Source organism: Prevotella sp. oral taxon 306 str. F0472 (assembly GCF_000257925.1).
In the GTDB taxonomy this organism is placed as follows: Bacteria; Bacteroidota; Bacteroidia; order Bacteroidales; family Bacteroidaceae; genus Prevotella; species Prevotella vespertina.
This window is the reverse complement of the sequence record NZ_AJIN01000070.1, coordinates 1-90089: the sequence shown is the minus strand read 5'-3', so window position 1 is coordinate 90089 and position 90089 is coordinate 1. Positions and strand designations below refer to the sequence as shown.

At 39.0% G+C, this 90089-nt stretch carries 72 protein-coding genes, 2 tRNA genes and 1 pseudogene; 28 read left to right on the top strand and 47 right to left on the bottom strand.

Going from position 1 to position 90089, the window contains the following annotated elements:
• The 4 genes and pseudogenes from HMPREF9969_RS11885 to HMPREF9969_RS11870 all read left to right on the top strand — a co-directional run.
• Positions 1 to 195, top strand: a pseudogene (locus tag HMPREF9969_RS11885) (NCS2 family permease); the annotation flags it as partial.
• A 223-nt stretch (positions 196 to 418) separates the two neighbouring features.
• A tRNA-Val gene (locus HMPREF9969_RS11880) sits at positions 419 to 493 on the top strand.
• A gap of 8 nt (positions 494 to 501) precedes the next feature.
• Positions 502 to 583: transfer RNA gene (locus HMPREF9969_RS11875), tRNA-Tyr, on the top strand.
• Positions 584 to 779: 196 nt separating this feature from the next.
• On the top strand, positions 780 to 1976 hold the full coding sequence (locus HMPREF9969_RS11870; RefSeq protein ID WP_009436034.1) for a CobW family GTP-binding protein: 1197 nt from the start codon (positions 780 to 782) through the stop codon (positions 1974 to 1976).
• Between the two features lie 569 nt (positions 1977 to 2545).
• Here HMPREF9969_RS11870 and HMPREF9969_RS11865 read toward each other — a convergent pair.
• Positions 2546 to 3499, bottom strand: coding sequence for a glucosaminidase domain-containing protein (locus HMPREF9969_RS11865; protein ID WP_009436075.1), 954 nt, complete (start codon positions 3497 to 3499; stop codon positions 2546 to 2548).
• Between the two features lie 114 nt (positions 3500 to 3613).
• Here HMPREF9969_RS11865 and HMPREF9969_RS11860 point away from each other — a divergent pair, with 114 nt between their 5' ends.
• Together HMPREF9969_RS11860 and HMPREF9969_RS11855 are read left to right on the top strand one after the other, a co-directional pair.
• Entirely contained in the window at positions 3614 to 3940 is a 327-nt protein-coding gene (locus HMPREF9969_RS11860) for a 2-amino-4-hydroxy-6-hydroxymethyldihydropteridine diphosphokinase (RefSeq protein ID WP_009436039.1), read from the top strand.
• Positions 3931 to 4563 (top strand): tetratricopeptide repeat protein, encoded by a 633-nt coding sequence (locus tag HMPREF9969_RS11855; protein WP_009436043.1) that lies wholly within the window; start codon positions 3931 to 3933, stop codon positions 4561 to 4563. Before HMPREF9969_RS11860 ends, HMPREF9969_RS11855 begins: the two co-directional genes overlap by 10 nt.
• A gap of 452 nt (positions 4564 to 5015) precedes the next feature.
• Here the strand turns inward: HMPREF9969_RS11855 and HMPREF9969_RS11850 are convergent, their stop codons facing one another.
• The 26 genes from HMPREF9969_RS11850 to HMPREF9969_RS11720 form a co-directional block, all read right to left on the bottom strand.
• Positions 5016 to 6377: an aminotransferase class I/II-fold pyridoxal phosphate-dependent enzyme gene (locus HMPREF9969_RS11850; RefSeq protein WP_009436035.1), complete on the bottom strand. Its 1362-nt coding sequence runs from the start codon at positions 6375 to 6377 to the stop codon at positions 5016 to 5018.
• 8 nt (positions 6378 to 6385) lie between these two features.
• Entirely contained in the window at positions 6386 to 7021 is a 636-nt protein-coding gene (locus HMPREF9969_RS11845) for a sugar transferase (protein ID WP_009436025.1), read from the bottom strand.
• Between the two features lie 187 nt (positions 7022 to 7208).
• Positions 7209 to 7589 carry a GxxExxY protein gene (locus HMPREF9969_RS11840; RefSeq protein ID WP_009436062.1) on the bottom strand — a complete coding sequence of 127 codons (381 nt, stop codon included), beginning with the start codon at positions 7587 to 7589 and terminating at the stop codon, positions 7209 to 7211.
• Between the two features lie 124 nt (positions 7590 to 7713).
• Positions 7714 to 8349: a hypothetical protein gene (locus tag HMPREF9969_RS11835; RefSeq protein ID WP_009436012.1), complete on the bottom strand. Its 636-nt coding sequence runs from the start codon at positions 8347 to 8349 to the stop codon at positions 7714 to 7716.
• Complete coding sequence (locus HMPREF9969_RS11830) at positions 8339 to 9451, bottom strand: glycosyltransferase family 4 protein (RefSeq protein WP_009436031.1); 1113 nt, start codon at positions 9449 to 9451, stop codon at positions 8339 to 8341. The genes HMPREF9969_RS11835 and HMPREF9969_RS11830 overlap by 11 nt, the downstream gene beginning before the upstream one ends.
• A 3-nt stretch (positions 9452 to 9454) precedes the next feature.
• Positions 9455 to 10369 carry a hypothetical protein gene (locus HMPREF9969_RS11825; protein WP_009436038.1) on the bottom strand — a complete coding sequence of 305 codons (915 nt, stop codon included), beginning with the start codon at positions 10367 to 10369 and terminating at the stop codon, positions 9455 to 9457.
• Positions 10370 to 10571: 202 nt separating this feature from the next.
• Positions 10572 to 11543, bottom strand: coding sequence for an acyltransferase family protein (locus HMPREF9969_RS11820; protein WP_009436068.1), 972 nt, complete (start codon positions 11541 to 11543; stop codon positions 10572 to 10574).
• The gene (locus HMPREF9969_RS11815) at positions 11536 to 12645 is read right to left on the bottom strand and encodes a glycosyltransferase family 4 protein (protein ID WP_009436010.1); all 1110 of its coding nucleotides are present in this window, start codon (positions 12643 to 12645) and stop codon (positions 11536 to 11538) included. The genes HMPREF9969_RS11820 and HMPREF9969_RS11815 overlap by 8 nt, the downstream gene beginning before the upstream one ends.
• A 317-nt stretch (positions 12646 to 12962) precedes the next feature.
• Positions 12963 to 13850 (bottom strand): glycosyltransferase family 2 protein, encoded by an 888-nt coding sequence (locus tag HMPREF9969_RS11810; RefSeq protein ID WP_009436051.1) that lies wholly within the window; start codon positions 13848 to 13850, stop codon positions 12963 to 12965.
• A 27-nt stretch (positions 13851 to 13877) separates the two neighbouring features.
• Complete coding sequence (locus HMPREF9969_RS11805) at positions 13878 to 15128, bottom strand: glycosyl transferase group 1 (RefSeq protein ID WP_009436078.1); 1251 nt, start codon at positions 15126 to 15128, stop codon at positions 13878 to 13880.
• Between the two features lie 38 nt (positions 15129 to 15166).
• Positions 15167 to 16342 (bottom strand): EpsG family protein, encoded by a 1176-nt coding sequence (locus tag HMPREF9969_RS11800; protein ID WP_009436017.1) that lies wholly within the window; start codon positions 16340 to 16342, stop codon positions 15167 to 15169.
• A gap of 8 nt (positions 16343 to 16350) precedes the next feature.
• The gene (locus HMPREF9969_RS11795) at positions 16351 to 17370 is read right to left on the bottom strand and encodes an acyltransferase family protein (RefSeq protein ID WP_009436072.1); all 1020 of its coding nucleotides are present in this window, start codon (positions 17368 to 17370) and stop codon (positions 16351 to 16353) included.
• A 58-nt stretch (positions 17371 to 17428) separates the two neighbouring features.
• Complete coding sequence (locus HMPREF9969_RS11790) at positions 17429 to 18418, bottom strand: glycosyltransferase (RefSeq protein ID WP_036895755.1); 990 nt, start codon at positions 18416 to 18418, stop codon at positions 17429 to 17431.
• The gene (locus HMPREF9969_RS11785) at positions 18405 to 19679 is read right to left on the bottom strand and encodes a nucleotide sugar dehydrogenase (RefSeq protein ID WP_009436044.1); all 1275 of its coding nucleotides are present in this window, start codon (positions 19677 to 19679) and stop codon (positions 18405 to 18407) included. Before HMPREF9969_RS11785 ends, HMPREF9969_RS11790 begins: the two co-directional genes overlap by 14 nt.
• Positions 19666 to 20589 carry a hypothetical protein gene (locus tag HMPREF9969_RS11780; protein WP_036895753.1) on the bottom strand — a complete coding sequence of 308 codons (924 nt, stop codon included), beginning with the start codon at positions 20587 to 20589 and terminating at the stop codon, positions 19666 to 19668. The genes HMPREF9969_RS11785 and HMPREF9969_RS11780 overlap by 14 nt, the downstream gene beginning before the upstream one ends.
• Before the next feature lie 50 nt (positions 20590 to 20639).
• On the bottom strand, positions 20640 to 21512 hold the full coding sequence (locus tag HMPREF9969_RS11775; protein ID WP_009436059.1) for a GT-D fold domain-containing glycosyltransferase: 873 nt from the start codon (positions 21510 to 21512) through the stop codon (positions 20640 to 20642).
• On the bottom strand, positions 21509 to 22453 hold the full coding sequence (locus HMPREF9969_RS12310) for a glycosyltransferase family 2 protein (RefSeq protein ID WP_009436058.1): 945 nt from the start codon (positions 22451 to 22453) through the stop codon (positions 21509 to 21511). The genes HMPREF9969_RS11775 and HMPREF9969_RS12310 overlap by 4 nt, the downstream gene beginning before the upstream one ends.
• Before the next feature lies 1 nt (position 22454).
• Positions 22455 to 23891, bottom strand: coding sequence for a lipopolysaccharide biosynthesis protein (locus HMPREF9969_RS11765; RefSeq protein ID WP_009436016.1), 1437 nt, complete (start codon positions 23889 to 23891; stop codon positions 22455 to 22457).
• A gap of 198 nt (positions 23892 to 24089) precedes the next feature.
• Positions 24090 to 25373: an ATP-grasp domain-containing protein gene (locus tag HMPREF9969_RS11760; protein ID WP_009436080.1), complete on the bottom strand. Its 1284-nt coding sequence runs from the start codon at positions 25371 to 25373 to the stop codon at positions 24090 to 24092.
• A gap of 2 nt (positions 25374 to 25375) precedes the next feature.
• Positions 25376 to 26335 (bottom strand): hypothetical protein, encoded by a 960-nt coding sequence (locus HMPREF9969_RS11755; protein WP_009436015.1) that lies wholly within the window; start codon positions 26333 to 26335, stop codon positions 25376 to 25378.
• The gene (locus tag HMPREF9969_RS11750) at positions 26332 to 27543 is read right to left on the bottom strand and encodes an acetyl-CoA carboxylase biotin carboxylase subunit family protein (RefSeq protein ID WP_009436055.1); all 1212 of its coding nucleotides are present in this window, start codon (positions 27541 to 27543) and stop codon (positions 26332 to 26334) included. Before HMPREF9969_RS11750 ends, HMPREF9969_RS11755 begins: the two co-directional genes overlap by 4 nt.
• Positions 27544 to 27750: 207 nt before the next feature.
• Entirely contained in the window at positions 27751 to 28224 is a 474-nt protein-coding gene (locus tag HMPREF9969_RS11740; RefSeq protein ID WP_009436007.1) for a DUF3990 domain-containing protein, read from the bottom strand.
• Positions 28221 to 28502: a hypothetical protein gene (locus HMPREF9969_RS11735; RefSeq protein ID WP_036895749.1), complete on the bottom strand. Its 282-nt coding sequence runs from the start codon at positions 28500 to 28502 to the stop codon at positions 28221 to 28223. The genes HMPREF9969_RS11740 and HMPREF9969_RS11735 overlap by 4 nt, the downstream gene beginning before the upstream one ends.
• Before the next feature lie 3 nt (positions 28503 to 28505).
• Positions 28506 to 29618: a DegT/DnrJ/EryC1/StrS family aminotransferase gene (locus tag HMPREF9969_RS11730; RefSeq protein ID WP_009436049.1), complete on the bottom strand. Its 1113-nt coding sequence runs from the start codon at positions 29616 to 29618 to the stop codon at positions 28506 to 28508.
• Positions 29611 to 30720 (bottom strand): acyltransferase family protein, encoded by a 1110-nt coding sequence (locus HMPREF9969_RS11725; RefSeq protein ID WP_009436014.1) that lies wholly within the window; start codon positions 30718 to 30720, stop codon positions 29611 to 29613. Before HMPREF9969_RS11725 ends, HMPREF9969_RS11730 begins: the two co-directional genes overlap by 8 nt.
• 213 nt (positions 30721 to 30933) lie before the next feature.
• Positions 30934 to 31395 carry a DUF6078 family protein gene (locus HMPREF9969_RS11720; protein ID WP_009436077.1) on the bottom strand — a complete coding sequence of 154 codons (462 nt, stop codon included), beginning with the start codon at positions 31393 to 31395 and terminating at the stop codon, positions 30934 to 30936.
• Positions 31396 to 31941: 546 nt separating this feature from the next.
• On the opposite strand from HMPREF9969_RS11720, the gene HMPREF9969_RS11715 reads away from it, so the two are divergent.
• Both HMPREF9969_RS11715 and HMPREF9969_RS11710 read left to right on the top strand, forming a co-directional pair.
• Positions 31942 to 32691, top strand: coding sequence for an outer membrane beta-barrel protein (locus HMPREF9969_RS11715; RefSeq protein WP_036895747.1), 750 nt, complete (start codon positions 31942 to 31944; stop codon positions 32689 to 32691).
• Positions 32692 to 32700: 9 nt separating this feature from the next.
• Entirely contained in the window at positions 32701 to 33945 is a 1245-nt protein-coding gene (locus HMPREF9969_RS11710; RefSeq protein WP_009436021.1) for an acyloxyacyl hydrolase, read from the top strand.
• Positions 33946 to 34309: 364 nt separating this feature from the next.
• Here HMPREF9969_RS11710 and HMPREF9969_RS11705 read toward each other — a convergent pair whose 3' ends face one another.
• The 8 genes from HMPREF9969_RS11705 to HMPREF9969_RS11670 form a co-directional block, all read right to left on the bottom strand.
• Positions 34310 to 36805, bottom strand: a complete 2496-nt coding sequence (locus tag HMPREF9969_RS11705; protein ID WP_009436036.1) for a TonB-dependent receptor — start codon at positions 36803 to 36805, stop codon at positions 34310 to 34312.
• Between the two features lie 92 nt (positions 36806 to 36897).
• Positions 36898 to 37986, bottom strand: coding sequence for a zinc ribbon domain-containing protein (locus tag HMPREF9969_RS11700; protein ID WP_036895745.1), 1089 nt, complete (start codon positions 37984 to 37986; stop codon positions 36898 to 36900).
• Between the two features lie 41 nt (positions 37987 to 38027).
• The gene (locus HMPREF9969_RS11695) at positions 38028 to 40004 is read right to left on the bottom strand and encodes a peptidase U32 family protein (protein WP_009436069.1); all 1977 of its coding nucleotides are present in this window, start codon (positions 40002 to 40004) and stop codon (positions 38028 to 38030) included.
• Positions 40005 to 40063: 59 nt separating this feature from the next.
• Positions 40064 to 40957: a homoserine O-succinyltransferase gene (gene metA / locus HMPREF9969_RS11690; RefSeq protein ID WP_009436048.1), complete on the bottom strand. Its 894-nt coding sequence runs from the start codon at positions 40955 to 40957 to the stop codon at positions 40064 to 40066.
• Between the two features lie 299 nt (positions 40958 to 41256).
• Positions 41257 to 43290, bottom strand: coding sequence for a M13 family metallopeptidase (locus HMPREF9969_RS11685; RefSeq protein ID WP_009436060.1), 2034 nt, complete (start codon positions 43288 to 43290; stop codon positions 41257 to 41259).
• 22 nt (positions 43291 to 43312) lie between these two features.
• Positions 43313 to 45352 (bottom strand): ABC-F family ATP-binding cassette domain-containing protein, encoded by a 2040-nt coding sequence (locus HMPREF9969_RS11680; RefSeq protein ID WP_009436053.1) that lies wholly within the window; start codon positions 45350 to 45352, stop codon positions 43313 to 43315.
• Positions 45353 to 45653: 301 nt separating this feature from the next.
• Entirely contained in the window at positions 45654 to 51257 is a 5604-nt protein-coding gene (locus HMPREF9969_RS12305; RefSeq protein WP_232212678.1) for an alpha-2-macroglobulin family protein, read from the bottom strand.
• 333 nt (positions 51258 to 51590) lie between these two features.
• Positions 51591 to 51977 (bottom strand): YARHG domain-containing protein, encoded by a 387-nt coding sequence (locus HMPREF9969_RS11670; RefSeq protein ID WP_232212677.1) that lies wholly within the window; start codon positions 51975 to 51977, stop codon positions 51591 to 51593.
• A gap of 173 nt (positions 51978 to 52150) precedes the next feature.
• Here HMPREF9969_RS11670 and HMPREF9969_RS11665 point away from each other — a divergent pair, with 173 nt between their 5' ends.
• The 4 genes from HMPREF9969_RS11665 to HMPREF9969_RS11650 all read left to right on the top strand — a co-directional run bounded on the left by HMPREF9969_RS11665 (position 52151) and on the right by HMPREF9969_RS11650 (position 56153).
• Complete coding sequence (locus HMPREF9969_RS11665) at positions 52151 to 54349, top strand: M3 family metallopeptidase (protein WP_009436054.1); 2199 nt, start codon at positions 52151 to 52153, stop codon at positions 54347 to 54349.
• A 101-nt stretch (positions 54350 to 54450) separates the two neighbouring features.
• Positions 54451 to 54948: an STM3941 family protein gene (locus HMPREF9969_RS11660; RefSeq protein WP_009436013.1), complete on the top strand. Its 498-nt coding sequence runs from the start codon at positions 54451 to 54453 to the stop codon at positions 54946 to 54948.
• A gap of 283 nt (positions 54949 to 55231) precedes the next feature.
• Positions 55232 to 55729 (top strand): hypothetical protein, encoded by a 498-nt coding sequence (locus HMPREF9969_RS11655; RefSeq protein ID WP_232212676.1) that lies wholly within the window; start codon positions 55232 to 55234, stop codon positions 55727 to 55729.
• A 160-nt stretch (positions 55730 to 55889) separates the two neighbouring features.
• The gene (locus HMPREF9969_RS11650; RefSeq protein ID WP_009436045.1) at positions 55890 to 56153 is read left to right on the top strand and encodes a hypothetical protein; all 264 of its coding nucleotides are present in this window, start codon (positions 55890 to 55892) and stop codon (positions 56151 to 56153) included.
• A gap of 23 nt (positions 56154 to 56176) precedes the next feature.
• Here HMPREF9969_RS11650 and HMPREF9969_RS11645 read toward each other — a convergent pair whose 3' ends face one another.
• The 7 genes from HMPREF9969_RS11645 to HMPREF9969_RS11620 all read right to left on the bottom strand — a co-directional run bounded on the left by HMPREF9969_RS11645 (position 56177) and on the right by HMPREF9969_RS11620 (position 59320).
• Complete coding sequence (locus tag HMPREF9969_RS11645; protein ID WP_009436030.1) at positions 56177 to 56452, bottom strand: type II toxin-antitoxin system YafQ family toxin; 276 nt, start codon at positions 56450 to 56452, stop codon at positions 56177 to 56179.
• Between the two features lie 8 nt (positions 56453 to 56460).
• On the bottom strand, positions 56461 to 56673 hold the full coding sequence (locus HMPREF9969_RS11640; RefSeq protein ID WP_155716389.1) for a hypothetical protein: 213 nt from the start codon (positions 56671 to 56673) through the stop codon (positions 56461 to 56463).
• Positions 56674 to 56957: 284 nt separating this feature from the next.
• A complete protein-coding gene (gene rplT, locus HMPREF9969_RS11635) occupies positions 56958 to 57302 on the bottom strand; it encodes a 50S ribosomal protein L20 (RefSeq protein ID WP_004383393.1) in 345 nt (114 codons plus the stop codon).
• A 36-nt stretch (positions 57303 to 57338) separates the two neighbouring features.
• The gene (gene rpmI, locus HMPREF9969_RS11630) at positions 57339 to 57536 is read right to left on the bottom strand and encodes a 50S ribosomal protein L35 (protein ID WP_009436018.1); all 198 of its coding nucleotides are present in this window, start codon (positions 57534 to 57536) and stop codon (positions 57339 to 57341) included.
• A gap of 113 nt (positions 57537 to 57649) precedes the next feature.
• Positions 57650 to 58330 carry a translation initiation factor IF-3 gene (gene infC / locus HMPREF9969_RS11625; protein WP_009436028.1) on the bottom strand — a complete coding sequence of 227 codons (681 nt, stop codon included), beginning with the start codon at positions 58328 to 58330 and terminating at the stop codon, positions 57650 to 57652.
• A gap of 269 nt (positions 58331 to 58599) precedes the next feature.
• Positions 58600 to 58692: a smalltalk protein gene (locus HMPREF9969_RS12935; RefSeq protein WP_156787987.1), complete on the bottom strand. Its 93-nt coding sequence runs from the start codon at positions 58690 to 58692 to the stop codon at positions 58600 to 58602.
• A gap of 133 nt (positions 58693 to 58825) precedes the next feature.
• Positions 58826 to 59320 (bottom strand): DNA-binding protein, encoded by a 495-nt coding sequence (locus tag HMPREF9969_RS11620; RefSeq protein WP_009436009.1) that lies wholly within the window; start codon positions 59318 to 59320, stop codon positions 58826 to 58828.
• Positions 59321 to 60351: 1031 nt separating this feature from the next.
• Between HMPREF9969_RS11620 and HMPREF9969_RS11615 the strand changes: the two genes are divergently transcribed.
• The 10 genes from HMPREF9969_RS11615 to clpB all read left to right on the top strand — a co-directional run bounded on the left by HMPREF9969_RS11615 (position 60352) and on the right by clpB (position 72415).
• Entirely contained in the window at positions 60352 to 61296 is a 945-nt protein-coding gene (locus HMPREF9969_RS11615) for a hypothetical protein (RefSeq protein WP_009436042.1), read from the top strand.
• Positions 61274 to 62212 (top strand): hypothetical protein, encoded by a 939-nt coding sequence (locus HMPREF9969_RS11610; protein WP_009436052.1) that lies wholly within the window; start codon positions 61274 to 61276, stop codon positions 62210 to 62212. The genes HMPREF9969_RS11615 and HMPREF9969_RS11610 overlap by 23 nt, the downstream gene beginning before the upstream one ends.
• Before the next feature lie 665 nt (positions 62213 to 62877).
• Positions 62878 to 64173: an ATP-binding protein gene (locus HMPREF9969_RS11605; protein WP_009436067.1), complete on the top strand. Its 1296-nt coding sequence runs from the start codon at positions 62878 to 62880 to the stop codon at positions 64171 to 64173.
• On the top strand, positions 64166 to 64768 hold the full coding sequence (locus HMPREF9969_RS11600; protein ID WP_009436022.1) for a hypothetical protein: 603 nt from the start codon (positions 64166 to 64168) through the stop codon (positions 64766 to 64768). The genes HMPREF9969_RS11605 and HMPREF9969_RS11600 overlap by 8 nt, the downstream gene beginning before the upstream one ends.
• A 634-nt stretch (positions 64769 to 65402) precedes the next feature.
• A complete protein-coding gene (locus HMPREF9969_RS11595) occupies positions 65403 to 65807 on the top strand; it encodes a hypothetical protein (RefSeq protein WP_009436037.1) in 405 nt (134 codons plus the stop codon).
• A 122-nt stretch (positions 65808 to 65929) separates the two neighbouring features.
• Positions 65930 to 66208, top strand: coding sequence for a hypothetical protein (locus HMPREF9969_RS11590; RefSeq protein ID WP_156787986.1), 279 nt, complete (start codon positions 65930 to 65932; stop codon positions 66206 to 66208).
• Positions 66209 to 66212: 4 nt separating this feature from the next.
• Positions 66213 to 66524, top strand: coding sequence for a hypothetical protein (locus tag HMPREF9969_RS11585; protein WP_156787985.1), 312 nt, complete (start codon positions 66213 to 66215; stop codon positions 66522 to 66524).
• 78 nt (positions 66525 to 66602) lie between these two features.
• Complete coding sequence (locus HMPREF9969_RS11580) at positions 66603 to 68951, top strand: BT4734/BF3469 family protein (RefSeq protein WP_009436029.1); 2349 nt, start codon at positions 66603 to 66605, stop codon at positions 68949 to 68951.
• Between the two features lie 163 nt (positions 68952 to 69114).
• Positions 69115 to 69546 carry a DUF5675 family protein gene (locus HMPREF9969_RS11575; RefSeq protein ID WP_009436041.1) on the top strand — a complete coding sequence of 144 codons (432 nt, stop codon included), beginning with the start codon at positions 69115 to 69117 and terminating at the stop codon, positions 69544 to 69546.
• A gap of 280 nt (positions 69547 to 69826) precedes the next feature.
• Entirely contained in the window at positions 69827 to 72415 is a 2589-nt protein-coding gene (gene clpB, locus HMPREF9969_RS11570; protein ID WP_009436071.1) for an ATP-dependent chaperone ClpB, read from the top strand.
• A gap of 75 nt (positions 72416 to 72490) precedes the next feature.
• On the opposite strand, the gene rlmD is transcribed toward clpB, so the two are convergent.
• Entirely contained in the window at positions 72491 to 73915 is a 1425-nt protein-coding gene (rlmD, locus tag HMPREF9969_RS11565; RefSeq protein ID WP_009436050.1) for a 23S rRNA (uracil(1939)-C(5))-methyltransferase RlmD, read from the bottom strand.
• Positions 73916 to 74121: 206 nt separating this feature from the next.
• Between rlmD and ppdK the strand changes: the two genes are divergently transcribed.
• From ppdK to HMPREF9969_RS12930, 3 genes are all read left to right on the top strand, one after another.
• Positions 74122 to 76848: a pyruvate, phosphate dikinase gene (ppdK, locus tag HMPREF9969_RS11560; RefSeq protein ID WP_009436064.1), complete on the top strand. Its 2727-nt coding sequence runs from the start codon at positions 74122 to 74124 to the stop codon at positions 76846 to 76848.
• 832 nt (positions 76849 to 77680) lie between these two features.
• A complete protein-coding gene (locus tag HMPREF9969_RS11555) occupies positions 77681 to 78817 on the top strand; it encodes a porin (RefSeq protein WP_009436063.1) in 1137 nt (378 codons plus the stop codon).
• Between the two features lie 119 nt (positions 78818 to 78936).
• On the top strand, positions 78937 to 79122 hold the full coding sequence (locus HMPREF9969_RS12930) for a hypothetical protein (RefSeq protein ID WP_155716402.1): 186 nt from the start codon (positions 78937 to 78939) through the stop codon (positions 79120 to 79122).
• Between the two features lie 32 nt (positions 79123 to 79154).
• Here HMPREF9969_RS12930 and HMPREF9969_RS11550 read toward each other — a convergent pair whose 3' ends face one another.
• Positions 79155 to 80231, bottom strand: a complete 1077-nt coding sequence (locus HMPREF9969_RS11550; protein WP_009436020.1) for a hypothetical protein — start codon at positions 80229 to 80231, stop codon at positions 79155 to 79157.
• 156 nt (positions 80232 to 80387) lie between these two features.
• Here HMPREF9969_RS11550 and HMPREF9969_RS11545 point away from each other — a divergent pair, with 156 nt between their 5' ends.
• Both HMPREF9969_RS11545 and nifJ read left to right on the top strand, forming a co-directional pair.
• Positions 80388 to 81572 carry an ATP-binding protein gene (locus tag HMPREF9969_RS11545; RefSeq protein ID WP_009436023.1) on the top strand — a complete coding sequence of 395 codons (1185 nt, stop codon included), beginning with the start codon at positions 80388 to 80390 and terminating at the stop codon, positions 81570 to 81572.
• A 49-nt stretch (positions 81573 to 81621) separates the two neighbouring features.
• Positions 81622 to 85197 (top strand): pyruvate:ferredoxin (flavodoxin) oxidoreductase, encoded by a 3576-nt coding sequence (nifJ, locus tag HMPREF9969_RS11540; protein ID WP_009436008.1) that lies wholly within the window; start codon positions 81622 to 81624, stop codon positions 85195 to 85197.
• 509 nt (positions 85198 to 85706) lie between these two features.
• Here the strand turns inward: nifJ and HMPREF9969_RS11535 are convergent.
• From HMPREF9969_RS11535 to HMPREF9969_RS11525, 3 genes are read right to left on the bottom strand one after another with little or no spacing between them, the layout of a single operon-like run.
• Entirely contained in the window at positions 85707 to 86159 is a 453-nt protein-coding gene (locus HMPREF9969_RS11535; protein WP_009436011.1) for a DUF4293 domain-containing protein, read from the bottom strand.
• Positions 86160 to 86161: 2 nt separating this feature from the next.
• A complete protein-coding gene (locus HMPREF9969_RS11530; RefSeq protein WP_004383432.1) occupies positions 86162 to 86503 on the bottom strand; it encodes a DNA-directed RNA polymerase subunit omega in 342 nt (113 codons plus the stop codon).
• Positions 86504 to 86534: 31 nt separating this feature from the next.
• Positions 86535 to 87359: an outer membrane protein assembly factor BamD gene (locus tag HMPREF9969_RS11525; RefSeq protein WP_009436027.1), complete on the bottom strand. Its 825-nt coding sequence runs from the start codon at positions 87357 to 87359 to the stop codon at positions 86535 to 86537.
• A gap of 150 nt (positions 87360 to 87509) precedes the next feature.
• On the opposite strand from HMPREF9969_RS11525, the gene uvrB reads away from it, so the two are divergent.
• Positions 87510 to 89552 (top strand): excinuclease ABC subunit UvrB, encoded by a 2043-nt coding sequence (uvrB, locus tag HMPREF9969_RS11520; RefSeq protein ID WP_009436070.1) that lies wholly within the window; start codon positions 87510 to 87512, stop codon positions 89550 to 89552.
• The last annotated feature ends 537 nt before the right edge of the window (positions 89553 to 90089 follow it).

The following is a 90089-nucleotide window of genomic DNA, read 5'->3' as shown; positions in this document are numbered from 1 at the left end:
AATGATATTACAGAGTCATTCCCAGCCTTCATCACAATGATAACCATGGTGCTCTGCTACTCTATCGCTGATGGTATCTGTCTAGGTATTTTGTCATTTGTGTTTATGAAAGTATGTACAGCGAAATGGAAAGATCTTAACTTGACCCTCTGTATATTGGCTGTTCTCTTTGTCTTGAACTTTATCATCAGTTAAAGATATTCATAACATTGCTTCGCCCTGTAAGTATCGGTTTCTACGGTCTACTTACAGGGCGAACTTTATACAAACAATTAGCCTTGAATCATCCTCACACTAGATTTATGCCCAACACAACAACTATAATCCCGTTTTTCAGAACTAATTAGTAAAAAAGGATGAAGAAAGTTTGCAGAGTTCAAATTAAATCATTACTTTTGCAACCGCTTACAATAAGTAAGGGCGTTTAGCTCAGTTGGTTTAGAGCATCTGCCTTACAAGCAGAGGGTCGGCGGTTCGAATCCGTCAACGCCCACTACCAAAGGGTAGTTTCCAGAGTGGCCAAATGGGGCAGACTGTAAATCTGCTGCTTCTAGCTTCGGTGGTTCGAATCCATCACTACCCACAAAAGACTTGCAGTCCAATCGATTGCAAGTCTTTTGTTTTATATACCATGTAATGTATAACTAACGTTCATCCTAGTTATCATTTAACGTATAACTAACTTTCATTATCCTAATTAAAAGAATCCTTCTTCTTCGTTATGAATATTTTTTGTAACTTTGTAAGTACAGAACATCATAAAACATATACTTTATAATATGAAGATAAAAGAAACACCAGTTCTATTGCTTACCGGTTACCTAGGAAGTGGTAAAACGACATTGGTAAACAGAATCCTTACCAATGAGAAGGGTATTAAATTTGCAGTTATTGTTAATGATATAGGTGAGGTGAATATCGATGCGAACCTTATCGAAGCTGGCGGCGTAGTAGATCAAAACGATGATTCTCTCGTAGCTCTTCAGAATGGTTGTATCTGCTGTACACTGAAAATGGATCTGGTAAAGCAGTTAAACGATATTGTATCACAAAATAAATTTGATTACATTGTCATTGAAGCTAGCGGTATTTGTGAACCAGCTCCTATCGCGCAAACCATTTGTGCATATCCACAAATGTATCCCGACTTAGCAAAGAACGGAAAGGCTGTACTCGATTCTATCGTTACCGTAGTTGATGCGCGCCGTATGTGTGATGAGTTTTCAGCAGGTAATGACTTGTTAAAAAAAGACCTCAAAGAAGATGACATTGAAAACCTACTGATTCAACAAATTGAATTCTGTAGCATTATCTTACTTAATAAGGTGGATGATGTTAATGCAGAAGAGTTAGGATTGGTAAAAAGCATTATTCGTTCGCTCCAACCCAAGGCAGAGATTATTGAATGTAACTATGGAGATGTCGATCTTAATAAGATTATTAATACAAAAGCATTCAACTTTGATGAAGTAGCAACATCAGCCGCTTGGATTGCTGAGATTGAGGGACATCATGACGAGCATGAGGAAGAAGAAGAGCATCATGGGCATCACCATCATCACCACCATCATGGACTAGAAAACGAAGAGAGTGGTGAGGCATTAGAATATAACATTCAGACTTTCGTGTACTATGCGCGTAAACCATTTGATATTAACTTCTTCGATGATTTCGTAGCACGTAAGTGGCCAGCACAAATCATCCGTTGTAAAGGACTATGCTATTTCAAGAATGAAAAAGATATATGTTACGTATTCGAACAGGCAGGAAAACAGGTTAGCTTACGTAATGCTGGACAATGGTATGCTACAATGCCCGCATTTGAATTAAGGAGTTTCCTTGAAAAGAACCCTAAAATAAACAAAGACTGGGAAGAGCCTTACGGAGATCGTATGCAGAAACTTGTATTTATTGGTCAGGATTTAGACAAAGACGCAATTACAAAAGCACTTGATCAATGCCTAACTGATTTCTAAAACAAGCATACAAATACTTAAAACAAGAGGATATGTCAATCGAAGCATATCCTCTTTTTGTATGCTTTCTCATATCGTAATTATTAGATAATCCTTTACAACATTAAATTTAATTCTAGCGTTAGCAATGGAAAGAAATTACGAAAAATAAGAAGTAAAAGGTGGTTTTGAATAAAACGATAGTGCGTTTTGAGAGAAACGATAGTACTTTTATGCTAAAACGATAGTACTTTTAAATGAAAAGATAGTAGGTTTTTATCCAAAAGATGGTGATTTCTGGAGAAAAAGATAGGTTTTAATCGACCATCTGCTATTATGTTTTTAGGAATTTACTGATTATCAAAGTATTACAATAAGTATGAGAACTATCCTATAACTTGCGTATTTGGACAAGAACCTAAGCTAGGATGAAAATAACGCAAATACAAGTATCAAAATTAGCAATATTCTATTACAAAAGTGAGATGATAATTCTGATGATTCGATAGATAAAAACAAATACCCTCGCCTATCCGTTAGATAATTTCTTAAGGACGGGCGAGGGTATTTTGCGCTAGGAAATTTATGTATTAGTATAACTGAACTTCATCTCCGATACAGAGTCCACGCTCAGCAATCGCTTTGTTTTTCTTAACAAGACTCTTCAAACGTATACCATACTTCTGTGCAATATCATACATGCTCTCAGACTTTCGCACATAATAAGGGCGATTCTTAAAATTCTTTGGTGCCTTTTTACGCTTCTTCTTTAACCAAATATACTCACCAGGAATGAGTTTATCCTTCTTATTACGCTCATTATATCTAGCTAGCTTATGCGCGCTGATGTCTAACTCCTTACTTAACGACTTAAAGGTATCTCCCTGTCTTACAATGATATAGTAGTTTTCATTATATTTATGTATCGGGTGTGATCCCGCTATAGGAGTGTAAGCAGGAAGTCCATTATCGGGAGTAAGAATTGGTGGTTCTTCTCCGCTGTGCTTCACCATGAATCGATCGTAATGCTTTGCCTTATCGAACTCATATAGCTTATAAAGTTCAATAATGTTAATGAGCATTTGCGCATAAGAAGGGTTCGTCGCATAGCCGGCACGCTTCAATCCGTATGCCCAACCACGATAATCTGTACGATCTAAATCGAACAAACTACGATAACGAGGGCGCTCGCGAAGGAATTTGCAATGGTCTTCATAACTATCCAAAGCACTGGGATATGCTCGGAAACATTCCCCTTTTAAGTCATCGTCATGATAAACTGTTCGCCCCGTCCAACCGTGACACTTAATTCCAAAGTGGTTATTGCCTTGAATGACAAGATCGCTACGCCCAGCACTGCTCTCTAATAGCCCTTGCGCAAGGGTGATACTTGCAGGTACGCCATATTTCAACATCCCCTCAATCGCTACATCTTTGTATTGATTAATATAAGTTTGATAGGCTTGATTCCACTTAATCGGAGCACCTATCATCGTGGATAAAGAGCAGAATAGGGTGATTAAAAGAAAGCTATATCGTTTCATAAAAAGTTCTTTTGGATTATTTGTGTGCAAAAATACACGATTTTTAATACATTCCAAAACGAATTCTCTTAAATTCTCTCAAACATTACAAAACTAATCAGTAACTTTGCTCTCATGAAGGTAATTATTACATTAGGTTCTAATTATAATCAGGAAGAGAATATTCGTAAAGCGAAAGAACGATTAAAGGAATTGTTCCCCAATATATGCTTTTCTGAACAGAAATGGACGGAGCCTATCGGTATTGTTTCTGATAGGTTCTTAAATTGTATTGCTACTTTTGAGACATCCTATCCGCAAGCTATCATAGAACGATATTTCAAACAAATTGAAACGGAACTCGGGGATTCGCATGAGAATCATAAGAATGGACTTGTGCGCATTGATATTGATCTCATTAAATATGGCAATAAAACAATAAGGGATATAATATGGTTATGAATTTCTTGAACAAGATGATAATAACCTTCGCTATGCTTTGTTTGTCGTTCCAACCTTTATTGGCGCAAAAAAGTAAGGATTCTGAAGATTTAGGTAAGGCTTTAGATTATTTCACTTCACAAAAATATCATGAAGCATTGCTCATTTTTCAGAGATTAGATAAGGCATATCAACTTAATCCTAGGTTTAAAGCTTATATTGGATTATGCTATTATAATGAATGGGATTATGAAATGGCTGCTAAATACCTAGATAATGCTATTCCACAACTAGATGCTTTTGCTCCGCATGAGCGTTCGGTGTATTACTATACGGCAGGTGAAAGCCATTTTAATATGAAACAATACGAAAAGGCTATTCCCTATTATGAGAAAGCCGCTACACTTTGTTACAAAAGGGAGAAGCCTGACGCTTATTATCGTATAGCAATGTGTCACATGTTTCTGGAACAATGGAAGCAAGCCTATGATAATTATATGAAAGCCGAAATAGATTATAACCCTTATAAAGCGGAAGAAATCGTCAAAACGAGATTAGAACAAACGAAAAGAATGGCAAAAGCTTGTTGGAAGAATTATATACAAAACTTGCCTAAGGACTCTGTGATTAGTAAAAACGACTAATCAAAATCCCATCATTTTATCTACATTTACCACAAACATACCGATGATAATGAAAAACATGATACTTGTTAAGAATCAAGTACTTACAAAGTAAAAGTAAACCATACATCCTACAAAGTAACATCGAATAAAAAACACAAAAAGAGCTACTAGTTTTTTTGTGATTTCTTCTTCTATTAATTTTTTTTTCGTACTTTTGCTGCATACAAGATTTAAACGTATCAGTAAAGAGAAAGTACGCTATTCTAGGTAACCTACAAACTAACTTGCAAATTAAAAGGATTCTCAAAGATTACAAACTCTATTAATCCACAGGTTATTAAAGGATAAAACTTAGATAGGCGAATTAGATATCACCATAATCTAATATATGGAAAAACACAACAAGGGCTGGCACCGAAGACATTAGGATCTACGACGTCAGCCCTTAATATGGGTTATAAAAGAAGCTGTTATTCCATTGCCTCTTTTATCTTTTCCACAATATATTTCACATCATCATCTGTTACTAATGGTCCACTTGGTAAACACATACCTACTTTAAAAAGACTTTCGCTCACACCATTTACGTATGCTGGACAATCCTTATAACATGGCTGCTTGTGCATTGGCTTCCAAAGAGGACGGCTCTCAATATTGGCTTTATCAAGGAAGACACGCATAGCCTCAACATTAGCATTTGGTTCACAATCAGTATGTGCATTATCTACTGAATGAATAACACCAGCTGCACCACCAACTGCTCCCTGTACTGTTGTCTTATATGCATTCTCCTGACCTTTCACCTTAACAGAAGGGTCAAGAACCATTGTGTTCAGCCAGAAGTTAGAATCGAACTCCGATGAAGGGTTTGCATGGAAGGTAATACCATCTATCTTACTGAAAGCCTCTTCATACAAATGAGCAATATGACGGTGATGAGCAATATGCTCATCCAAGACTGTCATCTGACCACGACCGATACCAGCACAAACATTACTCATACGATAGTTGAAACCTATCTTCTCATGCTGATAGTATGGATAACCCTCACGAGCCTGTGTTGCATAGAACATTACATTATTACGAGCCTCTTCATTAGGACAAACAAGTGCACCACCACCTGATGTAGTAATCATCTTGTTTCCATTAAATGAGAGAACACCATACTCGCCAAAGGTACCACATACCTGTCCTTCGTATCTTGAACCTAAACCCTCTGCAGCATCCTCTACAACAGGGATATCATATTTATCTGCTACTGCAAGAATTTCTTTTATCTTTGCAGGCATACCATAAAGATAAACAACGATGATTGCTTTTGGTTTCTTACAGGTCTTAGCAATTCTATCCTTAATAGCTTCCTCCAAAAGTGTAGGGTCAAGATTCCATGTTTCCTTCTCTGAGTCAACAAACACAGGAGTTGCACCAAGGTAAGTTACTGGATGTGAACTAGCACAGAAGGTAAAACTCTGACAGATGACCTCATCGCCTGCCTTAACTCCCAATGCAACTAAAGCGAGGTGTACAGCAGAGGTACCAGAACAGAGTGCTACAATACGCTTATCCTCCAATCCTGGTAAAGACTCCTTCCAAAGATTATCAGGATTATCCTCATGCGCCATAATAGTCTGTGGATAGTCCTCTTTTTCAAGGAAGTTTCTTCTTTCACCTGAAGGACTTACAGAAACTGAGAAACGTCTCAAGTCATCTTCAAAACCATTGACATTTGGTCCCAATGGCACCACCCAATTGGTGTCAAACGCCTCTTGGATGTATCTCATCTCGTTACCACTCATGTGAGCGAGACAAAGTAAAACACGATTTCTTTCCATTTTACTAATTATATTTTTTCACCTGCATAGTCCATCTTTTTACCGAGAACTGTACAGACAATCATTTGAATATCTTTTATAAAGGAATAGTTCTTTAAATAATAGAGGTTTAACTTAACTTTATCAGGGAAAATAACCTCATCATTATATTGAGCAGGATTCTCAACAGAAGCTAAGAGTTCTTCCTCATTTCTATATTTCAAGCTGGCTGGACCTGTTATTCCAGGCTTTAACTTCAAAATATCTCTTTCTTCTCCTTGCAACTGATCTGCATAACCAGGAACGTCTGGACGTGGACCGACAAAACTCATATCACCTTTGAGAACATTCCAGAGTTCTGGTAGCTCATCTAACTTATAACGTCTAAGTTTCTCGCCAAGTGGTGTGATGCGGCACTGTTCAGTTGAAGCAATAGAAGTTGCTTCTGAATCCCTACTTGCTACAGAAGCCTCTGCCTTGACTGTCATCGATCTGAACTTATATACAGTAAACAGTTTGCCATACTGCCCCACTCGCTTCTGACAAAACAAAATAGGACCAGGCATCTTCACCTTGATTAGAATTGCTACTACCAATAATACTGGACTAAGGAATAGCAAACCAAACAAAGATGCAAGTTTATCAAATAACCATTTTAAAAACATAACTTATAAATGAGTTAAAAACTACGAATAAAGCTAATGACACGAATTTCAGAATATGAAAACAGATTCATTAAAAACTACGAATGACGCTAATGACACGAATGATATAAATAGAAGACACTCTAATAGCAAAAATGAAACCAATAATATATACTACGAATAATACGGATAGAACTAATCTTTTGTATCATATATAACGTTCGTACATTAAAGAACTCTCTCCAAAATTAATAAGTATACCCAATGGGCATTTTGTTATCTTCAAATAGTTAATAATCTGTGAGCGATCAATATCTGTAAGTCCCTTCTCAGCTTTAATTTCTACTATTATATTCTTGAAGCAAATAAAGTCACATTTGAACTTATGCTGTAACTCTACTCCCTTATAAAAGATAGTGAATGTCTGCTCCCGTTGAAAAGGAATTCCTCGTAATTTAAGTTCTATCTCAAGAGCATCACCATAAACTATCTCACGCATTCCACTACCCAACTCATTATGAACAGCCATTGCAGCTCCAATTATTTGGTACGCCTCATTTTTACACACCAATTCCTTCTCAACATTCATAATATGAAAAAGCTTAGCTATATTCGTGAAATTAAAGAGCTCCGTTATCCTAAATGCACATTCGGGGAATTAGAGAAATTAGCAGTCCATAAAGAACATTCGAAAAATTAGAGAAATTAGCAGTTTATTTTGTCTTTGGTTTATACTCTACATAGTAATCTCCATTAGGTAATGTCTCAACAATATGAATATCATTAGCAGTCTGAGCAGATTTCATAGAAGCAATATTATCCGGTGCAATTGTACCAAACACCCGTAGACCTAACAATGAAGATATCTCTGTCGCACATAGATTCATCATTTTATTGATTCCACGACGTTGCCAACGATAATCAGTCATATACCCACGAAAGGATTTCCCCCAAAAGAAACTACGCTGGAAAAAATATCCAACACATACTTTTTGTTGAGCATTTCCTTCTGCAACAACAATATAAGCAAGAAAACTTTTATCCTTTGCTAACTTGTTTAATGACAGTTCATCGAAACCATGAGGCTTAAAGAAATCAAAAGCTGACGCAGGCTGTTCTGCAAACATTTTTGCCAACAAAGAAAGATTATCCTTACAAAGAACCTCTATCTTATAGAAAAGCGCATAACCATCCTCTTCTGTTGTCTTCGTGAAATGAGTAAGAATATTCTGAACTTGCCCCATTTTACCATCATACCTTAATCCAAAAAGGAAAGAATTTATGATGCCGATGACATCCCAAATCCAAGGTAATTTGTCACGTAAGATATGTGCTATTTTATAAAGCATCGTAAAACTCTTTTAAAGCCTTCCAAATATCCTTCTGTTCATACCTTTCACGTATCATTGGACGAGCATTATGTCCCATACGTTTAGCCTCTTCAGGATGCTCAATAAACCATTTCATAGTATTAAACAAAGCCTGCTGCATAACCTCAGACCCTTCTTTAAGAGGAGCTGCAATAATTTTACCATTCAGTCCATCTTTAATGATTTCATTGCAACCATTGATATTCGTTACAATACAAGGCAACCCCATAGCACCAGCTTGCATTGGCACATTAGGAAATCCTTCACGATAACTTGGGAAAACAAGTGCATCAGCTTGAGCTAAGAAAGGACGAACATCACTTTGCCAGCCAACAAACTTAACCTTCTCAGAAGTTGTCAAGAACTCTTTATCAGAAGCAGAAACGGCATCCTCCTCCTCAAATGTTCCAACCAATATTAACCGACAATTCAGTTGTCGCATACACTCCGTAAGTTCGTGCATTCCCTTATCTTTAACCATTCTTCCAATAAAGACAAAGGTAAATGTATCTGATTTATCATTGGTATTATCAACAGGGGTAAAGAACTCGGTATCAATACCGTTAATATTTCCATTCCAAATCACACGCAACGGCTTCTTAGTAATGCAATCCTCTTGCAAAGCATGTAATACCCCTTGTCCTTCTGGAATAACATTTGTAGCAAAAAGACATGACAAGCGCTCCATAGTCTTAAGAATCTTCCTTAAAACTCCATGAGCACCCTGATAACGCAAACCTGTGACGGTATAAACTCTATGCGGGACGCATGCAAACCATGCTGCTATCATTGCCAAAAGACTTCCCTTTGGAGTATTAGCATGCACACACCACGGCTTCTCCTTACGGAACAGACGATACAAGAACCATAAACCCTTGATATCTTTCACTAAACTTATAGGACGTTCTAAGGGAGCATCTACCACACGAATTCCCTCTCGTTCACTAACTTCCTTAAGAACACCTGTATCTTTTGCAACGCCAATAACTTCAAAGTATTGGTTCAAAAACTTCAGCTGCCCTTTTAGCAAACTATTTAAAGATATGTCCGCAGTTGTAACGCGAATTAATTTCTTCTTCATAATTTAGAACTCAACACGTTCAAAACTCACATTTCCAATTCTTGCAGCATACTCAGGGAAAGCACTCTTCCACATTCCTTCATGCCATAAGCTATAAACTTTTTGTGCACCACTGATTAAGTAATAGTCTGTAAACATCTTTATATTCTCAGAATCATATGTTTCACCAGCAGTATCAATGTGCTTTACAGTTCCAGGCACAATATACACATCAAGCTTTGCTTTTTTTATCTCCTCAATGAAAACCATCGAATCAGAAGCAATAAGAATCCTTGTGTTAGGGTGCTGTTCAGATATCTTCTTTACTGAATTGATAGCAGCCTCAACCAATGCACTCTTTTGATTTTCAGAACCTAACTCAGGATTGATATCAGTTTCCGTCTTGTCACCCAAGAGGTTCATAAAACGTGTATGAATTGCTATATAGTTCGATCCTATCTCTGACTGATATTGGTCCAAATAACGTTGGAGATAATTTGTTGGGCGAAAAAGTTCTCTATACAACTCACCCCACTGGTAACTCGTTCCAAAATGAGCATTCACCTTATCTAAGGAGTTATAGCCATAATAGAAATGTGTTTCAGACGAACGCTTCTTATATAAACGAGAAGGATCTACTATCTCGCCATAGGCTATAACGTTATTATATGAAAGAAGGCCAAAATTCATTTGGCTCTCATCAATTAACCAATTATACTCATTTGGTTCAAGATACTTACTTAATACAAACGGATAGGTCCAGTTCAATTTAAATGGCTTTCCCAAAGCTTTAGATATGGCATAAATAGTAATCAGACCTTTTAGTCTATCAAACATTCCACCATGAGGAATTCTACCATCAACCATAAATACAAACGGATAACTATTGCCCGTTGTATACAAAGAGAATCCTTTCTCCTTCATTATCCTAAACTTCATCAGAGGTTCACGATAACAGTAATCTATAAGCTTAGCTAAATTATTCCTTCCTATCATAAATTAATATTCATCACATTACACGTATAATAACTATAGTAAATTCAGGAAACCAAGAACATATTCAAACAACTACTCTATAAATCAATAATTTTCTCATCCAGTTTTGTAAGATTTAGCCTCAATAGATAAGAACTTATACATTCTATTTCTGTCCTCCATAAAAAAGAATATTTATTATTTTAATTGGTTGTGTTAAACGAACAACATAATAGCAAACAAGACATAAGGCACTACCAATCAATGGAATAAAAATAAAATCTGTAAAATCTGGAGAAATAACTACCTCATTTAACTTTATATATATAGTTATTAACCGCTCTATTATAAAAGTTTGTACAACATATATTCCCAAGGTATATCTACCAATTGTACTAAAATATGATAGAACTTTCCCTACTCTCTGCCACTTTCCAAATAACTTATATATTAATTCACAAATACCTATTACAATTATAGAGCCAGAAAGTCCAACAAAAACTTGTACCACAAATTTGAAAGGACTATACATAAGTAAATTTATATCAACTTTTTCAGGAGGATTTGTCCAATTCAGACAAAGAGCAACAATAAAAAAGGCAAGTGAAATACTGAATAAAGGGACTTTATAAGTTTGAAGATTATAAAGATGTTTATGGATTAAATAGCCAACACAAAAATAAAAATAGAGAAAATTAATCATCAAAGTTCCACCATAAGGAATAATTAAAAGTATTACCCATGAAAGCGGAAGCGTTATCTCTACAGGCATTTTAACGTATTTGACAAATCTTGCTATAAGATAGCATATAAACAGATTCTTAAGAAACCAAACACATCCAATAATTTCTATACGAATACCCCCCCCGAATAGACAAACAGTCATAATAGTACACGATATAACAGGAAGTAACAATTGCCTACTCTTCTTTTCAAAAAGGGATTTAACTGGTATTTCTAAGCTACGAGTGGAAAAATAACCACACACCAACATAAACAAAGGCATGTGAAAAGAATAGATGATTGGTCGAACTATGCTATCTAAGTTTGGTGTCATTACATAACAATGCCCCACACATACAAGAAGTATTGCTACGAACTTTACAAAATCTAAATATGCTATTCTATCTTTACCCATTAGAAATTACATCATTATAAACATTATTATACCCATTTACCGTTTTTGAAATATCGAACTCTAAGGCTCTATTGTAACAGCATTCAGCTATTTCATTATAATAAGCTTCGTCACTTGCTAAACGATTAATTTCTTCAGCCAATGCCTTTGCATCCTCATGGGGGAAAAGTAAACCATATCCTTTAGTAACCTCTTTCAACCCATTAACATCAGAGGCTATAAATGGCTTATATGCACTCATTCCCTCTACATTACTAAGACTCAATCCTTCCCAATGAGAAGACATCACGATAACATCTGCTGCTCTCAGAACATTTGGAATATCAGTACGTAAGCCTAAAAATCTAACTCGATCACTAACATCTAAAGACAAAGCTAATTGTTTTACTTCTTCCATCCGTTCACCTATACCAGCAAACCAAACTTCATATTTTTCTTTATCTAATAAGGTTAAAGCCCTAATAATAGTATCTTGGTTCTTTTGTTTACGAAATCCAGCCACCATCAAGATAGACTTACGACTTTCTTTTAAATCTAATAACTCTTTACATGGTTCAGCTTCTGATATTGTATTGACATCAATACCATTATTTATTGTGGTAATAGACTTATACTTATTTGATGATTTGACAAGCCAATCCCCTCCCATATATTCTCTTAGTTTTTCTTCTGCAATCTTACTAATACATATTACATGGTCATACCTACCATACATCCAACTTTCTATCGGGCGGTACCACATCCAATTTCGCTTCCGATTAGAAGTATTATGTTCTGTAGAAACAAGATTCGTGTGACTAAACAAACTGGCAATTGCAACAAATAGCTGTGGTGATGAATTATGCGTATGAACAATGTCATATTTCCTCATTATTTTTATTAGCTTCAATATATAGAGCGGATTATAAACCCCATGTCCTAACGCATATATCTTTGTCTGTGGATTCTCTTTCTTCAATCTATGGGTCAATGGTGTTTCTTTTCCATTAAAGATACATAAATCCACAGTATTCCCCAAAGCCTGCAACCTTGGTATCAAATTAACTACCAACGTTTCTGCTCCACCCATATCCAAAGATGTAATGACTTGTAATATCCTCATTATCCTATTTCTTTTATTCTATAATGCCAGATAATCTTCAAAAGTATTCCACAAATACCACAGAAAGTTTAAAACGTGTTTGCTATCACTTTTAACATTTCATCATAGGGAGTTGAACTTCAATAGATTATGCTTTATTCTCAAGTGACAAGAATGACAGCAAAACCGAAAAAAATACGCAATAGCAATGATATCTCTGCTCCAGAAAAGCCATATTATCATATAGCATTTTCAGTGTTAGTATGCTTGGAGCCAAATATATGACTAACATCCCAGTTTAAAACATATATACAGGGATGTTATGAATTATAGAATCCTCATAACTGTCTTTTATTTACACGTATATCATTCAAATGCATCAACCATCCTAAAGGCGCAATAGCATTCCATAGTCCAAATAACTTCGGATAACTACCACTTCCATTATAACACAAACGAAATCTCCAATAGTTAATAGCAGCCTTAAATTTATCCTTAAATGGAATATCGAGTTGATTTAATTCTGCATAACATATCATAGAGGCAATAGGGCTATTCATCCTGATTCGTACAATCTTAGATGTTAATCCGTCATCAAGATAATCTCGATAATAAATAACTTCATTAAAATAGTGAAGCTTATATTTTGTAGCAATCCTATTCCATACTAAAGCTTCCGGGCAAAACTTCTCGTTTTCAATCTCAGGGAAAGGGAACTCCCGTAAAACATCTGTTTTAAAAACTTCACAAACATCCCCCACAAAGCCATATTTATAGCGCATCTCTATTGAACTAAGGTTCATCGAAGAACTAATCTTCCTTTCCCCTATAATTGTTCCGTCATGATGAGCCATTAAGCCACATACACCGCCTATAGAAGAGTTATCTTTAATGTCTACATAATGCTGATTTATATTTAATAAGGAATCCTTGGGAAGAGTATCGTCACTATCGAGTATCAAAAAAAGCTCTCCTTTGGCAACGCTTACTCCCTTATTAATAGCTTTATGCTTTCCACTATTTGGCTGTTTTATATAATGAATAAGTATCTCATCTTCCAGAATAAAATCATTTATGACAGTTTCTGTATTATCACTAGAGCCATCATCAACTATAAGCCATTCAAAATCTCTATATTCTTGTTTTTTTAGAGAGCTATAAACTTTAGGTAAGAAATCTACCCTATTAAATGTTGGAGTAAAAACTGTAATCAAAGGATTATTCATAAACAATGACCAAATAACTAAGAATACTTACATAAAAAGTCTGAAGAAATCTCTTGCAACTCTCTCTCTACCATGATATTTTAAGATATTGTTATATCCACATCTTGCCATATTCTCATATTTAGAAATATTTGTTGGGATATCCCTTAAAATATTTAACACATCTAAAGGAGTATGATATTCAATACAACTTTTCTGATTTTCTATAGTTAGATTCTCTAATGCATAATTTGAACCTATAACAAGTAATCTATTAGCTATAGCATCTAAAACCTTACCTTTAGTTCCTGTCCCAATATCAATAGGAGTTAATTGAATGTCATGTGTTGAAACTTCATCTATATAATCTTCGACGAAAGTTTTATGATGAACATTCCAACCAAAAGCTTTTAAGAGAGAGCTGTATTCTTCCCAACCTTTACCTAAAAAAGTTATCGTATATTTTTTTATAAAACTGTTAATATCCTCATTGCCTTTATCGCATAAAAGATTTATTATTTTATCGATATCATTCCTCATATAAATATTATGTTGACCTGCTATCAATAACTTTATTGGATCATTAAAATTCTTCTGCATAAGGCTATCTCCTACAACTTCATTTACCTCATAATGAGGATGTCTAATAAAAAAAGCCTTAGCCTTTGGGGCATGATCAATAAGAAAGTCTCTATCACCTTCACCTACAAGATGGTATTTGATATTATCAACAGGATAATTCTTTTCTAGTCTGAAGAATTTCTTAAAATTTATATAAGTCTTTACCTTCTGAAATATGCTTAACTTAACATCTGAATGGAGAAGTCTATAATAATAAAGAGACGTACAATCTACTGTTGTATGAACCTTTGGTATATCTGGAAATTTGTCTGAAACATTTGACATCTCCTCACCATATATCCATAATGCATCAGGACTTTTTGCCTTTATTTCATCAATATACTTCTTTGAAAGTTTTAAATAATAGTGTATTGGGTATTTAAGAAATAAACGTAAGAACAATATATGCAAAGACATCATTATTCTAAACCAGCGTGGTATCGACATTACATGAATACGTACATTCAAGTTAGTCTCAGAGTCCTTAATCTTATCATAAGGCAAATTATTAAGATTGAAAGAATAGATATCTATTTCAATATTATCCTCCTCACACAAATTAAGTTCCTTTTTTACCCACAAAGAGTTCCGATGAAGCATCATATGATACGGAAGAGCAGAAGTACCATTATAGTTCTCCTTATAGGGGGTCATATTTGAGATAAAAGCAATCTTCATAAAAAAATCTTCAGACAAGATATAGTTATATATATTATTTAATTTGACGGAATTCTTAAAATAGGCCTTATAAATTTATCATCAGTATATCGCTCATCATATTCATACATCTCATATATCCATGACTCACCACTAGGAACTCCATCTGTTAAGAACGTCTTATACGGTGTAAGGTTAAAAGCCCATAAATACGTAATTCTAACATATAAAAGAACTGATAAAAGAAGAACAACAGACTTATTAAAAGCAAAGAGACGACTTTGTGATGCTAAAACTGTTAAAGTATAAATTAATCCAAAGAAAAAGTACCATCCCAAACGACCTCCTTGTCCAAACCGTATAAACGCCAATAAAATACCACAGAAAATAATGGAAAGATTTAAAAAGGTGAGATGCTTCTTATGCTTGTTATCAAAGAATTCATAATTTTTAAAGAAAAGCCAAATAAAGAAAATAGCTTCTATTATATATTCGATTCTGAAACCACTCATATCATCTTGATACTTACCAGTTCTTTCAGCCATTCCTTGTGTATCTCCAGCACTAGCAATTAGTATTGTTGGAATAGGACTCATCCCAACAAGAAGACACAACATTAGAAAATATAAGATAGTTTTCTTTGAATATTTCTTTATAGGAATAAAATAAGCTACAGCAAACACTAATGCAGAATTATGAAACGAGTACGCTAAAGCAACAATAAGGAAAAATTTTATAGCTTTTCTCTCATATATGTATTTAACCCCCTGCCATACAATACCAACAGCTAGTGCCTGCCGCATATAAGTAATAGAGAAATAGAAGAATAAACCTAAAAAAACAATGGCAGCTAACGGATAATCATTAATATACTTTCTGAATGCTTTGTAATATAGAAAATACATTAACAACGAACTAAGCAAAATAAAAATATAACGATTAGCCGTCACCTGAGAAACAACAATTTCCCATAAAAAATAACCATATTCACGACCATTTACAAGGAATAGTAACCTTGAATAATCCCTACCTGAATCCGTAGCATCAGCTATAGTATCAAACATTTCTCCATAGATGTATCTATCATAGCCACCAATCATATCTCCTAAGCCAATAAATAAGGCGCAATACAGAAAAAACACACCTAATAACAACGGAGAGTTACTTTTATTAGTCTTATGTGCTAATACATAATACACAAAAGCTACTATTAATATAAGAAAATACAAAAACATACTTTATATCAGAAATCTGTTTTTTTTATTATATAATATAAGAAATTCCACATACAAATTCTTATTTGGTCTATTATAACACAAATCAGAAATATAACAATCATAAAAAAGAAAAGTACTAATACAAGAGCCAAGTTAGAATACTGCATCTCTATATTACATACAATATCTCGAAAGTAAGGGAACATATATGGGTTGAAATGAATAATATAAACTGCAAAACTTGATTTGGCAATTATATTTATATATTTATTTTGAAAACAGAGCTTAGTAAAAGACAACAATAAGGATATAGAAGATATTATCACTAAGGGATTATCATAACGTAACATTCGTACTGCACTATCGAAAAAATATATTCCAATAGAAGCAAATAATGAGGTTATTATTGAAATTATCACATAAAGTTTAAAACTATTATTATATAAAAAAGGTATAGGATATAGCCTTATATATCGTGCTGTTAGATACAATCCACAAAAGAAGACAATACTATAGCCCTCAAAATAATTTGTAAATCCCGAAAGCCAACAATAATAGCATTGAAAACAATAAAAACTTATTAATAACCACCTAAACTGCTCTTTGCTTGCTTGTTCCACATAAGCATTTAATACAGGTGTTAATATATACAAACCTAAGTATGCCATAACAAACCAGTATTCACCGGTTAATCCTAGGCTATTTTTTAAACCTTGAAAATCAAATATTGTTATACCAGTAACTATTTCCAGAAAGTAAACAGCCCATATTAAGAATAAAAATTGAAAAATAAAAGCACTTCCACCTTTTAAAGATGCCTTTATACCAAACCAACCTGAAATAAGGACAAAAATATTAACCCCTACAACAGATATTCCTTGAATAAGGACCCTTAGAAAAGAAAATGACAAATCTAAAGTGAAAAATTCTTTATTAGGAAGACCTATAATCAACCCATTGATATGTCCAATAAGCACAAAGAACATTGATAGTATTCTAAGCAATTCAATGTTGGACTGCCTAATACTTTTTGATTTTGAAATCATATAAATAACAGAGTTACAAATATATAATAGTTAGATAAATATAGCTATAAGTAAAAAGCTAACTAATCATAAACTCTCGATTCAAAAACAACCTTACAAATAATGATTTCTTCAATGAATCAAAATGTCCCTTCATTGGATATAACTGTTCTTTTTTCAATTCATCTACAATAACAGAATTGATACCAAGCTTTCCCCATTCTTTTTTGTTTTTATATAAAGAGTATACCAAACCAAACAGCACATTCTGGCTTCGATTAAAAATTACACTATATAACTGAGGGTTTATATCCTTAAAAGACAAAGCTAACCTACGGAAAGAGTTTATAATATAAATATCATCCTTAATGTATTTTATCTTCTTCTCTGGTACCATAGACTTGCTGGTAGAATTTGGATGATATATATATAGATAAGGAGTTATATCGCTAAACACAACATTCGTTGCACACGGCATAAGTCTATATGTCAACTCAACATCTTGATGTGTAATTCCCTTCACAAAGAATATATTATTATCAACAAATAATTGCTTCTTTGTAATTAAAGCACAGATTGAAGAAGGACTATAACCTGAAAGAATTGCCTCAACGCCAGATAAAACTTTATTATGCTCAAGCATAGGCTGACTACATTCAATATCTAAATACTGTCCTTCTTCTGTTACATTCTGAAGTTGAATAGCCAGAATATCCAAATTTCTATATTCATCTAAAGCTTCAATAATCTTTGGCAACTGCTCACTTATAACTTTATCATCAGCATCTACACACCAAACATATTCACCTTTGCAAGTTTTTATTCCATAATTTCTCGCAGTACTCTGTCCTTGATTTTCTTGAGTTAAGTATGCTACATTAGAATATCTTGAAGCATAGTCTTGAGCTATCTCTGGAGATTTATCCAGTGATCCATCATTAACAATAACTATTTCGTACTCCTCTTTTAATAAATTAGAGCCAAGAATAGAGTCTAAGCAAATCCCAATGTACTTCTCTGCGTTATACATTGGGATTATTATGCTAAGTTTATATTTATAGTCTTCCATCAACAATATCTCTATTTAAGAAGCCTTTGACATCATAAATAACACCATTCTCATTCAATTTCTCTCTCCAGTTTGTATCAGCAAACTGTTTATGAGAAACGGCAAGAATAATAGCATCGTATTTCTTATCTTTTGGCAAAGACGCTACGGCGTCTATTCCATATTCTTTCTTTACCCTATCCACATTAGCCCATGGGTCAAAAACCGTAATGTTTGAAGTGTACTCTGACAATGTAGAATAGATATCAACAACCTTTGTATTACGTACATCAGGACAATTTTCCTTAAAGGTGATACCAAGTATCAAGATATTAGAATCTTTGACAAGTGCACCCTTCTTATTCATCATCTTGATTGTCTGATTTGCGACGTAATCTCCCATACCATCATTCAATCTACGTGCAGCAGACATAATACGCGGCAAAACTCCATAGACCTGTGCCTTTTGAATAAGATAATAAGGATCTACACTGATACAATGACCACCAACTAAACCAGGATTCAACTTAATAAAATTCCACTTAGAAGCAGCAGCATCTATTACATCTCTTGTATCGATACCCATTGCATTAAAGATCTTAGCCAACTCATTCATAAACGCGATGTTAACGTCACGTTGAGAGTTTTCAATAATCTTTGAAGCTTCAGCTACTTTGATAGAAGATGCTTTATGTGTTCCGTTAATAAGAACTGCATTATACACATTATCTACCAAATCAGCAATCTCAGGAGTAGAACCCGATGTTACCTTTTTAATTTTCTCTACAGTATGCTCCTTATCGCCTGGGTTTATACGCTCAGGAGAATAACCTGCAAAAAAGTCTTTATTGAATGATAAGCCAGAAACTTTCTCTACTACAGGTAAACATTCTTCTTCCGTTACGCCTGGATAAACTGTTGACTCGTAAACAACGATATCCCCTTTAGAAATAACTTTACCAACCGTCTCACTTGCACCCCAAAGAGGCTTCAAGTCAGGACGATTGTTTACGTCAACTGGCGTTGGCACGGCAACAACATAAAAATTACAGTCTTTAATATCCTCAAGATTAGTTGTACATACAAATCCATTCTTCAAAGCAGACTGTAATAACTCATCTGATACTTCTAAAGTAGCATCATGACCCGCCCTTAACGCATCAACACGACTCTGATTCATATCAAAACCAACAGTCTTAAACTTTGTTGAGAATAATCTTGCCAGCGGCAAGCCAACATACCCTAAGCCAATAACAGCTACTCTAATATCATCTAACAACATGACCACTTTCTGTTTTTAATAAATAATTAATTAAATTATATGAATCATTCAAATTCCTTATAGCTCGATCATTTTCTCCTCCACCTTGGTTAGATAAAGATAAGGCAATATCTTGCACTTTTTCATTGCTCAAGAAAACAGGTTCATGCGTAGCTGTCCGCTTCACTTGGACACCGTTTATTATAGACATCACCTTAAACCAAAGATCATCAGTGGAAGGGCATTTTTTCATAAATAGATTTTCATCTATAACTGCAGAGCTTAAACTGTGAGGAGGATACAAAACCCCTCCTACACCTATCTGCACATTGTGGGGAGAAATTATTTCATCAGAAATATAGTTCCATTCATTATATGGCGCAAAGTCTGATTTTTTTATTAATTTTATTCTTCTAACGCGATTTGCTAGTATCACATTTGGATATCTATAATGTTCATTAATTAGATTTTCAATCATATCATATTTATATAGAACATCGTCGTCAATAGTAATAATTATTGCTTCCGGAAATAAAGTTAAAGTTGGTACAAGTTTCTTATATGACCGTATATCATTACAATATCTAATTTCTAGTCCACGCTCTTGTAATAAACGTAATGTTATAGGTAATGTAGTATTACGTAATTCATTTTCAAGCCATAAAATAATTCTATCTGCCCTTAGTGTCTGTTGAAATATTGACTCTATAGTCAAATAGACATCAAAGAGTCGCTTCCCATAAGTCGTTAAACTGACAATAATCTCTTTATTAATATCATTTTGTAACTTAACAGAAGACCGATATACGTTTGATGATAAAGTTATCGTCTTTAACCGATTTGCCTCAATTAAAAATTCTGTTGTTCTATTTACATTAGAATAAATATCTATAATCTTATTATTTATCTTCTTTCTTAATATCTCAAACATAGAAAACATCACAATTTATTAAGATAATAAAACTTTATTATCATTAATGATTATATTCTAAAAATTATTTCGTTCAGATAGTCTTGATTATCAGAAGACTCATCATTAACCCCAACTTCATTAACATTTTTCCCTGCGATTGGGACTTTATGTTCCGCACCCATCTTAAACCAAACATATTCAATATCTGCATGACCAATATCTATCACTTGATATCCTTCTTTTGCTAAATCATAAGCAAGAATAGTAGCAGTCATACCTAAGGCACATAAAACTAACGCCTCTTTGGGAATATTATTTTTACATACCTCTATTATCTGCTCATATTTATCAAATGCGTTAGTAGCTGGGCAAATAATACGATGAATAGTTCTTGCACCATCTAAAAAATCATCATTGACTCCAAAACATGTTCCTGTACCTTCAACAATATAAACGTCTCTATTTTTCCAAAGTAACTTCATTCTTTCTACATAGTCATGTACAAAAGCTTTATCTTTTGAGTCCATATAAAATCTTGTAAAACTAGCATCGAAAAAAACTTTATTTGTTTCAGTTACATCTAATATACGCTTTCCGTATTTTGCTACATAATGCTTCCAAAAGATTTGTGCATGTTCATTATCATGACTTACTGATCTAAACGAATAAGGAATACACACTATATGATTAGGGATATTGGAATTCAACACTTCTTTTAATCTTGCAGCAGCATAACTATTAGAAGTTTGAAAATTATTAGTTTCTTCATAAATAGACATATACTCATAGTCTCCAAATCGTGAAACAGAACACTTATGTTCTAGAATATAATCTAAAGTTTCTTGACTATTTTTTATATTAAGCTGCCTACCATATTTATAGTGAAGATAAGGAACAACTACATGGGCATAAACATAATTTTTTATTAACTTGAGAATCATCGTAATCTAATATTTTTTATATAATTTAGAAATAATATTTTAAAAAGTACAAAAGAAGACATAGGCAATTTGACACAAAATCTTATAATCTCAATAAACAATGTTTTGTATCTTTTATTCTTGCGACAATAGCCTACCATTGCTATCATACGAGGTAAAATTCCATCTTTAAGAATCGGTTGATCATGAAAGAAAATATACAAAGTCTGTAATATGTCTATCTCTATTTTATAATTGTTTAAGGTTGTGTTACCTGAATATATACCTTTATTATGAACACGATAAACAGCTGTATTATTTTCTAATAACGCGCCTTTACCTTTTTTAATATAAAAGTAGCATGCTACTAAATCATAGAATCTAGAAAATTTTCTAACATCTTTTAAAGTGTAGTAGTTTATATTTCTACACATTGAAGTCAATGGCGAACAACTCCAACATTTAAAATAATTATTAACATTTATATCGTGGAAAGTAAAACCAAGCATATCCCTATAATCTGTTTTAATATGATGGTTTATCTTGCTCTTATCTTCTTGGTTGTATATATCAAAATTTGTGGAGCAGTATGTATAATCAGGAAATCTTTCTAAGAAATCATATTGTAACTGTAATTTATTCTTATCACACCAATAATCATCTCCTTCACAGTATGCAAAGTATTTCCCTTTTATATATGAACGTAAAAAAAGGTCAAATGCCCCTACATGAGCATACACATTTTCCTCTTCAAAAATAGGTATTATTAAATCTGGATATTTAGATGCATACTCACGGATAATATCAGCAGAATTATCCGTGGAGCAATCATCATGAATTATAACTTGAAATTTAAAATTAGTTACTTGAGTAACTATTCCCTCAAGACATTCTCGTAAATATGATTCATGATTATAAACAATACATAGAACTGTTACCATTATATCCCTACCAGTACCCATACTACTTTTTCTTAATTAAACTTATTACTTCTTGGAGTTCTGCCTTTGAAAAATAAAAACTTCCTATAAAATAGAGTAAGAAACCAATGACAATACCCATTACAAGTTTTAGACCTTCTATGTCTATGAATGATGTCAAGATATATATACCTCCGCCCATCACTAGTGAATTAATTAAGATAATTCTTAAATCTTTTAATTGAGTAAGTAGTCCAACATCTATAAAACGACTCGTATAATATGTGTTAACAATTAAACATATTATAGAACTAAAAACCATTCCGAGGCACATTGCTGTTATTCCTAAGGGTATAGTTATAATTAAAATGACCACTCCTATAATCTTTTTAATTATTTCAAGACGCAAAAAAATATCTGATCTTCCTTTTACCTGCAACAAATTTAAATTAATAGCATGAATAGGGTACAACATTAATGCAAAACACAGAATTTGCAAATACAACACACATCCATCCCACTTTGCTGTCAGAATAACTCTAATAAGTGGAGAAGCCATAGATGCAAGACCCATCATTAAAGGAAATACTATAAAAGCTGATAATTTCAATAAACGTCTATAACTATTTTGTAATCTTAGAGAATCATCTTGGATAGCACTCAAAACAGGAAAAGTAACCCTTTGCAGTATACTTGTAATATTTGCAGAAGGTAATTGTGCCCAACCTAATGCACGCGAATAATTTCCTAACTGAGCTGGGTTATAAAATTTACCAATAACAATAGGATAAATATTATTATAGATTGTATCCAGCAAACCTGATGCTAAAAGTTTAGAACCATAACCAAACAAATAATTAAAAGAAGATTTTGAGAATCCTGTCCTAGGACGCCATTTAGACATTAACCACAGCAATCCCATTCTTACAATAGAACTTGCAACACCTTGCCAAACTAAAGCCCAAATCCCGTAACCTTGATATGCTAATAGAATTCCTACTATACCAGAAATAACTGTAGCAGATAATGTAATCTTTGCTTGTGACTTAAAATCAATCTTAATCGTGAAAAGAGCCTGCTGAACGACGCATAAAGAATTGAGTATCACACCTAGACCTGTAATACGTATTATCGGTGAAAGAATCGGTTGATTATAAAAATTTGCAACCAATGGCGCTATCAAAAAAAGCACAATGTAGGCAATAATTCCAACTCCTATATTGAAATAAAAACAGGTCGATAAATCTTCTTCTACTCTGTCCGTTTTTCGAACTAAAGCATTGGAAAACCCACTATCTACAAAACTCTGAGCAACAGCAAAAAAAATTGTGACCATAGCTATTATACCATAATCACTTGGGGATAGAAGACGTGCAAGAATAATAGAAAAGACAAATTGTACTCCTTGATTGGAAAACCGTTCTACACTACTCCAAAATAATCCTTTGGTTGTCGCTTGCTTAAGTGTCTGCTCTGACATGATTTAATAATATAAAAAATTATCTATGAGTACTCTTTTAATTATAAGAAGGATTAAGGATTTAACATTAATTTCTACAGCATTAAACTCTCCTCCAATATTATATATATCCTTCACTGGTATAGACAACTCTCCCTTCCGTTTACTTTCTTTTTTAGAAAAGGTTAAATATAGTCTATGCCCCTCTTCTGAATACTTTTATATTCGCCACTCTAACAAAAATTCTATTTGATCTACATCAAATACTGGTATATGATGAACCTGTCGTACTTCCTCACGCTCTTTAAAAGCATTATCAATAAATATAGAATCTAAATGATGAATATACTGGGACTTAGATTCATCCAAATGATTCAAGTGAATTATTTTATAAAAGAGTAGCTTAGAAATTGCATAGTGATTAAGAGTTTCTTCCAAATCGTTTTCATGACGAGTTAACAATATCAGTTTTTTCCCTTTGTTGTAACACTGATACATAAATCTTATAGTATTCAAGTTTACCTTACCTCGCAATGTTATAGTATCGTCGAAATCAATATAAACATAATTATAATCAATATCTAACTTATATCGACCAATCAAAGCGCGATCCATAATCAGATGATAAGCATTATCGGAAATATCTACATCATATCCCATTGCTATATATACAGAGAGTAAAGGTAAATTTATTCCTTTAGCTCTCGTTTGGCACATAGTCCCAGCACAACGAGTCGAAACCTCTAACAGTTTAAAAACTCCATCTTTATTTTTTTTAATTTGAAAGTACCAAAGACCTCGAAAATTAAGTTTGGAATTTAAAGTATCAGCGATATGTTGAATATCAATAGTAAGTGCAATATTTGAACCACGAACAGACATTCCAGCTAAAATTCGATCTCTTGATCTTGGTGAAACATAACGTAATATTCCATGTCGATCTGTAAGACAATCAACAGTACACTCCTCTCCTGGTAAATATTCTGTAACAATATTATTTGAGAAATCTATCTTTGCAACATCATGAGAGTCTGTTATCTTCCGAGCACCAACAGCACCTTGCCCTTCTCTTGGCTTTACAAATGCAGGAAACGAAATTTCTTCAGCATTATAATATCTTTTAGGTAATATGTCAGTTTCTTTAAATCTTTCAAAAGTTAATGACTTATCTCTACATATATCTGCAGTCTCCCTATCCCCAGAAATAATCTTGGCATTTATCTTTTCTTCATTTTCTATAAGGTATTTAACAATTGTATCATGAGTAGGAAAAATCACATCAATTTCGTTAACTCTTAAGATCTCATTAAATTCTTGTAGAAAATTCTTATCTGAAATAAAAGGAATATTCTTAATATAATTCTCAAACAAGAATTCACCGTGCCTAGCAACAGATGTACCACCTATTAAATGTATATTCACACAAGTAGATAACGCATCATGCAGTTCATACGCATTTTGTCCTTCTGCAGGAAAAACAAGTACATTAATTTTCTTTGTCATATTCAACGACCAATAATTTCTAAAATTTTATTCAAATCATCGTTTCCATACCTTTGATCAATAGGTATTGGTATAAGACTTACAGCAAATTGAGACTCCACAGACTCTAAATTAGATATATTCTTAACATTTGGCCAATAAGAAGCAACATAAACCTTATTATCTATTAATTTTTTTCGTAAATTTATGTCTTCCGAAAGGAAAGGATACACCATAGGTACGTTTTTTCTTTCTAAGTCAACACTTAGCGTATTACTCGAGCTGAGATTATCATGTAAATAAGTATAGTTACTAATACGTCTATCAGCAATACTTTTATAACAAATAGAAGACATTATGAATTGAGTAATCTTAGACATCTTTTTAATTTTATCATGATCTAAGGTATCTTCACTCTTATGATAATCAGAAAAAGCTTCTTCTGCAGATTTATCCAATCTATCTAACAAGAATAACATTCTTGAAGATGAATAATCTTGCGGAATATCAAAATCAGCCACTTTATTTGTATAAAGATAGGCTCCATCGGCAACGCCAAAGAATTTTCTACAAGTATAAAAAGTATCAATTTCTGGAAGCGGTTGACTAAAAAAGGCCTGTGTATTATCTATTATGATGTTAGGGGCATACCTCTCAGTAACTATTTTTACATACTCATCCATTAAACCAAAATAGTTACAATATAAAATAACTTCATCTTTTTTAGGATGTAAAACTTCCGCTATGTGAAAATATTTATCTATGTGATAAAATTGATAGTCTAAACCTAATTTATTAATTGGCTGTAAGACAGCGTCACACATATAATATGGTAAATATACTTTCGTGTACTTTTTTACTCTTAAGACATACTCTAAACAATAACGTCCAGAATTTAATCTTATAGCATCACGATGATATTCTCCATTCTCATTATATGGCAACTCTAACGAGAAATATCCACCAATAGCCTTTTGTCTCATAATACAATAATTTTGAGCCACGTTTCCTGATTAGACAAGCAACATGTCATTTCCTCATTAGTATCAAATCTTAAAACTAATGTTCCTATTGTTGTATTAGCTCCAGTGAAACCTTGCACTTTATCTCCTGCTTTTACCCAGATATCTTTCTCTATAAGGAAACGTTCTTCTACCATTTTATCTATCTCTATACTCTGAAAAACACCGTCTCTCTCAGAATGTAAGATGATTTCTGCCCAATATCCTTCATAATCTGGCTGATGGATTTCGTCTATAGATTCACCAACTGCAGCACGGACACAATTATCTATGAGGTCTTGACCTGAAATATACTTCATCATCTCAGATAGTCTGTTGCCTCCACCTCGAGGAGCAAGCTCCATTATATATGGCTTGCCATTCTTACATAGACGTGTCTCAATATTATAAACCCCTGTTTTAACATTAAGCAATGACATCAAGCGCTGCAATTCACTCATCAATTCTTCTTGTGCCCATTGCGGCATTGTTGAAGGCCACGAGAAAGCTGCAGGGGTATAAGGATTGATTGCTTGAGGATCAAAATGTTGATCATTAAACGAACAGAAAACAAGTTTTCCATCAACAGTAAAACTATCACAATCAGAAGAATTACCTTCTTTCTCTAAGAAATCTTCTATGATGAAATTCCCATTATGACTTTCACTCAGAGCATAATCAATAGCTGAAGAGAGTTGTCCTAATTCATCGACACGCGTAACCCCTTTGCTTCCTGCAGAGTCAACAGGCTTGACAATAACCGGCCAGTTATAATATGCTGTATTTCCAAGAGCTTCTTCTTTTGAAGAATAACCTTTTGCATTGGGCACATTGAAATCATTATCTTTTAAGAACTGACGAAATCGTGACTTATCCTGTAAGATACAAGCAGTTTCATAAGAACATTGAAAACTAAGTCCCATCTGTTCTGCGACATAAGCAGCTGTTACTACACCAGGGTCTACACCAAAAGATAAAATTCCATCTATATTAAGTTCCTGTGCTAATTGCAACACCGCATCTTTGTCAAGAATGCTAACATTATGAAACTCGTCTGAGTATTGATGAGCAATATTTTCAGGAATATAATCCACCGTAATGACATAATAACCATGACGATGTGCTGCTTCTATAACAGGTAGGAGATAACGAATACCTCCGAGGAGCATCAGTTTTTTTTGTTTGTTCATTATGCTTGTAAAGCTTGATTATACTCTGCAATAAAATCGTTTAAAACATATAAGCTTCCTTGATTCCGATAAAGTTTATCAGTAAGAAGCGCATGATAAGTCTTTGACAATAGAACTAATTCCATTGCGTCCCCATAAGTACAACGTTTCTTATTTATTAAATAAGACATCATTGTATTTAGATGAAGGATTATTAAGCTATCATTATCAACTCTTTGTTTCATACTTTAAAAGTTTCAATGCCATATCTGTTTTGAAGCAATACTGAATAGAAGAGAACTTTCTTGAAGATAATTTTTTTGCCAAGTTTTCCCACTCTTCATTTGTCTTATTTCCATGCTCTAATTCTTGAAATAACACTTCAATACCATTATCAGCTATTGGTCCAATTACTAAATCATATCTATTACTTTTACATTTTCCTCTCCGATTGTTATAAATAAACTTTGCCCATTCTTTATCCGCTTTATTGAAACGTTTAATTCGCAACTTACATGTATTTATGTCGGATAGGACAATATCGAAAATCAAAACATGATGATTAGGTGAAAACTTTTTCCACTCTTTTGCCAATTTTATTTCTGAAGATAGATAAAACCCTTTCCCAAAATCAGTCATTGGTTTACACATAACGATATTAGGGATTTCGAATTCTTCAGAGGTGCCATGGTATAGTTTCATAAGCAAGGCTTTAAAGCTCTATATATACTCTTTGCAATATAATCTATTCCACGCTCTCTTCGTACTCTATATGAATTTTCTAAAAGAGAAGAAAGATCATGTTCTTTAATTAGTTTAATAGTCTTATCTAATGGTAACCGTAACAATTTTGCAACACTTAAAACAATCCTTGTCATATATTCTATACGTTCCTCTCTCATACCACTTTTCGCTGTTGAAGCAGAAAGAGCTGTCAAACTTCCTTGCTCTGTATATAGAATATCATTTATTTTTTCCATCCCTTAGCTTTTTGAAATTACCATTATAATTTTATCTATTTCCTCCTTAGTTAGTGCATGATGCATAGGTAGACATATCACTGTGTCCGCCATCATGTGTGCATTAGGCAGATTCTCTGGGCGAGAGCTCTCCAAGCCACGATAAGTAGAAAACTCACTGATAAGTGGATAGAAATAACGACGACTCCACACACCTTGGTCTTTCATCTTCATATAAAGCTCATCACGTGTCATACCATACTTCTCTGCATCAACAAAAATTGGGAAGTAACTGTAGTTATGACGAACACCTGTCATATCATCCCAGAAAGAAATACCATCAACATTCCGTAGAGCCTCGCGATATGCTACTGCCACCTTCTGTCTCGCTGCAATAGCAGCGTCAACTTGCTTTAGGTTTAATAAGCCGTAAGCTGAACGAATCTCATCCATCTTGCTATTGATACCAGGACCAACCACCTCAATTTCATTAGCAAAACCAAAGTTCTTCAAATAATCTATGCGTTGCTTAGTCTTTTCATCGTGCATCACCATTGCACCACCTTCTATTGTATTAAATACCTTTGTGGCATGAAAACTCAGTGTACTCATGTCACCAGCATTCAACAGACTTTCCCCATTCACTTCAACACCAAAGGCGTGTGCAGCATCATATATCACTTTCAAACCATACTTATCTGCTATTGCCTGAATAGCTTCAGTATCACATGGCTTACCATACACATGAACAGGAAGGATAGCTGTTGTACGTGGTGTTATTGCTGCCTCTATCTTTTGGGGATCTATATTGCCTGTAGATGGATCAATATCAACAAAAACGGGCTTGATACCATTCCACCATAGGGCATGCGTTGTTGCTACAAAGCTATAAGGTGTCGTTATAACTTCACCTGTTATACGCAAAGCCTGGAGAGCTGTTAGCAACGGTAAAGTTCCATTTGTGAACAAGCTAACGTATGGGACTTTTAGATATTCAGCTAAAGCAGCTTCTAATTTCTGATGAAACTGTCCATTATTTGTTATCCACTTACTATCCCAGATTTCTTTAAGAGATTCTGTAAACTCATCAAGATTTGGTAACAATGGTGATGTTACTGTTATAATATCTTTATTCATACTTCTTCAATCTATTATGACAGGTGATATATAATTTACTGGTTTGAATATACTTAACGACTAAATCAAGATATAATCGTTCTAAGAAACGTTGTCGACAAAAATCTATAATCGTACATGCTATAAAAACAATAATAGGAACACATAAAGCATGTATATATATCATACTACTATGAAAAAATCCTACATTATCACAGGTATCCTTCCATAACCATTGTCTCATAGCATCAGAATTAGCATGAATTAGTAATACACCAAAAGTACATGAAGCTATCGTATTAATCCATTTACTCTGTCGAATATGAATATTCTTAATGAACATAAAAGTAGAAATGCTAACAAGAAAAGCCAACAATTTATTAGAGTCACTCACAAAAAACATGACCAAACTCCAATCCAACCTCACACCTGAACTGATACCCCAAAAAAGCATCATTAGCACGCTTAAAATGGAGATTATAATTAAGACGAGAGACACCCCCCCCCAGAACATTTTATCCTCACTACGCCAAATTCCATAAAGTCTAATGTATGAAGCAACAACATATAAAATACAAAACCATGTGATATAATTTAATGTTACACTTATCCATGGAACTGTACCTAACATGGTATATATCCCTAAACAGAGAATAACAAGTAGAAGATGCTGACTTTTAGAGAGGTTATTTAATAAAATATTAAGAAAAGGAATAAACAAATAGAAAAGGAGGAAACAACTTATAAAACCAGTATTTACACTTGGAATTGGATTTATTACCTGTATTATATTACTAAATGACAAAGTTATATAGCCTGTATATAAAAAAACACAGTAAAACAAGACATTATACAGTTCAATCTGCAGTAATAGTTTGACAAATTTATAAAGTGATATACTTGATTTACACATGAAATAACCAGTGATTAATACAAAGCAATCAATCCCTGTCTTACCCCACATTCCAAACAAATATAAAAATATACTCTCTGGTGCTAAAGGGGTTTTAAACATCTCATCCAATAAACCAGAATTTACGACATAGTGATGCATTACAATCAATAACATCACAATGATACGATATAATTCTATATTAGAATTTCTCTCTTTCTTTTCTATCATACGATATGAATTGTATAATTAAAAAGCAATTATTAAAGATTTAATATTATATCCTTAAAGGTATTATCAAAGTTCTCGGACATATTGTCCGAAACCTCCGAACAACATGTCCAGAGTAGCCGGAATGATTGTCCGGGGGTGTCGGACAAAACTATAAGAGCATTTTTATCAAGCTTAAATGAATAGAACATTAAATTAAGATAGTATCAATACCTACTCATAAAAGACTATTGATTTGAATGTCCGTTCGTATTTAGGTTCGTTATAACCATACTCCATAAATAACGCTTTCACATCGTCCGCCATTGACTGCGTATAAAGGTAGCCTCTTTCTGCATTGCCATAACGATAGAAATTACTTCGTCCTCGGAAATATGAATAGACTTCATTGCGGAGACAGGGTAAGTCCTTACGGCGCACCTCATCAAAGAAGTGGGCGAACCCTGCATAACAAGTGATAAGTCTCTTTGCATGAAACATTCTGCAACGACCATTAACAAGGTTTTCGGGCATAAGTGCCGAGGGAAAGATTGCATCTCCCCATGTATTGGAAACTGGTTGTAACTTGAAATACAAATGGTGAAGACAATCTTCTTTCACTGCACAATTCTCAAGGAAGCAAGCTTCATAACGCTTTGGGAAAGTTTCTAAGCTCAGCAATTCATTTGTTTCCATTGGCTAATCACGATATTAAGATGCTCTTAGATTGATAGGGAAAAAGAAACGAGAGGGAAGAGGCAAGGATACGGAAAGTAACCGAATGAGACAAACCACTATCGACCATTAACCCATAGTTTCATCAGCTTTTATTATGCTACTGGCGATGATAGGAGTTATATCATCTCCTCCCTACAAACAATGAATAGCTTGCAGGCTGACACCTATCACGGTCACTCCGCATAAGAACGAATGGGCAAAAACAAATAGACTGGTACAGTAATAATCGTTAGCTTAAACAATAACCTGTGCTGGTCAATTCAGTAGATGGGTTTCGCTCGCAGAATCACTTTTGTTAATAGTTCTAATTCCCTTTTATTATCAGTGCAAATTTATATAAAATCTTCGAAAAGAGAAAGAATATCAGTGGAATAATCTCATTAGCAAGTGAAAATTATGGGAAGTACAGATGATATTCCCTGTTTGATATAGAATAAAGCACACACAAATCAGCTATTTAGAGAAAAATAACTAACTTTGCATCCAAACCATTTACCCTAAGGAATGAAAAGGATTCTATTGATTACAGCCATTTTGTTTATGGCATTAACGAACGGGCAGGCACAAGTGCTGAACAAAGATAACACGAAGCAGATTGGGCAGGCAGTTAAGGAGGGCATCAAGGATGTAAAAGATGCTATCGTACAAGATACGAAGCCAACTGGCGAGCATGAACAATGGGACATCTATGCTGCACCTAAGCTTGGTCTGAATCTATCTAACCTACCAGGCATTGACGGAAAGGTCAAGTTAGGGCTTGTTGGGGGAGCTTATGTGGAGGTGTTCCTAGCCAAAAATATTGCCATAGATGTTGAGATGCAATACAGCCATCAAGGTTCATCAGGCGTTTATCGCACCATTAACACTACCAACGCATCGGGCGTGCAAACGTCCCAGAAATATGGTCCATACGACTTTAAGTTAGATTATATCAACACCAATTATATCGTGCGTTGGTATCCGTGGATAGACCTCCCCGTGAGTTTCACAACAGGTATACACGCAGGCTATATTATCAGTGCTAAAGCGAAACTGGATGATGGCACGAAGTATAACCTAAAAGATTATATATATAAAGGTGATGTAGCGATCCCATTTGGTGTTAGTTATGAATGGAGCCAATGGCAGATTGAAGCACGCTATAACCTCTACTTTAGGAAGCTCGCCCGCAATGCTGAAGCTCAAGAACTCATGCGAAATGCTCGCAATAATATGTTCGAGGTAACACTGGGTTACAGGATTAAAGTGCTATAATATAATAAGGTGAGAACAGCTATCCTCATACTTCTCTCTACCCTTTCAATCAATGTGACAGCAGAGGTGAATGACTCACTTTCCATTGCGAAGATGGGGATAGAGTTCCGCTATATCCCTGCACAAACCCTCACTTTAGATAAGGAGCCACGTATCTGGACTAAGACGAAAGACACGCATTCTTGGGCTGCACAAATAAACGTTACGCCTACGAAGAATGCGTATGCACACGACTATAACTACCCCACTTTCTCATTCGGTTTGCGCTATCATCTCAACCATGGGACAACTATGCATAAAGATACCCCATGGGGAGAGGCACAGCCAGTAGATTATACCAGTAAATTAGGTAACTTCCTAACCTTATATGGTATCTTCAACCGACCACTCTATCGAAGCAAGCACTGGCAATGGGGCTATTATCTAGGAACGGGTATTGCCTACACGAGCCTTAAATATAATCAGAAGAACGACATAGATAATGAATATATCGGCTCACACCTAAATATTTATTTCAACGCTGGCTTGTACGGACAAGTTAAGATTGCGAAAGAATGGAGCGTAAAGGGCGGATTAGACTTCGCACATCATAGCAATGGAGCTATGGCACGACCCAACAAAGGCGCAAATTACTTCGGTCCGTTCGTAGGACTTGTTTACGAGCCTCAACAAGCCACAAGCCCCATTGCGAAACGTAATACTAATGAAACCAAGCCCTTTCAAAAATATTGGTTCACTGAGTTTACCCTCGGACTAGGTGGAAAGACATTACTTGAGGAATGGCTACAAACTCAGTTCAATACCCCTCAAGGACAGCCTGATTATCGTAAAGAACATTTTACTTATTACGGAGCTTACTCCTTTCACACACATCTCCTCTATCGTTACGCTCGCCGTTGGGCATCGGGGATTGGCGTCGGGCTATTCTACGGCGAATATGCGCATCGGATAGCAAGAATGGATAAAGAAAACGGACATACTGACGAGAAACATAGTCCGTGGTCAGCAAGCATCGAGGCACGTCACGAGGTTTACTATGGGAATGTTTCCGTTCGCCTCACACTCGGTTATTATCTTTACCGACACATGGGATATAGTGCCAATCACGGACTTGAATATCCTTATCACGAGCAAGTGGGTGTCTTCTATAGTTTCCCTAAGCTAAAGGGCTTAACCCTAGGATTCAGCGTGAACGCACATGCCACGAAAGCCGATTTTACAGAACTACAACTGTCCATACCTGTTAGGTTATAACTTCCTCCCACCCCTCTCCTTCGGGCTTGGAACACCTAACAGAACATAGGCTTTACCTAACTATGAGAAACAACCTATAACACAAGGTATTAGAATCAATTACATGAGATACAAAATCGACCAATAGGAGGTAACAAAAATGACACATACGTGTTACGTGATTTACTCGTATGTGTCACCATGGTTAACACATACGTGTCACGCACGTGACTCGTATGTGTCATTGAGCCGTCAGCCTAGAAGTAAATAAACGAACAAATAACTCGCATACTTGTCAACACGTCTATCTCGTCAACTTCAACACCATCACTTCTATCCAACCAATCACTCGTCTACTTGTAAACTTGTCTACTTGTCAACTCCCTCAAAACTTATATCTAAAGTCAACACCTAGCTGGAAAGGATTACCGCGCTGGGCAAATGTAAACTTATTACCCGTAGCAGCACTCTGGACAGCAAACGTGTTATACTTCGTGTCAGTCAGATTACGAACCCAAAGGTTCACGTGCAACTGCCCGAAGTCAGCATCAGCATGTGCGCCTAAGACAGCATAGAAGTTCTGTCCTATCATATTCTGCTCATCCCAATAAGTCTTGCCCTGTGCCGAGAGGTTCAAACCTACGATCACACTACGTAAATGGAAACGATAAGAGGCATCGAGCAAGGCGGCTGGGTCAACGTCAATACGATAGTCAGCACTTGCGCCCAATGTATGTTGTGGGACGAAAGGCACTTTCTTATCTTTGTAATTCACCTTATTGCCACCAGCGATAGAATCGGTATACTCATCGAACTGGGCACTTGTAAAGCCGTAACTAAGGGCATAAAACAAACGATTATCAAGCGCACCACCTCGAAGAGTCGCCTCTAAGCCGCACGAATGACTGCGACCTGCGTTTGTCATTACACGTCCGAAACCATAATTACCAGCCATTACCGAGAGTTGTTGATTACGGATTTGCATGTAATAAGCAGCTAGGTCAAGATGAATTTGATGACCCAAGAGGTTGAGGTGAGCACCTACCTCATAGTTCCAGCTCGTCTCGGGTTTATATTCTATCGTCTTAGCGATTCGCTTATAATAAGCCTCATCATGCTGAATATCCACATCTGCACGTGCCTTTTGTGCGGCTTGTGATGTTTCAGCCTGCAATATATCAGAGAACATTTGGAAATTATATCCACCAGCACGATAGCCCTTAGACCATGTGGCATATAGGTTACTCCCGTCATCGAAACGATAAGTTAGTCCAACCTTTGGTAGTAATTGTTTGAAATGATTACCCTCATGGTGATTCAACGTTGATGTGATTACAGGATTAATATTCACACCTAGCACGTGCTCTTGCAATGCGACACGAGCTGAAGTCGCATAGTCTATCGCCACATGCGAATAGTCATAGCGCAAGCCGAGCGTCGCTCTTAGGCGATTGGTGAGGTCGATATTACTCTCATGATAGACGCCAAAGTTAAATGTTGGTGTACGGAAAACGCCTGGGACAGGTTCCATCGTCATATTAATGGAAACGCCTCCAGCACGTGCAATATTAGTAGCTACTAGCGTGCGAGCCGCTAGCATAGCCGCTTCTTCAGACATACCACGTGCTATGAAACTAGGCACCATACCACGTGCCATAGCATTGAGCATTCCGTTATAAGCATAGTCCGTTATCTTCTTTGACAGGGCTGCATTCATATCCTTATCGAAGTAGATAGGCGCCATCGTCTTCAACCATTGATAAGAACCAAAGGCACCGAATGTCCATTGCCATTTGCCGTTTCTATTACTCTTCACTGACAGTTCCTCGGTAATGCTATTACCATGCTGACGCTGGGTAAGATGGAGGAAATCTTGTGGGAGATAATCAATATCCATTAGCATATTGTCATGGAGGAATTGCCAGGAAGTCATGCTATTCACGTCAAAGCCATTACCAGCATACTTGATTCCCATTCCTGTGTTCAGTATATTACGTCTGTAATAGCTCTGTCTGTTCTGATTGGGCATTTGTGTGCCAGCTTTCATAGCATATAAGGGCGAGGTAAGGGATGCAGATGCAATTTCCTCCTTAGTCACGAGTTGTCCGTAAGGGAACCCATTTTGGTGCGTGTATTGATAGTCGGCAATCCAATCGAACATCCATCTGTCTGACGCTTTCCACATAAAGCGTCCCTTGCCTCCGAACTCATTGATAAGGTCGGCACGAGTTCCGTCAAATTGGTTTCGGAAGAAGCCATTTTGTCCACCATAGAAAGCTGATAAAGAGAAGGCACGCTTGTCATCGAGCTTCTGATAATGGCTCAGTTCCACCTTGCGCAATAGCTTTGTACCAAGCGAGAACTTAACATCTGTGCCCTGATACTGGAATGGGTTACGACTATACATACGAATGAGTCCGCCTTCTGTATTCATTCCGTAAAGCGTTCCTTGAGGACCATGCAATACGTCGACACGGTCAATATCATAAGTGTGGAAGTTAAAAGCACTCTTATTCAATATTGGCATTCCATCAACATAAATACCAACAGCTGGTGAGTTCACCCGTGAGCCGATACCACGCATATAAATAGAGGAAGTGTAACGACTTCCATATTCAGGCATAACGAATGACGGGACAAAGGTGGATAGATGGCGAGCATCCTGCACATTTAATTGCTGGAGTTGGCTTCCATCGAAAGACGTACTACTCAAAGGCTGTTGGCGAAGTCGATAGACCTCTTTCGGCTGATTGATTACCAATACCTCATCAATATCATAAACCCGAGAGGTATCACCTATTGCTATGGTATTATCAGCATGAACTCCTACTGACAAGCCTGTTGCTATCAACAAAGCTAAGCTAAACTGGTATTTAAACATATCTTTTTCGCTTTCTTACGTTTAAGTATTATTTCACTCTGCAAAGATAGAGAGAATATATATATCACACAATCCTAATTTATTAGGATAACTTATTCATTCATCGCACCACAATGCGGACAACGCCCCTTACGATGTAAGCGAGTCCCGCAATTCCCACAATAATAAGTCTCACTACTCCTTCGTAAATACATCCGAAAGGCATAATAGATATAAACGACAAGTAGGATATAACCTATGTAATATAAGGTGAGAACGGAGAAGATGATATAATTAACGGCACATACGGCGGATAATCCACTAAGATAGAGTATGGCATCACCCGACTTCAATAAACGGCGCACATCGTCAATAGTGGCTATGGCGATGATCAGCATTGCCCATACTAAGCCCAGGAAGATATTAAGAAGTAAGGGCTGGGAGAACGGGTTGAGCGATGGGTGGAAATAGAACTCCTTCCACGTTTCTGGGGCAAAAAGTTGTATGCTAGCATAGAAGGCCGCTGATAATGCCACTACTACAGCTAGCAATGTAGGATAGAAGGAATTGATGTCATTGAAGTGGACAATATGCGCATTACGCTTTAATATCTTACGTGCCAAATAGCCCACACCTATGATAGAAATAATAATCATAAAGATGAGCAAGTGGATGTTAGAGAAGGTGGAGATAAACTGGGATATGGGGTCGTCAGGGGTTACCTGCTTCAAAAGACGCCCTTCATGTATCCATCCAAAGGCGTAATCTTCAGTCGCTATCTGAACCCATACAGAATCATTCTTATCGTCAGGAAGAATACGAATATCAGCCACAACAATCCCCTTACCCTCATGCACGGCGAACGAATCAGTCTTCATTCGATTCACGGCCTCTTCGGGTTGTTGGCGTATAAGCATAAGTGAATCTGAGCTGACCACAAAGTTAAAGCCTTGCGAGTAATGGTGTTTCACACGGAAAGAAAGCGAGTCGGCCCCACTTATAGAGCCTTGCCAATCATCCTCCGTACTATCTTTTTGCTTTGAAAGAGAGTCGCCTCCAGCCTCTAATCTACGTGTAATCTGTGCCTCTTGAATACTATCTGGTAATCGGAAGGAAGAGGGTGTCTTCTTATGATAACAGCCTGTTATCATGAGTGTCACACTAAACAGAAAGACGATCAATATCGGATAATATCTTCGCATATTGTGAGAATGTTTGGGGTTAAAGGTTAGATGAAACACACTTACTCTACGTCTGGATGGATATTCATTTGGCAATCCTTACAATCAAACTCTAGACGAAAACGACGCTTATCTGGTAACTCTAAGTAGAGAGGTTCACGCCATGTGGGTTTCTTTCCTCCACGTTTCACACAATAGCCTAACGAATAACGAATACAATGACGGCATTGCATGAGTAAGGCATCTTCCACTTGTCCACGCTTCACTTGTACGCCTTGTGGGTGTTGATTCTCGAAAGCCTCATCGGGTTTTGTTAATCCTTGTTGTTCGTAAAACTTACGGGCGACATCGTTAGAGATATTATAAAGGTAAGGAAATGCCTGATATTGACTAGGGTTAGCCTCTCTCACAAACTTATAGGATTGCGCCTTATCACTATCCAATCTTGTCGTTCTGTGAATGGTGATACGCTTTCTTTCCTGTATCTTCTTGTCTAATTCTGTTATCAATGCACGACGCAAATCAGCAAGTACACTACTAGGAATAAAGCATTGCTCCACCCCATCTTCAAGTCTAACATCCGAGCATTCATAAGCCGTGTTTCCGAGTTTGGTCAACTGACGAACGATATTATCATGTTGAGGTTTCTGGGCTTGTTGATGATCGAAACTAATAAGTGTTTCAGCACTTAATGTATCTTCCATACTATCATCAGATACGAGCTTCCCCTTTAATATAAAGCCATTATCCGTAAGCCCGAAAGTCATTACAATAGGTATTTTACGGATAGCCGTAGTACCACTCAACTCCTTATCAAAGGCTTGATCTTGATTACGATACAATGCCATACCAGGCTTTAAGCCATGTGGCATCTTGTAGGGATAAAGGCGATTACCCACGGCTCGATTCACACGAAAACCACCCCCCAAGAAACACAACCCATCACCATTAGCAAAACTTGACGTACCAGCCACATTGAAACTATCACGTCTAATCTCCTTCACCGTACCTACAAACTCGCCTAAGGCTTTTGGCGTATCAGGGGAGAAGATATCAGCCTGTCGACCATTTAAGAAATAGCTCGTATATCCACGATTAAAGGTCTTCTTTAGGTTAGGCGTAAACGAATAAGCCACACGCCCTAAAGAGGCACGACGAAACTCACGAGGATGTTGGCGGATAATCTCATCAATGCGTTGGCTATAAGCCGAGACCACATTCTTTACGTAATTTATATCTTTCAGTCTTCCCTCTATCTTAAAAGCACAAGCCCCTGAACGCATTAGTGCCTCAAGATTATCTATCTGACTCATATCCTTCAATGAGAGAAGATGACGCTGGTGTTCTATGGTTTTCCCGTCTGAATCCTTCAAGTCAAACGCTAAACGACAGAACTGAGAACATGCACCACGATTGGCTGAACGCCCAAAACAATATTGTGAGGCATAACAGATTCCACTATAACTCACGCATAATGCGCCATGCACAAAGGTCTCTAACTCCAGATTGGGCAAACGTTTATGTATCTCACTGATTTCTTCAACTGATAATTCTCGAGCCAAAACTATGCGATCAAAACCCTGCTCGCTCAACCATTGGGCTTTCTCCCATGTACGTGTGTCACATTGTGTACTGGCGTGGAGGGCTATCGTATCAGGCACTATCTCCCTCACCTTACTCATCAATCCCATGTCTTGCAAAAGGAAGGCATCAACGCCAACATTCACCAACTCACGGACTAAAGCAAGCGTCTCTTCCAGCTCTTCATCATAAATAATCGTATTGATGGTCACATGAACCGTGACACCATAACGATGAGCATATTCGCATAACTTACCAATATCCTCAACACTATTACCAGCCGATTGGCGTGCCCCAAATCGAGAGGCACCGATATATATGGCATCTGCTCCATGGTCAATAGCGGCTATTCCACATTCAAGATTCTTGGCTGGTGCAAGGAGTTCAATAGAGCGACTCCCTCCAGCTATACCAGAAGTAAAATGAGAGGAATAAATATGACTTTTATCTTTTATCATTATAGATTACGCTTTTAAAGGGGTATTATATTGAGAAAAAACCCTACTCTATTTCCCTTCTACTCACTAAAGGGGGTGGCAATCAGCTTCACCCAATTCATAAATAGTAGGTTAGCGTGGGCACGCCAAGTGACAAGTGGACCTTTCATTGGATCATCCTCACGATAATAATGCTTTGGAATCTCTACATCATCACGCTTACCAAGGTCACGATGATACTCCCTATCTAATGTTTCAGGGGCATACTCCAAATGACCTGTGATAAAGAATTCATACCTATTACGTGACCTTACAATAGACACCCCACTCTCCTTTGATTCGGCAATGATTTCGAGGTCATCAACTCGCTCAATATCCTCACGTCTTATCTCTGTATGACGACTCTGAGGCATACGAAAGACATCATCAAAACCACGAAAGAGAGGCAATTCAGGCTTTAAAGGAATCGTAGGGAAGATTCCAAACATCTTTTTTGATAGAGGATATTTCGGAATGTCATAGAAGTGATAGAGTCCTGCTTGTGCCGACCAACAGATGTAAAGCGTTGAACGCACATTCTCACGAGCCCAATTAAATATCTCCTGTAGTTCTGTCCAATAGTCCACCTCCTCGAAAGGCATTCCTTCAACAGGTGCTCCTGTGATAATCAAACCATCAATCTTCTCCTTGCTGAGTTCTTCAAGCGTATGATAGAAACGATTGATATGTTCCGCAGGCGTATGGATGGAAGTATGGCTCTTGAGCTTCATAAAACTGATGTCCAACAATAGCGGACTATTAGAAAGAAGGCGAATGAAATCAGTTTCAGTCGTAATCTTAAATGGCATAAGATTGAGTATGACTATGCGAAGTGGATGATAATCATCCTCCCTTACAAGCCCATCCTCTATGTTGATATGCTCACGCTTTAATATGTCTATGGCTGGAAGTCCATCGGGTAATCTTAATGGCATAAATCCTGTTCTTCTATTAGGAGTTTACCTACTCCTATATCACTTACGAAAAATCAGATACAAAGATAGTGATTAATTACCAATTGAACAAATACATCAGACAAATAAGGGAAACAAGAGAGATTAAATAATATAAAACCACGAATAAAATAGGAAGCAAACGTCCGTATTTATTCACATTTCATAAAGCCTTCTTTAAGTAAAGAAGTCCCCTCTGATTGGAGGGGACTGAGTCTATTACGTTTTAATATGAGCAAACGATACGTATGCCCTACATAAACTTATATCACAAGTTTCGTTTACCAAAGTTTCAGACGTTCATTCTCTGGGATGAAGAGCTTATCGCCCTCCTTCACACCGAACGCCTTATACCACGCATTGATATGAGGAAGAGCGCCATTCACACGCCACTCGCCAAGAGAGTGAGGATCACTCTTCACACGACTACGAATCTCGGCCTCTGTAATATTGTTTGCCCATACACCTGCATAAGCAATAAAGAAACGTTGTTCTGGAGTAAAGCCCATGATAACCTTACCTTTCTTGGCTTCTGGCGTCTTCTCGAAAGCATTGAAAGCCACCTCAAGACCACCATGGTCAGCTAGATTCTCACCTAATGTGAGCTTACCATTCGCATGAAGATCAGGCAAAACCTTAATAGCACTGAAGAAGTCAGCATACTTTCCTGTACGAGCCTCAAAGTTCTTTCCGTCCTCTTCTGTCCACCAGTCTGTCATATTACCATCCTTATCATAATGGCGTCCTTGATCATCAAATCCGTGCGTCATCTCATGTCCAATCACCACACCGATGGCTCCATAATTGAAGGCATCATCGGCCTTAGGGTCAAAGAATGGATACTGAAGAATACCTGCTGGGAAACAAATCTCATTTGTCGTAGGATTATAATAAGCATTCACCGTTTGTGGGGTCATCAACCATTCATCCTTATCAACAGGCTTACCAGCTTTCTCTTGAATAGTCACATTAGCCCAGAACTTACGGCATGCTTGAACGTTATCATAAAAAGACTTTGACGGATCTATTGTAAGTTTACTCAAATCTTTCCACTTGTTAGGATAACCCACCTTCACATAGAAGGTAGAGAGCTTCTCAAGAGCGGCTTTCTTTGTTGGCTCACTCATCCAATCCTGTGCTTTAATACGCTCGGCAAGGCTCACCTGCAAGTTTTTAACTAATTCCTCCATACGTTTCTTACTTGACGCTGGGAAATAACGCTCACAATATATACGTCCGAGTGGCTCGCCCATTTGTTCTTCCACTTGTCGTGTGGCACGTTTCCAACGAGGATAATCCTCCTTGGTTCCACGCATGGTCTTACTAAAGAAGTTGAAATATTCAGCACGTACATTATCGCTCAAACAATTAGCTGATGATAAGATTGCATCCCATTCCATTCGTGCACGGAGTTCATCTGCATTACCAGTAGATGCCAGTTTATCAACGCCAGCGAAGAATGAGGGTTGTCCAACCACCATTGTTTGAATGTCCTTACTCTGTATACCTTCAGCATTTGCCAATGATTCCAGAGGAAGATTAGGATATTTCTCCTTGAACTCATCAAGCGTCATCTTGTTGTAATTTGCCTCAACATCACGTAATTCTGTATTACTTTTTGAAATCAAAGCTAACATTGTTTCATAACGCATAATGGCATCACGACGTGCCTGAGCCTGTGTGTCAGAGAATCCAAAGAGTCGGAACATATTGACAATAAACTGGCGATAAGCATTACGAATCTCGCTCGTGGCTTTATCATTATCCAGATAATATTCCTTCTGACCAAGTGTTAAACCTCCTTGACCAAGATTTAATATGTTCTGTTTAGCATTCTTTTGGTCGGCATCAAAACCATATCCAAAAGGTACACCATATCCAAAAGTGGCATACTTAATCTGAAGATTGCGAAGATCGGTCAACGTTTTTGCATTCTCCATCTCGTCCAACAGAGGTTTAACAGGGCTTACGCCTTCCTTATTACGACGAACCGAATCCATAGCGAGCTTATAGAAATCGCCTAACTTTCTCTCTACCGAACCTTCCTTGCCCTGCTTTTTGAGCAAGTCTGTAAGGATTGTGTTAATCCGCTTGTTATTGTTCTCCTGTAATTGGTCGAACGAACCAAAGCGTGAGAAAGCGCCAGGAAGGGGATTGAGCTTTTGCCATCCACCTGTGGCAAACGTAAAGAAATCATCAGCCGGACGTACCGACTTGTCAAGATTTTCAGCCTTGATACCTGCCTGACCCTGTGCCATAGCAATAAAGGGGACAGATGCAAGGAGCATCATTGGTAAAAGTTTTTTGATACGCATAGTAAAAATATTTTTAATAAAATTAAAGCCTCAGAGTTTCCAACTCTTCCGACAGTATGAGCCATCGTTCATTCTCCTCATCGAGTTCACGCTGAAGACTGGTGTATTCTGTCACAAGCTCCATGTTCGAGGCATTTTCTGGTGTCATCAATAGATCATCCAATTCTTTCTTACGTGCCTCCAACTTGGCAATCTTGCTTTCGGATTCCTCCACAGCACGTTGAGCCTTACGAATCTTCTTCTGTATCTCTTTGCGTTCAGCGTAAGATAAGGACTCACCAGAAGCCTCCGAAAGGGAAGAAGCCTCCCCCGCCCCCTCCGAAAGGAGGGGAGCCCTATTTGCTGAAGATTTGTAATGATCGCCTTGCTTATCCTCCAATGTGCGAATTGGGGCTCTCCCCCTTTCGGGGGAGCTGGAGGGGGCTGGAGGGAGCTGGAGAGGGCTTTTCAACCAATCATATATTCCCCCTAAATGCTCTTTCACCTTACCTCCACCAAACTCATAGACCTTACTTACCAATCCATCGAGGAACTCACGATCGTGACTCACGATAATTGCCGTACCATCAAAGGCTTTGATGGCTTCCTTCAACACTTCCTTTGAGGCGATATCAAGGTGATTGGTAGGCTCATCAAGGATAAGAAGATTCACAGGCTCAAGCAAGAGTTTGATCATCGCCAAGCGTGAACGCTCACCTCCCGAAAGTACTTTGACATACTTCTCCGACGTCTCTCCACCGAACATGAATGCACCGAGCAAGTCGTTTATCCTCAGACGCATATCGCCTGTGGCGACCCTATCAATCGTTTCATAGATCGTAAGGTTCTCATCTAATAATTGTGCCTGATTCTGTGCGAAATAACCGATTTGTACGTTATGACCTATCTTCAGCGTACCATCAAAAGGAATCTCGCCCATAATACACTTCACAAAAGTAGACTTACCTTCACCATTCTTACCGACGAAAGCCACTTTCTCTCCTCGTTTAATAATAAGGTCGACCCCCTCAAACACTGTCTGACCTGGTCCATCACTATGCAATCTATTGGGATAAGTCTTCCCTAAGCCTTCAGCAATGATTGGATAATCTCCACTTCTCAGACAAGGAGGAAACTTCAGACGCATAGCTGAATTATCCACCTCGTCCACTTCTATTGGCACAATCTTCTCCAACTGACGAATGCGTTGTTGAACCTGTACGGCTTTGGTGGCTTGATAACGGAAACGCTCAATAAATGCCTTTGTATCGGCAATCTCCTTCTGTTGGTTCTCATACGCACGAAGCTGTTGTTCACGACGCTCTTTTCTAAGCACGAGATATTCGTCATACTTCACACGATAGTCTTCCACATGCCCACAGGTTATCTCCAGTGTACGATTCGTAACATTATTGACAAATGCTCGGTCGTGGCTCACAAGGACAACCGCCTTGGCACTCTGTGCAAGGAATTGTTCCAACCATTGGATAGACTCGATATCAAGGTGGTTCGTTGGCTCATCCAGTAGGAGTACGTCTGGACGACGGAGAAGAATCTTCGCCAATTCAATACGCATACGCCATCCACCAGAGAACTCACGTGTAGGACGATCAAAATCATCACGTGTAAAACCTAAACCTGTCAAAGTGCGTTCAATCTCTGCCTCATAATTCTCGCCTCCCATCATCATATAGCGTTCGTGCTCAGTCGTAAAGCGTTCAACGAGTTCGGCATAGCTATCACTCTCATAGTCAGTACGCTCGGCCATCTCCTGCTCCATCTTCTTGAGCTTCTCCTCCATCTTTGTCTTATCAGCGAAAGCCTTACGTGTCTCCTCCTTCACCGTTGTATCGTCAGAAAGTTTCATCACCTGTGGCAGGTATCCAATCGTCAAATCATTGGGTACTGATACAGCACCACTTGTTGGTTTCTGAAGACCACACAAGATTTTCAACATCGTCGATTTTCCAGCACCATTCTTTCCAACTAAGGCTATCCTATCTCGTTCATTGATGACGAATGAAACATCCTTAAACAAGGGCTTCACGCCAAATTCCACCGTCAGTCCGTCTATTGATATCATTTCTAATCTCTTTCCTAAATGTTCTTTGCAAAGATAATATATATTTCTGAGAACTAAAAATGCAAGATGACAAAACATTGCATTCTATCTACATACAAGGAATAATATTAAAGGGTATTTCTTCCAATCAAAGAGAGACTTTCCTTGTAATCAAAAGAGGCTTAATACCATTTAATTAGAGTATGAAATACTATCGGAAAACATCATACAATGAATATAGATTACAACATATTATTTCAAATGAAAGCACTGAATAAGTATCAGACTGTTTTCTCTCCATATTAACGTATTTTATCTCCACTCAGAACACACTGAATTGTAAGCCTTTCTCCGTACTGATAAACTCTGGGGCGTATGCACATTGAGCCGTGATGGTGCCCGTCGTATAAGTTCCTGAACGATCAAGATAATACTCCTGTTCTATTACATGCACGCCCTTGGGTAACATTCCGATAAACAAGTTAGTGCAATTATCTTTGACATCTAAATAATAAGAACAATCTCTACCATAACGATACCCACTCGTCTTATCAACAGGTTCCATACAAGCGGCACGCTTATCAATAATTTGTACAAAATCGAGATCTCGCGTACTAGTAAGCGTTATGCGCACTTTTACATGACTCCCCACCTGTAAAGCCCCAGCTTGTAAGGGGATGATTTCTCGCTTGACCTGCAATTCGCCCTTCGGGGCTTTTATGTCCTTGACGGATTGAATGGATTGAAAATAAAGGGCTCCAAAGCTGATATGAGTAGGTGAAACAGATTGAGAATCAGACGCTAATTCTGTTCCATTATATTTATCATTCAACCATAATCGTCCCTCACCTGACAAAGAAATATCTCTTATTCCGTTCAATTTATCAGCACTGAAAATATGCGTTTCTGTATCTCTAAACGTAGGAGCATCTGTAAGAGATTTTCCATTCAAGAAGGCGTAGATTGCATTCGCACTATTGATGGTCGTCAACCAGTATTGTGTGCGCTTTTCCTGCAAGAGCCATTGTTTCATTTGGGCAATCGTAAGACGATCTTCTGGCGTTATCATTTGTAGGGCTTCAAGAGCCGACACGTGGGACGGAATCTTGTAATCAAGCCATGAATACCCAGCACGCTGACTATCATAATAACGTCCTTTGAGTTGGTCATAAACCGTGTATTGCTTCAACGTCTCTACAAGCTGGCGGGCTTCTTTTTGCTCACCATAGTGATAAAGAAGGATGGCTGATTGTGCCAACGAATAGATATCATACGTGGAGACGTTTTTCTTTAAACTCCGTATAAGTTTTTTACTGTGTTTTGTGAGCGTCTCCTTTGAGCCACGCCCATCTAATGCACGTAGGTAAAGTTCCTCTAAGTCGGTCTTCCCCTGTCCTAAATAATGAAAACCTTTCTCCATCATCTCATCAATAGTTCGCTGGTGCCCAATCATAGCGTTAAGGCGAACAAGAAGTTCCATGACGGTCTCAGTGACCCACCGATTACCCGACATTCCCTTAAACCAAGCCCATGAGCCATCTGATTGTTGGAGTTCACGCAATCGTTCTGTCAAGTCTTTCTCATATTCCGATAGCTTTGATTCGTTTAGGAAATCAACTAAAGCCAACTTCTGTTCGGTTTCTTTTTTTGCCGTCAAAGTCCACGGAGTTTCTTGTAAAGACAGGGATTTTAATTCTTCATTTTTTTCAAGATTTGATATAAGATGTTTTCTTTCCACACTATCGCTCACCTCAAACAAACTTGGATGAGCCTTTGCCAATTCATGCCCCAGCCTTGTCGTATAATACGCCATAGCCTGACAAATCGCACATCCATCCACAGGGTGAGTGTAAGCGTGTAAGGCATCAATAATCATTGTCTCGGGATGCTTTGTATATTCCACCCGCAAACAAGGATAGATACCCTTATGCTCACTATTTGTCGGGAAGAGCTGATGGGGGTGGAGTGTCAGTTTTTCATTACCAACAAGTGTAAAAGGAATTGCTTGTGTAATGAGTTCTTTATTATCTAACACAGGGAGATAATGCTGTTCGCCATCACTCATTTTTCCATCCGTCACAATCACTTTACAAACGAGCAAGGAGGGCGTATTATTCATTGCTGGGATATAAGAAAAACTTACCACCTGCGTACTATCACTCTTCAGTTGGAAGGCTTGTGTCTCTGAATAGATGACCTTCTCATTCTCTGCATTGAGGAGGAGGAGGGTGGCTTTTCCATCTATATTTTTATCTGACACGTTAAATATTTTCGCACTCATACTTGCCTTATCTCCTATTCGAATGAATCGAGGGAGGTTAGTTTGAACCATCAGGTGTTTACGAGCCAATATTGCTGAGCGAATCAATCCATACTTCATGTCTTGGGTATGTGCCAAGCCCATGAATTGCCAAGAGGTAACACTCTCTGGTAAGGTGAAATTGAGCGTGAAATTCCCCTCTGTATCGCTCATCAAATTAGGATAGAAGAAGGCTAGTTCCGTAAAATTCTTTCTTATCGGAAGGTTGGTCAAATGTTGTAATTCTTCAGGGGAAAGAGTCAAAGTAGAGCTTGTCCTTTCTTCTGGGATATATATAGGAGAAATGGGGGCACGTGAGCCATAAAGGGAGGAAACATTCTTTATAACAGTCACACTTCCTGTAAGAGATTCTTTCTTCACAGAGCTATAACCTCTAACAACTACCTCCTGGAGTTGGTCACTGTTTTCTTTCATGGTCATATCCAATCGTGAACCATAGACCTTGCGCACAACACTCTGCATACCAATGTATGAGAACTGAAGCGTCTCGCCATAGTGCACCTTCAATCGGTAATGCCCGTCAATGTCGGTCACAGTGCCTAATCCATTTCGCTCGCATGACATGACAGTCGCCCCTATGATGGGTTCTCCATCTTCACCAACAACCTTACCTTCAACGATAATTTTTGCACCTCCAGCCAGTCCCATATCTAAGGAAGGATAATTGTAAGTGATTGAGGGTGAGTGAGAATAAGTGCTCATATAATAGGATAATAGCTTGTCCATTCCTAACCATTCGGCACGAACCTCGGTGAGTCGATCACCCAATGAAAACTTCCATTGATTCTCGGCAATCCTATCTAAAGCCCTGTCATAAAGTGTCGCCATTAACTGGGCACGCACAGGGTGACCATCGGGGGTAGAAACTTTCAGCGTCCATGTTTCTTTATCTCCTGGCACGAGTCTATCACGGAAAGTGGTCCATGAGAGATTCAAATTTTTATCATCGAGCCGACGATTAATCGTTTGATAAAAACTAAGGAATTGACCCTCTACATAGTAAGCATAACAAATGGTCATACCATCTCCATATTCTGGACGATAATTAAATGTGCGACTGACGATGGTATCGCTCAATTCTAAGGTTCCATTTTCTAATGTTTTTTCAGGGGTAAAGATGGAATAAAGCACGTGGATATTTCTCTTGCTCGTGCCGACATAAACTTTTACAGAAGAATTATCACCTTCTCCAAAATCAGAGCCTGTGGCATAGAACCACCCATTCATCTCTTCACACGGACGCTTATCATTTTCATCAAAGAGAATGAACGAATAACGAGCCGTATCACCTTCACAAGTCGCTATGAGCTCATTCCGACCTTTCTTTACATTTGCAGGCAAAGGTAGGGTGATAACACCGACAGAATGATTATCAGATTTGTCCGAAGGTTTCAATGTATATGTATCACTGGTCTCACAAGATTGAACATCACTTTCATAGCCTTTCAACCAATACTTAACTCGACCTTTCTGTAATACTCCACACCTGTTTGTAAGTAAGAAACAGAGTTGGGGCAAGTGATGAAGTTCTACTCGATAATCGCCATCTGATTGAATCGTAAGATGAGCCCGTTTGTCATCGGTATAGACGGTGTAATTAAACGTCTGTTGTTCACCAGTTCCATCAGTAATCGTACCATTGATTGAGAAGAAATTACGTGACACACCTGTTCTTACTGAACTATCGAGTTTCATTGGAATCAAGAATTGCCCTCTGTTATCAGTAAAGAGTGTATCTGGCTTTGTATTAGATAGATAGGTTCTATTTACAACCACCCTCGCACGTCTTACAGGTTCGCCCATCAGGTTTTGAGCCTTACCTTCTAGCGTGATACTATCGCCTAAAGCATAGCGCATTGTTGGTTTGGAAATTTCAATGGTGAATGTGGGGCGTTTGTATTCTTCCACACGAAAGGAAGCCACATTCCACCCTTCCCCTATCGTATAAGCACCATTGAGCGTTTTATTAGGTAAGGTGAAGGAGGTGTGTGCCGTGCCATAATCATCCGTAAAAATACTGACAGAATCAAGAATTTCTCCTTGTGGATTACGCAAGTATAGTTTTGTAAGTGCATTACTCCAAGCCTTTGTTTTTGTATGATTTATTTGATGACGTATAACCCCCACGTGGACAATCTGACCAGGTCGATAGACTCCTCTGTCAAGAAAAATATTCATGCGGGTGGTATCTGCTTTGTCAAGATCATAATCACTCAATCGGTCCACATCAATGGGAGGAAGGTGAGAGCCTTCTGGCGTAATAACATATAAGGAGGTGGAATCTTCATAATCATAGAGACGTAATTCGCCCTGACCATTTACGGCTATCGGTTTACCCTTATCCAACTGGATAGAAGCATTGTGAATGGGCTGATTGTCTTTTGCTCGCACGATTGCCAAACGAAGTGTATCACCAGCTTGTGGAAGGCTCATCAATCGAATGTCACTAACGAAGAACATTGTTCGCTCACCTATCGTCTTAGGATCAGTCTTCAATTCAAGAAGATACATACCAGCCTTGAGTTTTGGTAATTTAATTTCGTCTCGATACTGACGTAAACGATTGGTATTTGTCAAATTATATGTTTGTGAAAAGCATTTCCTACTATGTATCGTTTCATTCTCCACCATATCGTCTATATCATTGTCTTCCCAATTAAGATTCTTCTCTTTAATTTTTCTTACAACTACCTTTACATTGTTTACATTCTTATACGCCAACGTAAGCGTTCTCTCTTCATCAGTAGACCAAAGAGAACGCTCTTGGGCAAGAGATAGAGAGGAACGTGTCATGTCAGATACCATTTGTCGAAGAATATTGACACGAGGATAAGAAGTCCACTGACGAATGGCTCGCTCGGCATTAGCCAGTAAAACACTATCATTCACAAGTCCGTATTCTCGCTGGAGCTGACAATAGAGGATTGACGCCTCAGCCCCCTCCTTAATATCATGATAAGCTTGTGCAAGAGAATCTAACTGGTGAAGATAATTTGACTTTAAAAGACTGGCTTTATCCGTTGGCGCATTTTGTTTTAACATCTCTAGGGATGTAAAGAAGGTGGCTGGTCGATTACCTACACGCGAATAATAAGAATTGAGCGTGGAGAAATCACCCAAAGTATAGCCTATTATATGCAAGAGATCATAATGAAAATACTTGTCAATCGTATTCCCCTTTGTTTTCACACGTGTGTGCGCCAAGAGTTCAGGATGAGCCAAAGCGAGTTGAGCATACGCTTGTCCATCAGGGCTATCACTTTGCCCCAATGCACAAAGTAATGTACTATAAATGGAGGAGAGCACAGGCTCATTTCTACGCACAAGTGCTTCACGTTTTTTCAATCGTTCGGCATAAGGCAAGAGACTATCTGGAGCCCAATTCATCGTCACCATACGGCGTTCAACGCCAGCATTCAGAAGGATGTCATATCGTTTTTCTTGTTCAGCTTTTAGCATTAAATCGTCATACGCTCGTATTGCATCCTGTGGTTTACTTTGTGCAATACTTTGCGCATTATTCCACATTTGTTCAATCTTCTGTGCTCTTAGACCGAGAGAAGAGAACATCAAAAGGGGTATCAATAAGCTTATAATCCTTCTCATCTTATGGTTATTTGAGTAAATAAAATTTCAAAATAAGATTACTTAGACAGAATGACGTTTTTAGACAGAATGACAAAAGAACATATTGTTATGACAGATTATAATTTTAGACAAAATGATGTTTTTAGACAGAATGACAAAAGAACATATTGTTATGACAGATTTTGAAAACACAAGACTTGGAGCATTGAACTTTAAAGGTCAATGATTCAATACACAAAGGTAATTGATACAATGCTCAAAGATCAATGATACAATACCTAAAAAGCAATGACACAATGCTTTAAAAGCAATGTTCCAAGTTCAATGCTTAAAAGGTCAAAGCTCAATGGTCTATTGCTCGTATTTCAATAGATATGCGATGTTAGCCTTCTCAAACTTATTCAATTCTCGTGGACTAACCTCATTCTTCGTTGGTCGATACCATGATTGAGAAAGGAAATATCTACGAAGACGAGCGTCTTGGAATCGACGACCATGACGCGCATAAATAGAGTTCTTCAAAACTCTTATCTGACCACGATCAAGATATGCGATGTCGTTATAAGTAACATAACGTAAAGACAAGTAATCGTATTGCGTTCCCCAAACAACACCTGGTTGATAATTACGATAGGTTGTTGTGCGTCTTGGAATAGATGGTATCTGAGCCATTGCGCTTAATGATAACAAACAGAAGGATACCATGAAGAATACTTTTCTAAATAATTTTGCTTTCATAATTACGTTTATTTTGATGACTGCACAAATATAAATATTTTATTTGAAAATAACAAGTAAACGAGTGAATAAGTAAACGAGTAGACAAGTGAGCGAGTTAACAACTCGAATACTTGTTTACTTGCATTATTAATCGTATCTTTGCGGATATAAACACCTAACACCTATGTAAAATGAAACAGAACTTAAAGAATGTGATGATTGCCGTAGGGCTTGTTTGTACGGCTCTTACAGGGCAAGCACAAACGTCGAAGGCGCATAGTGCACAGATTGTTAGTAATTCACTTATGAAACAGAGTACATTACCTTTCAATGCCCCTGATTTCAGTAAAATCAAGGGGAATGATTATCTTCCAGCTATTCGCACGGCGATTGATGAACAGAGGGCTGAGATAAAAAAAATTACAGATAATAAGCAAAAGCCAACCTTCACTAACACCATATTGGCTTATGAACGGAGTGGAAAAAACCTAGAGCGTATATCAAATATTTTCTATGCATTGGTGTCAGCTGATAAGACACCCGAAATAGAAAAAGCGCAAGGAACTATCGTTCCATTGATGACCGACTTTGAGAATGAGATTAAATTTAATCAGAAGTTCTTTCAACGTGTGAAATATGTTTACGACCATGAGTACACAAAGCTCACGGGAGAAGACAAGAAACTACTGGAAGAGGTTTATAAAAGTTTTACTCATGCTGGGGCTTTACTTCCAAAAGAGAAGATGGCTCGTATGCAGGAGATTAATAAGGAGTTAGCCACACTCCAACAAGAGTTTGGTGATATGTTACCCAAAGCTGGAAACGAGGCCACTGTATGGGTCAACGATATCAAAGAGCTATCAGGATTGAGCGAGGCTGATATTGCCCAATGCAAGAAGGATGCAGAGAGTCGTGGAGGGAAAGCGCCTTATTGTATTGTAATTACAAATACCACCCAACAACCAATCCTTGCTAGTCTTGATAATCGTAATCTGCGTGAGCGTGTTTATAATGCGTCTATCCATCGCACGGATGGCACAGGGGCTTACAACACATTCCCTATCATTGTAAAGATTGCTCGCTTGCGTGCAGAGAAGGCTCAACTAATGGGTTATAAGAATTATGCATCTTATTCGTTGGAGAATACGATGGCGAAAAATACAGACAATGTATATGCTTTTCTCCGTCAGATGATTGAGGCTTATCAACCAAAGTCAGAGGCGCAAACAAAGGCGATTGAAGAGTATATGAATAGACAAGTGAACAAGTTGACAAGTGAGCAAGTCAATGCAAGTAACTCGTCAACCTGTCAACCTATCAACTCATCAACTTCTCTCCAACCTTACGACCGCTTCTATTATTCGGCAAAGATGAAGAAGGACCAGTATAGCTTTTCAGATGATGACGTGAAGCCTTACTTCAACCTTGATTCAGTGCTTGTGAATGGTATCTTCTATGCCGCTCATCGTGTCTATGGTCTTAGCTTCCGTGAGCGTAAAGATATCCCTACTTATAACAAGGATATGAAAGTGTTTGACGTGCTTGATGCTGATGGTAAGCAATTAGCTTTATTCTATTGCGATTACTTCCGTCGTCCAACAAAACGAGGTGGTGCATGGATGAGTGCTTTCCTCAAACAAAGTTCAGATAGAAATCAAAAACCATTAATTTATAATGTATGTAACTTTGCGAAAGCACCTGAGGGTCAACCAACGCTTTTAACGTGGGATGAGACTCAAACAATGTTCCACGAATTTGGACACGCTTTGCATGGTATGCTTTCTAATTGTAAATATAATACATTGAGTGGTACTGCCGTGTCACGTGATTTCGTTGAAATGCCATCACAATTCAATGAGTCGTTCGCCAGCATTCCAGAAGTATTCAATCACTATGCACGTCATTACAAAACCAACGAACCAATGCCTGATGCTTTGCGTGAGAAGATGCTCGGTTCACTCAATTTCCTTTCAGCTTATTCGTTGGGTGAGAATCTTGCAGCTACTTGCTTAGACATGGCTTGGCATTGCCTCTCATCTTCTGAAGTGCCGACGGCTCAAGAAGCACCAGAATTTGAAAAGAAAGTATTGTCAGAGATTGGTCTACTGAACAATCAAATTCCACCACGCTATTCCACTTCTTACTTCAACCATATCTGGGGTGGAGGCTATGCGGCTGGTTATTATAGCTATCTATGGAGTGAGGTATTAGCAGTAAATATTGCTGACTATTTTGCTGAACATGGAGCATTAACACGCAAGGTGGGTGACGACTTCCGACAGAAGATTCTCTCACGTGGAAACACTCGAGATCTAATGACAATCTTCTCCGATTTTACAGGTTTGAAAGCACCTAATACAAAGGCTTTATTGAAGGCAAGGGGGATGTAAAAGTCTCCCTCAACCGCCTCCATCAGTAATGCTGTGTTATCGAAGTCGATAAGCGTCGCAAATGCGTGGGATTGAGCATGAAGAATATTAAACAATAGAATATGAATCAAACAAAGAAAATCCTTGCCTACTTAGGTTGTATCGCGTTTACCATCTTGGGCGTATGGCTTCTTACCATAGATGACACCACAACAATGTATTCCCTTTGGAAACTAAGAGTTGCTGGCATCCTCTCCATCATCTTCTTTGGTGGTGTCGGTTTGTTTATGGCTTATAAAAAGGTAAAACTTCTCATAAACCATAAGAAAGAAATAGAATTTACCGATAGAGGTATCTCTATCTGGGGAGCTGAGGAAATATTATGGAACGAGATTGCCGACTTCTCCCTAATACGTTTTAAAGGTAACAGGTTGATAACCATTCAAATGAAAGACCCTGAAAAGGTTATCGCAAACGAATCTTCATGGATAAAACGCAAGACTATGGAGTATAAACTCAAGACTATCAACGCCCTCTACTCCTTCCCTGCCTATATGATGGATGGGCGAGCTGAAGAAGCACTTGCATTATGCAAACAGAAGTTGGCAAAACATAATTAATACCCACCTCCTACTCCTCCCGAAGGGAGGAGGGGTGATTACTCCTATCTGCTAAAAGACAATATCCACTTCACTATTCAAGCCCTCCTCCCTTCGGGAGGAGCTGGAGGTGGGTATTAGAGGGGAATACTCTCTTATCCCTTTAATATAATCAATAAATCTTATGGGAATGCTTTTTGTTCTTATTTTATGGGCAATCGTTCTTATAGTCCTATCTCTCATATTAGGACTGATAACGTTACCTTTCTCTTACTTCCTTTGCAAAAGGCAAAGGAAGAGGAAGATGGTTCTATCATTCCTCACACCAGGAGTATTTATTGGGGTATACGCTGTAAGTAGTTTTGTGTGTATGATTATCATTGCTATCATTCTTGGTTCTGACATTGGTATCGGTGATAGTTGGTCTATCCCACTAAAGAATGGTTATGAACTTACCTCAGTTGATACGCCCGAATATGCTAACATCAATCGCAGAAACGATCCGTTGCAAGAAAACCTTATTGATGGGATTACACATATACAAGTGGTTGGAGACTCTGTCATAGGAAAAGGGGCTGATGGAAACTACTTCATCTTCAACCTACAAAATGGTGACAAGGAAGACAACCTAAGCTATCAAAATCTCACAATAAAAATGAAATCAAGACCCATTACACTCGTTGATAATGATACCTACTATTGGGAACAACGCAAAGTACCCTATATAATTGCGGGCATCTTTTGCCTTCTTATAACCATTTTAGCAATAAAAACTCTTTGGCGAATAGGTCTAATTTACTAAGCTTTTATTTCATATATGTAACTTACCATTATTCCAACCCAAACCCTAAGACACATCAAAAAAACTACACAAAATGTATCTATCTAGCCCTCCTCCCTTCGGGAGGAGCTGGAGGTGGGTATTAGATCCTTATCATTCACTACATCTAAATCAAAAGAATATGAGCGACAATCTCTTACTTTATATCAGCTCTATTATCTGCGCACTCCTCACTATCTATCAGATATTCAATCGCCAGAAAAGAGCAGGTATCTTATCAGCTATTGTATTATTAGGTTACTCCCTCCCACTCTATTACCTCTTCTTCTTTCGTTCAGAACATGGGGCAGGTCTCACATGGTGGTTTTATCTCCTTGTGCTAAACCTCATATACATTCTCTCAACAGCGATACACCTTATTTTTAAGCGTATCAAGGGGAGATAAACTAAAATACAATATAAGGTTATTTATCCAAACAAATCTGAATGAGTACCAGTATCAATCAGCTGTAAGATTAGTTTATCATCATCTTGAAACCATATCAATAACCAATCAGGTTGTAAGTGACATTCCCAAAGCCCACGATACTTCCCCGATAACTTATGAGGCTTATAGTTTTGAGGGAGACTACCTTTCTCTACTAATATACGAAGAGCTGCCTCAAACACATGAGAATCCAATCCTCTTTTAAGACATTTTTTAAAAGAGCGTTTAAAGCTATTTGTATATTCAATTTTGTACATATAGCTTACTATCTCATCAATTGAGACATAAGTTCATCAACATCTTTAGCATGATGAAGATGTCCAGCCTTTAGATCTTCGATACTCTTATCAAGCCCATTCATTTCCTCTCGTTCAAAAGACCAACCCATTCGTTGAGCAAGTTCTTTTAAAAACCTAAGGTCAGAACTATTTGGAAGTCGAAGTCTTACAACCTCTGGATGTATTACAGACGTATTCATATCTAATTTATCCATTACGTGACAAATATACGATTTTAATATGATATTAACAAACATATAAAGTAAAAAACATCTATAAAAAAAGAGGATTCCTCCGCAGAAGAATCCTCATAATCTTTAGAAGTCACCAACCTCCCTATCCAATCCCTGCCTTAGCAAAGACTTAGAGGTGGGCTCTATTCTTTCCCTCCTTGAAAAAGCCAGACAAATAAATAGGAGTAAGCAATAACTCTCCCACTTCAGTATCTAGCCCTCCTCCCTTCGGGAGGAGCTGGAGGTGGGTCTTACTTTACCTTGTCAACAATAGCCTTAAAAGCTTCCTGATTGTTAACAGCGAGGTCAGCGAGCACCTTACGGTTGATCTCGATACCAGCCTTGTGCAATGCACCCATCAACTGGCTGTAGCTCATATCATAAAGACGAGCAGCAGCGTTGATACGCTGAATCCACAATGCGCGGAAGTTACGCTTCTTGTTACGACGGTCACGATAAGCATAAGTCAAACCCTTCTCATAGGTATTCTTTGCTACCGTCCAAACATTTTTACGGGCACCATAGTAACCCTTAGTCTGCTTCAGAATTCTTGTTCTCTTTGCTTTTGAAGCAACATGATTGACTGATCTTGGCATAGTTTTTCTTTCCTTTTAATTTGTTTGACTAATGAATTAACGAAGTCTGAGCAAGTCGCGTACCTGCTTCAAGTTTGTACCATCCACGAGCGTCTGGTGAACAAGATTTCTCTTCTGTTTCTTTGTCTTCTTAGTCAGAATGTGACTGTGGTAAGCGTGATGACGTTTAATCTTACCAGTACCGGTGAACGTGAATCTCTTCTTTGCGCCGGAATTTGTCTTCTGTTTTGGCATTTTTGTAAAATTTAAAATTGTTATTTATATTCATCTGTGGCAACGTATATACCAGGACGTTACGCACAGGTTGCCCATGTCGCCCCTCATAACGAGGAGACACCCAACGGGCGTTAGTCAATATTCAGTTTCTTCAATGCGTCAGCACCATTCTTAGCGTTGGCAAACAAACCGCCATCCGTCTTTGGCTCCTCGCTGACGCCCTCAGCACCTGCCTTTGCACCAGCCTCAGCCTCCTCACGGTCGCGCTTCTGCTGACTCTTCTTGGCAACACCTGCCTTCTTAGGTGCAAGATAGAGGAACATCTTCTTGCCTTCGAGTTTCGGAAGCTGCTCTACCTTTGCAAGCTCCTCAAGATCGTTAGCAAAACGAAGCAATAACACCTCGCCCTGCTCCTTAAACAGAATCGAACGACCACGGAAGAACACGTATGCGCGTACCTTATTACCTGCATTGAGGAACTCCTGCGCATGCTTGAGCTTAAACTTATAGTCGTGCTCATCCGTCTGAGGACCAAAACGAATCTCCTTCACCTCCTGCTTTACCTGCTTCTGCTTCATCTCCTTCTGATGCTTCTTCTGCTGGTAGAGGAACTTAGAATAGTCGATGATACGACAAACCGGTGGCTGTGCGTTAGGAGAAATCTCCACAAGGTCAACTCCCTCTTTCTGAGCCAATTCCAACGCTTTTCGCGTAGGCATAACCTCAGCTCCATCATCACTTACCACACGTACTTCCCGAACGCGAATCTGCTCGTTCACGCGGTACTTCATTTTCATTTTGTCATTCTTCATTCAACTATTTTAAAGTGTCTAAATTCGCTAAACGCGTGCAAAGTTACTATTTTCCAAACGATTATCCAAGCATTTTTACTTATATTTTTCACAGATAAGGATAAAAAAAGCCCCACCCGACCTCTACAGCCCCACCCGACCTCCCCGAAAGGGGAGGAGGCAAATTTGCAAGTATTTTGCTGAGACTATCAGAGAAAAAACAAGATTTCTTAATCCCCTCGTGTGCGCATAGGCTCCTCCCCTCCCTTCGGAGGGGTCGGGGGAGGCTTCTACAAACAGCTCGACATACCCAGCGTTGTAGCAATGGCTGTGAGCACAGAGATAATCACATTAAGAATTGTTTTCCACTTTTCGTTTTTCATACTTTTGATCTTTTGAATTTATTAATTTTTGAACTTTGAATTATGAACTTTGAACTTTAGGGGTATCCCGCTATTCACTCCCCTCTCCACTCGGAGAGGGGTTGGGGGTGAGGCTGGTTGTGGGGCTTCCCTATCATCCAACCACAGGACCCTCAGGCTGTTCGCCCCCTTCTGAATGCGTGTTATTCTTCTCCACCTTCTTGTCCCCCTTCTTGCTCTCCTTGATGGACTTATCGTACTTATCGTACTCACGCAGGTGAACAGATTGCTTCAAACGAGCCGCCATCAACGAACCAGATGCCCTTGCACGCAAGTGAGGTTTGTAAATATGCTTCGCAGGATTGAAGTCCGCCAACTTCTCCGCACCCTGACTGCGAATACCCGCTGAGAAGATAGCCAAGTCTGGGATTTTCACTGCCACACCCTCCAGTACCAACTCACGGATGCAAGCCACCATATCGGTCAGCACACCAGCGATAGCACCCTTAGAATAAGGCGTGTTATGGGCAGACATATACTCCGCCAACTTCTCCAAATCGTAGGTCTGAACGACCACCGAACGCGCATACCAATATCCCTTACGCTTACTGGTCTTGCGATTGTCTTGATAAACTTTGTAATGAATCATAATGTATTAACTTTGAGGTTTGAACTTTGAACTTTATGATTAGCACTACGAATGACACTAATAACACGAATCATTATTGCTAATTAATTTGTGCAATTCGCGTAATTCGTAGTTAACTTTGAGGTTTGAATTTTAGACTTAGAATTATGTTTGACCTTACTAACGTTAATCTTTAACGCTAAGAACGCTAATCTCCAAGCATAAGAGCACTAACTTCTAAACATCTTGGGGCTTATCTTTTTATTCACTCCCCTCTCCATTACTTCCCTTCGGTCAGTGACCGTTGGTTCGGGGAGATCGGGTGGGCTTTCTGTTCTCTGTTTGCAAAGGTAAGCAACTTTATTCAGAAAGCAATCGTTTTTTGGGGTACTGGAGTAACAAGTTCCGCAAATGCCTTTGTAACTATCTGTTTTACAGAGAGATAAGCAAAAATAGAGAAACCCCTACAGCCTCCCCCGACCCCTCCGAAGGGAGGGGAGTGCCTATGCGCACACGAGGGATAGGGCTGGGCTCTTTATCTGATAGTTTTCTGCAAAATACTTGCGAACTTGCACATCCCCTCCTTTCGGAGGGGCTTGGGGAGGCTGTAGGGTGGGGCTTTTATTCCCAATCACACAATCACAATCACAAAATCACAAAAAGGATTTTCAATGTGTAAAAAAAGGGTTCTTATATAATATAATACCTTATTAATAAATAATAATATATAATGATACATTATTTACATAAAAGAAAAGCATAATACTACCATAATTGATTTTGTGATTTTGTGATTGTGATTTTGTGATTATTAGCTTTTCAATTACATGACTTTTAATTGCACAACTTTCTGATTATGCGACCTAACATTTTGCCTTCAATTATTTGTTAATTATAAATATTTTTCGTAAATTTGCAAGAGCAATCCTAAAAGCTCATTAGCAAGGCAAAATGTTTCTCCTGCGTTTATGGCTTACAGAACTGTGAAAAAACTATTATCAGACAAAAACAATCTCTTTACCAAAAAAAATATAACAAAAACAATCTGCACAATGATAAGATTCTCACTTTATAACTACATGTTTGAGAAGTGCGCCGAAGACGACTTCTTCTACGACGAAGAGCGCCAGCAAGAAGTTGAGAGGAATTTCATCCACCGACAAAAATGCTTTGACGATGTGTTTATTGATGATTTCAATAACGAAAAACGCATTAACTTCACCAACGCACGAGGCACGCAGTATCTTCATCGTTTCCTCTTAGCACCTTACAGAGAAGAAGGCGTTTACATACTGATGATTCTCAACAACTGCCGAGGAACACGACACGACGAACAACTCAATTCGATCCCCTTTGATGACTATCGACGTTGCATAATTATTATTGACAATCGACCTGGCGTGCAGCTCCTCGCTATAGAGAACTCAACAACAGCATTTCGAACGATGAAATCGGTGGAAAATATCCTTGAAAAAACATTCTCAAGAATCATGGCACAACGATTCTCTCTAAAAGTAAGTATCAGAAATCTATACAATTCATCCTGCTTCTGGGAGATTGTTAACGATCGAAACCGCTACCCCAGAGGCTTCCGAAAAGTGGAATTTACATGGCCCAAACCTAACCTCGAGCGACTCGCAAAGCGTTTCGAGTTTATCCAAGGAATCCGCAAAGACACGAACGCAGGAGTGAAACTTGTCACCGATGCTGGCGCAGGCAACGCTGTGCATTTGAATGCGAAAGACAAATGGACAAGAGATGTTGTCGAGGTAGCAAGCGATATTGGTGGAGACGCATCTATCAGTCTGACACCCAACGGCAGTAGAAAAAAGATTAACGTCGGGAAAGATAACTACAGATACATCAACTTCGAGGATGCAACCTTCAGCAATATGAGTCTCGACAACCCAGAACTCTATCCAAAAGAGCATCTTAAAGCATTGATAAATAAAATTGAAAAAGACTTACAGGAATATGGAGATTCTGACAGACTATGACAATGAGGTCTACAAGACGCAGGTAATGAACTCACCAGAGGGTTCGCTCTTTAAACAATGGGCATCGCCACTCAACCGCCTGCAAAGAGAGAAGGGAGAAATCTCTGTGATGGACATCTGGCAAACGAGTACACAATGCATTGAAAAACTCTACCAAGCAGGGGGAAATAAAATTGACGAAATCCCCTTTATCTACACCTCATTAATCAAAGAGTGTAGCATTATCAAGCAGGGAAGAAACACCATCAATCGCACAAGAGCTGAAGCTGAAGCGTCAGCACAACTCATTATGACCGTAACAGCCACAAGAAGTCTGAATTATATTCAACCTGGACACGAGGAGGATCCTGTAAGTGAGAACGATGGTGTCGTACTGAAAATAATGAACGAAATAGGGAAACCCGCTTTCGATAAGTATGCTGAACTCTTCTTCTCTCAGAAGACTAACATTTATGGTGAGAAGATTGTCATTGACAGCTATAACCCCTTCACCGCAAAAGATGCAAACACCACCCCCACCCTACAGAAGGAGGCACGCAGAAAGAAAATCCTAACAACTCTCTTTGATAAGACAAGGGGCTTAGAACAGCTCTTTGGCAGCTCCGACTACGAAAATCTAAAGCAATGCTTTGAAAACATCTGCAACGACGACACCCTCCTCCCCCGCTTCGAGATGACAATGCCCAACGCCAACCCGTGGGGAATAAACAAGAAGATGGCACTCAACATCATCGCCATCTTCGTAAAGCTCCGAAACCTTACCCACATCACCATGAACGCCATCAACAAAGCCATCGGCGGAGGCAACAACAGCCCTTACCTCACTCACCACCGCCCTTACAACGACAACCGCACCGCTTTCGGCATCACCACCGACAACTATAATGCCATCGTCAGAATCATTGAGGGGGTGTAAAGCTGCACCACACCACTACTAAATAATTTTTTTCAAACAGATACTAAAAAACAAAGTAAGATTTTGATTTTATTGAAACAAGAAACATCAAAAGATCTACCTTGCTTGTAGAACATCTAATAACTTTTTAGCACACAGAGACATCCTAATTTTCTGCCTCTAAGTTTTGCTGCAAGAAACTTAAACAGGGTAAAAACACCTTATAGAAAAGCAAAAATTGAATCATTACCTTTACAGTCAAAAAAGAAAACTACTCTAAGTTTTGCTACGGAACGAAAGGAGAATTTGCAGAGTGTTAAACAGACCTGTCACAGAGATACAAGGTCTATGGAAAAAGAGTGTATATCGATTGCATGGAGTAATAAAGCAGACTCAGCTACCCCAGTGAAAATATTAGGTGCCAAGTAATCAGTTTTCTCAGATTTAATTTGTATCTTTGTAACATCAATCGTCGATTCTACTACTTGGATTTTTGATACATTTAGATATGTACTATACAATAATTTTGACAGTTACCAGTGAATCAAGGCTTTACAAGTTGAGTAAATCGCGTATTGTGAAATAAGAAAGCATCACAGAAATAATATATCTGACACAAACATTTAAATAAGGACACATCGCTTCTTTTGGCGATTAAATCGTATGCGTTAAAGACATAGAGAATTATGAAGAAAAAACTTATTATAGACAATATTGGTCCTATAGATCATGTTGAACTTGACTTGAAACGTGTTAATGTGATTATCGGTCCTCAAAGTGCAGGAAAAAGCTGCATTTTGAAGATTGCATGTTTCTGCGCATGGGCTGAAAAGAGAATACAGCTGGAACAAGACGACAATAGTTTTAAAGATTCCGCTTTTATAAAAAGCAATTTAATCAACTTCCACAAACTTGGAGGATTCTTTGTCACGGGAAATGGTGCTAAGTTCAGATATGAAACTAATCATCTGTGGATTCAGTACGAATTTGACAAGGATGAAGCAGCCTTTAGCTGGGATTGGGTTGATTCAAGTCGTTGGAATTACAAAAGAACTCGTATTTCTTATATTCCTGCTGAGCGAAATGTCATAGCAGCTATCCCTAATTGGCTTGAAGTATCAATGAAATATAACTATATTCGTAACTTCATAAGCGATTGGATGCTGACAAGAACATTCTATACCAATCAGAATAAATTAGACGTGCTCGGTCTTGGCGTACAGTATTATTTTGACAAACAGACAGGTCAAGATTATATCGAACTGGAGAATGGTAAAGTCCTACAATTCACAAATGGGTCGAGCGGTATTCAGTCGTCAATTCCAATGTTGGTCTATCTTGGCTACCTATTTGAATATCAGTATAAGCCTGGACAGTATGGCAAGATAGCAGTTGATGCAGAGAATGAAGTAATACTGGACCACATTTACAAAAAGAAACGGTATAACTATGGGTTGAAGCCGTATAAAGAGACTAACTCTTCATATATTGGGAAGATTGGTATGGGAGTAAGAGCTTTCAAGTCCGAAGAAGAATATAAAGAATGTAAAGAGCTTTTCAAAGCATATACCAAGACATGTAGTTCAGACATTTATCTTGAGGAGCCAGAACAGAACCTCTTTCCTAAGACCCAAGTAAGACTAATATATGAGCTGTTGAAAAATAGTAAAAAACATGAAGACAGCATTTTCATAGCAACTCATAGTCCGTATATACTTTATGCATTGAATAATGCAATGTTAGCTTATTACGTAAAGGACACTGTCATTGATGAAATGAAAGATGAGATTTCATGCTTGAAGTATGGCTACAATCCAGAGAAAGTTTCGGTTTGGCAGATAGATGAAGGACGTCTTGTTGGTATGAGCGATAAGAATTTCACAATACAAGATTCCAAGCATCTTATTCGCAAGAACTTCTTTGATTCGATAATGGGTGATGTAATGAACGACTTCAATAATATGCTCAATTTTTATGAATAGTGAGAGGTTTTCCGACGATTTGATTATTGTTGACTATACAGACTTTCATCAGCGTCACCCTGATGAGAAAGTCCCATCTGAAGGGGTATGTTTTATTGATAAGCCTGACAACAGGTTGGGTGCGTTCTATATACTAAACCCCAAAAAACATTCATACGAGGCTATCAATCTGGAAGCCAATCCAGGACTTGTGACGGACGAGCAGGGACGTCCCGTCAAACAGTGCGAGTGTATCTGCCGCGCAGAAAGAGAAAGGGGGAAAAGGTGGGCTTTGTTGTTAGAGTTGAAGTACTGCACTGAGGAAAATATACCTGACAATATGCAAAATGCCTTTTTAAAGTTAGACTCATGTTATGATTTCTTAGTCAGAAAAAAGTTTTTTGCAGATTATCCTTATAGAATCTATTGGGTTATATCTCATCCTGAACATGAAACTATACAGCCTTTCAGTAATTTCATAAACAACCAAGACCGGTTATTGGGATTAAATGATAAAGGCATAAATTTTATATACAGCAATGCTATTAAAATCCTTACTCCTGAGTATCTGATAAAATCAGAAATACCACGAAGATATCAATCCACACAGCCATAATATCTATGATAACTATTTTCATGGAAATAAGTAATATCATAAAGAAAAATCTTTAAGAAAATACGTAAAGCTCCATTTGATAAATACAAACTTATAATTTGAAACTTACTTTCTTTTTAGAGGTAATGAAAAGAACCATATCAGCACTCAATACTGAGTTTGATATGGCTCTTTTATTTTAAAAGTTACAAATGCTAACTTAGAGCTATATCCATCTTGATTTTTTGAACACACCCTCTTGTAGCAAGCCGTATAGCTTAAAACTTATTGCAGTATTTATCATATGAAGAACGAATTCTACAGTTTAATAAATCCATTATAATATTCTATAATTCTCGACAACAATTATAAGCTATTTTCGTAACCTATTGATTATCAGTTTATAATTTTTTGATAATAAAAAATATTTTTTTTATAAAGCCTTTGCAAGGTTGAGCTTCATGCCAACGCTCCCTGTCTATAACTTTGTACTCACGTCACAGTTAGAATGACTTGACGTGGGTTTTCTCTTTCGAGAGATTACACCTAAAGATCAGACAGATTGTTTCACCCGAGCGGAGTGGGCAGGAGGAATCTCATGAGGTAAAGCTGCGCAGCGTTTCCCGTGCTTTCTCTTCTCACAACACTTGGGAGAATGAGAAAAAAGCATTACACACGACAGCGTGTGCAGCAACAGCGTAAAGCAAAGCGCAGATACCCTTTTGATGAGAACACAATGATATGCGAACTATTCAAACCGCAATACTTCAAGCGTTTGGACGAACTAACCAATCAACTGCACCCCTATCTATCCAATGACGTGAAGACATTGCGGAGAGAGAAAGGATTGTTCTTATCGGAGGAGGGGAAAAAGAAGATAAAACGCACATGGTTCTATGCCCTTATTGCCCTAACAATAGCTCCAGGAGAGCAGGGAGAAAGTCCACTAAGAGTGGCTAAAAGCATCTTCTTCAGATACCTCGTCAGCAACGATCATAGTAATATCAGTCTTTCTGAATCAACGTTGAAAGCCTCTGTAAATAAAGCATTTAACGAATGAAATTAAGAGATTTTAAGAAACCCCAGATTACTTCTAAAAGTTGCAATCACGAATGAAGCGAGATAACTTTGCAAACATAAAACAAACCAATGGCAATGTTGCCTGCGGAAAAAAATATCATTATGAACAACATTTTTAAGATTACAAAACTCGAAGAAGTCCGCCCGTACACCAACCAGAAAGGAATCACCTCGCACTGCCGTGACATCCAGTTGCAACAGCTTGGAGGTAAGTTTGCCGACCGCTTCACATCAACCCTCTTTGATGCAGAGGCAGAAAAAGAACTCGAAGAGGGTGCGCTCGTCGCAGCACAGCTCTACTTCTACACAACGGAATATAATGAGCGTGTGTTCCAGAATGTAAGTATTTCAGACATTGAGATTATCAATAAAAAATCATAAGATTATGGAAGTAAAAGTAATTATGAGTGACGCTGACTACCAGCGCATTATCGCCGCTAACGGCAAGAGAGTGAGAGGATCTATTGCAATGAATTCCCCACAGGAATTTGATTTCCGTGCGTTCGCGAGAGAAACGCCATCAACGGCAACGCCCAACCGCATACTGAACATGAAACACGGACGAGCAACAGTGGCACCCGACCGCGTAAGGCTTTACATCATGGTGAAACGCTCTAACGAGACAGCCCCCGTAGACGTTGTTTACGATGAAAGTCAGCAGGCAATTAACTTTATGGAAGGAAGTCTGCTTGCATAGTAATAATTTTTCATGGGGTTGTTCTGCATTATAAATCATGTACGAACACCCCCGTTTCTAATCATAAAAGTAAACAAAATGTTCGATTATATACAAAGTATTCGTTCCCAGCACACAATTCCTTGCACAGCTGATATCTTAGATGTGGTAATACATTCGACCATAGTAAACAACATCTGTGCTGAACTTGCCGATTACCGCGAACAAATGATGCGTGGCGAGATGAGTCGTGATGATTTCTCGACGAAGAAAGCGGAGTTGAAACGCCGCTTACCAGCCTTCTGCTTTCATGCCCATTTCAAGAATGGTCATCGACTCAACGCTGAGGCTATTCCTTCAGGGCTTTCCATTCTTGACATCGACCATATCCCCTCACCTGAAACCTTCTACAACGAAAAAGTAAAAGAGCGTACGAAAGAGTTAGGCATTGTTCTGGTGCACATGACGCCATCGTCAGAAGGACTGCGCATTGTCTTCACGCTTCCACAAAATATGACTTTGGCGCAGGGGCAGCAGTGGCTTGCAAAGGAACTGGGACTGAAAGATTTTGACGAAGCTTGCAAGGATTACGCACGCTGCTCGTTTGCTGTACCAGCCGATTACATCTTCTTCATCGACAAAGAGCGTCTATTTACGGAGCAAAAAGCACCGACGACACTTGTAAAAGATACTGACATAAAAAACACACCCGTCACCCCTCTACCCCCTATAAAATCCACAGAAGAGAGCACAGAGCCGACTACTGAAGACACTGCAAACGCTGACGACACACCCGTTGACATCCATCCAGACACGGAAGTACTCTTCGACGCTTTTGTTTCCGCTTCGGGGCTGTCACCTGCTGCATTTACCAGCAAGGGAACACGTCACAATTCGCTCGTAACACTACTTTCTATGGGAATCTGTAGACTCCTCCCACAAGAGCAGCTCAAAGCCATTATCGCACAGCGTATGCCAGAATATTCACGAGAATCCGACTGCCAACAGCTGATTAAAGACTTCTACGAGAAATACACCAACACCAACCGCCCGATGTCATTTCAACTGCGAAAGATTTATACAGAATCACTCAGAAATAAGTCAGATTCAAAAGTATCAACCGAAAACAACCTGGAACAACTTGAAATAAAAAGAGAGGCAGAGCAGCAAGCGCAGATAGCTTGCATTAATAAAATATTCAACACCCTTCCCCCCATCTTGTGCAAAACGCTTGAGGGCGTTCCTGCCAATATGCACATGCCCGTACTATGTGCTGTACTCCCCCTTGCTGCTGCCTACGCAGACGGCGTTCAAGTAAGATATTGCGATGGTCAGTTGCACCGACTCAACTTAATGTCGGTCATTGTCGGTCCACAAGCATCAGGCAAGAGCGTTTGCAAATCAAAGGTGGACTTATGGATAAGTCAAATGCTTGAGGACGATGCTCGCTCACGTGAGATTGAAGAGAAATGGAAACAGGAAAAGAAGCGTCGCAAAGCCAACGAGAAAGCACCCGAAGACCCTTGTGTGTTGATACGTTCAGTGCCCGTCACCATTAGTTGTTCAACGCTGTTGAGACGCTTTAAGAATTCCCGTGGTCACACGCTCTTCTCCTTTGGTGAGGAACTCGATACGCTGCGCAAGACAAATGGTGCAGGGTCATGGTCGCAGAAGTATGATGTCTATCGCCTTGCCTTCGATAATGGTGTATGGGGGCAAGATTACAACTCAGATCAGGCAGAGAGTGGTGTGGTTCCCGTAGCCTATAATTTCTCTATCCTTGGCACTTACGGCGCCTTCAAAAGATGCTTCAAAAGAGACAATGTTGAAAACGGATTGTCATCGCGCATCTTTATCGCAGAAATGCCCGATTCCACTTTTGCCCCTATGCCCCTCTATGGTGAAGAAGTGGAGGGCTTGTCGACTGAAGTTAATGCTGCTGTAACCATGTTGCGCGCCAGCCACGGCATTATTGACACCCCCCTATTGCGAGAAGCTATCGGCGAGTGGGTGGAACGGAAAAGAATAGAGGCAATGGCTGATGGCGACATCGTCAAAGACACCTATCGTAAGCGTGCAGCCGTCATTGGCTTTCGTTGTGGCGTTATTGCCCGTCTGCTGATGGGTGAAGAGAACGAGAAGGTGCTGGAATTTGCCCGCTTGATTGCTGAATATATATTGGAGAAACAATGTAACTTCTTCGGCGAAGCATTACTCTGTGAATATAAGTCGGCTGAACAAGAAATGGGAAAATATTCGGCAAACGGATGTATTTTTGACAAACTCCCACCTGTTTTCACCATCAATGACCTGCAAAAAGAAAAGGGTTCTACTGTGACCAGAAACGTAATCAACAACATCATCTATCGATGGAAGAAGAGTGGATGGATTGAAAAGAAAGAGGAAGGCAAATGGATGAAAACGACCCAAGATAAATATAAGGTGTAAACACTTTTAATCGTGTCATGTAATATTTATTGTAATCTGAAACGCTCTATTGGCAATCACAAAATCACAATCATAAAATCACAAAATCGAAAACAGAACAAAATCAAAAATAAAGATCACAAAATCACAATCATAAAATCACAAATCAAATTAAGTCAACGCTATGGAAATAAAACTAATAAGACAATATTACCAGAAGAAATATACTATCGGACGTTTATATGTCAATAATTATTTTTTCTCTGACACCCTCGAACCTCCTTCAAAGCGTCTGTCAGAAAAGTGTTCATTGAAAACGATTAAGAAAGTGAAAGGCGAGGGTTTTAGAGCTATCCCCACAGGGCGGTATCGCATTCTCATCACTCGTAGTCAACGATTCGGACGATGGTTGCCGCTGCTGCTGAACGTGAAGGGTTTTGAGGGAATAAGGATTCATGCGGGGAATAAGCCAGAAGATACGAAGGGCTGCATCCTCCTCGGTTTCAACCGCCGCAAAGGCTATGTGCTGGACTCTACCCGCTGTGTGCTGACACTCGTTAAGATGATGACGGAGGCTATGGAGAAAGGAGAAAAAGTGTTTGTGATGGTGAGGTAGCCCCACCCGACCTCTACAGCCTCACCCCCAACCCCTCTCCGAGTGGAGAGGGGAGTGATTAGTGAGATACCCCCACCAACAACTCTGTCATTCTGTCGTTTACATCTGTCATTCTGTCATTTTGTTTTCATAGGCACATCATTTGAGATAATGGGTTACAGAATTAGTAAAAAAGTAAGAAATAATCGGGAGGCTGATGATGAATAATTAGGTGATTGGAAAACGTCTGGTTAGGAATGATTAGAGGAACGATAAGAAAATAAGAAAGGAGATTTGAAGAATGACATTTGATAAATTTACAATTAAAGCGCAAGAGGCTGTTCAGAGTGCGATAAATATTGCACAGAGAAATGGGCAGCAAACCATTGAGCCAGTGCATATTTTGGCTGGTGTGATGGAAAAGGGAAAGGACGTGATTAATTACGTCTTCCAGAAATTAGGTGTGAACGCACAAGCTGTGGAGAGTGCCATTCAGAATGAGATGAGCCACTTACCGAAAGTGTCTGGTGGTGAACCTTACCTCTCTTCTGAAACCAATCAGGTAATGCAGCGCACGATGGATATTTCGCAGAAGATGGGCGATGAGTTTGTAAGCATTGAACCGATGTTGCTCGCTCTGTTGGCTGTAAATTCCACCGCAAGTCGGATATTGAAAGATGCGGGTTGCACAGAGAAGGAGATGACGGCAGCTATCAATGACCTTCGTCAAGGTCAGAAGGTGCAGTCGCAAAGTGGTGACGAGAACTATCAGTCGCTGCAGAAATATGCCCGCAACCTTATCGAGGATGCACGTGCAGGCAAGCTCGACCCAGTGATTGGTCGTGATGAGGAGATTCGAAGAGTATTGCAGATTCTTTCTCGTCGTACAAAGAACAACCCTATCCTCATTGGTGAGCCAGGTACTGGTAAGACGGCTATTGTTGAGGGTTTGGCAGAGCGAATCGTTCGTGGAGATGTGCCAGAAAACTTGAAAGATAAGCAACTCTATTCATTGGATATGGGTGCGATGTTGGCTGGTGCTAAGTATAAAGGTGAATTCGAGGAGCGATTGAAGAGTGTGGTTAAGGAAGTGATGCAGGCTGATGGTAATATCATCCTCTTCATCGATGAAATTCACACATTGGTCGGTGCTGGTGGTGGCGAAGGTGCTATGGATGCAGCTAACATTTTGAAGCCAGCTTTGGCACGTGGCGAGTTGAGAGCTATCGGTGCAACAACGCTGAATGAATATCAGAAATATTTTGAGAAAGATAAGGCTCTTGAGCGTCGTTTCCAAACAGTTATGGTGGATGAGCCAGACGAATTGGACGCCATCTCTATCCTTCGTGGATTGAAGGAGCGTTATGAGAACCATCACAAGGTTCGTATTCAAGACGACGCTTGTATAGCAGCTGTAAAACTTTCTGAGCGTTATATATCAGATCGTTTCTTACCTGATAAGGCTATCGACTTGATGGATGAGGCAGCCGCAAAACTACGCATGGAGCGTGATTCAGTTCCAGAGGAGTTGGATGAGATTACTCGTCGTTTGAAACAACTTGAGATTGAGCGTGAGGCGATTAAACGGGAAGACGATAAGGAAAAGATTGCACAACTCGACAAGGAGATTGCCGAACTCAAAGAGCAGGAACATAGTTTCCGTGCTAAGTGGGAAGGCGAGCGTGGATTGGTGAATAAGATTCAACAAGACAAGCAAGAGATTGAGCAGCTCAAGTATGAGGCTGACCGTGCCGAGCGTGAGGGCAATTACGAGCGTGTTGCAGAGATTCGTTACTCTCGTTTGAAACAACTGGAGGACGATATCAAGAATATTCAACAGCAGTTGCAAGCAACGCAAGGCGGTGAGGCAATGGTGCGTGAGGAAGTTACTGCGGATGATATAGCTGAGGTGGTAAGTCGCTGGACGGGCATTCCTGTCACCCGAATGTTACAGAGTGAGAAGGATAAACTACTCCACTTGGAGGATGAGTTGCACAAGCGTGTCATTGGTCAAGACGAGGCAATTACCGCTGTTGCAGACGCTGTTCGTCGTTCACGTGCAGGTTTGCAAGACCCAAAGAAACCTATTGCTTCCTTCATCTTCTTAGGTACTACGGGTACAGGTAAGACGGAGTTGGCAAAGGCATTGGCTGATTATCTCTTCAATGACGAGTCAATGATGACACGAATTGATATGAGTGAGTATCAAGAGAAGTTCAGTGTAACACGCCTCATCGGTGCGCCTCCGGGGTACGTTGGTTATGACGAGGGTGGTCAGTTGACTGAGGCTGTACGCCGTAAACCTTACTCAGTGGTTCTCTTTGACGAGATTGAGAAGGCACATCCAGACGTATTCAATATTCTTTTACAGGTATTGGACGATGGTCGATTGACAGATAATAAGGGTCGCACGGTGAACTTCAAGAATACGATTATCATCATGACGTCTAACCTTGGCTCGCAATACATCCAACAACAGTTTGAGCATCTTAACGATACGAATCGTGAGGAAGTAATCGACAAGGCAAAAGTTGCGGTGATGGATATGTTGAAGAAGACGATACGTCCAGAGTTCCTCAATCGTATTGACGAGACAATTATGTTCTTGCCATTGACAAAGGATCAGATTGGTGGTGTTGTTCGTTTGCAACTCGAAAGAGTTAAGGAGATGTTGGAACCACAAGGTATCAACCTCGAATGGACCGACCCAGCCATCAACTATCTTTCAGATGTTGGCTACGACCCAGAGTTCGGTGCACGACCCGTAAAGCGTGCTATCCAACGTTATGTATTGAACGACCTCAGTAAGTCATTGCTTGCAGGTACTGTCAATCGTGACAAACCAGTAGTCATTGATTGCTTTGGCGAGGGCTTAGTATTTAGAAACTAATATTAAGGAGTGTGACTTATATGAAAAGAGCCTCCATCGGAAAGGGTGGAGGCTCTTCTTTTATTCAATCGGTAATTATCGCTTTTCTAATAGAACCACATTTTCAACGTGTGGCGTGTGTGGGAACATATCAACGGGTTGAACGGCGGCTACCTTATAATCAGCATCAAGCAAAGCTAAATCTCGTGCTTGTGTTGCTGGATTACAACTAACGTAAACAATGCGTTTAGGACTTGCCCCGAGGATGACGTTAACAACGTCAGGGTGCATACCAGCACGTGGTGGGTCAGTGATGATAACATCAGGGCGACCATGCTTTTGGATAAACTCTTCGGTGAGAATATCTTTCATATCGCCAGCATAGAAGAGCGTATTATCAATGTTATTGACGTTGGAATTGACCTTTGCATCTTCAATCGCTTCGGGAACATACTCGATACCAATCACCTTACGAGCTTTCTTAGCAACGAAGTTGGCGATTGTTCCCGTTCCTGTGTAGAGATCGTAAACAAGCTCATCTCCCGTAAGATTGGCAAATTCTCTAGCAACAGAATAAAGATGATAAGCCTGTTCGGTGTTCGTTTGATAGAAACTCTTTGGACCTACCTTGAACTTCAGGTCTTCCATCGTTTCAAAGATATGGTCATTACCTTTATAAAGCGTTAGTTCTAAGTCGTTAAACGTATCGTTTCCCTTCTGATTATCGACATAGAAAAGAGAGGTTATTTGTGGGAATTTCTCAGCAATATGCTGCATGAGAGCTTTTGCTCGCTCGTCATCTCCCTCTTCATCGTAATGGAATTGTACGAGCAACATCCACTCACCCGTATTAGAGTTACGAAGCATGAGGTCACGTAATAAACCATGTTGAGCGCGGATGTCATAGAATGTCATTCCCGTTTCTAAAGCATAGTCACGAATATCATTGCGTATCTCGTTACAAAGATTATCCATGAGCCAGCACTTCTCAATAGGGTAAATCTTATCGAAGCTGCCCGTTATATGGAATCCAATGGCACCACCTGATAGCCCAACACCTTCAGGTAACGCAGCTAATTCTTCGGCGGTGTACCATCGTTTATTGGCACAACCAAACTCTAGCTTATTGCGATATTCCTTTGTGTGGACAGAACCCATGATAGGTCGGAACTCAGGAAGCTCAACCTTTCCAATGCGGCTCAGTTGATCGTAAACCTGCTGCTGCTTTGCCTTTAATTGTTCGCTGTAAGGTAAGTTCTGCCATTTACATCCGCCACAGATACCAAAGTGTTCGCACATAGGTTCTTCACGCACATTGCTCTTGCTGATAAATCGAATGACGGTAGCCTCGCAATAACTACGTTTCTTCTTCCGAACTTGCAAGTCGACGATGTCACCAGGAACAACAAATGGAACAAAGACAACCTTGTCTTCCACGTGTGCAACACACTTTCCTTCGGCAGCAACTGCCTCTATAGTGACATTCTCAAATATAGGAAATGGCTTTCTCTTTCTACTCATAAATTGTTTTGTATTTGGCTGCAAAGTTACTAAAAAAATCTAGTATGCGTCGTTGTGCCTATCTTTATTGTGTATGTGTGTTCGCTAACAAGATGAAAATGTAAGGTAGAGATTACATTATTCATTGAAAAGTTTGTCACTTTACCTAATTATTGGTATATTTGCACGTAGAGATAAATAACTAAAATACATTATCAATTATAATTATGAGCGAAAAAAGAGTTTATACCTTCGGTAATGGTAAGGCAGAAGGTAAGGCTGATATGAGAAATCTCCTCGGTGGTAAGGGAGCTAATCTAGCAGAAATGAATCTTATCGGTGTTCCTGTTCCTCCAGGTTTCACCATTACTACCGATGTATGTAACGAGTATTTTGAGAAGGGTAAAGAGACAGTTGTTGGCTTATTGAAATCAGAGGTTGAGAATAGCGTTAAGCATGTAGAATCTTTGATGAACTCAAAGTTTGGTGACCCTTCTAATCCTCTTCTTATGAGTGTACGCTCTGGTGCACGTGCGTCAATGCCAGGTATGATGGATACAATCCTCAACCTTGGTTTGAACGATGTTGTTGTAGAGGGATTGGCAAAGAAGACAGGCAATGAGCGTTTTGCCTACGATAGCTATCGTCGCTTCGTACAGATGTATGGTGATGTCGTATTGGGCATGAAACCAGTAAATAAGGAAGATATTGACCCCTTTGAGGCTATTATACAGCAAGTAAAGGCACAGCGTGGTATCAAACTCGATAACGAAATGACGGTTGAAGAGTTGAAGCAACTGGTGACTTTATTTAAGAATGCTATTAAAGAGCAAACAGGTCGGAACTTCCCTGACGATCCAATGGAGCAGCTGTGGGGTGCAGTATGCGCCGTATTTGATTCTTGGATGAATGAGCGTGCTATTCTTTATCGTAAGATGGAGGGCATTCCACAAGAATGGGGCACAGCCGTTACAGTTATGGCAATGGTCTTTGGAAACATGGGTGAAACATCAGCAACAGGTGTTTGCTTCTCTCGTGATGCTGCAACTGGTGAGAATTGTTTCAATGGTGAGTATCTTATCAATGCACAAGGCGAAGATGTTGTAGCAGGTATTCGTACACCACAACAGATTACAAAGGAAGGTTCATTGCGTTGGGCAGAGCAGCAGAATATTGACGAAGAAACCCGTCGCAAGAAGTTCCCTTCAATGGAAGAAGCTATGCCTGAGTTATACGCCCAGTTGTATGCTCTTCAAGATAAGTTGGAGAAGCATTACCACGATATGCAGGATATGGAGTTCACCGTACAAGAGGGTAAGCTCTGGTTCTTACAGACTCGTAATGGTAAGCGCACAGGTACTGCAATGGTGAAGATAGCCATGGACTTACTTCACGAAGGTGAGATTGATGAAAAGACAGCTCTTTTGCGTTGTGAGCCAAATAAACTTGATGAACTTCTCCACCCAGTATTCGATAAGGAAGCACGCGCTCAAGCACATATATTGACACGTGGCTTGCCAGCTTCACCAGGTGCTGCTTGCGGTCAGGTAGTATTCTTTGCTGATGATGCAACAAAGTGGCATGAGGATGGTCACCAGGTAATTATGGTGCGTATTGAGACATCTCCAGAGGATCTCGCAGGTATGTCAGCAGCAGAAGGTATCTTGACAGCTCGTGGCGGTATGACTTCACACGCAGCAGTTGTTGCTCGTGGTATGGGTAAGTGCTGTGTCAGTGGTGCAGGTGCAATTATGGTTGATTACAAGGCTCGTACTGTTGAGATTGATGGAACAATCATTCGTGAAGGTGATTACATCTCATTAAATGGTTCTACTGGTGAGGTTTATGCAGGTGAAGTGAAGACACGCCCAGCAGAGGTAACTGGCGACTTTGCCGAGTTAATGAATCTCTGTAAGAAGTATAGTAAATTGGTTGTACGCACCAATGCTGATACTCCACACGATGCAGAGGTTGCAAGCAACTTTGGTGCTGTTGGTATCGGTCTTTGTCGTACAGAGCATATGTTCTTCGAGAACGAAAAGATAAAGGCTATGCGTGAGATGATCCTCGCTGATAGCACAGAAGATCGTGAGAAGGCTCTCGATAAACTATTGCCTTATCAGAAACAAGACTTCTATGGTATCTTGAAGTGTATGGATGGTATGCCAGTAAACATTCGTTTGCTTGACCCACCATTGCACGAGTTCGTTCCTCATGATTTAAAGGGTCAAGAGATTATGGCTCAAGAGATGGGTGTAAGCGTTCAGTTCATTCAGAGCCGTGTAAGTTCTCTGTCAGAGCATAACCCAATGTTAGGACTACGTGGTTGTCGTTTGGGCAATACATTCCCTGAGATTACAGCCATGCAGACAAAGGCTATCCTCGGTGCTGCTATCCAGTTGAAGAAGGAAGGCTTTAACCCAATGCCAGAGATTATGGTTCCATTGGTTGGTATCGTCAATGAGCTTGATATACAGGAGCACATCATTCGTAAGACAGCTGATAAGCTCTTCAAGAAAGAAGGCGTAGAGGTTCCATTCAAGGTGGGTACGATGATTGAGATCCCTCGTGCTGCTCTAACTGCCGACCTCATCGCACAAAAGGCTGAGTACTTCAGCTTCGGAACAAACGACTTAACACAGATGACCTTCGGTTATAGCCGCGACGACATTGCTAGCTTCTTGCCAAGCTACTTGGAAAAGAAGATTCTTGATGTTGACCCATTCCAGGTTCTCGATCAGAAGGGTGTTGGTCAGTTGATTCAAATGGCTGTTGAGAAAGGACGTAAGACACGCAAGAACCTCAAGTGTGGTATCTGCGGTGAGCATGGTGGTGAGCCAAGTTCTGTCAAGTTCTGCCATCATGTAGGGCTCAATTACGTTAGCTGTTCTCCATTCCGTGTGCCAATCGCAAGACTCGCAGCGGCACAGGCAGCAGTGGAAGAAATGAAGTAATTTCTTAGAAATAAATCTTATTAGGCGGCATACCAATGTATTTACAAAGGTATTCCGCCTATTTTTATAAAAAGGGAGTACCTCAATGTAAGCAAGAGCATCTTGTTGAATATAAACAAGACTTCAATTCGTTTAAATAAATATCAACAACTACGAATTAAATGATCAACATAAGAGAGTGTATCGCAGGGCTTAACCTGTGCGAAACACTCTCTTTCTCTTTGTCTAATCCAATGCCATGATTAATGGGCTTATCACGTTGTCATAAGCTCGGTATATTCAATAAAGGTTCAGTATCTATCTTTCCAGCACAGAAACACCATTTGCGTTTAATTATCTAGTAGACTTATACAAAGAGTGTCTATGGATTCAGCTAATATAATAAGGAGGAATCTCGTCAGACTAGGAAGCATCATCAGCTGATAATACACATTCTGTCAGATAGACAGTATATATCCCGTCATACTTTAAGTTAGAGAACAAAATTATACACGTCTGTATAATTAGTTATACACGTTTGTATAATTGGTTATACACGTCTGTATAATTGATTATACACGCTTGTATAAAAGCCTATTGATTAGTTGTCATTGATAGAACATATACTTATGATTGAGCCTAACAGATAATATAACATCGGATTATGCCACCCTTGTTGTACAAAGTTTATCAGCTTTATAGTATATAGAATAAGCTAGGTATTGGTTAGACGATGACATAGAGAGAAAACCAGGATATTATTTTGCACTTATCCGATAAAGCACTATCTTTGCAGCATTAATACTCTAAGTATCATTACAGCAGCTCTTATCTCACCTAAAATATACAATTTATGAGAAAAACAATTATCTTAGCAGCATTGATGTTTAGTAGCATCATAAGTTATGCGCAAGGGCAGAAGTGGATAAACAATGTAAAGTTATCTGGCTTCGGTATCGTTCAATATCAATACAATGGTATGCACAACAGTAAGACGAGCAAGTCGAACAGCTTTAATCTTCGATTAGCTCGTGTGTCTTTAGATGGTCGCATATTAGATGATTGGTATTGGAAAGCACAATTACAAGTAAACGGCAATACTTCAACCTTAGGGGCTTCACCTCGTGTAGTTGACCTCTTTGCCGAGTGGCAGAAGTACGATTATTTCCGTGTAAAGTTGGGACAATTCAAGAATCCATTTACATTCGATAACCCTATTCACCCTATCGATCAGGGCTTCATGAGTGTTGCACAAAGTGTATTGAAGTTAGCCAGCTTCTCTGACAGAGCTGGTGCGCACCCTTCAAATGGGCGTGATATTGGTATTCAAGTGCAAGGTGATTTCCTAAAGAATAATGCGGGGCGCAACCTTGTTCACTATCAGGTAGGAGTATTCAATGGTCAAGGTATTAATACTAAGGATGTTGACCAACAGAAGAATATCATCGGTGGTGTATGGGTTATGCCCGTTAATGGTTTACGCCTAGGATGGTTCGGTTGGACGGGCTCATACGCAAGAAAAGGCACATGGACAGATAATGCGGGTATCGTACAAAGCGGTGTACGCAAATTGCAGCAACGTCGTTATGCTTTCTCGGCTGAATATAAAGCGAATGATTGGACATTGCGTTCTGAGTATATCCACTCTACGGGTTATGCCTTTGCTAAGTCTTTGAGTAACACGGATGATGCAGCTGCAAAGGATTGCAGCCTCAGTGCTGATGGTAATAAGGCACAAGGTGTATATGCACTGGTTATCGCTCCTATCATCCCTAATAAGTTGCATGCAAAGGCAAGATATGATATGTATCAGCCTTCGGATGGCGCACAAAAGCAGCGTACTCAATATGATATTGGTCTTGATTATGAGTTTACAAAGAACTTAGCTTTGAGTGGCATCTATTCTTATGTACATGATAGATCACAACGCGCACTGCAGGCTAATCCTAATTATTCTATGTTTGATGTGGAATTAAGTTTCCGCTTCTGATAGACAATAAAATACGGATATGTTCGTACATGTCCGTATTTTATTATACCTTGCAATCTATCCATAATGACTAAAGTGGATACTATAAGGAATACACATTAAAGAGAGAACCAAAAAAGATGACAACAGAACACCATCACCAACACCACCATAAAAGCCATTCTAATAGTAGAATTGGGCGTCATACAACGATATCATCTAAAGGAGCACAACGCAGACATAAAATCAATCAAGTTCTAAAGTTCGTTGCGACCATTGCTGCAATCTGCTTACTATATCTTGTATGGTGGATATATAACAACTAATCACAAATGCGGCGATAGGCTTTAAGAGTTTGTTACCGATCTTTATTTAGGATATGAAGATGATAGTGCGAGCCGTCATTATCAATGCGCATCATCTTATGTTGGAAGCTCTTTTTATTCGAAAGAGATAAGGCAACATGCCCCATTGTGCGACGCAAATTTATCTCAACGAGAGGATGCAACTTAAAACCAACGTCTCCCCTACTCCCATTAGCTACAATCATCATATCAACACCTAATGCTCCATAATAAATGCCTGTTAGCTGTTTCGATAGTAGAGTTTCCAACGTCTGTGCTATATTATTTAGCACTGGTACTGCGATATAGGTAGAGAGAAGTCCTTGTTTAACTTCTTCTTTCTCAAGACTATTGCCTATATATGCTCCATTCATTGTATGGAACACTGATAGACCTACATAATGAATACCCTCTTTATCAGCAATGAACTCCATCCCAAAGTCTTTCACCTTATTATAATAAGGCTCAACCATAATACTCCCTTGCTGCTTAATAACGTTGTTCGCCCAATTAAGTATTGCGGGGTCTATCATTGTATCAATATAACGAACACCTCTCCCACTGCTACTCCATGGAGCTTTTATTACAGCCTTATCAATTTTCTCTAAGAGAGAAGTAAGTTCTGCTACATTCCTTGCACAAAACGATTCACCTATTAATATATCCTCATCCAACAACTCTCGCAATTCACGCAAAACGTGTGAAGCATACTCCCGATTACTAAGTTCTCTAATTGCTGATAGGTTTTCATCCGTGGGTAATACGTTAGCTTTAATCCCTAATTGTTCCAACTGGAACTTGATTGCAGAATCCCAACCCCATGGCATTACTTCTGTCACTTCATCAATAATCTGTTCTATATTATCACTATCAATAAAATGAACTTGCTGACCATAACTCATAAAGCGTCGAGCGTGGATTCGGGCAGAATTGACATTCTCTACTAGAATATAATCGCCATCTTTAGCCCATAGAACTGGCAAATAATCCAAATCATGCCTCATTTGCCTACCTGCATGGGGGGCTGTAAAGTACTTATTATCATAAGCTAATGCAATATCATGTTCCGGATTGAATATATGTAGTGTCATCGTACTTTATTTTTAACGTCATGCAAAGTTACATTAAACCAAATGCAATACAAAATAAATACCTTAAAATAACATTTTTTGCTATCTAGAGTTTGCAAATCAAAGAAATAATTGTAACTTTGCAAGTGCATAATACAAAAATAGGACAAGAACAAGATGGACGCATTCTTTCGTACTCACTCATACCTAGTGGAGCATACCAATGCCCCTGTTCGTCGTTGTCTCATGGATGAGATAGATTGGAACGACAAACTAATAGGTATCAAAGGGACAAGAGGCGTGGGAAAGACAACATTCTTGCTACAATATGCAAAGGAGCGTTATAGTTCTACAGACAAGCAATGTCTCTACGTAAATATGAATAACTTCTATTTTCAAAGTAGAGGAATTGCGGACTTCGCTGGAGAGTTTTATCGTAATGGAGGAAAGGTTCTGTTGATTGACCAAGTATTTAAGCAGCCCGATTGGAGTCGTGAACTACGGCGGTGTTATGATAATTACCCCAATTTACAGATTGTCTTTACAGGGTCAAGCGTGATGAGACTGAAAGAAGAGAATCCAGAACTAAACAGTATCGTCAAAAGCTATAATCTACGTGGGTTCTCCTTCCGAGAGTTTTTAAATTTACAAACAGGATTACAACTTAAGCCTTACTCATTAGAAGAGATTCTAAATAACCACGAGGAGATTACCAATCAAATCTTATCTAAAGTTAGTCCGACAAAGTATTTCCTTGACTATCTTCATCATGGTTTTTATCCTTTCTTTTTAGAACATCGCAACTTTTCAGAGAATCTTCTGAAGACGATGAATATGATGACTGAGGTTGATATCTTACTCATCAAGCAAATAGAGTTAAAGTATCTGACTAAGATAAAGAAGCTCTTTTACCTCTTGGCACTTGAAGGAACAAAAGCTCCCAACATCAGTAACCTTGCAAAAGAAATAAACACAAGTCGTGCAACAGTGATGAATTACATCAAAAATCTTACTGATGCTAGACTTATTAATCTGGTTTATCCTGTTGGACAAGAGTTCCCCAAGAAACCATCGAAGGTGATACTACAGAATCCAAATCTGATGTATGCAATCTATCCTATTCAGGTGGAACAGCAACAACTTATGGAGACTTTCTTTGTTAATACAATGCAAGAAACTTGTGTTATCAATGAAGGAGGAAAGCAAGGAACTTACATTCTCAATCAAAAGCATAAAGTCAAGATATGTGATGCTGAGAATAATAAAATTAGATTCAGTAATGACACTATCTACGCAAAATATAATACTGAAGTTGGGAAAGATAACCAAGTACCACTTTGGTTAATGGGATTTCTTTATTAGAAAAAGACCAAAAACATTATAAAACAATTTTCATTTAATAAATTTCAAAATGGCTAAAGAAAAGAAGTTTATCACTTGTGATGGTAACGAAGCCGCTGCTCACGTGAGCTACATGTTCTCTGAGGTAGCAGCTATCTATCCTATCACTCCATCATCTCCTATGGCTGAACACGTTGATGAGTGGTCAGCACGTGGTCGTAAGAACCTTTGGGGTCAGACTGTTAGCGTACAGGAGATGCAGTCAGAGGGTGGCGCAGCTGGTGCCGTACACGGTTCACTGCAGTCTGGTGCTCTCACGACAACCTTCACCGCATCACAGGGTCTTCTCTTGATGATTCCTAACATGTACAAGATTGCTGGTGAACTTTTGCCATGTGTATTCAACGTTTCAGCACGTACACTCGCAAGTCACGCTCTTTGTATCTTCGGTGACCACCAGGACGTAATGGCTTGCCGTCAGACAGGTTTCGCTATGTTCTGTTCAGGTTCTGTTCAGGAGGTTATGGACCTCTCTGCAGTTCCTCACCTTGTTTCATTGAAGACATCAGTACCATTCATCAACTTCTTCGATGGTTTCCGTACATCACACGAGTATCATAAGATTGAGTGCCTTGACCAGGAAGATATCCGTCCATTGGTTGACGAGGAAGATATTAAGCGTTTCCGCGATCGTGCAATGACTCCAGAGCGTCCAGTAGTTCGTGGTACAGCTGAGAACCCTGAGACATTCTTCACACATCGTGAGGCATCTAACAGTGCATACGAAAACGTACCTGAGGTTGTTGAGCACTATCTCAACGAATTGACCAAGATTACTGGTCGTGAGCATCACCTCTTTGATTACTATGGTGCTGAGGATGCTGAGAACATCATCATCTTGATGGGTTCAGCAACTGAGGCAGCTCGTGAGGCTATCGACTACTTGATGTCTCAGGGTAAGAAGGTTGGTATGATTGCCGTTCACCTCTATCGTCCATTCTCTGTTAAGCACTTGCTCGCTGCAGTTCCTAAGTCTGTTAAGCGTATTGCAGTACTTGACCGTACAAAGGAACCAGGTGCTGAGGGCGAGCCACTGTACCTCGATGTAAAGAGTGCCTTCTATGATGTTGAGAACAAGCCACTGATTGTTGGTGGTCGTTATGGTCTTGGTTCTGCAGATACAACACCAGCTAAGATCATTGCTGTGTACAACAACTTAGAGTTGCCAGAGCCAAAGGATCACTTCACAGTAGGTATCGTTGATGACGTAACCTTCACTTCTCTCCCAGAGGTTGAGGAGATTCCATTGGGTGGTGAAGGCATGTTCGAGGCTAAGTTCTATGGTTTGGGTGCTGATGGTACAGTTGGTGCTAACAAGAACTCAGTAAAGATTATCGGTGACAACACTGATAAGCACTGCCAGGCTTATTTCTCTTACGACTCTAAGAAGTCAGGTGGTTTCACCTGTTCTCACCTCCGTTTCGGTGATAGCCCAATCCGTTCTACTTATCAGGTAAATACTCCTAACTTCGTTGCTTGCCACGTTCAGGCTTACTTGAACATGTATGACGTAACACGTGGATTGCGTAAGAACGGTACATTCTTGCTGAATACAATCTTTGAGGGTGATGAACTCGTAAACTTTATACCTAATAAGGTAAAGCGTTACTTCGCTAAGAACAATATTACCGTTTACTATATCAACGCAACAAAGATTGCTCAGGAAATTGGACTTGGTAATCGTACCAACACCATCCTACAGTCTGCTTTCTTCCGCATCACAGAGGTTATCCCTCTCGACCTTGCTGTTGATCAGATGAAGAAGTTCATCGTTAAGAGTTATAGCAAGAAGGGACAGGACGTTGTAGACAAGAACTTCGCTGCTGTTGATCGTGGTAACGAGTACAAACAATTGACTGTAGACCCAGCATGGGCAAACCTTCCAGACGATGAGGCTAAGGTTGACGACGCTCCAGCATTCGTTAAGGAACTCGTTCGTCCTATGAATGCACAGGCAGGTGACCTCTTGAAGGTTTCTGATTTCGTTAATCATGGCACCGTAGATGGTACATGGTCAGTTGGTACAGCAGCTTTCGACAAGCGCGGTGTTGCTGCTTTCGTTCCTGCATGGGATGCAGAGAACTGTATCCAGTGTAACAAGTGTGCATTCGTTTGTCCTCATGCTTGTATCCGTCCATTCGTTTTGGATGAGGCAGAGAAGGCTGGCTTCAACGAGCCAACACTTGATATCCTTGCTCCAAAGCAGCTCAAGGGTATGCAATTCCGCATCGAGGTGTCTGTTCTCGACTGTACTGGTTGTGGCAACTGTGCTGATGTTTGCCCAGGTAAGAAGGGTAACAAGGCATTGTCAATGACACAGTTTGTTGCAGGTGAAGAGGAAGCTACACGTCGTGCAGCCGATTGGAACTATCTTGTTAAGAACGTTAAGAGCAAGCAGAACTTGGTAGATATCAAGTCAAACGCTAAGAACTCTCAGTTTGCTCAGCCTTTGTTCGAGTTCTCTGGTGCATGTGCTGGTTGTGGTGAGACTCCATACGTTAAGCTCGTTTCACAGCTCTTCGGTGACCGTGAGATGATTGCTAACGCTACTGGTTGTTCTTCTATCTACTCTGCTTCAGTACCTTCTACTCCTTACACAACTAATGAGGAAGGTCATGGTCCTGCATTCAACAACTCACTGTTTGAGGACTTCTGCGAGTTCGGTATGGGTATGGCAATGGGTAACAAGAAGATGCGTGAGCGCATCGTCGTACTCCTTAATGGTGCTATGGCTGATGATCACGTATCTGCAGAGTTCAAGGAAGCAGCTCAAGAGTGGCTTGACAACATGAATGACGCTGATGCTTCTAAGGTTGCAGCAGCTAAGTTGAAACCATTAATCGAGGCTGGTGCAGCAAAGGGTTGTCCTGTATGTGCAGAGTTGAAGACTCTCGACCACTATCTCGTTAAGCGTAGCCAGTGGATCATCGGTGGTGATGGTGCTTCATACGATATCGGTTACGGTGGTCTCGACCATGTTATCGCTTCTGGTGAAGACGTTAATATCTTAGTACTCGATACTGAGGTTTACTCTAACACTGGTGGTCAGAGTTCTAAGTCTACCCCACTCGGTGCTATCGCTCAGTTCGCTGCTAAGGGTAAGCGTATCCGCAAGAAGGACCTAGGCTTGATGGCAACTACATACGGTTATGTTTACGTAGCTCAGGTAGCTATGGGTGCTGACAACGCACAGACCTTAAAGGCTATTCGTGAGGCTGAGGCTTACCCAGGTCCATCACTCATTATTGCTTACTCTCCATGTATCAACCATGGTTTGAAGATTAAGGGTGGTATGGGTCGCAGCCAGGCTCAAGAGGCTAACGCTGTTGCTTGTGGTTACTGGCACCTCTGGCGTTACAACCCACAGTTGGCAGAAGAAGGCAAGAACCCATTCTCTCTCGACTCTAAGGCTCCAGATTGGGACAAGTTCCAAGAGTTCCTTCACAGTGAGGTTCGCTTCCTCTCTGTCCTCAAAGCTTATCCAAACGAGGGTCAAGAGCTCTTCAAGGCTTGTGAGGATATGGCTAAGCTCCGTTACAAGAGCTATGTTCGCAAGACCAAGGAAGACTGGAGCGAAGAGGCATAAAACCTTCTTTGAATAATGAAGATATAGAGTTAATTACACTATATAACACTTTAAAAGAGGAGTTTCTCTATGATAGAGAAAACTCCTCTTTTTCATTCAACATAACTTGTTGCTTATCACGGTCTTTCAAACGATTCATAAAGAACTCTCTAAAATGTTCGCGAACAAACAAAAAATTGTTCGCGAAGAATTTCGATTTTGTTCGCGAACAATTTGAAAAGAGTTCGCGAACAATTTGGTGATTGTTCGCGAACTCTTTTTTGCGTTTCTTATTGCACCTTTCTTACTATTCATTTTCAATAATCTTTCGAGCCTTCATTCTTCAACTAAATACGCATTGCGTGTCCGTGACAATATATACTTTCGTGCCCCACAAAATGTACTATTGTGCCCCACAATATATACTTTCGTCAAAGTGAAGTTCTTCATGCAAGAATCAAAAAAATTATGGTATCAAAAGCTACTTAAAGTATGCCTTTGATACCATATTATATTATAATAAAATGTTATTATCTTATTCTATCAGCTGCTCTTACCAAAGCTTCATCGGCAAGAATAGCATGACGAGCCAACCATAAAAGAATAAATGCAATCAGTGGCAGACATGCTGCAAATTCTATATGGAAAGTAAACCCAGTCATTAACACCTGACTGAATACACCATATACAACATACCACCCAATAATCATCAACATAGAAAACAAGCAGAAACGAGCTTGACGCTTACGATTGTGATAGTCGAAAATTGCAAACAAATCTATTGGACAGGTAACTAAAAGTATAGCAAACAATGCCCAAACATTAAAGTTCCTTCCTCCGTTTGCATCAGTAAGCCAAAGATTCATCAACTGATTATCAGCACCCATCCCTTGTGGCTCAAAACTACCAATCGGTAGGCAAAGACAGGCAAGCGTTACTATCAATGCCAGAAACAAGAAGATTGTTTGTTTCCTTTGTATCATAATTACAATTCTTCCTCTTCTTGTGCCTCCTTAGAAGGATCACGCCAATAAACATCACCATCTAAGAACTCTTGCGTAGCCAACAATGTTGGTTTAGGCAACTTCTCATAATAGCGGCTAATTTCTATCTGCTCACGATTCTCAAAAACCTCTTCGAGAGAGTCGTTATAAGAAGCAAACTCTGCAAGTTTCTTACTCAAGTCTTGCTTTATCTCAACAGAAATCTGGTTCGCTCTTTTAGAAATAATTGCAACACTCTCATAAATATTACCTGTACCCTTCCAAAGTTCTTGAACATCACGGGTTACCGTATTTGACGGTGCTTTTGACTTCTTGTAATCCATTCTAATTATTATATTTTTAAGTCTTTAATTTCTAGTCTTTTGTTATCTGCTTACATTTCTTTATGAAATCCTCGGCAGTTTTGCGCTCTTTCGAATTAGGGTATTCATTGATGAAACCATAACATTCATCTTCCGCATCTTGATAACGCTGTAACTTCTTTGACTCAACACTCATCTGTGCCAACTCATATTTACTCTTCATGATTAAGATAGAAAAATCTTCACGAAGATTACTATAAGGATAATCATTCAAAGCGTTTTGAGCTGTAATGATACATGCCTCATAATTATTGCCACCACTGGTACAATTACCAAAATATGAACCGAGATTATAATAAAGCTTTGCATTCAGATACTCCTTACGAATAAGTTTATCCTGCAAATCGAAGAGGCGTTGTTGAGCTGTACTCTTCATCTTCCCTTCTGGGAAAATATCTAAGTAATCTTGGAAAGCAGCAATTGCAGCAATTGTGGGAGTCTGATCAAGACGTGCTTCTGGCGTACCCTCAAAAAGACTCTGACCAATATAAAAGGATGCCATTTCAGCATACCTTCCACGTGGGTAAGTTTGGTAATACTTCTTGAAAGTTTCTGAAGCAGCTTCATAGTCCTTCAATCCATATTCACCCATTGCCAACATATAAAGGCATTCCTCAGCATTATCAGTACCCTTTTCAATTGTTACAAGATCCTGTAACAAAGGAACAGCAAAGCCGTATTTACCCTTTGCGAAACACTCTTTAGCAAACTCATACTTATAATTGTTATCAGTTGTCTTGTAGACCTGATTATATTCATGAGCACAACTTGTTAAGAGCAAAGCAACACAAATGCCTATTAAAAAACTCTTCTTCATATATTAATTTTGAAATGCAAAGTTACACATTATTCTATAAATACACAAAGGCACCTTGCTTTTTTAGCAAAAAATCACTATTAATGAGATACTATCACTTGATTTTCGTACCTTTGCCAGCCAAAGATTGTTCTCCTTTTTACAGATATAATGAACTTCAAATTAACATCAAAATATAAGCCTACGGGTGACCAGCCCGAGGCTATTAAGGAATTGACCGAGGGATTAGAACGTGGAGATAAAAGCCAAGTTTTATTAGGAGTAACGGGATCAGGTAAGACGTTTACAGTAGCCAATGTGATTGCAAACGTGAATAAGCCAACGCTTATCCTATCACATAACAAGACTCTAGCAGCCCAACTTTACGAGGAAATGAAAGCGTTTTTCCCAGAGAATGCTGTGGAATATTATGTCTCGTATTATGATTATTACCAGCCTGAAGCTTACTTACCAACAACCGATGTTTACATTGAGAAAGATCTTGCTATAAATGATGAAATAGACAAGCTAAGACTTTCTGCTGTTTCTTCTCTATTATCAGGTCGCAAAGATGTAATTGTAGTCTCATCTGTTTCATGTATATATGGTATGGGTGCTCCAATCGCAATGAAGGAGAATGTCATCCATATCAAGAAAGGGCAAATCATCGATCGAAATGAGTTTTTACGACGCCTCGTTGATTCCTTATACACGCGAAATGATATTGATTTACAACGCGGAAACTTCCGAGTAAAAGGAGACACTGTCGATATAGCAATGGCTTACAATGACAATATCTTGCGCATTACTTGGTGGGACGATGAGATTGATACTATCGAAGAAGTTGACCCAATAGCATTCCATAGAATTGCCACTTTTGATGATTATGAGCTATATCCAGCAAATCTCTTTGTTACATCAAAAGAACAGACAGAAGGTGCTATCCGACAGATACAGGATGATATGGTAAAGCAAGTTGACTTCTTTACTCAACTGGGGGACAATATCAAGGCACAACGCATAAAGGAGCGGGTTGAATATGACATTGAGATGATTAAGGAACTTGGTCATTGTTCTGGTATTGAGAACTATTCGCGTTACTTCGATGGTAGAGAGGCAGGACAGCGACCTTATTGCCTACTTGATTTCTTCCCAAAAGATTACCTGATGGTCATTGATGAGAGCCATGTAAGCGTACCTCAGATTTCGGCAATGTACGGTGGTGACCGAGCACGTAAGACAAACCTTGTTGAATATGGATTCCGTTTACCTGCGGCTTTTGACAATCGACCATTAAAGTTTGAAGAGTTCCATAACTTGATTCACCAAATTATCTATGTATCTGCAACACCTGCTGACTATGAGTTAAAAGAATCAGAAGGTGTTGTTGTTGAGCAATTAATTCGACCTACAGGATTACTTGATCCCGAGATTGAGGTTCGTCCTTCAGAGAATCAGATTGATGATTTAATGAACGAGATTGTTATTCGTGCAGAAAAGGAGGAACGAGTATTGGTAACAACCTTAACAAAGCGAATGGCGGAGGAGTTGACGGAATACTTACTCAATCATGACATCCGAACAGCCTATATCCATAGTGACATTGCCAGTCTTGATCGCGTCAAAATCATCAATGATTTGCGAGCAGGTCTATATGACGTCCTTGTTGGTGTGAACCTACTGCGTGAAGGACTTGATCTCCCGGAAGTATCGCTTGTCGCCATACTTGATGCGGACAAAGAAGGATTCCTCCGTAGTCATAGAAGTCTAACGCAGACAGCCGGACGTGCAGCCCGTAACGTAAACGGAAAGGTTATAATGTATGCCGATAACATAACCGAAAGTATGCAGCGAACCATTGATGAGACAATGCGAAGACGCATGAAACAGCTCAAATATAACGAGGAACATCACATCACACCAAAGCAAATTGTCAAGGCGATTAAGGATACTTTGCCAACAACGGGACGCTCTACAACGGCACAAGCATTTCCCTTTGCTAAAGGAGCAAAAGGCATATATACCGAACCTACACAATCAATGGCATTTGCAGCCGATCCTATCGTTATGCGGATGACGAAAGAGCAATTAGAGAAGAGTATTGCCAACACAACAGCCCTTATGAAACAAGCTGCGAAAGACCTCGACTTCTTACAAGCTGCGCAATATCGTGATGAGATTATCCGACTACAAAAGCAGCTCGAAACAAAATAAACACAATATCCTTAGACTGAATATCATACTTTAAAGACAGAGTAACACACGAACATATTGCCTTAATATGTAACCATGCCCCTATGTTCCTCTGTTACTCTGTCTCCAAAACTTATGTCATTAAATAATATGTTCTTCTGTCATTTTGTCTCTAAATCCCATGTTCTTCTGTCTCATACAAAAGCCCCACCCCGTTAGCTTGGGGTGAGGCAGTGTTCCACGGAAGCGAGAGAACCAAATTAATACACTAGTTTTGAAAGACATTAATTTCACAATTAATATAATCAATTGTCTTATTACAGAACGATTGATACCCTGAATCAATCTAAAAAATGCTCCCGTGGTATAGAAGCCGACACTAAAGAAAGCCTCCCCAAGCCCCTCCAAAGGAGGGGATGTCCTTATTGCATACAGTTTGAAATAACCATATATATATGAGCGGACTTAGGGACATCCCCTCCTTTGGAGGGGCTTGGGGAGGCTTTCTTGGGTGGGGCTTTTACCCTGCCTGTGGTCCTGTGTGGTCTTCACTCCCCT

Bases quoted from the DNA above. Each gene is read 5' to 3' on its own strand.
- HMPREF9969_RS11870 (WP_009436034.1), top strand. From the start codon at position 780: ATGAAGATAAAAGAAACACCAGTTCTATTGCTTACCGGTTACCTAGGA.
- HMPREF9969_RS11865 (WP_009436075.1), bottom strand. From the start codon at position 3,499: ATGAAACGATATAGCTTTCTTTTAATCACCCTATTCTGCTCTTTATCC.
- HMPREF9969_RS11860 (WP_009436039.1), top strand. From the start codon at position 3,614: ATGAAGGTAATTATTACATTAGGTTCTAATTATAATCAGGAAGAGAAT.
- HMPREF9969_RS11855 (WP_009436043.1), top strand. From the start codon at position 3,931: ATGGTTATGAATTTCTTGAACAAGATGATAATAACCTTCGCTATGCTT.
- HMPREF9969_RS11850 (WP_009436035.1), bottom strand. From the start codon at position 6,377: ATGGAAAGAAATCGTGTTTTACTTTGTCTCGCTCACATGAGTGGTAAC.
- HMPREF9969_RS11845 (WP_009436025.1), bottom strand. From the start codon at position 7,021: ATGTTTTTAAAATGGTTATTTGATAAACTTGCATCTTTGTTTGGTTTG.
- HMPREF9969_RS11840 (WP_009436062.1), bottom strand. From the start codon at position 7,589: ATGAATGTTGAGAAGGAATTGGTGTGTAAAAATGAGGCGTACCAAATA.
- HMPREF9969_RS11835 (WP_009436012.1), bottom strand. From the start codon at position 8,349: ATGCTTTATAAAATAGCACATATCTTACGTGACAAATTACCTTGGATT.
- HMPREF9969_RS11830 (WP_009436031.1), bottom strand. From the start codon at position 9,451: ATGAAGAAGAAATTAATTCGCGTTACAACTGCGGACATATCTTTAAAT.
- HMPREF9969_RS11825 (WP_009436038.1), bottom strand. From the start codon at position 10,369: ATGAAGTTTAGGATAATGAAGGAGAAAGGATTCTCTTTGTATACAACG.
- HMPREF9969_RS11820 (WP_009436068.1), bottom strand. From the start codon at position 11,543: ATGGGTAAAGATAGAATAGCATATTTAGATTTTGTAAAGTTCGTAGCA.
- HMPREF9969_RS11815 (WP_009436010.1), bottom strand. From the start codon at position 12,645: ATGAGGATATTACAAGTCATTACATCTTTGGATATGGGTGGAGCAGAA.
- HMPREF9969_RS11810 (WP_009436051.1), bottom strand. From the start codon at position 13,850: ATGAATAATCCTTTGATTACAGTTTTTACTCCAACATTTAATAGGGTA.
- HMPREF9969_RS11805 (WP_009436078.1), bottom strand. From the start codon at position 15,128: ATGAAGATTGCTTTTATCTCAAATATGACCCCCTATAAGGAGAACTAT.
- HMPREF9969_RS11800 (WP_009436017.1), bottom strand. From the start codon at position 16,342: ATGTTTTTGTATTTTCTTATATTAATAGTAGCTTTTGTGTATTATGTA.
- HMPREF9969_RS11795 (WP_009436072.1), bottom strand. From the start codon at position 17,370: ATGATTTCAAAATCAAAAAGTATTAGGCAGTCCAACATTGAATTGCTT.
- HMPREF9969_RS11790 (WP_036895755.1), bottom strand. From the start codon at position 18,418: ATGGAAGACTATAAATATAAACTTAGCATAATAATCCCAATGTATAAC.
- HMPREF9969_RS11785 (WP_009436044.1), bottom strand. From the start codon at position 19,679: ATGTTGTTAGATGATATTAGAGTAGCTGTTATTGGCTTAGGGTATGTT.
- HMPREF9969_RS11780 (WP_036895753.1), bottom strand. From the start codon at position 20,589: ATGTTTGAGATATTAAGAAAGAAGATAAATAATAAGATTATAGATATT.
- HMPREF9969_RS11775 (WP_009436059.1), bottom strand. From the start codon at position 21,512: ATGATTCTCAAGTTAATAAAAAATTATGTTTATGCCCATGTAGTTGTT.
- HMPREF9969_RS12310 (WP_009436058.1), bottom strand. From the start codon at position 22,453: ATGGGTACTGGTAGGGATATAATGGTAACAGTTCTATGTATTGTTTAT.
- HMPREF9969_RS11765 (WP_009436016.1), bottom strand. From the start codon at position 23,891: ATGTCAGAGCAGACACTTAAGCAAGCGACAACCAAAGGATTATTTTGG.
- HMPREF9969_RS11760 (WP_009436080.1), bottom strand. From the start codon at position 25,373: ATGACAAAGAAAATTAATGTACTTGTTTTTCCTGCAGAAGGACAAAAT.
- HMPREF9969_RS11755 (WP_009436015.1), bottom strand. From the start codon at position 26,335: ATGAGACAAAAGGCTATTGGTGGATATTTCTCGTTAGAGTTGCCATAT.
- HMPREF9969_RS11750 (WP_009436055.1), bottom strand. From the start codon at position 27,543: ATGAACAAACAAAAAAAACTGATGCTCCTCGGAGGTATTCGTTATCTC.
- HMPREF9969_RS11740 (WP_009436007.1), bottom strand. From the start codon at position 28,224: ATGAAACTATACCATGGCACCTCTGAAGAATTCGAAATCCCTAATATC.
- HMPREF9969_RS11735 (WP_036895749.1), bottom strand. From the start codon at position 28,502: ATGGAAAAAATAAATGATATTCTATATACAGAGCAAGGAAGTTTGACA.
- HMPREF9969_RS11730 (WP_009436049.1), bottom strand. From the start codon at position 29,618: ATGAATAAAGATATTATAACAGTAACATCACCATTGTTACCAAATCTT.
- HMPREF9969_RS11725 (WP_009436014.1), bottom strand. From the start codon at position 30,720: ATGATAGAAAAGAAAGAGAGAAATTCTAATATAGAATTATATCGTATC.
- HMPREF9969_RS11720 (WP_009436077.1), bottom strand. From the start codon at position 31,395: ATGGAAACAAATGAATTGCTGAGCTTAGAAACTTTCCCAAAGCGTTAT.
- HMPREF9969_RS11715 (WP_036895747.1), top strand. From the start codon at position 31,942: ATGAAAAGGATTCTATTGATTACAGCCATTTTGTTTATGGCATTAACG.
- HMPREF9969_RS11705 (WP_009436036.1), bottom strand. From the start codon at position 36,805: ATGTTTAAATACCAGTTTAGCTTAGCTTTGTTGATAGCAACAGGCTTG.
- HMPREF9969_RS11700 (WP_036895745.1), bottom strand. From the start codon at position 37,986: ATGCGAAGATATTATCCGATATTGATCGTCTTTCTGTTTAGTGTGACA.
- HMPREF9969_RS11695 (WP_009436069.1), bottom strand. From the start codon at position 40,004: ATGATAAAAGATAAAAGTCATATTTATTCCTCTCATTTTACTTCTGGT.
- metA (WP_009436048.1), bottom strand. From the start codon at position 40,957: ATGCCATTAAGATTACCCGATGGACTTCCAGCCATAGACATATTAAAG.
- HMPREF9969_RS11685 (WP_009436060.1), bottom strand. From the start codon at position 43,290: ATGCGTATCAAAAAACTTTTACCAATGATGCTCCTTGCATCTGTCCCC.
- HMPREF9969_RS11680 (WP_009436053.1), bottom strand. From the start codon at position 45,352: ATGATATCAATAGACGGACTGACGGTGGAATTTGGCGTGAAGCCCTTG.
- HMPREF9969_RS12305 (WP_232212678.1), bottom strand. From the start codon at position 51,257: ATGAGAAGGATTATAAGCTTATTGATACCCCTTTTGATGTTCTCTTCT.
- HMPREF9969_RS11670 (WP_232212677.1), bottom strand. From the start codon at position 51,977: ATGAAAGCAAAATTATTTAGAAAAGTATTCTTCATGGTATCCTTCTGT.
- HMPREF9969_RS11665 (WP_009436054.1), top strand. From the start codon at position 52,151: ATGAAACAGAACTTAAAGAATGTGATGATTGCCGTAGGGCTTGTTTGT.
- HMPREF9969_RS11660 (WP_009436013.1), top strand. From the start codon at position 54,451: ATGAATCAAACAAAGAAAATCCTTGCCTACTTAGGTTGTATCGCGTTT.
- HMPREF9969_RS11655 (WP_232212676.1), top strand. From the start codon at position 55,232: ATGGTTCTATCATTCCTCACACCAGGAGTATTTATTGGGGTATACGCT.
- HMPREF9969_RS11650 (WP_009436045.1), top strand. From the start codon at position 55,890: ATGAGCGACAATCTCTTACTTTATATCAGCTCTATTATCTGCGCACTC.
- HMPREF9969_RS11645 (WP_009436030.1), bottom strand. From the start codon at position 56,452: ATGTACAAAATTGAATATACAAATAGCTTTAAACGCTCTTTTAAAAAA.
- HMPREF9969_RS11640 (WP_155716389.1), bottom strand. From the start codon at position 56,673: ATGAATACGTCTGTAATACATCCAGAGGTTGTAAGACTTCGACTTCCA.
- rplT (WP_004383393.1), bottom strand. From the start codon at position 57,302: ATGCCAAGATCAGTCAATCATGTTGCTTCAAAAGCAAAGAGAACAAGA.
- rpmI (WP_009436018.1), bottom strand. From the start codon at position 57,536: ATGCCAAAACAGAAGACAAATTCCGGCGCAAAGAAGAGATTCACGTTC.
- infC (WP_009436028.1), bottom strand. From the start codon at position 58,330: ATGAAGAATGACAAAATGAAAATGAAGTACCGCGTGAACGAGCAGATT.
- HMPREF9969_RS12935 (WP_156787987.1), bottom strand. From the start codon at position 58,692: ATGAAAAACGAAAAGTGGAAAACAATTCTTAATGTGATTATCTCTGTG.
- HMPREF9969_RS11620 (WP_009436009.1), bottom strand. From the start codon at position 59,320: ATGATTCATTACAAAGTTTATCAAGACAATCGCAAGACCAGTAAGCGT.
- HMPREF9969_RS11615 (WP_009436042.1), top strand. From the start codon at position 60,352: ATGATAAGATTCTCACTTTATAACTACATGTTTGAGAAGTGCGCCGAA.
- HMPREF9969_RS11610 (WP_009436052.1), top strand. From the start codon at position 61,274: ATGGAGATTCTGACAGACTATGACAATGAGGTCTACAAGACGCAGGTA.
- HMPREF9969_RS11605 (WP_009436067.1), top strand. From the start codon at position 62,878: ATGAAGAAAAAACTTATTATAGACAATATTGGTCCTATAGATCATGTT.
- HMPREF9969_RS11600 (WP_009436022.1), top strand. From the start codon at position 64,166: ATGAATAGTGAGAGGTTTTCCGACGATTTGATTATTGTTGACTATACA.
- HMPREF9969_RS11595 (WP_009436037.1), top strand. From the start codon at position 65,403: ATGAGAAAAAAGCATTACACACGACAGCGTGTGCAGCAACAGCGTAAA.
- HMPREF9969_RS11590 (WP_156787986.1), top strand. From the start codon at position 65,930: ATGAACAACATTTTTAAGATTACAAAACTCGAAGAAGTCCGCCCGTAC.
- HMPREF9969_RS11585 (WP_156787985.1), top strand. From the start codon at position 66,213: ATGGAAGTAAAAGTAATTATGAGTGACGCTGACTACCAGCGCATTATC.
- HMPREF9969_RS11580 (WP_009436029.1), top strand. From the start codon at position 66,603: ATGTTCGATTATATACAAAGTATTCGTTCCCAGCACACAATTCCTTGC.
- HMPREF9969_RS11575 (WP_009436041.1), top strand. From the start codon at position 69,115: ATGGAAATAAAACTAATAAGACAATATTACCAGAAGAAATATACTATC.
- clpB (WP_009436071.1), top strand. From the start codon at position 69,827: ATGACATTTGATAAATTTACAATTAAAGCGCAAGAGGCTGTTCAGAGT.
- rlmD (WP_009436050.1), bottom strand. From the start codon at position 73,915: ATGAGTAGAAAGAGAAAGCCATTTCCTATATTTGAGAATGTCACTATA.
- ppdK (WP_009436064.1), top strand. From the start codon at position 74,122: ATGAGCGAAAAAAGAGTTTATACCTTCGGTAATGGTAAGGCAGAAGGT.
- HMPREF9969_RS11555 (WP_009436063.1), top strand. From the start codon at position 77,681: ATGAGAAAAACAATTATCTTAGCAGCATTGATGTTTAGTAGCATCATA.
- HMPREF9969_RS12930 (WP_155716402.1), top strand. From the start codon at position 78,937: ATGACAACAGAACACCATCACCAACACCACCATAAAAGCCATTCTAAT.
- HMPREF9969_RS11550 (WP_009436020.1), bottom strand. From the start codon at position 80,231: ATGACACTACATATATTCAATCCGGAACATGATATTGCATTAGCTTAT.
- HMPREF9969_RS11545 (WP_009436023.1), top strand. From the start codon at position 80,388: ATGGACGCATTCTTTCGTACTCACTCATACCTAGTGGAGCATACCAAT.
- nifJ (WP_009436008.1), top strand. From the start codon at position 81,622: ATGGCTAAAGAAAAGAAGTTTATCACTTGTGATGGTAACGAAGCCGCT.
- HMPREF9969_RS11535 (WP_009436011.1), bottom strand. From the start codon at position 86,159: ATGATACAAAGGAAACAAACAATCTTCTTGTTTCTGGCATTGATAGTA.
- HMPREF9969_RS11530 (WP_004383432.1), bottom strand. From the start codon at position 86,503: ATGGATTACAAGAAGTCAAAAGCACCGTCAAATACGGTAACCCGTGAT.
- HMPREF9969_RS11525 (WP_009436027.1), bottom strand. From the start codon at position 87,359: ATGAAGAAGAGTTTTTTAATAGGCATTTGTGTTGCTTTGCTCTTAACA.
- uvrB (WP_009436070.1), top strand. From the start codon at position 87,510: ATGAACTTCAAATTAACATCAAAATATAAGCCTACGGGTGACCAGCCC.